109 protein-coding genes, 1 tRNA gene and 1 pseudogene (2 of these 111 cut by a window edge) are annotated in these 115,343 nt (G+C 44.0%); 31 read left to right on the top strand and 80 right to left on the bottom strand.

Annotation, left to right across the window (positions count from 1 at the left end):
• From vctC to rbsD, 13 genes are all read right to left on the bottom strand, one after another.
• Positions 1-72: the start of an iron chelate ABC transporter ATP-binding protein VctC gene (vctC, locus tag R7R78_RS03175; RefSeq protein WP_025767868.1), read on the bottom strand. The gene continues 684 nt to the left of window position 1, outside the view; only the first 72 of its 756 coding nucleotides appear in the window; its start codon is at positions 70-72; its stop codon lies beyond the left edge, outside the window.
• 2 nt (positions 73-74) lie between these two features.
• Positions 75-1,025, bottom strand: a complete 951-nt coding sequence (gene vctG, locus R7R78_RS03170; RefSeq protein ID WP_005376631.1) for an iron chelate uptake ABC transporter permease subunit VctG — start codon at positions 1,023-1,025, stop codon at positions 75-77.
• Positions 1,018-1,953 carry an iron chelate uptake ABC transporter permease subunit VctD gene (gene vctD, locus R7R78_RS03165; protein WP_017820306.1) on the bottom strand — a complete coding sequence of 312 codons (936 nt, stop codon included), beginning with the start codon at positions 1,951-1,953 and terminating at the stop codon, positions 1,018-1,020. The genes vctG and vctD overlap by 8 nt, the downstream gene beginning before the upstream one ends.
• Positions 1,954-1,975: 22 nt before the next feature.
• Positions 1,976-2,884, bottom strand: a complete 909-nt coding sequence (locus R7R78_RS03160) for a siderophore ABC transporter substrate-binding protein (RefSeq protein WP_318070171.1) — start codon at positions 2,882-2,884, stop codon at positions 1,976-1,978.
• A 163-nt stretch (positions 2,885-3,047) separates the two neighbouring features.
• On the bottom strand, positions 3,048-3,728 hold the full coding sequence (locus tag R7R78_RS03155) for a Crp/Fnr family transcriptional regulator (protein WP_005382613.1): 681 nt from the start codon (positions 3,726-3,728) through the stop codon (positions 3,048-3,050).
• 134 nt (positions 3,729-3,862) lie between these two features.
• Positions 3,863-4,594 (bottom strand): nucleoside phosphorylase, encoded by a 732-nt coding sequence (locus R7R78_RS03150; protein WP_064354716.1) that lies wholly within the window; start codon positions 4,592-4,594, stop codon positions 3,863-3,865.
• Between the two features lie 10 nt (positions 4,595-4,604).
• Positions 4,605-5,336 carry a nicotinamide riboside transporter PnuC gene (pnuC, locus tag R7R78_RS03145; RefSeq protein WP_225473020.1) on the bottom strand — a complete coding sequence of 244 codons (732 nt, stop codon included), beginning with the start codon at positions 5,334-5,336 and terminating at the stop codon, positions 4,605-4,607.
• Positions 5,337-5,835: 499 nt separating this feature from the next.
• Positions 5,836-6,858, bottom strand: a complete 1,023-nt coding sequence (locus R7R78_RS03140) for a substrate-binding domain-containing protein (protein ID WP_213972718.1) — start codon at positions 6,856-6,858, stop codon at positions 5,836-5,838.
• Positions 6,859-6,893: 35 nt separating this feature from the next.
• Positions 6,894-7,811, bottom strand: a complete 918-nt coding sequence (gene rbsK, locus R7R78_RS03135) for a ribokinase (protein ID WP_149192074.1) — start codon at positions 7,809-7,811, stop codon at positions 6,894-6,896.
• 223 nt (positions 7,812-8,034) lie between these two features.
• Positions 8,035-8,913 carry a ribose ABC transporter substrate-binding protein RbsB gene (gene rbsB, locus R7R78_RS03130; protein WP_005373143.1) on the bottom strand — a complete coding sequence of 293 codons (879 nt, stop codon included), beginning with the start codon at positions 8,911-8,913 and terminating at the stop codon, positions 8,035-8,037.
• Positions 8,914-9,000: 87 nt separating this feature from the next.
• Complete coding sequence (rbsC, locus tag R7R78_RS03125; protein WP_005382618.1) at positions 9,001-9,984, bottom strand: ribose ABC transporter permease; 984 nt, start codon at positions 9,982-9,984, stop codon at positions 9,001-9,003.
• A complete protein-coding gene (rbsA, locus tag R7R78_RS03120; RefSeq protein ID WP_005373147.1) occupies positions 9,981-11,486 on the bottom strand; it encodes a ribose ABC transporter ATP-binding protein RbsA in 1,506 nt (501 codons plus the stop codon). The genes rbsC and rbsA overlap by 4 nt, the downstream gene beginning before the upstream one ends.
• Before the next feature lie 23 nt (positions 11,487-11,509).
• Entirely contained in the window at positions 11,510-11,929 is a 420-nt protein-coding gene (gene rbsD, locus R7R78_RS03115; RefSeq protein ID WP_005382620.1) for a D-ribose pyranase, read from the bottom strand.
• A gap of 472 nt (positions 11,930-12,401) precedes the next feature.
• Between rbsD and R7R78_RS03110 the strand changes: the two genes are divergently transcribed.
• A complete protein-coding gene (locus R7R78_RS03110; RefSeq protein WP_167416090.1) occupies positions 12,402-14,762 on the top strand; it encodes an EAL domain-containing protein in 2,361 nt (786 codons plus the stop codon).
• Positions 14,763-14,901: 139 nt separating this feature from the next.
• Here the strand turns inward: R7R78_RS03110 and R7R78_RS03105 are convergent, their stop codons facing one another.
• Entirely contained in the window at positions 14,902-15,477 is a 576-nt protein-coding gene (locus R7R78_RS03105; protein WP_025767876.1) for an imm11 family protein, read from the bottom strand.
• Positions 15,478-16,299: 822 nt separating this feature from the next.
• Here R7R78_RS03105 and R7R78_RS03100 point away from each other — a divergent pair.
• The 3 genes from R7R78_RS03100 (at position 16,300) to R7R78_RS03090 (ending at position 18,138) form a co-directional block, all read left to right on the top strand.
• The gene (locus R7R78_RS03100; RefSeq protein WP_167416091.1) at positions 16,300-16,941 is read left to right on the top strand and encodes a murein L,D-transpeptidase catalytic domain family protein; all 642 of its coding nucleotides are present in this window, start codon (positions 16,300-16,302) and stop codon (positions 16,939-16,941) included.
• A gap of 328 nt (positions 16,942-17,269) precedes the next feature.
• Positions 17,270-17,728 carry a hypothetical protein gene (locus tag R7R78_RS03095; RefSeq protein ID WP_017633653.1) on the top strand — a complete coding sequence of 153 codons (459 nt, stop codon included), beginning with the start codon at positions 17,270-17,272 and terminating at the stop codon, positions 17,726-17,728.
• 86 nt (positions 17,729-17,814) lie between these two features.
• Positions 17,815-18,138, top strand: coding sequence for a hypothetical protein (locus R7R78_RS03090; protein WP_042522561.1), 324 nt, complete (start codon positions 17,815-17,817; stop codon positions 18,136-18,138).
• 124 nt (positions 18,139-18,262) lie between these two features.
• Here R7R78_RS03090 and R7R78_RS03085 read toward each other — a convergent pair whose 3' ends face one another.
• The 3 genes from R7R78_RS03085 to R7R78_RS03075 all read right to left on the bottom strand — a co-directional run bounded on the left by R7R78_RS03085 (position 18,263) and on the right by R7R78_RS03075 (position 20,037).
• Positions 18,263-18,943: a DedA family protein gene (locus R7R78_RS03085; protein WP_033906460.1), complete on the bottom strand. Its 681-nt coding sequence runs from the start codon at positions 18,941-18,943 to the stop codon at positions 18,263-18,265.
• A 50-nt stretch (positions 18,944-18,993) separates the two neighbouring features.
• The gene (locus R7R78_RS03080) at positions 18,994-19,431 is read right to left on the bottom strand and encodes a hypothetical protein (RefSeq protein ID WP_225473018.1); all 438 of its coding nucleotides are present in this window, start codon (positions 19,429-19,431) and stop codon (positions 18,994-18,996) included.
• An 87-nt stretch (positions 19,432-19,518) separates the two neighbouring features.
• On the bottom strand, positions 19,519-20,037 hold the full coding sequence (locus tag R7R78_RS03075) for a DUF4136 domain-containing protein (protein ID WP_053304498.1): 519 nt from the start codon (positions 20,035-20,037) through the stop codon (positions 19,519-19,521).
• Between the two features lie 371 nt (positions 20,038-20,408).
• Between R7R78_RS03075 and R7R78_RS03070 the strand changes: the two genes are divergently transcribed.
• A tRNA-Gly gene (locus R7R78_RS03070) sits at positions 20,409-20,483 on the top strand.
• A 16-nt stretch (positions 20,484-20,499) separates the two neighbouring features.
• On the opposite strand, the gene R7R78_RS03065 is transcribed toward R7R78_RS03070, so the two are convergent.
• Positions 20,500-21,357: a sterol desaturase family protein gene (locus R7R78_RS03065; protein ID WP_005373167.1), complete on the bottom strand. Its 858-nt coding sequence runs from the start codon at positions 21,355-21,357 to the stop codon at positions 20,500-20,502.
• Positions 21,358-21,364: 7 nt separating this feature from the next.
• Positions 21,365-22,375: a DUF2804 domain-containing protein gene (locus R7R78_RS03060; protein WP_206225659.1), complete on the bottom strand. Its 1,011-nt coding sequence runs from the start codon at positions 22,373-22,375 to the stop codon at positions 21,365-21,367.
• A gap of 305 nt (positions 22,376-22,680) precedes the next feature.
• Between R7R78_RS03060 and gdhA the strand changes: the two genes are divergently transcribed.
• Positions 22,681-24,033, top strand: coding sequence for an NADP-specific glutamate dehydrogenase (gdhA, locus tag R7R78_RS03055; RefSeq protein WP_017633658.1), 1,353 nt, complete (start codon positions 22,681-22,683; stop codon positions 24,031-24,033).
• A gap of 76 nt (positions 24,034-24,109) precedes the next feature.
• On the opposite strand, the gene R7R78_RS03050 is transcribed toward gdhA, so the two are convergent.
• The 3 genes from R7R78_RS03050 to R7R78_RS03040 form a co-directional block, all read right to left on the bottom strand.
• Positions 24,110-24,577: an OsmC family protein gene (locus R7R78_RS03050; protein ID WP_017820322.1), complete on the bottom strand. Its 468-nt coding sequence runs from the start codon at positions 24,575-24,577 to the stop codon at positions 24,110-24,112.
• 99 nt (positions 24,578-24,676) lie between these two features.
• A complete protein-coding gene (locus R7R78_RS03045) occupies positions 24,677-27,034 on the bottom strand; it encodes an ATP-binding protein (RefSeq protein ID WP_225473017.1) in 2,358 nt (785 codons plus the stop codon).
• Positions 27,027-27,995, bottom strand: a complete 969-nt coding sequence (locus tag R7R78_RS03040; RefSeq protein WP_017820324.1) for a cytochrome-c peroxidase — start codon at positions 27,993-27,995, stop codon at positions 27,027-27,029. Before R7R78_RS03040 ends, R7R78_RS03045 begins: the two co-directional genes overlap by 8 nt.
• A gap of 498 nt (positions 27,996-28,493) precedes the next feature.
• Between R7R78_RS03040 and R7R78_RS03035 the strand changes: the two genes are divergently transcribed.
• Together R7R78_RS03035 and R7R78_RS03030 are read left to right on the top strand one after the other, a co-directional pair.
• The gene (locus R7R78_RS03035) at positions 28,494-29,870 is read left to right on the top strand and encodes an NfeD family protein (protein ID WP_053307604.1); all 1,377 of its coding nucleotides are present in this window, start codon (positions 28,494-28,496) and stop codon (positions 29,868-29,870) included.
• A gap of 10 nt (positions 29,871-29,880) precedes the next feature.
• Positions 29,881-30,663, top strand: coding sequence for a slipin family protein (locus tag R7R78_RS03030; RefSeq protein WP_005373196.1), 783 nt, complete (start codon positions 29,881-29,883; stop codon positions 30,661-30,663).
• A gap of 41 nt (positions 30,664-30,704) precedes the next feature.
• Here the strand turns inward: R7R78_RS03030 and R7R78_RS03025 are convergent, their stop codons facing one another.
• Positions 30,705-31,139, bottom strand: a complete 435-nt coding sequence (locus R7R78_RS03025) for a globin (RefSeq protein ID WP_017633662.1) — start codon at positions 31,137-31,139, stop codon at positions 30,705-30,707.
• Between the two features lie 243 nt (positions 31,140-31,382).
• Between R7R78_RS03025 and R7R78_RS03020 the strand changes: the two genes are divergently transcribed.
• Positions 31,383-32,039: an NAD(P)H-dependent oxidoreductase gene (locus tag R7R78_RS03020; protein ID WP_064354707.1), complete on the top strand. Its 657-nt coding sequence runs from the start codon at positions 31,383-31,385 to the stop codon at positions 32,037-32,039.
• A gap of 96 nt (positions 32,040-32,135) precedes the next feature.
• Here R7R78_RS03020 and choV read toward each other — a convergent pair whose 3' ends face one another.
• The 14 genes from choV to R7R78_RS02950 all read right to left on the bottom strand — a co-directional run bounded on the left by choV (position 32,136) and on the right by R7R78_RS02950 (position 49,915).
• Positions 32,136-33,314, bottom strand: coding sequence for a choline ABC transporter ATP-binding protein (choV, locus tag R7R78_RS03015; protein WP_042523602.1), 1,179 nt, complete (start codon positions 33,312-33,314; stop codon positions 32,136-32,138).
• Positions 33,315-33,316: 2 nt separating this feature from the next.
• Positions 33,317-34,159: a choline ABC transporter permease subunit gene (gene choW, locus R7R78_RS03010; RefSeq protein WP_005392552.1), complete on the bottom strand. Its 843-nt coding sequence runs from the start codon at positions 34,157-34,159 to the stop codon at positions 33,317-33,319.
• A 75-nt stretch (positions 34,160-34,234) separates the two neighbouring features.
• Positions 34,235-35,173 carry a choline ABC transporter substrate-binding protein gene (locus tag R7R78_RS03005; protein WP_005382646.1) on the bottom strand — a complete coding sequence of 313 codons (939 nt, stop codon included), beginning with the start codon at positions 35,171-35,173 and terminating at the stop codon, positions 34,235-34,237.
• A 36-nt stretch (positions 35,174-35,209) separates the two neighbouring features.
• On the bottom strand, positions 35,210-36,925 hold the full coding sequence (gene betA, locus R7R78_RS03000) for a choline dehydrogenase (protein ID WP_005373209.1): 1,716 nt from the start codon (positions 36,923-36,925) through the stop codon (positions 35,210-35,212).
• 180 nt (positions 36,926-37,105) lie between these two features.
• Positions 37,106-38,566 (bottom strand): betaine-aldehyde dehydrogenase, encoded by a 1,461-nt coding sequence (gene betB, locus R7R78_RS02995; RefSeq protein ID WP_053307603.1) that lies wholly within the window; start codon positions 38,564-38,566, stop codon positions 37,106-37,108.
• 18 nt (positions 38,567-38,584) lie between these two features.
• Positions 38,585-39,184: a transcriptional regulator BetI gene (gene betI / locus R7R78_RS02990; RefSeq protein ID WP_017820329.1), complete on the bottom strand. Its 600-nt coding sequence runs from the start codon at positions 39,182-39,184 to the stop codon at positions 38,585-38,587.
• A gap of 605 nt (positions 39,185-39,789) precedes the next feature.
• A complete protein-coding gene (locus R7R78_RS02985; RefSeq protein ID WP_080996206.1) occupies positions 39,790-41,811 on the bottom strand; it encodes a tetratricopeptide repeat-containing diguanylate cyclase in 2,022 nt (673 codons plus the stop codon).
• 462 nt (positions 41,812-42,273) lie between these two features.
• Complete coding sequence (locus R7R78_RS02980; protein ID WP_005373217.1) at positions 42,274-43,032, bottom strand: SDR family oxidoreductase; 759 nt, start codon at positions 43,030-43,032, stop codon at positions 42,274-42,276.
• A 9-nt stretch (positions 43,033-43,041) separates the two neighbouring features.
• Positions 43,042-43,938 carry a 3-hydroxyisobutyrate dehydrogenase gene (gene mmsB, locus R7R78_RS02975; protein WP_225473015.1) on the bottom strand — a complete coding sequence of 299 codons (897 nt, stop codon included), beginning with the start codon at positions 43,936-43,938 and terminating at the stop codon, positions 43,042-43,044.
• A 19-nt stretch (positions 43,939-43,957) separates the two neighbouring features.
• Positions 43,958-45,088 (bottom strand): enoyl-CoA hydratase/isomerase family protein, encoded by a 1,131-nt coding sequence (locus R7R78_RS02970; protein ID WP_225473013.1) that lies wholly within the window; start codon positions 45,086-45,088, stop codon positions 43,958-43,960.
• Positions 45,089-45,098: 10 nt separating this feature from the next.
• Entirely contained in the window at positions 45,099-45,875 is a 777-nt protein-coding gene (locus R7R78_RS02965; RefSeq protein ID WP_225473011.1) for an enoyl-CoA hydratase, read from the bottom strand.
• 49 nt (positions 45,876-45,924) lie between these two features.
• A complete protein-coding gene (locus R7R78_RS02960; protein ID WP_005382663.1) occupies positions 45,925-47,079 on the bottom strand; it encodes an acyl-CoA dehydrogenase family protein in 1,155 nt (384 codons plus the stop codon).
• Positions 47,080-47,172: 93 nt separating this feature from the next.
• Positions 47,173-48,666, bottom strand: coding sequence for a CoA-acylating methylmalonate-semialdehyde dehydrogenase (locus tag R7R78_RS02955; protein ID WP_042523587.1), 1,494 nt, complete (start codon positions 48,664-48,666; stop codon positions 47,173-47,175).
• Between the two features lie 70 nt (positions 48,667-48,736).
• Entirely contained in the window at positions 48,737-49,915 is a 1,179-nt protein-coding gene (locus R7R78_RS02950; RefSeq protein ID WP_167416104.1) for a thiolase family protein, read from the bottom strand.
• A 209-nt stretch (positions 49,916-50,124) separates the two neighbouring features.
• Between R7R78_RS02950 and R7R78_RS02945 the strand changes: the two genes are divergently transcribed.
• The 7 genes from R7R78_RS02945 to R7R78_RS02915 all read left to right on the top strand — a co-directional run bounded on the left by R7R78_RS02945 (position 50,125) and on the right by R7R78_RS02915 (position 57,753).
• Positions 50,125-50,511: a MerR family transcriptional regulator gene (locus R7R78_RS02945; protein WP_005373242.1), complete on the top strand. Its 387-nt coding sequence runs from the start codon at positions 50,125-50,127 to the stop codon at positions 50,509-50,511.
• A gap of 45 nt (positions 50,512-50,556) precedes the next feature.
• Positions 50,557-51,726, top strand: a complete 1,170-nt coding sequence (locus R7R78_RS02940; RefSeq protein ID WP_213869863.1) for an isovaleryl-CoA dehydrogenase — start codon at positions 50,557-50,559, stop codon at positions 51,724-51,726.
• 114 nt (positions 51,727-51,840) lie between these two features.
• Positions 51,841-53,448, top strand: a complete 1,608-nt coding sequence (locus R7R78_RS02935; protein WP_225473009.1) for a carboxyl transferase domain-containing protein — start codon at positions 51,841-51,843, stop codon at positions 53,446-53,448.
• A gap of 104 nt (positions 53,449-53,552) precedes the next feature.
• Positions 53,553-54,335: an enoyl-CoA hydratase-related protein gene (locus R7R78_RS02930; protein WP_225473007.1), complete on the top strand. Its 783-nt coding sequence runs from the start codon at positions 53,553-53,555 to the stop codon at positions 54,333-54,335.
• A complete protein-coding gene (locus tag R7R78_RS02925) occupies positions 54,328-56,376 on the top strand; it encodes an acetyl/propionyl/methylcrotonyl-CoA carboxylase subunit alpha (protein ID WP_225473005.1) in 2,049 nt (682 codons plus the stop codon). Before R7R78_RS02930 ends, R7R78_RS02925 begins: the two co-directional genes overlap by 8 nt.
• The gene (locus tag R7R78_RS02920; RefSeq protein ID WP_213869867.1) at positions 56,357-57,259 is read left to right on the top strand and encodes a hydroxymethylglutaryl-CoA lyase; all 903 of its coding nucleotides are present in this window, start codon (positions 56,357-56,359) and stop codon (positions 57,257-57,259) included. Before R7R78_RS02925 ends, R7R78_RS02920 begins: the two co-directional genes overlap by 20 nt.
• A gap of 173 nt (positions 57,260-57,432) precedes the next feature.
• On the top strand, positions 57,433-57,753 hold the full coding sequence (locus R7R78_RS02915) for a DUF1840 domain-containing protein (RefSeq protein ID WP_025767896.1): 321 nt from the start codon (positions 57,433-57,435) through the stop codon (positions 57,751-57,753).
• Between the two features lie 98 nt (positions 57,754-57,851).
• Here R7R78_RS02915 and R7R78_RS02910 read toward each other — a convergent pair whose 3' ends face one another.
• Positions 57,852-58,718 (bottom strand): mechanosensitive ion channel family protein, encoded by an 867-nt coding sequence (locus tag R7R78_RS02910; protein ID WP_005373258.1) that lies wholly within the window; start codon positions 58,716-58,718, stop codon positions 57,852-57,854.
• 334 nt (positions 58,719-59,052) lie between these two features.
• On the opposite strand from R7R78_RS02910, the gene R7R78_RS02905 reads away from it, so the two are divergent.
• Positions 59,053-59,601, top strand: a complete 549-nt coding sequence (locus R7R78_RS02905) for a sugar O-acetyltransferase (protein WP_213869868.1) — start codon at positions 59,053-59,055, stop codon at positions 59,599-59,601.
• Between the two features lie 9 nt (positions 59,602-59,610).
• Here the strand turns inward: R7R78_RS02905 and R7R78_RS02900 are convergent, their stop codons facing one another.
• Positions 59,611-61,044: a PLP-dependent aminotransferase family protein gene (locus R7R78_RS02900; RefSeq protein WP_318070176.1), complete on the bottom strand. Its 1,434-nt coding sequence runs from the start codon at positions 61,042-61,044 to the stop codon at positions 59,611-59,613.
• A 136-nt stretch (positions 61,045-61,180) separates the two neighbouring features.
• Between R7R78_RS02900 and R7R78_RS02895 the strand changes: the two genes are divergently transcribed.
• Genes R7R78_RS02895 through R7R78_RS02885 form a run of 3 tightly spaced genes read left to right on the top strand, consistent with a single transcriptional unit; the run spans position 61,181 to position 63,730 of the window.
• Positions 61,181-62,545: a cytochrome ubiquinol oxidase subunit I gene (locus tag R7R78_RS02895; RefSeq protein ID WP_005373264.1), complete on the top strand. Its 1,365-nt coding sequence runs from the start codon at positions 61,181-61,183 to the stop codon at positions 62,543-62,545.
• Positions 62,546-62,573: 28 nt separating this feature from the next.
• On the top strand, positions 62,574-63,581 hold the full coding sequence (gene cydB, locus R7R78_RS02890; protein ID WP_225473003.1) for a cytochrome d ubiquinol oxidase subunit II: 1,008 nt from the start codon (positions 62,574-62,576) through the stop codon (positions 63,579-63,581).
• A gap of 20 nt (positions 63,582-63,601) precedes the next feature.
• Positions 63,602-63,730 carry a DUF2474 domain-containing protein gene (locus tag R7R78_RS02885; RefSeq protein ID WP_085569103.1) on the top strand — a complete coding sequence of 43 codons (129 nt, stop codon included), beginning with the start codon at positions 63,602-63,604 and terminating at the stop codon, positions 63,728-63,730.
• A 133-nt stretch (positions 63,731-63,863) separates the two neighbouring features.
• Here the strand turns inward: R7R78_RS02885 and R7R78_RS02880 are convergent, their stop codons facing one another.
• The 3 genes from R7R78_RS02880 to R7R78_RS02870 all read right to left on the bottom strand — a co-directional run bounded on the left by R7R78_RS02880 (position 63,864) and on the right by R7R78_RS02870 (position 66,099).
• A complete protein-coding gene (locus tag R7R78_RS02880; RefSeq protein ID WP_054574663.1) occupies positions 63,864-64,370 on the bottom strand; it encodes a hypothetical protein in 507 nt (168 codons plus the stop codon).
• Positions 64,363-65,088 (bottom strand): hexitol phosphatase HxpB, encoded by a 726-nt coding sequence (gene hxpB / locus R7R78_RS02875; protein WP_054574664.1) that lies wholly within the window; start codon positions 65,086-65,088, stop codon positions 64,363-64,365. Before hxpB ends, R7R78_RS02880 begins: the two co-directional genes overlap by 8 nt.
• 129 nt (positions 65,089-65,217) lie before the next feature.
• Positions 65,218-66,099, bottom strand: a complete 882-nt coding sequence (locus R7R78_RS02870) for a LysR family transcriptional regulator (RefSeq protein WP_213869871.1) — start codon at positions 66,097-66,099, stop codon at positions 65,218-65,220.
• Positions 66,100-66,196: 97 nt separating this feature from the next.
• On the opposite strand from R7R78_RS02870, the gene budA reads away from it, so the two are divergent.
• Genes budA through R7R78_RS02855 form a run of 3 tightly spaced genes read left to right on the top strand, consistent with a single transcriptional unit; the run spans position 66,197 to position 69,470 of the window.
• On the top strand, positions 66,197-66,982 hold the full coding sequence (gene budA / locus R7R78_RS02865; RefSeq protein WP_017633685.1) for an acetolactate decarboxylase: 786 nt from the start codon (positions 66,197-66,199) through the stop codon (positions 66,980-66,982).
• Between the two features lie 29 nt (positions 66,983-67,011).
• Positions 67,012-68,715 carry an acetolactate synthase AlsS gene (alsS, locus tag R7R78_RS02860; RefSeq protein ID WP_213869872.1) on the top strand — a complete coding sequence of 568 codons (1,704 nt, stop codon included), beginning with the start codon at positions 67,012-67,014 and terminating at the stop codon, positions 68,713-68,715.
• On the top strand, positions 68,712-69,470 hold the full coding sequence (locus R7R78_RS02855) for an SDR family NAD(P)-dependent oxidoreductase (protein WP_017820351.1): 759 nt from the start codon (positions 68,712-68,714) through the stop codon (positions 69,468-69,470). Before alsS ends, R7R78_RS02855 begins: the two co-directional genes overlap by 4 nt.
• A gap of 288 nt (positions 69,471-69,758) precedes the next feature.
• Here the strand turns inward: R7R78_RS02855 and R7R78_RS02850 are convergent, their stop codons facing one another.
• From R7R78_RS02850 to R7R78_RS02810, 9 genes are all read right to left on the bottom strand, one after another.
• Positions 69,759-70,355, bottom strand: a complete 597-nt coding sequence (locus R7R78_RS02850; protein WP_005382731.1) for a methyltransferase domain-containing protein — start codon at positions 70,353-70,355, stop codon at positions 69,759-69,761.
• Between the two features lie 136 nt (positions 70,356-70,491).
• Positions 70,492-71,694, bottom strand: coding sequence for a phenylacetate--CoA ligase family protein (locus R7R78_RS02845; RefSeq protein WP_170890151.1), 1,203 nt, complete (start codon positions 71,692-71,694; stop codon positions 70,492-70,494).
• A 9-nt stretch (positions 71,695-71,703) separates the two neighbouring features.
• Positions 71,704-72,525, bottom strand: a complete 822-nt coding sequence (locus R7R78_RS02840) for an ABC transporter ATP-binding protein (RefSeq protein WP_054574668.1) — start codon at positions 72,523-72,525, stop codon at positions 71,704-71,706.
• Between the two features lie 80 nt (positions 72,526-72,605).
• Positions 72,606-73,850 (bottom strand): ABC transporter substrate-binding protein, encoded by a 1,245-nt coding sequence (locus tag R7R78_RS02835; protein WP_005373285.1) that lies wholly within the window; start codon positions 73,848-73,850, stop codon positions 72,606-72,608.
• A gap of 45 nt (positions 73,851-73,895) precedes the next feature.
• On the bottom strand, positions 73,896-74,963 hold the full coding sequence (locus R7R78_RS02830) for a branched-chain amino acid ABC transporter permease (RefSeq protein ID WP_005382737.1): 1,068 nt from the start codon (positions 74,961-74,963) through the stop codon (positions 73,896-73,898).
• Between the two features lie 11 nt (positions 74,964-74,974).
• Positions 74,975-75,868, bottom strand: a complete 894-nt coding sequence (locus tag R7R78_RS02825) for a branched-chain amino acid ABC transporter permease (RefSeq protein WP_005373295.1) — start codon at positions 75,866-75,868, stop codon at positions 74,975-74,977.
• Positions 75,868-77,820, bottom strand: coding sequence for a long-chain fatty acid--CoA ligase (locus tag R7R78_RS02820; protein ID WP_005373296.1), 1,953 nt, complete (start codon positions 77,818-77,820; stop codon positions 75,868-75,870). Before R7R78_RS02820 ends, R7R78_RS02825 begins: the two co-directional genes overlap by 1 nt.
• Positions 77,820-78,620 carry an ABC transporter ATP-binding protein gene (locus R7R78_RS02815; protein ID WP_005373297.1) on the bottom strand — a complete coding sequence of 267 codons (801 nt, stop codon included), beginning with the start codon at positions 78,618-78,620 and terminating at the stop codon, positions 77,820-77,822. The genes R7R78_RS02820 and R7R78_RS02815 overlap by 1 nt, the downstream gene beginning before the upstream one ends.
• A 243-nt stretch (positions 78,621-78,863) precedes the next feature.
• The gene (locus R7R78_RS02810) at positions 78,864-80,501 is read right to left on the bottom strand and encodes an electron transfer flavoprotein-ubiquinone oxidoreductase (RefSeq protein WP_064354685.1); all 1,638 of its coding nucleotides are present in this window, start codon (positions 80,499-80,501) and stop codon (positions 78,864-78,866) included.
• Positions 80,502-80,656: 155 nt separating this feature from the next.
• On the opposite strand from R7R78_RS02810, the gene R7R78_RS02805 reads away from it, so the two are divergent.
• From R7R78_RS02805 to R7R78_RS02795, 3 genes are all read left to right on the top strand, one after another.
• Entirely contained in the window at positions 80,657-81,409 is a 753-nt protein-coding gene (locus R7R78_RS02805; protein WP_225473001.1) for an electron transfer flavoprotein subunit beta/FixA family protein, read from the top strand.
• Complete coding sequence (locus R7R78_RS02800; protein WP_017820355.1) at positions 81,406-82,332, top strand: electron transfer flavoprotein subunit alpha/FixB family protein; 927 nt, start codon at positions 81,406-81,408, stop codon at positions 82,330-82,332. The genes R7R78_RS02805 and R7R78_RS02800 overlap by 4 nt, the downstream gene beginning before the upstream one ends.
• 87 nt (positions 82,333-82,419) lie before the next feature.
• Positions 82,420-84,447 (top strand): acetoacetate--CoA ligase, encoded by a 2,028-nt coding sequence (locus R7R78_RS02795; protein ID WP_225472999.1) that lies wholly within the window; start codon positions 82,420-82,422, stop codon positions 84,445-84,447.
• A 178-nt stretch (positions 84,448-84,625) separates the two neighbouring features.
• On the opposite strand, the gene R7R78_RS02790 is transcribed toward R7R78_RS02795, so the two are convergent.
• Both R7R78_RS02790 and R7R78_RS02785 read right to left on the bottom strand, forming a co-directional pair.
• A complete protein-coding gene (locus tag R7R78_RS02790) occupies positions 84,626-86,176 on the bottom strand; it encodes an alpha-glucoside-specific PTS transporter subunit IIBC (protein WP_225472997.1) in 1,551 nt (516 codons plus the stop codon).
• Between the two features lie 55 nt (positions 86,177-86,231).
• Entirely contained in the window at positions 86,232-87,560 is a 1,329-nt protein-coding gene (locus tag R7R78_RS02785; protein ID WP_005373308.1) for a 6-phospho-alpha-glucosidase, read from the bottom strand.
• Between the two features lie 180 nt (positions 87,561-87,740).
• On the opposite strand from R7R78_RS02785, the gene R7R78_RS02780 reads away from it, so the two are divergent.
• Complete coding sequence (locus R7R78_RS02780; RefSeq protein WP_054730587.1) at positions 87,741-88,448, top strand: GntR family transcriptional regulator; 708 nt, start codon at positions 87,741-87,743, stop codon at positions 88,446-88,448.
• Between the two features lie 19 nt (positions 88,449-88,467).
• Here the strand turns inward: R7R78_RS02780 and mnhG are convergent, their stop codons facing one another.
• The 9 genes from mnhG to R7R78_RS02735 form a co-directional block, all read right to left on the bottom strand.
• A complete protein-coding gene (mnhG, locus tag R7R78_RS02775) occupies positions 88,468-88,761 on the bottom strand; it encodes a monovalent cation/H(+) antiporter subunit G (RefSeq protein ID WP_005373314.1) in 294 nt (97 codons plus the stop codon).
• Positions 88,761-89,039 (bottom strand): cation:proton antiporter, encoded by a 279-nt coding sequence (locus tag R7R78_RS02770; RefSeq protein ID WP_005373317.1) that lies wholly within the window; start codon positions 89,037-89,039, stop codon positions 88,761-88,763. Before R7R78_RS02770 ends, mnhG begins: the two co-directional genes overlap by 1 nt.
• Entirely contained in the window at positions 89,032-89,508 is a 477-nt protein-coding gene (locus tag R7R78_RS02765; protein WP_104976188.1) for a Na+/H+ antiporter subunit E, read from the bottom strand. Before R7R78_RS02765 ends, R7R78_RS02770 begins: the two co-directional genes overlap by 8 nt.
• Positions 89,505-91,001, bottom strand: a complete 1,497-nt coding sequence (locus tag R7R78_RS02760) for a Na+/H+ antiporter subunit D (RefSeq protein ID WP_182039772.1) — start codon at positions 90,999-91,001, stop codon at positions 89,505-89,507. Before R7R78_RS02760 ends, R7R78_RS02765 begins: the two co-directional genes overlap by 4 nt.
• Positions 90,998-91,351, bottom strand: a complete 354-nt coding sequence (locus tag R7R78_RS02755) for a Na+/H+ antiporter subunit C (RefSeq protein WP_064369328.1) — start codon at positions 91,349-91,351, stop codon at positions 90,998-91,000. The genes R7R78_RS02760 and R7R78_RS02755 overlap by 4 nt, the downstream gene beginning before the upstream one ends.
• Complete coding sequence (gene mbhE / locus R7R78_RS02750; RefSeq protein ID WP_225472996.1) at positions 91,351-94,020, bottom strand: hydrogen gas-evolving membrane-bound hydrogenase subunit E; 2,670 nt, start codon at positions 94,018-94,020, stop codon at positions 91,351-91,353. The genes R7R78_RS02755 and mbhE overlap by 1 nt, the downstream gene beginning before the upstream one ends.
• 164 nt (positions 94,021-94,184) lie before the next feature.
• Positions 94,185-94,376: a hypothetical protein gene (locus tag R7R78_RS02745; protein ID WP_005373328.1), complete on the bottom strand. Its 192-nt coding sequence runs from the start codon at positions 94,374-94,376 to the stop codon at positions 94,185-94,187.
• Between the two features lie 109 nt (positions 94,377-94,485).
• Positions 94,486-95,421: a universal stress protein gene (locus R7R78_RS02740; RefSeq protein WP_005373330.1), complete on the bottom strand. Its 936-nt coding sequence runs from the start codon at positions 95,419-95,421 to the stop codon at positions 94,486-94,488.
• Between the two features lie 393 nt (positions 95,422-95,814).
• Positions 95,815-96,534, bottom strand: coding sequence for an SDR family oxidoreductase (locus R7R78_RS02735; protein ID WP_017633706.1), 720 nt, complete (start codon positions 96,532-96,534; stop codon positions 95,815-95,817).
• A gap of 135 nt (positions 96,535-96,669) precedes the next feature.
• Between R7R78_RS02735 and R7R78_RS02730 the strand changes: the two genes are divergently transcribed.
• Complete coding sequence (locus R7R78_RS02730) at positions 96,670-97,578, top strand: LysR family transcriptional regulator (protein ID WP_225472995.1); 909 nt, start codon at positions 96,670-96,672, stop codon at positions 97,576-97,578.
• 90 nt (positions 97,579-97,668) lie between these two features.
• On the opposite strand, the gene R7R78_RS02725 is transcribed toward R7R78_RS02730, so the two are convergent.
• On the bottom strand, positions 97,669-98,442 hold the full coding sequence (locus tag R7R78_RS02725) for an AraC family transcriptional regulator (RefSeq protein ID WP_225472994.1): 774 nt from the start codon (positions 98,440-98,442) through the stop codon (positions 97,669-97,671).
• Between the two features lie 99 nt (positions 98,443-98,541).
• Between R7R78_RS02725 and R7R78_RS02720 the strand changes: the two genes are divergently transcribed.
• A complete protein-coding gene (locus R7R78_RS02720; RefSeq protein ID WP_053304701.1) occupies positions 98,542-99,678 on the top strand; it encodes a multidrug effflux MFS transporter in 1,137 nt (378 codons plus the stop codon).
• Between the two features lie 114 nt (positions 99,679-99,792).
• Here the strand turns inward: R7R78_RS02720 and R7R78_RS02715 are convergent, their stop codons facing one another.
• From R7R78_RS02715 to R7R78_RS02635, 17 genes and pseudogenes are all read right to left on the bottom strand, one after another.
• Positions 99,793-100,203: a hypothetical protein gene (locus R7R78_RS02715; protein WP_017633710.1), complete on the bottom strand. Its 411-nt coding sequence runs from the start codon at positions 100,201-100,203 to the stop codon at positions 99,793-99,795.
• 101 nt (positions 100,204-100,304) lie between these two features.
• Positions 100,305-100,793: a hypothetical protein gene (locus R7R78_RS02710; protein ID WP_017633712.1), complete on the bottom strand. Its 489-nt coding sequence runs from the start codon at positions 100,791-100,793 to the stop codon at positions 100,305-100,307.
• 21 nt (positions 100,794-100,814) lie between these two features.
• Positions 100,815-101,258, bottom strand: a complete 444-nt coding sequence (locus tag R7R78_RS02705) for an imm11 family protein (protein ID WP_025998544.1) — start codon at positions 101,256-101,258, stop codon at positions 100,815-100,817.
• Between the two features lie 258 nt (positions 101,259-101,516).
• Positions 101,517-101,807 carry a hypothetical protein gene (locus tag R7R78_RS02700; RefSeq protein ID WP_054576086.1) on the bottom strand — a complete coding sequence of 97 codons (291 nt, stop codon included), beginning with the start codon at positions 101,805-101,807 and terminating at the stop codon, positions 101,517-101,519.
• Positions 101,804-102,265: a hypothetical protein gene (locus R7R78_RS02695; protein WP_230856627.1), complete on the bottom strand. Its 462-nt coding sequence runs from the start codon at positions 102,263-102,265 to the stop codon at positions 101,804-101,806. Before R7R78_RS02695 ends, R7R78_RS02700 begins: the two co-directional genes overlap by 4 nt.
• A gap of 194 nt (positions 102,266-102,459) precedes the next feature.
• A complete protein-coding gene (locus R7R78_RS02690; protein ID WP_017635715.1) occupies positions 102,460-102,951 on the bottom strand; it encodes a hypothetical protein in 492 nt (163 codons plus the stop codon).
• 9 nt (positions 102,952-102,960) lie between these two features.
• A pseudogene (locus tag R7R78_RS02685) lies at positions 102,961-103,532 on the bottom strand (hypothetical protein).
• 88 nt (positions 103,533-103,620) lie between these two features.
• A complete protein-coding gene (locus R7R78_RS02680; protein WP_157632379.1) occupies positions 103,621-103,773 on the bottom strand; it encodes a hypothetical protein in 153 nt (50 codons plus the stop codon).
• Between the two features lie 116 nt (positions 103,774-103,889).
• The gene (locus tag R7R78_RS02675) at positions 103,890-104,306 is read right to left on the bottom strand and encodes a phage terminase family protein (RefSeq protein WP_225472991.1); all 417 of its coding nucleotides are present in this window, start codon (positions 104,304-104,306) and stop codon (positions 103,890-103,892) included.
• Between the two features lie 50 nt (positions 104,307-104,356).
• Entirely contained in the window at positions 104,357-104,926 is a 570-nt protein-coding gene (locus tag R7R78_RS02670; protein WP_053304698.1) for a hypothetical protein, read from the bottom strand.
• Positions 104,923-105,729, bottom strand: a complete 807-nt coding sequence (locus R7R78_RS02665; RefSeq protein ID WP_017633750.1) for an AHH domain-containing protein — start codon at positions 105,727-105,729, stop codon at positions 104,923-104,925. Before R7R78_RS02665 ends, R7R78_RS02670 begins: the two co-directional genes overlap by 4 nt.
• Before the next feature lie 14 nt (positions 105,730-105,743).
• Entirely contained in the window at positions 105,744-107,231 is a 1,488-nt protein-coding gene (locus tag R7R78_RS02660) for a PAAR-like domain-containing protein (protein ID WP_225472990.1), read from the bottom strand.
• A 147-nt stretch (positions 107,232-107,378) separates the two neighbouring features.
• Positions 107,379-108,170 (bottom strand): type IVB secretion system protein IcmH/DotU, encoded by a 792-nt coding sequence (gene icmH / locus R7R78_RS02655; RefSeq protein ID WP_005373354.1) that lies wholly within the window; start codon positions 108,168-108,170, stop codon positions 107,379-107,381.
• On the bottom strand, positions 108,167-109,492 hold the full coding sequence (gene tssK, locus R7R78_RS02650; protein ID WP_005373357.1) for a type VI secretion system baseplate subunit TssK: 1,326 nt from the start codon (positions 109,490-109,492) through the stop codon (positions 108,167-108,169). Before tssK ends, icmH begins: the two co-directional genes overlap by 4 nt.
• Before the next feature lie 11 nt (positions 109,493-109,503).
• Positions 109,504-110,004, bottom strand: a complete 501-nt coding sequence (tssJ, locus tag R7R78_RS02645; protein ID WP_005386118.1) for a type VI secretion system lipoprotein TssJ — start codon at positions 110,002-110,004, stop codon at positions 109,504-109,506.
• On the bottom strand, positions 109,997-111,490 hold the full coding sequence (locus R7R78_RS02640) for a type VI secretion system-associated FHA domain protein (protein WP_213914912.1): 1,494 nt from the start codon (positions 111,488-111,490) through the stop codon (positions 109,997-109,999). The genes tssJ and R7R78_RS02640 overlap by 8 nt, the downstream gene beginning before the upstream one ends.
• A 9-nt stretch (positions 111,491-111,499) precedes the next feature.
• Positions 111,500-112,099, bottom strand: coding sequence for a hypothetical protein (locus R7R78_RS02635; RefSeq protein ID WP_225472989.1), 600 nt, complete (start codon positions 112,097-112,099; stop codon positions 111,500-111,502).
• Between the two features lie 503 nt (positions 112,100-112,602).
• On the opposite strand from R7R78_RS02635, the gene R7R78_RS02630 reads away from it, so the two are divergent.
• Complete coding sequence (locus R7R78_RS02630) at positions 112,603-113,916, top strand: type VI secretion system ImpA family N-terminal domain-containing protein (protein WP_005386112.1); 1,314 nt, start codon at positions 112,603-112,605, stop codon at positions 113,914-113,916.
• Between the two features lie 27 nt (positions 113,917-113,943).
• Positions 113,944-115,343, top strand: the 5' end (the start) of a protein-coding gene (gene tssM / locus R7R78_RS02625; protein WP_225472987.1) for a type VI secretion system membrane subunit TssM. The gene runs 1,990 nt beyond the window's last position; 1,400 of the gene's 3,390 nt are visible here — the first part of the coding sequence; it begins with the start codon at positions 113,944-113,946; its stop codon lies off the right edge, out of view.

Genomic DNA, 115,343 nt, shown 5'->3' with positions numbered 1-115,343 from the left:
AAACTGAGTATTGGCCTCGTCTACGACTTTGTTTGAACCGAAAGCCTTCGTTAATTTGTCTATTACTATCATATTTATACAACTTTGTTTTTCAGCAGCAGGTATAAGAAATATGCACCGCCGATAAAGTTAATTACGACACTCAACGTCGTCTCAAAACTGAACACGTTTTCGATTATCCATTGCCCAGCAAGTAGTGAACTGATGGATAGAAACGAACATCCGACCAATAGCGTTTTATGTTGGTAACTTCGGAACATTTCCCGGCTTAAGTTGGTCACTAGTAAACCAAAGAACATGATTGGCCCTACCAAAGCCGTAGAAATAGCAATCAAAACCGCCGAGATAATAAACACATTTCTCGTCACTTTAGGTACATCAACACCCAAGCTTTTCGCATTGTCTTGGTCGAGCCAAAACACATCTAAAGTGCGATGCATCCTAAACAACAACCAACATGCAAACATTAAAGCCGGAGCACTAAAGTAAACCAAGTTCACTTTGACATTATTGAAACTGGCGTACAGTTTCGACTGAACAATTGCATATGTGTTTGGGTCCATCAGCAAAGAAAAGAATGACGCCGCATTGGAAAATAGCTGACCAAAGATCAAGCCGACCAATAGCAACGTAATCAAGTTCTTGCTGCCTTTTGAAAAGTAAAACCCAAACAGCAGTAGCGAAAACGACACCATTACAATTACTGCAATCGCGAAATTGACGTACAAGTTAAGAACTAAGGTACTCAACCCACCAAAAATCAACACGATCAAAATTTGGGTTAACACATACAGCGCATCAAAACCCATGATACTTGGCGTTAAAATTCGGTTGTGCGTAATGGTTTGAAATACAAGTGAAGACTGAGCAATGGCCACACCCGCTAGCACTATCGCCAATACTTTAGGAACTCTACGAGACAAAAAATATTGGTAGTTGTCAGCCGTTAGCCCAATACCAATAAACAGACACGCGAAAAGAATCGCAATGCCACCTAGCAGCAGGATTTTCGTTGAATCACGCATGTTGCTTACCTCGCAACAACATAGCGATGAATACCACGCCACCCAATATGCTGATCACGATAGAGATTGGCATTTCATGAGGGAAAATAATTAAACGACTCACCAAGTCGCAACACAACACTAAAATCGCCCCATACATGGCCGTAAGCGGAATGTTCTTTTTGAGATTATCGCCATAAAAGTGACTCACGAGATTCGGCACAATCAGCCCTAAGAATGGCAACTGGCCAACAATCATCACGACACTTGCTGACATGATGGACACCAATAGCACGCCAATCGTCACAACCTGCTGATAATTCAAACCCAAGTTAATCGCGAAATCTTTTCCGATACCTACGGCAGAGATCCTTGCGGCAAAAAGATAGCTGAGGATAACCATTGGTACCGCGATGTACAGCAGTTCAAAATCACCACGCAAGATGTTAGCGAAGTTTGCGACTGTCCAAGCATTCAGACTTTGAAGTGCATCATATTTGTACGCGATAAACGTAGTCATGGATTGGATGACATTGCCGAAAATAATCCCGACAAGAGGCACAAAAACCACGCTCTTAAATTGAATGCGCTGAATAAAGAAAACAAACGCTAGCGTCCCAAATACCGAGATGCCAAATACGAGCCAAAGGTGATTATCATTACCAAAGAAAACCACGCTCAGTACGTAGCCCAACATGGCACATTCGATCGTACCAGTTGTAGAAGGTGCCGCAAATCGGTTCTGGCTGATTTGCTGCATGACAAGACCCGCAATACTCAAGCCAGCACCAGCAAGCAGTATGGCAAATAAACGTGGTATACGGCTGGTAAAGAAAAGCTCTAATGCTTTCTCATCACCTGAAAAGAGTTGTTGGGGCGTCATGTTTGCCACCCCAACAAATAACGAAACCGTGCTTAAAACCACAAGGGTTAGCAATAACTTCTTCAAAGTTAACCTCTGCTATCTTGGATTACAGTTCAACGGTTTGCTTTATCTCACTGACCATTTTTTTTGTTGCTGTCACACCAGACATCGACAAATACCACGCGTCCACATCTAAATAAGTGATTTTGTGATTTTTATATGCTGCGGTCGCTTTGACTAAGTCGTTATCCATGGATTTACGAATATCGTTATCCGGCGTACCTGTCAGAGAATTTCGGTCAACCACGAGAATATTTTTCGGGTTAGCTTCACGAATAAACTCATAAGAAATGACATCTCCGTGAGTGCCCGTTTTCACGTGCTCAACCGTTTCCAAGAAGCCAAAGTCGTTATAAATGACGCCAAATCGCGACTGGGCACCAAACGCGCTGATGTTGTCACCCATGCTCAAAATCGTTAGTGCATCATTTTTGTTCGATTGGTTGTAGTCACGGATTGCTTTGAATTGAGCATCTAGCGCTTCAATTTTCTGCTCTACTTTTTCTTCGATATTGAAGATCTTACCAATATTGCGCCATTGCGCTTGCGTGCCTTCCCAATAGCCTTGGTTCTCTTTCGCCGCAAAAACAACTGTAGGGGCAATTTCACTCAGCTCTTCATATTTCGCAGACGCTCGCGGGCCAACCAAAATCAAATCCGGTTTTTGCATGTAGATGGTTTCAAAATCAGGTTCAAACAAACTACCCGCAGAGGTGTAGTTATCTTTGCTGTATTTTGAAAGGTAACTAGGAAGATTAGACGAGTTAGATACTGCAACAGGATCGATACCAAAGTTGTCCAGCGCATCTAGCGGGCCAAAGCCAATCACAACCACACGCTCTGGGGATTGTTCTAGCTCTGTTTGACCCATGTAGTGGTCAATCACAACTTTAGCAGCGAAAGAAGGAGAAACAGTAAATAACGACAGCATAGCCGCACCGACGAATTTTTTCATTTTGTTAAGCCTTAATGAGATCTATTATCATACGCGTTCGCAATATAACGCTACTCTTTAATGCATTCAACAAAATTTAAGGTACTTTACATTAGTTACGTTTACTCAAGACTTAGATATATCAAAGACTTATAAAACCCATCAGTTCCAATACCTGGGCGTATCATTCATGCGCTTCAATAAACGCTTTGAGTGCCAGCTCATCAATAATCTCCAAACCGTTGTCCGTTTTTGTAATCAATCCCTTTTCAATCAAGTCCTTAACTGCACGTCGATAGACTCGGCCTGAGGTACCAAACCGCTCAGCCTCTTGGTTCACTTTATCAAAACCACCAAGCAGCTTATCCGTCTGATTACGGACGAGAAGATCATAGGCAATGTTGTAAGTAATGGGATGCAACAAACGATTAGTGTAGATATCCATGGAGTCTTGATAATCCTCAGCCAATGCTGAAGCGAAGAACACCATCATTTGGGGATGATTTTGCAGTGCTTCGGTTAGTTTTTGGATACAGATAACATCAACCTGCATATGTTCATCTGCTATCACATTCCATTGACAAGGAGTCTGAGTGAAGAACTCCATTTCACCATAAATATGATAGTCGCAGTTAGCTTCCCCTAATTGAAAACGTCGTCCATTTGCGGCCAATATGTTCATCGAGACTCGACCTACTGGCACAACATACAAGTACTGAAGTTGCTCACCTTGGCGGAGAATTGCTTCCCCAGCATCAAAGTAACGCGAATTTATTTGGCATTGATAAATCAAATCGCGAAAGGTGGCACTCTTTTCTTCAAGGTATGTTTTGAAGCGACCAGTCGGATAAGGGCTGATTTTCATTTTCTGCTCTCTCAGAAAAAGTTACGGACAACTATTTAAGGTGGATTGTACCCCGTAACTCCAAATAAAAAAGCGACAGTGACCTGTCGCTTTACATCTATTCTGTTTATGTGACTTACTGAGATAGAGACTGGCTAACGCTGAGCAACCAAGGCTTCTAATGCCGTAATCGCGGCACTCTTCTCACCTTGCATCATTACTTTGGCTTCATCAACGTACTGACCAACACCTTCTTTCACATCTTGTTGATACAGCACCACGTTGTTTAATATCGAAGCCACATGAAGGCCTCGTAGTCGACCGACCGTAAACAGCGCAGAGGTTTCCATATCGGCACCTAAGATGCCTTTCTTGTTCCAATGTTGGCATATTGCATCTTCGTCATCGGTATAGAAACTGTCGTGAGAACGCACCACACCAAAATGATAATGCACTTTTTGCATCGACAAGTAACGCTCAACTTCCTTTAACAGTGAAAAGCTTGCGTAGGCTGGATAAGACGAATCGACATACGCTTTAGAGCCGCCCTCATCTCTTACCGCGCCTTCGGCAATGATCAACTCGCCAAGGTGAATGCCTGATTGCATTGCCCCCGCCGATCCAACACGTACCACATGAGTCACACCGCACTGTTTTAGCTCTTCCACTGCGATGATCATCGATGGCGCACCTATACCTGTACTACACACTGAAACAGGCTTGCCTTTGTAGTTGCCGGTAAACACACGGTACTCGCGGTTTTCCGACACCATTTCTGCATCATCAAATAATGCCGCGATACGATTCGCTCGATCTGGCTCGCCGCATACAATAACGAGAGGAGAGATTTGTGTTTCATCCACTCCGATATGAGGTTGTTTGGCCATTTTTCGTTCCTTACACAGCAGCGTGCGCTAAGGTTTTATCGCCATTGCGCTTAGCGCTACGAGCCCACTCACGCGTGCCATTGGCAGCGATGAACATAAGAATCGCGTACTGAACAGACATTGCGTAAACACCTTGCGTCGCGTAGATACCCACACTGATAATGTTAATCACAACCCATAGAATCCAGTTTTCGACGTATTTACGTGTCATCAGAATTTGTGCAACAACAGAAAGTACTGTCATGGTTGCATCCCAGAACGGGAACGCGTCAGGTTCAAGCACCGGTTCAGCCAAGCCAGCACCAAAGAGATTCAAGCTATCAACAGCAATGTTTGCTAGCGCAAAGAAAAATGGGTCGATATAGATCGTTAATAATGCGATACATGCAACGCTAATAGAGGCAGTAGTAATAAGTTTCCGTTTATTTAACCAGCGAACCTCCAGCGTTTCACCTTGTGCGTTTGGACGAGTCCACGCATACCAGCCGTAAATGTTCGCACAGAAGAAAAATAATTGAAGAAGCAATAATCCGTATAACTGAATTTGAAAAAAGATAACGGCAAAAAGCGTGACATTCAGCAAACCGAATAAGTAGTTGATGGTTTTTTCTTGGCTGGCAAACCAAATGCAAAGCAGTCCAAAAACGGTACCGAAAGCTTCGATCCAGCTCATTGCGTAGCCGTCGCCAATCGGAATGTTAACGAGAGTATTATTAATATCGAGTAAGGCAAAGAGGTCCATAACATGTCCTTTATTATTTTGTTTGGAATACGCTTATATTAGAGCGTGATCCCCAACAAAAAGGAGGACATTTGTCCTCCTCTTGATGCACTCGATCATAATTCAGTTCAATGTTTACTTGAAAGCAATAAATGATGCTATTGAACGATGTTGGAAATAGACGTGCCTATGAATCCAAGCCTAGATAGCGTTTTTTGAATGCAGAAGCTGATGCAAATAAAGCTGACGCCAAAAGTGTAATAATAAAGCCAATTGCGTACTCAAATGCTTCATTAACCAGTAGCTGATAGCAGCTCACAAAAAAAATCAATACAACTGTAATAACATTAACTCGGTGAAACCAAGGGTGTTTTACAGATAACTTAGCGTAACCTTTTGATAACATTTAACTAATCCGCCAGACAACAATTAATAGTTTTATTTATAATCAACGACGATAGTAAGGCTTTATCGTATAAAGAGAAACGACTTTTTTAATTTTTTAGCTCAACATCACACGTCATTCAGTGACGTTTGACTTTAACCTCTTGACGCTTTTCCGTTCCACTAGAGTCGGTTCTAATTGTACGACCTGTGCCTCTGTTGACTTTTCATCCAACTTTCGGACAAGAGTCTCAACGGCAGCCTGCCCCAAACGGTACTTAGGCTGATGAATGGTAGTTAGCGATGGCGACATAAATTTCGCGATATGGATGTCATCGTAACCAATAATGGACAGGTCGTCCGGCACTTTAATATCGAGCTCATTTGCGGCGTTAATCACCCCCATCGCCATCATATCGTTAGAGACGAAAATCGAGCTAGGTAATGCGCCACGCTGAGCCATTTTTTTGAACGCTTGATACCCACCCTCACATTCGAAGTCAGACTCAATGATCCAATTGGCATTAAATTCCAAGCCAGATTCGTTCATTGCTCGCTTATAACCTTCGTATCGCATTTGCGCTTGGTGTTTAATCAAAGGGCCTGTGATGCACCCAATTTCGGTATGGCCGCAATCAATTAAGTATTTCGCCGCTAAGTAACCGCCACGAAGTGAGTTGTCTTGGATTTTATCGCTTGTAAATAGCATCGGCCCCCAGTCCATTACCACAACTGGGATATCTGGGTAACGCTCAAATACATCGATACGCTCTCCTTCTAGCGACGAGCACATCAAGATCAAACCATCGACACGCTTTTGCAATAGCGTATTAATGGATTGACGCATACGTTCGTTATCACCCTCGGTGTTACATAAAATGAGGCTGTAGCCTTTTTGGTAGCAGCTGCGTTCGACGCCTTTTACGACTTCGCCAAAGAATGGGTTGGTTGAGGTTGTCACGAGCATACCAATGGTTTTGGTACGATTAACTTTGAGGCTACGCGCCAACGCAGAGGGCGCGTAGTAGTTAAGCTCTTTTGCGGCATTGTTAACGCGTTCAGAGATCTCTTCGCTCACAAAACGCGTCTTGTTAATAACATGGCTCACTGTTGAAGTGGAAACCCCTGCCAGTTTTGCGATGTCTTTCATCGTCGCCATGTTACTACTCCTATTTTAATGAGGCGTTGTGCGCCTTATTGTTCCGCGAGAAACGCGTCCACCTCTTCGCGGGTTGGAATCGACGTTTGCGCGCCAAAGCGGGTCACAGAAATTGCAGCCGCCGCATGTGCAAACTTAATCGCTGATTCTAAAGGTAAATCTTCTAGGAGACCAGTGACGAATGCCCCATTAAATGTATCGCCCGCAGCGGTAGTATCCGTCGCTTCAACGCGGAAACCCGAGATGATTTCGCCTCGACCGTTTTGGCTTAGCCAAACGCCTTTTGCACCGAGTGTGATCATGACAATTTCTATACCTTTACCATGTAGCACATTCGCCGCTTCTTGCGCGCTTTCGTTGTCTGTTACAGTAATACCTGTCAGAACTTCAGCTTCCGTTTCATTTGGCGTAATCACGTCAATGTAAGACAGTAATTCATCTGACAATTCACGAGCTGGCGCAGGATTCAAAATGACATTGGTTTTGGCATCTTTCGCTACACGCGCAGCTTTCTCAATGCCGCACATCGGCGTTTCCAATTGCATTAGCAAGTAATCTGCTTGGCGAATACGCTCTAAATCTGGCTCAATCGCTTCTGCTGTCAGTTTGGCGTTCGCTTCAGCTGAAATGCAAATGCTGTTCTCACCACTGTCCGACACTTGAATCATCGCGATACCTGTCGGGCAATTTGGCTGCATCTTCACACCAGTGATATCGATGCCGTCCATTTTGAAGTTTTCGCGAATGTTAATGCCGAATGAGTCGTCGCCCACACAAGCGATAAAACCGATGTCTGCATTTAATCGCGCCGCCGCGACGGCTTGGTTGGCACCTTTGCCACCTGGGATAACTTGATAGTTGCGACCATGCAGCGTCTCGCCTGGGCGAGGGAAAGAAGGCACTTGAAGAACATGGTCAGCGTTTACACTACCTAACACCACTAACTTATTCATACGGTTATCCTCGGTTCTGAATGAACCCTTTTAAAAAACTGTTTAGGAAAATACATTAGATGACTTTAACTTCTCTTCCTGATGAAGGAGTCTCGATAAAAAGCCAAAGGCATCTATACCCCACACTTTGCAGTATTTTGGGTAAGTTTGCCCTCACCTCCTAAACGACAGATATAAACGGAGGAGAGAGCAAAAATTAGGATGATTTATTGGAACTTGAAACTTACTTAGTGACTACTTTTAGTGGTACTGGGATGTACTCTTCTACTTCTTCACCTTTCAAAACTTTGTCAGCCGTTTCAACACCTAAAGCACCGATAAGGTCTGGTTGCTGAGCAATAGTTGCCGCTAGTTTGCCACGGTTAACTGCTGCAATGCCGTCTTCCGTACCATCAAAACCAACGATAACGACATCTTTGCCAGAAGCTTGAACTGCACGAAGTGCACCTAGCGCCATTTCATCATTCTGTGCAAATACCGCTTGTACATCCGGGTTAGCCGCTAGCAGGTTTTCCATTACGTTTAGACCTTTTGTGCGGTCAAAGTCAGCCGGTTGGCTAGCAAGAAGATCCATATCGCTGCCCTTCACTGCATTCATAAAGCCTTCACCGCGCTCACGCGCTGCCGATGTGCCCGCAATACCTTCAAGTTGAATGACTTTTGCTTTTTCGCCGACTTTTTCCATGATGTAGTGGCCTGCCATTTCACCACCAATTACGTTGTCCGACGCGATGTGACTCACAACTTCACCACGGCTTGCACCACGGTCTAATGTCAACACAGGGATCTTAGAACGGTTCGCCATACGAATTGCATTAGACACTGCATCAGAATCCGTTGGGTTGATAAGAATTGCTTTTACGCCGCGAATACTTAAATCCTCGATGTTCGACAGTTCTTTACTCGGGTCATTTTGCGAGTCCAGTACAATTAAGTCGTACCCCAATTCTTTCGCTTTTGCTTCCGCACCGTCTTTCATCGTTACGAAGAACGGGTTGTTTAGCGTCGAAACCACAATCGCCATGGTATCTTGAGCTTGCGCCGCTACCGATACGGTTGAAGAAAGAAGTGCAGCAGAGATAAGAGTTGCAAGTTTTTTCATCGTTCTAGTCCTTTGTGTAGGGTGAGCCAGTACACGTCCCCTGACTCGGTTTGTATTCACTGTTTTATACATACAGATTGTTATGAATTACTTGTTTTTGTTGTCTACCAATACCGCCAGCAAGATAACCACTGCTTTTGCAATCATTTGGTAGTAGGAAGAAACATCAAGTAGATTAAGTGCATTGTTCAAGAAACCGATGATCAGCGCACCAATCAAGGTACCCATGATACGACCTTTACCGCCCATCAAGCTGGTACCGCCAAGAACAACCGCTGCGATAGCGTCTAGCTCGTAGCCCATACCCGCTGTTGGCTGCGCCGAAGAAAGACGAGACGTTACAATAATGCCTGCAAGCGCTGCTAACATACCGCAGATGGCGTAGACACCAATCTTCACTCGGTCTACATTGATACCTGATAGGCGAGTCGCAGACTCATTGCCGCCTAGTGCGTAAACATAGCGACCAAAGCGCGTGTGGTTAAGTAAATACCAAGCCGCTGCAAACACAACCACCATTAACCAAACAGGAACCGGAATGCCTAGCGCGTAGCCAGTACCAAACCATGCGAACGCATCCGCGGTGTCAGTAAAGCCTGTCGAGATTGGACGACCTTCGGTGTACACCATGGTCACACCGCGTAGTAACGTCATGGTAACCAGCGTAGCGATAAATGCCTGCACCTTACCCTTCGCAATAATGATACCGCTGATCGCACCTAACGCTGCACCTGCGACTAAAGCAGTTGGAACCGCCACCAGCACCGGAACCTCAAGCGCAATCATGCTTGCCGCAAAGGCACCACACAATGCCAATACCGAACCAACACTTAAGTCTATGCCTGCTGTTAAAATAACTAATGTCATACCCACTGCGATAATGGCATTCACGGAGGTTTGACGAAGAATGTTGAGAATGTTGTCGACCGTAAAAAAGTTCGGGTTCAAAAATGACACAACAACGATCAGAAAGATCAAAGCTATCAGTGATTTTTGCTCAATCAGCCACTCTTTTGTGAACAACTTCTTGTTGCCAGTTTCGGTTGGTTTGCTCATGGTATTCGTACTCATGCTGCTTCCTCATTGATCTCTTTGCCTACGGCACAGGCGAGTAATTTTTCTTGATCGGCGTCTTTCGCATCAAATTCGCCAGTGATACGACCTTCATGCATCACTAAAATACGGTCGCTCATGCCGAGCACTTCAGGCATCTCGGAAGAAACCAAGATGATGCTCATGCCTTCGGCCTTAAACTTGTTGATGAGCTGATAAATCTCTTTTTTTGCTCCGACATCAACACCACGTGTCGGCTCATCCAGAATCAGAACTTTAGGTTTCGTCATTAACCCTTTCGCTATCGCAACTTTTTGCTGGTTACCACCAGATAAGTTGCCGATGATTTGATCTCGCGTTGGGGTTTTAATGTTGAATAACTTAATAAAATCTTCCACAGCAATCACTTCGTCGCTGTGTTGAATCTGGAAGCCTTTGGTCAGCTGGTTTAGCGAACAAAGTGACATGTTCTCCTTAACCGAAAGACCTAAAACCAAACCATCGCCTTTGCGATCTTCAGAGATGTAAGCGATACCATTTGCCAAGCCATCTTGCGGGCTAACCGGGTTAATAGTTTTGTTATCAAGATTGATAACACCATGCTCACTAGGTAATGCGCCGTAAATGACTTTCATGAGTTCAGTGCGGCCTGCGCCCATCAAGCCAGAAATTCCAAGAATCTCACCACGCTTGAGAGTAAAGCTCACATCCTGAACGCCAGACCCAGTCAAACCAATGACTTCAAGACAGGTTTCGCCATGTTGGACATCAATACGTGGATATTGCTCTTCTAATTTTCGGCCAACCATCATTTCAATTAGGCCATCTTCATCAGTGTCGGACACCTTGCACTCACCGATAAACTTACCATCACGAAGCACTGTAATATCATCACAGATTTCAAAGATTTCTTTAAGACGATGCGAAATGTATACGATGCCGCATCCTTGCTCGCGGAGCTCATTAATCACTTTAAACAGTGATTCCGTTTCGGTATCGGTCAATGCGTCCGTTGGCTCATCCATAATGATGACTTTCGACTCAAACGAAAGTGCCTTTGCAATTTCCACCATTTGTTGTTCACCAAGGCTTAAATCGCCAAGCAATGTTTTTGATGAATGCTTTACATTCAGACGTTTTAAAAGCTTGTCAGCCTCGTCATACATTTTGCCCCACTGGATACGCCCTAAGGAGCCAGTGAACTCTCGTCCCAAGTAAATATTTTCGGCAATCGTCAGTTCAGGAATCAGGTTCAGCTCTTGGTGAATAATGCTAATACCAGCTTCCTGTGAATCGCGTGGACCTTTAAAGGCCGCCGGCTGACCTTGATATTGAATGCTCCCCGCATCCATGTGGTAAATGCCTGTCAACACCTTCATTAACGTTGACTTGCCTGCTCCATTTTCACCCATCAGCGCCATCACACGGCCTGGATAAACATTCAGGCTTGCTTTGTCGAGTGCTTTTACGCCCGGAAACGCCTTCTCAATTTCGCTTAGTTGTAGAATGGCTTGAGTCATAATCTGTCCTCAATATCTCTGGCTTAAAAAACCACGCCCGCTTGGAAAATAACGTTCGCATATGGCGAGCATTCGCCCGTTCTTACGATAGCGCGACTTTGGGCCGTGCGTGCTTTAAACGCTTCATGTGACACGTAGCTCACCTCAATAGATTTGCCCGTTTCTTCACTCTCTTTGCTCAGTTCGTTGAGCAACGCTTCATGCAAAACTGGGCTTGCATCAGAGAACTCTTCCGCAATGATGACCCCTTCGATTTGGGACTCAGATAGAATTACGCGAACAGTATCAAGAAAACTTGGTACCCCATGCGTTAGCGCCAAATCGATTCGCTGAACATGCTCTGGGATTGGTAGACCAGCATCACATATAGTGATCTCGTCGGTGTGGCCTAGCGTCGCCACCAAGTAAGAAATATCTGAGTTAATTAGGGTACTTTTTTTCATCTCATCGACCTTTCGGTTACACGTTCATACAACCATGAGCGCCTGTTTTAAAGTGTTTTGTTATTAACAGAAAACTCATCGAAACGTTTCGATGAAATAATAATTCGTCATCGCAATTTGACCAGTGTGAGATCGATAAGGTGTGAGAATGATCTGTAATTCAATTGTCATTGAATAGGAAAAGTGCACTTGAGTCACACTTTATCATCGAAACGTTTCGATGACAGTATTTCCCTGTCATTACAGTTAGGTTTTATACAGGGAGGGAGGAAAAGAGACGTCCAACTACTGAGAAAACCTCTAGTTAATAAGCTCGAAACCTTTCACGTCATCACAATTCTTAGATAGCTGCCTGATTTTGGAGAACGCTCACCTTACAATCTGGTTACAATTTGCCAAAACACATCATCCGTTCAGTACCTTACCTGGTACGCGACGTTTGTAGGGACACAAACGGAAACTAAGAACCATAATGAAGTTAAGCAATAGAGTCATTTTGCTTGTCGCGCCAGTGATCTTATTAAGCGCGTTAGTATCTAGCTATATTATTTATAGCATTCAAAAAGTGACGCTCATCAAGCGGGAAGACAGCTATATTCAGTTGCAGATGGAAAAGCTCGCCGGGCAGTTTCGACAAGCGAATATTTTTCTTAATAGCTATGCCTATACGCTCAGTAAAAGTGATGTATTACAAGACTATTTGGTAAATCATAACAACCCCTATCGTGAACGAGTCTTGTTTAACCGATTAGACGAGACCGCTGAAGTATTGAGCCATGGTTACAAAGGCGATGCGAGCATGGCGATCCTCGACGGAAAACAAAACCTTCTCTACTACACAGAAAACAAATATTACGAATCATCGGGCGTGGTCGACCCAAAGGTGTTAGAGTACATATCACGAAGTTTCAATGAGAGAGAGGCTTTCAGTCACACTGGCTTTATTTATAACTCCAGTGGACAAAGCATTCTTCTTCAATATGAGGTCGTCGACAAAAGAACGGGGACTCACCCTTTGAGCTTTGACTCGAAAAATGTGTTTTTTGTGGTAGTTTCCGTATCACTTGAAGCCTTTAACGAGATTAAGCATGAAATCGAGTTTGACACGCACAGCGTGATTACTTTCGCCGACAAACCCATTTATCTTGATATTCCTCTCGCTCAAACCATTGAGCTACTGCCGCACTTTTATGCCGTGCTTTCTCCTGCCGAATATTTAATGTGGAATAAAGTCGATAAAGTGTGGCTAGAACTTGCTTTCTCCTTTGGCGTAGCGGCGTTTTTCACCATCACATTAATCATTTTGGTGTTGTACCGCTATGTGTTGCGCCCTGTTTCTCGCCTTGATAAGCAGCTGAACGAACTTGAATCTAATCAACGTGACAATATTGAAAAGCTAGAAACAAACGATGAAATAGGACGCCTCTCTGCACGCTTTTTTGATATGTATGAGGAACTTAATGTCATCTATAAAAAGACAAAACGCCTAGCTGAAACGGATCACCTGACGCAACTCGCCAATCGCCATCGTTTTCATGAGCTTGCCACTCGTGAACTTATCTCCCCTTCGCAGTTTCTGTGGGTTGTTTACGTCGATCTTGATAACTTTAAATACGTGAATGATAAATACGGGCATGAATTGGGAGATAACTTATTAAAAGTGTTCTCATCACACATCAAGAATGCCTGTCAAAAGTTCTCGCACGATTACAACAGCCCCTGCTTTGCCGCCAGGTTATCTGGTGACGAATTTGCAATTTTGCTGAGCTCAAATCAAGAGGTAAAACGCTTGCCTGATTTGCTTGCATCAGAGCTGCTAAAACCGATTAGTAATCTCAGTTCATCTTGGAGTAATTCATTTCCCGTTACGGCAAGCGTAGGTATTGCACAATATCCTCAAGACGGTACTGACATCGCGAAGTTACTCTCCAGTGCCGATGCGGCTATGTATCAAGCAAAACGGGCAGGGAAAAATCAATACGCCTATTATTCAGCCGCTCTCAATATTGAGTCTCAAAGACGAAGTCAACTTGAACGTGCGCTCCGAAAAAGCAATGTAGAGGAAGAATTTCACCTTGTTTTTCAACCCTATATGAACAATCGAAGCAACGAAATTGAGGGGTTAGAAGTCTTGTTGCGCTGGGAAGCCGAAGGTATCGGCCCTATCCCTCCAAAGGAGTTTATTCCAATTGCAGAGCAAGCCGGATTATTTGATAAAATTGACCGCTGGGTTTTCGCCAATGCAACGGCGGAATACCATCAATTAAGGAATATTTTCGGTAAGGATATTGTTCTTTCGGTCAATCTTTCATCAGCAGAGCTAAACTCGATAGAAATGGCAAACTACATCCATGAACAAGCGACACTGCACAGTGTTAAACCAGAATGTATTGAGATAGAAATAACCGAAACCTTTGCCGCAGAACAACAAGGAACGGCTCTACTTGATGAGCTATCAAAACGTGGCTACCGTCTTGCAATTGATGACTTTGGTTCTGGTTACACATCGTTAACTCAGCTCGTTCAGTATCCGGTTCAAAAAATCAAATTTGATCGAGAGTTCCTCGTTACATTGATGAAGACCAACAACGGCCATGTGATCAAACCTATTATTGAGCTATGCCATGCCCAGAATAAAACGGTTACAGCAGAAGGTATTGAACACAATATGATGCATGAATGGCTATCGGCATACCGCTGCGACTATATGCAAGGCTATTTATTTGGCAAACCAATGACTAAAGAACAATTGAGCTTGTGGTGGCAATCGGCAAATGACGACAGTCGATTTGATGCGTCCATGGCCAGCTCAATTAGGGTTTCAAGAACATAAGTTAAGGGGAGACGTACAGCTGTCACAACTGTGGCGGCTGTATTTAGTTATATATGAGCTTCATTGATAGATGCTCAGCTTTTGTTCCCCCATACCTATATCTATGACTTTAGTCGAGTAAATCACTATTTATTCGTTTTTAAACCAGCACTTCCTTGAAATCCAAACCGGTCAAATTCAGCGCTTTGACGCTATCGTACAAGCCACCTTTTTTGTCCGTGCAAAACGTTCTGAGCCCAGCACCTTTTACTCTGAACAAGTCAGATTCATTAACGGCTTCCCTATTCAAAACGAGTTTCTTAAACGGTCTAGCACGACTTAGCTTACCATGACGAAGATTATACTCGGTAGCAGAGGTATCAATGGCATCAATTTGAGTGACAATGTTTAATGCTCGCCAAGGCTTTCCTTGTAGATTTAATGGTAAAAATTCGACATTCTCGCTCAACACATCGAGCTTATCCGCAATAGAAGCGGATACAGCAAGAGTAAAAGATCCCCATGCTGCAATATCAGGCCTGGGTAATGGCTTTTCACCCTTAACGTCTAACCATTCAATATCAATACTTTTCCAACTGGCTTTAACAGACTCTCCATAGAGTTGGATAGGTTTGCTTGCCGTTACTTGAAGAGACATTTCCAATGGCGACTCTCGCAACATTGCAAAATCATTAACATTGGGAGTGACAATAAACACTTTATTAAATGCTGTCATAACCGTCCTTAAATCAATTTGAGCGCTTTCAAACCAAACATAATAAATAGAGTTTACTTTCATGTTCAAAAATTTAATGAATTCAGATCTGGCGTTCTTATCTTTTAATTTCTAAGTTTTATTATTTATATATTTTAATCCACACGATAGAATTATTTTTTAAATTTTTACTATGTACCCTTCCTTATGTAATCGAATAAATTAGAGAATAAACAATAGCACGCATCACTTCACTTTTGTCGAGCTCATCACTCTCACTTAAACGATACATTCACAAGTTCAATTTTTGTACGACTTAGACTTGGCTTTGTCAATCGTGAATTAAAAACAACCGATTCACCGCTGTTTTACTGCCTTTTCTTACCACCCTGTTGTTTATTCATACATTATAAATGCACTTATACACATAACGATTCGGCGTTACGATTTGTTACGAGTTAAATCACAAACTTTTGAGGTATTGGATAAAGCGTAGAAAAAGAAAACACATTGAAATAAAAAGAGTTTCTAAAGTACGAAAAATAAAACGCCGTTTTTATAAATTAGCAACTTCACAAATATCCTTAAACACAGTTTTATTAATTACATATATCAGATATTATTTACGCCGAAGTTTATAGAAACCATCGTTAAACTTCATATTTTATATAAGTTTCAATTAGTTAGTTTTTAACTCGAAAACTTATCGTCAACCCAATATCAAGCACCTAAGCGTGCAATAAGAAACATTGGGAATAGAATTATATTGATGTGCATGTTGTTTTAACGAATGCATGAAGCAATCGGTAAATTTGTAACACCATAGAGTTTTATTTAGCCAAGATGAAAAAGTTAATTTTATTATTTACATGTGCGCTGTTGTCTGTCTCACCTTTTGCTTTTGCAAAACAATCAGATAACGAACTCAGGGATCATTTACGACCAAAGCAAGTTGAACATGTGTTTAAACAAGCCAAGCTAGATGGCATAGTAGACTTTAAGTTGTTCAGTGACGCTTACATCGCTTATCAGAAGACACCCGATAGAAAGAAGTCGGTACTAACGATCATCGACTATAGTAAACCATCAACTGAAAAGCGTTTTTATGTGGTTGATTTAGATAAAAAGAAGCTAATCTACAATACGTATGTTTCTCACGGCGTGAACAGCGGAAAGAAAACAGCGACACAGTTTTCAAATGTCGTGAACTCGCGAAAAACATCATTGGGCACTTTTTTGACTGATACCACTTACTACGGCTCAAATGGCTATTCACTTCGATTAGATGGGCTAAGCTCTGGATTAAACGACAAAGCTCGCGAGCGTTACATTGTCGTGCACGGTGCCGATTACGCAAACCCTTCCTTTATCAAGAAGAATGGATACCTCGGACGCAGTTGGGGTTGCCCTGCTTTACCAAAGAAGTTGTCTCGCGAGATCATTGACACTATAAAAGGCGGCAGCGTTATTTACGCAAGCGCGTAATACCGATGCGACACATATGGGGAAGAAAAAAGAAGATTCTATTTCTTCCCCAGTAATAATCCTGTTAGCTTAATCGTCCTTGTGCAACGACTCTCTTTCCATTTTCGCTTACTCGAAAGCGAAAACTATTGTGTTATTCGCTGATATACCTAAGTGCGATCAGAAAACTCTGTTCATCCCCCTTCCATCTCGTTAGTATACGCTGAGTTCATCAGACACTGGCTTTCGTCGTTATCATAGTTCCACTAAGATTCCTTAATCATGGTGGGTAACTGTGGCTTTATATGTTTAGGGTTACTTCTTGCGTTATCTACACCATATATTATTGATGCTTTCTTTGTCCCTGCTCTCAGGGCTCATCACAGCTTCATATGCGCATGAGTGGCACCACACCAAACATTACACTTCCGAGCGCCTACTTAAACTCTCTCAACAAGACGATTTTGAGCTAGCACACACTGATTTTCATGCCTCAGCTTCTCTGAGCTCTTGGGGTTCAGAAAGTTACTACCTACATATAAAGCGCGAGTTGTTCGGGCTTGTCTCCTGTCGCCGAACATCAGCTACTGATGGCGTTTTATCATCAGATTTTACTCCTGATTATTTTTTACTTATTGCTTTCTCTTCTCCACCACTACTGGAGTTGGCAAAACAAGCATCTCGCTTACCTCTAGACAGTTATGGCGGACTCATGAGTCAACGCTCTCTTTATCGCCTCTCAGGAAGAAAGGAAGCGAACTTAATGTACGTCTTTACTCATGGTCGCAACGCCTTCTCTGTTGTTTAACTTTTTATGACATACAGAGAACACGAAAATGTAACGATAAGAGCCAATATGCTCATTGTTACTAGAACCAATTTGAGGTCCATATAATGACAAGAATCGCTACAACAATCGCACTAGCATTACTATTTTCAGCGGGCTCAACCTTTGCAAACACAGAAACTAAGCCAGAAGAAATGAGTAACGACACTCTGTTAGAGTGTGCCAACGTTTCTAACGCACGTATTGCAGTTCCGGAACACAGAGCGATGTTCAGACACTACTTAATGTCTGAGAGAGACTACAGCTTTGACCAGCTATCGTCTGCCGAACTTGAATTTAAAGCAGCAGATAAGAATGAGTCTGAAGTAGAGAACATCTACAAGTCTCAGTGCAAAGAAGTTGGCGAATACTTATATAGCATTGGCTATTAAATTCGAAACCCTAACGACACTCAAAAAGAAAGGCGCAATGTATGCGCCTTTCTTTTTACTGATAAAAACCTGTCGATTAGATGTCTAATCTGCATACAAGCTTAAAAGTGCAAATCAAGTAAACTTACTGAGAAAACTCAGACACATCCTTGGGTTTACAGAACGCTCGACGTGCTTTAACAAACAAGAAACTAAGCACTCCAATCACAAGAGTAATTATTGGTGCCGCCATTAATAGCATTGTGATTGCTTTGCTCATATTTTCCGGTAGCAAAGGAAGTAATGAACCAAAACCGCATAATATCAGCGTCCATAAAATCGCACTCAGCCACGCAAAGTAATGGAATTTACTAATACGTTTCACTCGCAACCCCATCATTAATGGCAATAGGGAACGAACAACCGGAATAAACCGCGCGCACAAAAGCGCAACCAATCCATGTTTACTGAGTAATACGTCGACTTGTTCCAAACGCTTTTGAGGAACCGCACTCACCCAGCCTTGGACCTTAGGTAAGCGATTTAGCCACTTGCCTTGTAAATAAGCCGCCCAACTTCCCAACCCCGCACTAACAGCTATCACCAACATGATCATAATTGGGTCAAGGACGCTAACCGCCGCCAGCGTACCGGATAGTACGACGACACTGTCGCATGGGAAAGGTGCAGCAGGAATAAAACCACTTTCCAAAAAGATAATCACAGCAACAACAAAATAAACCAAACCTGCACTGCCTGGCGCCATTAACGCCGTGAAATCTTGATGCCAAAAAGCACTCAAGACCTGAATGATCGAATCAAACATAAACCGCTCCTAAGCATAATTAACCAAAAGTTGCAAAAACATGGAATGTGTTAGCGAGCATGTATAAAGCGGTATATGAAATTCGATTCTTTTCTCACGCCGATTCTGTATTTAGAGTGAGTAAAAATACATTCAATACAACAATCTAAAGCCTCATTGCCGATGCGTTTTAGCCACTTCATCGAGTAAATTGCCGAACGATGCGCCCACCATGCTACATCAAGCATTTCAAACCATTCGGGTTCTACATCGTCGTTCGAGCTCATTTCCTTAGCATGGCTAACCCTCACTACATTCCGGCTGTTTAAACTCGGATAGTCTTGTTGTATTGGAGAGATAGGATGTTCTGAAAAGTGCTTCGACTTAGCGTCAACAGCGATATTCTGGTTATGAACGGAAAGAAAATTTGGGTGTGAGTGCGCCAGGCTCATGCTCGGAGCCAGCAAGCAGAAAAGTAGTCCGAGTAAAGCAATCAGAGTCGTACGCACAAAGGTAACCAAAACCAAAATAATAAGTTCTTTTAACCCTGTGCGTAGCTATTGGCAATTAGTATTCTTAATCGTTAAGAATACTAATTATTTTTCACCGTAAGGGTAGCTTTCAAACATCTTCGCGATTTCTTCTTGGATGAGAGATTCTCTTTTCTCAGAGCTCATTGACTCAGACAGTTTACGACTTGAAACGCCTTTCCAAACGACTTGATTAGCCTTTGCATCAACCAGTTCAACTACCAACTTCCCATACTTACGTTCTTTATATCTTTCCGGGCTTGAAGTGATCACACCAAAGCTATTCCAGCCATAACCAAAGCTCACCGACGATCCTGAAGAAACAAGCTCGGATTCTTCTACGATATCATGATGTACGTAAAGGTCACCGCCGCTATTTACCTTGTTTAAACCCTTACCCTCAAGCTGTTCAGCAAGCCCTTGCTCAATACGTCGACCATCAATACTGGTAGGAGCTTCCGCCTGAGCACCGAAGTCAAACGTTCTGTAAGCTGAAAAGTCGGCTTGTTTATCTACATCGGTTGTAACGGTAGTACAAGCAGATACCAGCATCACCACCAGCCCTAATATCAAACCTCTCATCATGTTAAATCTCCTTTGGTTAAGCTGACCGTTTCAGCAGAATTACCCTGTGTTATACATACGCATAAACAGTAAAAAGTAATCATTTCAATATCTAGTCTTGACCATGAAACGTGACTGTTCAATAAACGAGATTAACCTTTGCACAGAAAATCTTGAATATCATCAACATCTAAACACCTAAGAATTCGGTTTTTACGACCTAATTGGAAGCCTCTAGGCTTAGTAACGAAATCGCGAGTGCCACAAAAAACCAGAGACAATGAACACTTTAACATCAGCTCGCTACTTTTTTAGGCAACTGACAAACATTTGATGAGAAAAGACTTTTCTTTTTCGTCCAGTGTGGCATATTAACCGAGTCCTATCGATGCGCGGGCATCGTATAATGGCTATTACCTCAGCCTTCCAAGCTGATGATGCGGGTTCGATTCCCGCTGCCCGCTCCAATCTCTTTATCTCAATTTACTCATAAAAATCCGATGGCGGAGCGAACAAACGGCGGCAGCGTTGTTTCCATGATAAGTTTGGTCGAGTTACGTCATAAAACATGTCTTTCCATTCTGCAAACGTCACGCGGATGGGATTAAAGCTGTTTACAGGTTTAGAAACCCCATACCGAACCGTTTCCACCTCTGGTTCAAACGTTCCGAACATTCGATCCCAAATAATTAATACACCCGCATAATTTTTGTCGATGTACTGACGGTTCACACCATGATGAACGCGATGATGAGACGGCGTGTTAAATACCCACTCTAGTGGCCCGAGCGAACGAATTGATTGGGTGTGAACAAAAAACTGTAAGCCCAGATTAAACAACACAACGAAGACAACCCATTTTGGCTCAAAACCAATAATCACCAAGGGCAACCAAAAAATCCACATCCCCGCTAGCGGATACATTAAACTTTGACGAAATGCGGTACTGAAGTTCATTCTTTCCGAACTGTGATGAACAACGTGCGCGGCCCACATCCAACGAATACGATGGCTAGCCCGATGAAACCAGTAATAGAAAAAATCTTGCAGGACAACAAGTAAAAGAAAAGCTGAGACGCTCATTTCGATATCAAACAAACGCCAATCAAACCACCACAAATACAACTGAGCAATCAGCAAACCCGTGAGTATGTCTGTCGCTTGGTGTAAGCCCGCAAGAACAAAATTACACGCTACTTCAGGGAAGTAATACGTCGCGCTTTCAGGCAAGCGTCCCCTTCTTTGTCCGAACCAATATTCGGCAAGCATGCAGAAAAAGAAAACTGGAGCCAGAATCATCAGAAGTAATTCTGGGCGGTCCATCAATTGCGTCCAATCCATTGTGTTTCTACCATTTTGCATAGTGATCTTCAGTAAGACCCATAACTTCTTCTAACTGATGTTTGATGCCATTTCCATCGATAAGATAGCCAGAGAAATAACCGATGTACTGACGAAAGTTACTTTTGAGAAGCCAAAAATTTTTCTTCTCTGAGCGTCGATTCAAAGGCGTGAACTGTAAGTTAACTCGTTTATCTTCCGACGTAATATGCCACTTTTGCCCTTCATCACTTCGTGAAAACTGAAACTGCACAGGTTGCAAAAAGTGACGCTGACCATTAATCCACAATACATTTTCGCAATAGCCAGTTTCATTAACGCCAGCTGCCAAGTTCAACCCCAGACGCCTGTCATCCTCAAAGCAATTGATACTCGCCCAGCGCCAACTTGTTTCTCGCCGCATGTACCCAGCGGAAAAATCGTAACCAGCAGCCACCTCTGAAAGATCTTGCTCTTTTCCTAATATGAACAAGTTACCGTCTACTGCTAACGCATTGTGCTTCTGAGTATATGTCCAACCCGCATAACCTGTTGGCGTACACAACATTAATGGCAAACTCATATTTTCTGGACGTAAATAGAGATCCGCATTGACTGACTCTGTCACAAAGTGGACGTGCCAAATACCATCCTTAATAGAAAACTGAACTCTTTTGTTAGCAAGATGGGCAAGACTGCACCAACTGGAAGGCTGAGTTTGATAACCTATATTAAAAGGTTTCAACCATTGTTGCTCAATCAACTTATTCTTTTTAATATCAAACAGGTAGCAAAAGCCGGATGCTAAATACCGTATATCAGCAATCGCTACTCCAATGACGTAATTAGGTGTGACCAAATTGACGAACTGAAACTGCTTATAATCGCGGTAACGGCGCCACTTAGACACCGGCTTATCCATCTCATCGAGGTAGGTAAATTTATCTAGCTGTAACGATGTTGGAATTCCATCAAGGTGGCCAAACGCTGGTAGGCCATTCTGCTGAATAAACGAGTTCAGAACCTTAAGCTCATCCATATAGTTGTCTTTTCACAAGTTATCACACACAAAAACTTTAACATGACGTTAACATAAACAATTTGCGTAACTGCACAACAACATCGACTAAAGTGATTTCTGCTTGTTATATGTGAAACTGATCACTCAACCACCCGCTTACTTAGCTCGCCCTACCTATCTCAACCAACACAGCCTGGGTTAGAAGCTGCACATTCTCATCCGCAGGAAAGACCACTACAACCATTGAATCTTGGTCAAAATCACTATTTAATGGAAATACATTCATATAAACTGATTGCTTATTCACATCAAGGAAGAAATCTATGTCATACATACACGATACTATTGTTGCGTTGCAACACAGTAGCCCTGCGCAAAAAGAATTTTACCAAGCGGTAGAAGAAGTATTAACTTCTCTCGCGCCGGTAATAGAAGGCAATAATAAATATAAGGAACAAGCGATTATCCAGAGGATCGTCGAGCCAGAACGTCAAATCATGTTTCGAGTTCCTTGGGTTGATGATGCTGGAAATGTACAAGTAAACAAAGGTTATCGAGTTGAATTCAACTCTGCTTTGGGGCCGTACAAAGGAGGATTGAGATTCCATCACTCAGTCAATGCGAGCATCATAAAATTTCTCGGCTTTGAGCAAATCTTTAAAAACGCACTGACTGGCCTTCCTATCGGTGGCGGCAAAGGCGGTTCAAACTTCGATCCTAAAGGAAAATCCGACGGCGAGATCATGCGATTTTGCCAATCATTTATGAACGAGTTGTACCGTCATATCGGTCCTGCCACCGATGTACCCGCAGGCGATATCGGCGTCGGGGCGCGCGAAATTGGCTATATGTTTGGTCAATACAAACGATTGACGGGACGCTACGAAGGTGTGCTCACAGGCAAGAGTCTTCTTTGGGGTGGCTCACTCGCCAGAAAAGAAGCGACAGGATATGGCGCCGTCTATTTTGCAGAATGCATGCTCAACGACCGCAACGATTCATTGAAAGGGAAAACTTGTCTCGTTTCTGGTGCTGGCAACGTGGCTATCTACGCCATTGAAAAACTGTACCATATGGGAGCAACGCCAGTTACATGCAGCGACTCTCGAGGTACGATCTATCATGAGCACGGTATTGATCTTAAGCTCCTAAAACAACTGAAAGAAGTGAAAAGAGCAAGCTTAGAAGAATATTTAGAAACTTACCCTGAAGCAGAATACACACCAGAGGGCGACTATCCTAATGAAGGACATGCTGTTTGGCGATATCAGGCTGATGCTGCCTTCCCTTGTGCGACTCAAAATGAATTAACGTCAGACGACGCACTGGCTCTTATCGAAAACGGATGTATTTTGATTAGTGAAGGGGCGAACATGCCAACCACCCGTGATGCTGCCAATATTATCGTGGACTCGGACATAGCTTATGGGCCTGCAAAAGCAGCCAATGCAGGCGGCGTTGCAACCAGTCAACTTGAAATGGCGCAAAATGCCAGCATGCAAAACTGGACGTTTGAACAAGTGGATAGTCAGTTGCAAACCATCATGAAAAATATTTTCATCAATGCAAACGAAACCAGTAAAGAGTTTGGCCAACCTGGAAATTTAGTTTTAGGCGCCAACATTGCAGGCTTTAGAAAAGTCGCTGATGCAATGATTGAGCAAGGTGTCGTCTAGATGAACGAGCCAGCAGGATGACTGCTGGCTTAATATAACTCCGCAATAGGCCGCGCTTTTTGATAAAGAGCTCCACTTAATTCGCAATAAGCGTTGTCACTTCTGTTTTAACGGAGTTGGCGATAAAGCAATTCTCATGGGCCATGTGGTGCAGTTTTTCTAATTGAGATGGTGTCGGTTGTTTTTCACCTGAAAATGTTATCTTAGGGTTTAACGTTACCTTTGATACCCACTCTTTTCCGTTTTCGCCTTTTTCAAGCTCCCCTACCGCTTCATCGAAGTAACTGTCCACAACATAACGTCGCTTTGCTGCAATAGACAGGAAAACGAGCATATGACAACTAGAAAGTGCCGCGACAAACGCTTCTTCTGGATCAACGTTTTCTTCTACGGATAGTGGTAATGGTACTACGTGGGGAGATGGAGATGCTGGGACTTGCAACCCTCCATCAAATTGCCAAATGTGTGCCCGACTATACTTATTATCACTAAACTCTTCGCCAGCTTTACGATGCCATTTGATTAAAGCGGAATGCTTACTCATTCTAACTCCCTGATTTTCCGACGACGAATCAACACTATCCGTCCTTGCCACAGTAAACCACAACAAAATGAGTTAAGGAAAGCATCGCACTCACAGGGACTATAAAATCTGTTGAGGATCGGCATTGTTCTTCTGGATATCATCCAAAAGTCTATGAGACTGATGGATGTTGACCTGTAACCGATTGATCAGCATCTGCAACTGCTCAATCTCGGGACTTTGGTTGGCTTTAAGTTGAGTTTCCAGGGCCTCCGTTTGGCTCGCCAAAATAGGTAAACTTAGGTTCAGTGCCATCCCTTTCGTTTTGTGCAACGTCAGCTCTAATGAAGCAAAGTCTTCAGCCATAAAGTATTCAATAAGCTCATCAACAGATGTCTCAAAATCGACAATAATGCTTTTTAGCAGCTCGTCGAGCGCTTCTGGCTCATCTCGTAAAGAAGCAAACATGCCTGAGCGGGAGAGTTCTTCCTCTGTTAACCTTAAGTTCTCGATTGGCTTACGTTGCAACTGAAGCACATTGCTGTCACTCGTTAGTGGCGGATTCTGTTTCGGTTCGAGTCTGGCGGCAAACTGTTTGAGAGCGTCTGAAAAGCTCTCATGCTGTAGCGGTTTCGTAAGCACATGGTCTGCTCCTGCTTCAATAAAGCTATCGTGAGCTTCACGAAATACGTCTGCCGTGTACGCAAAGAGTAATGTCTTGATACCTAACTCTTGTCGGATAACGCGTGTCGCCTCAACGCCATTCATCTCGGGCATATGGTTGTCCATCAAGATCAGGTCGTACTCGTTCTCTTTCGCCTTTTTAACCGCGATTAATCCATTTTCTGCAACATCCACTTCATGCCCAAGCTTTTCGCAAAACCCTTTTGCCACAATGGCATTCACACGGTTATCATCAGCAAGTAGTATCTTTAAATGGTGTGATTTTGCGCGAGGTTTCGGTGCTTCTTGCTGCTTTTTCGGAGCAGATTCTACCCAAGGAATCGGCAACTCAACGATAAATTGACTTCCAACGCCTTCTATACTCTTCAGAGTAATATGGCCACCCATCAAATCGGTTAGTTTTTTGACGATGGCTAACCCAAGCCCTGTTCCGCCGAACCTTCGAGTCGTTGATGAGTCTGCTTGCTCAAACGAGTTAAAAATATGCTCGTGCTTGTCTGGCGCAATACCAATACCGGTGTCGCTCACGCGCATGACCAACAACTGATTCGATTCATCTAACTCAGTTCTAACCAGCACATGCCCTTCGTTGGTAAACTTCACCGCGTTACCGGCGAGATTAAACAAGATCTGTCGTAAACGCGCACAATCTCCAGTAAATTCAGTATATTCAGAAACCTCGTTTTCCAAGATTAACTCGATATTTTTTTCATCAACAAGTGGTTTTATTGCGCTACACACCGGAGAAAGCACTTGATCGAGCTTAAACTTAGCTTGCTCAAATTCCAGTTTGTTTTCTTCAACTTTAGAAAAATCCAAAATATCGTTGAGGATAGTCATCAGATGCTGGCCAGAATCAAGAATAACCCCAATATGCTCTTTCGTCGTCGGCTCTTTGGTCTCTTCTGCAATCATTTGAGAAAGCCCTAGTACACCATTCATCGGCGTCCTTAGTTCGTGACTCATTGCAGCGAGAAAATTTGATTTCGCTTTTGCCGCTCGCTCGGCTTTGTTTCTCGCCTCTTCAATTTCAAGATTCAACTGTTTTAAGTTATGCATTCGGTGATGTGACTGATAAACAAACGCGCTAACTAGAAACATCACCGCGATAAATACAAACAACCACGTAAAACGCGCCTCACTTTGAGCAATATTGAGTAACCGATGCTCTGAGCTTTCGACAAACTCAATATAAGTGTGATCAAGCAGTTCATTCGTCAGCAATTCAATTCTTTTATCACTCGTTTGAAGCCGTTTAAGGAAGTTCGCTTCCTTTTCACTCTCAACTTCAGTTTGTGTTAGAAGCAACTGGTTGAGAAATTCAAAATAACGACTGCCACCCAAAGATTGACCGCTCTCGGTAGAAACATCTTGCTGATATAAATTGAACAACATGAGTAATGCATACCGATTTTCTACCTGAACACCAATTAACATATCAAGCTTCAACGTTGTTTGAAGCACTCGCTCCTTAAACTGTTCAAGCGTATCCCTAACTTTTATACGATTGGGTGTCACGGGAAACCAAACTGATGCCTTTGATGATTCCAACAGTGCCTGTACTGCGATTTCTATCTCTACTAAAGATGTTGTTAACTCATAGTTTTTCCTATCTTCAACGGCATATCGGTTCACGATAACATCACGCTCTTCAATCAACTCATGTCCGATATTCATTAGCCCAGCATGAAATTCTTGAGCGTTTTTTGAATTCATATACGACATATACGCCAGTGTGCAGCACGTCAGTATCCCAATAAAAAAGCAAAAGTTGATCAGTTTGAATTTATTCATTTTCCAACACCTCTAAAATTATGGGTCTAGGTGCTGTCAACGACTGCAAGAATGCTTCAATGTCCGCGACATTCTCATCGTTCATCGTTATACCGAGCTGGGTTTTAGCCATGATTTGTATCGCGTCGGATAACTTATCGACTTGCCCATTATGAAAATAAGGACTCGTTAGCGCGACATTGCGTAAACTGGCTACTCTAAAATAGAATCGCTCTTCATCTTCTATCGTAACGAGTTGCCTGCCCGAGTCCTCTACTACTGGCTTATCCTTGAAATAGGCGAACCTTTGGATCATCGCTCCGCCGATATTTTTGCCCTGATGACACTGCACACAACCTGAAGTCTGAAATGTTTTCCAACCTCTGATTTGCTGTTCACTCAGTACATGCGTGTAACCCAATAAGTAAGCATCGAATGGTGCGCCAGGCGTCTGCAGCCCTTCAACAAACTCCACAATAGCGGACTTGATATTATGAACGTTAATCGGCAATTCACCGTCACGATTAAATAGAGCTTGATAATGTTCACTCTCTTTTACATATTGCTCTATTGTTTGCCAGTTTGAATCCATTTCCATTGGATTATGGATTGGACCATCAATCTGAGCCATCAAGGTGTTTTCCGTACCATCCCATAAAAAACGATAATTTAACGCTGCATTAAACACTGTTATAGAATTTCTAATTCCATCACCTTTCACCCCCGTAGAGACAGGTGTATTTTCAGCGCCATTGGTTTGCAGATTGTGGCATGTCGCGCAGCTGACATTACCATTTGACGATAATTGAGGATCGCGGAAGAGATGCCAGCCAATTCTCGCTAGCTTAATATCCACATTAGGATCACCCTGTATGGGCTGAACTAGGGAGATATCACCTAACATCTTCGCGTTTCTTGCGGTTGTTGTTTGGCTCAAAATGAGTGTTACAACAGCTAGTGCGATTGCGCTGAATTGCCTCATCAACTACATACCTTAAACTTATCATTGATATGAATTTAGTTGCATTTTGGCGTTTTTTCCACCGACAGGAAGTTGAAAAAACGAGTTAAGTATTGCTTTGTTTAAGGCTTTGGTTGAAGAGGGAGTAATAAGGCGAATAGGAAGAAACCTATCGCCTTATGAGTAGCTAACGTATTGAAATCTGAGTTTAGTGTAGAAAAGCCAAAAACCGTTGAAACCAAGTCACCTCTCCATACGAGATCAGATCGAAAATAGTAAAGAATACGGCACAGATAACGGCCAACTTAATCAAACGCTGAACAATAAACATAAACATCACAATTACCAATAATTTGCTTTAGTTTACTATCTCACACAGCGTTTATATATAAAAATGTAGTCTCCTAATTAGCCTCGGGAACTTATTCATTAGAACCTATACTCAAGCATCTCTAAGTTATTTGGATATACTTGAATTAGGATTTCAAAAAGTCCCTGTGACCACACAAGGAGGACTGCATGAAACGACTATGGATATGGTTCTTACCTTTACTCTTGATTGCCAGTCAAGCACTGGCGAATACCGTTTGGATTGTTCCTGTCAAAGGCGCTATAGGGCCTGCTACTAGCGACTATTTATCTCGTGAAATAGAAGAAGCTCAACTAAACGGTGTCAGTTTAGTGATCTTAGAGATGGACACACCAGGCGGCTTAGATAGCGCAATGCGAGATATTATTCACGCGATTACCACCTCCTCGACTCCCATTGCAACTTGGGTCGGCCCATCTGGTTCTAGAGCTGCCAGTGCAGGAACATACATCTTGCTCGCTAGTCACGTAGCCGCCATGGCTGAAGCGACAAACCTCGGAGCTGCAACGCCCGTCGCGTTAGGTGGTACGCCTCAACCTCCTTCATCGGATGATGGCAAAGATCAAAACGCGGAAGAAACGCCAGAAGGAACCAACGAAGGTTCAGAGAAAGTTCCCGCGAAAACCGCAATGGAGAAAAAGGTGATTAATGATGCTAGAGCCTATATTAAAGGCTTAGCAAAGCTTCATGGCCGAAATGCAGAGTGGGCAGAGAAAGCAGTGAGCGAAGCAGCGAGTTTGGACGCCACAGAGGCATTGGAATTAAACGTTATTGATTATATAGCCAACTCACCAGAGGATTTAGTCAAAGCCATTGATGGACAAACTGTTAAAGTTAACAATCGTGATGTGACATTGTCACTGGAAAATCCCGTATGGATTGAAAGAACACCCGACTGGCGAGCAGAAATGCTAGCCGTTATCACCAATCCAAACGTTGCCTACATTCTAATGCTCATCGGCATCTACGGTTTACTTCTTGAATTTTACAACCCAGGAATTGGCTTACCCGGTGTGCTAGGTGGGATTTGTCTGCTTCTTGCCATGTACGCACTACAAATGATGCCCGTCAACTACGCAGGTCTTGGTCTGCTGTTACTCGGTATTGCACTAATGATAGCGGAAGCATTCAGCCCGAGCTTTGGTATTTTGGGCTTAGGCGGCGTTGTCGCCTTTGTACTCGGTTCGATATTTCTCATGGACAGTGAGTTACCAGGATTCCAGATCGCCCTTCCTTTGATTTTTGGTATTGCCATATTTTCCGTGGCTCTAATCGTGCTGACCGTCGGCCTGCTGCTCAAAATTCGTCGCCGGCGTGTAACGACGGGTTTAGAGACTTACCCTGGGAAGGTCGCCGTGGTAAGCGATGACTTTATCGATGGCGAAGGACGCGTTCAACTCAACGGTGCGTTATGGCGAGCTAAAGCCAAAGACCATCAACAATTCAAACAAGGTGATCACGTCACCATTGTTAATGTTAAAGGGCTGACCTTAACTGTGATGCCTGATGACCGCCAAAATAAATAGGAGGCGCTTTATGATGCTCTATACCGTTGCGGTGATCGTGGTGCTGCTGTTCGCACTAGCGACCCAAATGTTCAAGGTTTTGAGAGAATACGAACGTGGGGTTGTGTTCTTTCTTGGTCGATTTCAAGAAGTCAAAGGACCTGGTTTGATCATCCTTATCCCATTTATTCAGCAAATGGTGAGGGTTGATTTACGTACTGTCGTTTTGGATGTGCCGACACAAGATTTAATTACCAAAGATAACGTTTCTGTGCGCGTCAACGCGGTCGTTTATTTTCGTGTAGTTGATCCTCAAATGGCGATTAACAATATTGAAAGCTACAGCGATGCTACCAGCCAGTTAGCACAAACCACGCTGCGCTCGGTATTGGGTCAGCATGAACTCGATGAATTGCTATCAGAGCGAGAACGCCTCAATAAGGATTTACAATCCATTCTCGATCAACAGACTGATGACTGGGGAATCAAGATTGCTACGGTTGAAGTCAAACATGTTGATTTAAATGACAGCATGGTCAGAGCCCTAGCCCGTCAGGCAGAAGCAGAACGTAACCGTAGGGCGAAGATCATTCACGCTACTGGTGAGTTAGAGGCTTCAAATAAATTAAAAGAAGCAGCGCAAATGCTCAACGAAGCACCGAATGCATTGCAATTACGTTACATGCAGACACTCACTGAAATCACTACAGACAAAACATCCACTATTATTTTTCCAATGCCGATCAATCTTGTCGAAGCTGTCAGTGATATCGCCGAAGCGGTGAAAAAGAATAAAGAGACACAAGATAAGTAAGATTCTGCCCCTAGGAAGTAACGACCACTCACGTTACTTCCTTATTTGGTACTCGCTTTAAGGATGTGCCCATCTTCTTTATCACATTCTTGTTTCATTACTTCTAAGCCCGTTTTAAAGCATGTTCGCCAAGCGGTTTCAACATCGGCATCGTACCCAGAATCACACTGCCGAACCGTTTCTAACAAACTCTCAAGCCAAACATCAAAATCCTGCGGCTCTATACCAATATCTGCACTTGCATGCTTTTTCCCATACTTTTCCACCATTTTGTGCGCTTCGGTCGAGGTATCTGCCATCATAAAAAATACGATAGACCCTCTAAGCATTCTCACTTGTTGGTGCATGTCTATACCGTCAAACTTCTGTCTAAAGTTGGCACTTTTCGACCATAAATTTTTGTAGAACAAGTCGAAAAACTCCTGATCTGAAGTACAACGTTCATAGCTATCATTAAAAACTTCAATCACGTTCATGTTGCTTTCCCCTACGCCTTAATATGAGTTTAATTTAATATCAAATAAAAGCTTCCAAATAAGGACTTTTAAGTTTCAAACCGATCAACCCACATCGATTTTCAACAAAAAGTAAAAAGTGATTTAAATAAACACCCTCTTATCAATGAAAAAATATCCATTATCATGACCCCATATTCGAGGTACGCATGGTTGTCGATGCTAGTGCATCCTCATCTGTCATCACATAAAGAGGATATAAACGTGTCCCATCAAATCATTACCGATCTAAATAGCCGTTACACTGCAAAAAAATATGATGAAACCAAGCGCGTTTCTCAAGAAGACATGGCGATAATCAAAGAAGCACTGCGCTTGTCAGCGTCTTCTATCAACTCACAACCATGGAAATTCATCGTTATTGAAAGTGATGAAGCGAAGCAACGTTTCCACAATACGTTTGCAAATATGCATCAGTTTAACCAACCACACGCGAAAGCCGCATCACATACGATTCTGTTTGCTTACGATCCTAAATTTACTAAAGAGAAATTTGCGAAGCGTGTGGATGCAGAAGTAACATCTGGCCACTTGCCAGCGGAGATGTACAACAACTTTATGGGTGCTTACGCTTTTGCCGATGCAAATACGGACGAAAATGGCTTCAACGGAAACTGGACAAAAGCACAAGTCTATTTGGCACTAGGCAACCTACTACACACATTGGCACGACTAGGCATTGATTCAACACCGATGGAAGGTGTCGATCCGGCTCTGATTGGAGAAGAGTTTAAAGAAGAGCTCGAGGGCCATATTTGTGAAGTTGCACTGGCGATTGGCTACCATAAGGATGGGGAAGATTATAATCATGGTCTTCCAAAAGCGCGCCTTGCAATGGATGATGTAATTACGACTCTATAGTCGACCATTGTCTTAGCTTAGCGACTTAAGTCATTGTTTAAACTAAAAAGAGCCGCATTAATGTGCGGCTCTTTTTTACTTGGTTCTGCGTCAACTTTACGCTACTTGCTCTGACTTAAAATTACCAAGCAATGCATCGTAAAGCTCATTGTCGCTTAACACACCAACCAGCTTATTATCTTCAACCATAAGCAGAGGCTGATTGCTACGCTGTTTAAGTTCAATCGCTTCTCGCATACTGATTTCTGGGCTAACCTGAACCAGAGAGTTTTCATTAACTTCGTCAAGGTTCGAAGAGTCGCTCTTCCATTGAATCAACGATTTATCTTTATCCGCTAAACTTAACCCCTTGCTCTCTTGTATCACCCAAATATCTTTATCAGGGCAAATCAGAACACGCGTATCTTCGCGAACCAAATCGTCACGCATTAAGGAACGTCCCTTCAGCACATTTAATGGATTAGTGTGAGCAACAAAGTCCGCCACATAATCGTTTTCTGGAGCAAGAATGATCTGTTCTGGCTTGCCATGTTGAATCAGCTTTCCTGATTCCATAATGGCGATGTTGTTACCGATTTTAAGTGCTTCATCTAAGTCGTGACTCACAAAAAGAATGGTTTTGTTTAGCTTTTCTTGAAGCAGAATCAATTCATCTTGAAGCTGAGCGCGAATCAATGGGTCAAGCGCTGAAAACGGCTCATCCATTAACAAGATATCTGTGTCCATCGCGAACGCTCGCGCTAGGCCAACACGCTGCTGCATACCACCAGAGAGCTCGTGCGGGAATTTCGTTTCCCACTCAGACAAACCGACCATTTCGAGCTGTTCACGCGCTTTTTTACGGCGCTCTGCTTTGCCAATGCCTTGCATTTCTAGACCAAACGCAACGTTATCTAATACCGTTAACCATGGCATCAATGCAAACTTCTGAAACACCATGGATACGCGGTGAGTACGAAGGTGGCGCAACTTCTGTTCGTCACAGTTAGAGAGCTCAACCATGTCGTCGCCGTCTTTAATTTTCAGAGAGCCACGAGAAATATCGTTCAACCCGTTAACCGTTCGCAGCAAACTTGATTTACCCGAGCCCGAAAGCCCCATCAAGACACAGATCTCACCCTGTTTCACGTTCAGCGAAACATTATCAACCCCAACCACTTGGCCAGTTTCATCAATGATTTCTTGTCGAGACTTCCCTTGATCTAGTAGTGCTAGCGCCTGTGCTTGTTGCTGACCAAAAACGACATCAAGATTTTTAATAGTAATAGCGTCCATGATTATGCCTCCTTCTGGTTTGGTGCTTTACACAAGCGATCAAGAATGATGGCAACGAGTACAATCGCTAAACCAGCTTCAAAACCTTGTGAAATGTTTACCGTATTCAGTGCACGTACGACTGGCTTACCAAGTCCATCAGCGCCAACAAGCGCCGCAATGACCACCATAGAAAGAGACAACATAATGCACTGCGTAACGCCAGCCATAATACTTGGCAATGCCGCAGGTAACTCCACCTTAAACAGTAGCTTCATACGGCTGGCACCAAATGCTTTACCCGCTTCAAGTAGCTCCTCCGGCACTTTAATAATGCCGAGGTACGTCAATCGAATTGGCGCAGCGATAGCGAAAATGATGGTCGAGATTAGGCCAGGAACAATACCCAATCCAAACAGAACCAAGGTTGGAATTAGGTAAACGAATGTCGGGACGGTCTGCATTAAATCGAGTATTGGCCGCAACAAGGTGTATAACCAAGGACGGTGCGCCGCCATAATGCCCAACGGCACGCCAATTAATACGGAAATCGTTGTCGCTGCAAACACAAGGACAAAGGTTTCCAGCATTTCTTGCCAGTAACCAAGGTTGAGAATTGCGAGTAAGGCCAACACGATAAATACGACAAGAGGAATGCTGCGGTGTAAGAACCAAGCAATTGCCGCCGTCATAATGATTGGCGCTGCAGGTGGCATCCATTTAAAAATGTCCACCACGAAAAGAATGATCGTTTCAAGTGTAATAGAGATTGCATCGAAAAAACCCGATGCATTGATGGTTAACCAATCGACGCCAGTTTCCATCCATTGGCCCAACGGTAGTTTGTTGTCCGTAATAAAATTCAAAATAAAACCTTTGTGTTAATGAAGCGGGCAAAACTGCCCACTTTCTTTTAAAAAAACGAGCTCAAATACTGCTTATTAAGCGTTTGTTTTTAAGTAGTTTGTAATAGCTGTTAGCGCATCTTGGCCATCTACCGTTTTCACGCCCTCTAGCCACGCTTCAATTTGCTCTTGGTTTGCATTCAACCATGCTTGCGCTGCTTTTGATGGCTTCTGTTTCTGGTTAAGAATCGCTTCCATCAGTTCATTTTCCATTTCTAGGTTAAACTCTAGATTTTTCACTAGCTGACCTACATTTGGACACTCAGCGAGGTAATTTTTACGTACGTTTGTGTAGACGTTCGCGCCGCCGTAGTTAGGACCGAAGAAGTCATCACCACCCGCTAGATATTCCATTTCAACGTTACTATTCATTGGGTGCGGCGCCCAACCTAGGTACACAATCCATTGATTGCGGCGTGCGGCACGTGATACTTGAGATACCATGCCAGCTTCACTGGACTCAACTAGGCTGAAATCTTTTAGGCCGAATGCGTTACTATCAATCATTGACTGAATTAAGCGGTTGCCATCGTTTCCTGGTTCAATGCCGTAAATGCGGTCTTTAAATTTGTCGGCATGTTTTACTAGGTCAGCGAAGTTGGTTACGCCTGCGTCATAAACGTATTTTGGAACCGCTAGCGTGTACTTTGCGCCAACGAGATTCGCGCGTACGGTTTCAACAGTACCTGCATCACGGTATTTCGCGATATCACCTTCCATCGTTGGCATCCAGTTACCTAAGAAAATGTCGATATCGCCATTAGCCATAGAGGAGTAAGTTACAGGCACAGACAGAAGATCGGTCTTCGTTTTGTACCCCAACCCTTTAAGTAACTCTGATGTAACGGCAGTGGTCGCTGTGATGTCAGTCCAACCTACATCTGCGAAACGAACCGTTTCACATTGGTTGGCGTAAGCGCCTGTTGCTAAAGTACTTAGTGCAATTGTTGAGAAGATTTTTGTCATCTTAGACATGTTGAATTCCTTGTAATGATTACTGACTTTTTCATTTTATGAGATCGAATCGAGATCTCTTTTTGGCGGATGCATTCGTTGCATCTCTTGCCAGTCCGGTGCAATCCAAACTGGTACGTTGTTCGACGTTTCTAGGGCGTTATCCAAAATCATATCCGCGGCGCGTTCTGCCACCATAATCGTTGGCGCATTTAAATTACCGTTCGGAATGGTTGGGAAAATAGAAGAATCCACCACACGCAAGCCTTGAATACCGCGTACTTGGCATCGCTCATTTAAGACGGCTAATGGGTCATTATCTGCGCCCATTTTGCAGGTACAAGATGGATGGTAAGCACTCTCGACGTTTTGCTTCACCCATTCATCAATCTGTTCATCCGTTGTGATGTTCAGACCGGGTTGGATCTCATCCCCACGAAACTCATCCATGGCTGGCTGATTGAGGATCTCGCGAGTAAGGCGAATACAATCACGCCAATCCTGCTTATCTTGTTCAGTGGAAATGTAGTTAAACTCAATCTTCGGCTTATCATTCGGATTCGCAGAGACAACTTCGACCGACCCGCGACTTTCTGGCTTGTTAGGTCCGACGTGCACTTGGAAACCATGACCATCAAAAGCAGCTTGCCCGTCATAGCGCATTGCCGCTGGCAAGAAGTGATATTGAATATTTGGCCACTTTAGTCCTTCACGAGAGCGGATAAACGCACACGATTCAAAGTGGTTAGTAGCACCAAGGCCTTTGCGAGTTAATATCCACTCAGTGCCAATCAAGCCCTTGCTCACCAAGCCTAATTTGCTGTTGAGCGTGATAGGTTGCTTACAGTGATATTGGAAGTACACTTCTAAGTGATCTTGCAGGTTTTTACCTACCCCTTCCAACGAGTGTTTCACCTCAATGCCCGCTTTTTCTAATACTGCCTTAGGGCCAATGCCTGAAAGCTGCAACAGCTGAACGGAGCCAACCGAACCCGCACTCGAAATCACTTCATTATTCGCAAAACATTGCTGAATTGAACCTGACTTTTCAAATTCAACGCCTACCGCTTTCTTACCTTCTGCACCAGTTTCTTCTAATAAAACTCGATGAACCGTCACCCTCTTCATTAGGGTGAAGTTTTTGCGTTTTTTAGCGCGGCTTAAGTATGCATTAGAGGTCGAAGCGCGTACGCCTTTGTCGACGGTCATATGCATTGGGCCAAAGCCCTCTTGCTGATAACCGTTGTAATCTTTTGTTTCTGGGTAGCCCGCTTCTTTGCCTGCATCAATAAAAGCTTGGTACAGTGGATTGAGCTTCATATCGTTGCCGTTACATGTGCCGACTGGACCGTGATCGCCCCGATATTCATCAGCACCACCAATCCAAGACTCTGCTTTACGGAAATAAGGCAAACACGACTGATAATTCCAGCCTTTCGCGCCTTCCTCTTCCCACTGGTCAAAGTCACAAGCGTGTCCGCGAACGTAAACCATGCCGTTGATAGATGAGCTACCGCCCAGAACTTTTCCGCGAGGACAATGAAGTTGGCGACCATCCAACCCTTGCTCTTCAACCGTCTCAAACTGCCACGCGTATTTTTCAGTGTTCATCGGGTAAGAAAGCGCCGTTGGCATTTGGATAAAAATACTTTTATCCGACCCACCCGCTTCGAGTAATAGGACCGAATTTTGACCACTTTCACTTAAGCGATCCGCTAACACACAGCCGGCCGAACCCGCACCGACGATGATGTAATCGTAGTGTTGTTGCATTTTTATTCTCCTAGGAGTTAATACTAATCACCCTAGATAAGTGAACGAAATTAGCGTAGGAAAAATGCTTGAGAACAAGGCGGAAATTTTGATAAGTAGTTAACCTACAATCAAAATTGACAACGTAGTTATCGAGCATTTTAACAAGCTAAAGTGGTCAGTTATCTACTATGAGTAGTATCATTTGTAAGGGCTTTCGAAGTCGCTTAGCTGAACCAGAACACTCTTCGTTTGTGTGTAATGTTTAAGGGTTTCGACTCCGTTTTCACGGCCAACACCTGATTGCTTGTAGCCGCCAACTGGCATTTCCGCAGGTGAGTCACCCCATGTGTTCACCCAACAAATACCCGCTTGAATTTGATGGATCACACGGTGCGCACGAGATAGGTTTTGAGTAAATACACCTGCCGCTAAGCCATAATCGGTGCCATTTGCACGCGCAATCACTTCCGACTCATCGCGGAATTTCAGAACTGACATTACCGGGCCAAAGATTTCTTGTTGAACGTGGTTCATGTCATCATCGCAATCGACAAATACGGTTGGAGCAACAAAGTTACCATTGGCTAGGCCATTGTCTGTTGCTTTGTAGCCGCCAGTCAGTAACGTCGCGCCACTCGCTTTCGCGGCTTCAATCGCTCCTAGAACTTTCGATTCATGATCTTTAGAGATTAGCGCGCCAATTTGCGTGTTCTCATCAAGCGGATCGCCGACGACTAACAGCTCGGTTCGGGCTTTAAGCTGTGCGATAAAGTCGTCATAAATACCTTCATGGACAAATACACGTGTACCGTGCGTACAAACCTCACCTTGGGTGTAGAAGTTCGCCACCATGGCCGCAGAAACGGCATCGTTTAACTTCGCATCATCAAAAATAATCAGTGGAGACTTACCACCAAGCTCCATCGTTACTTGTTTTAGTGTCTTAGCGCTGTCACTCATGACGACTTTACCGGTGCCTGACTCACCCGTGAATGACACTTTTGCGATATCAGGATGCGCCGTTAGCATCTGTCCTACTCGGTAATCCCCTTGCACGACATTAAATACGCCATCTGGCATGCCCGCTTCTGAATAAATTTCGGCGAGCTTAAGCGCCGTTAATGGTGTTTCTTCTGATGGCTTGAAGATCATTGCGTTGCCCGCAGCCAGTGCTGGCGCCGATTTCCACATCGCAATTTGAATTGGATAATTCCAAGCGCCAATACCCGCGCAAATGCCCAATGGCTCACGACGTGTATAGAAAAACTGATCGTCGCTGAGTGGCTGCTGTTCACCTTGTAGACTTGGAGCAAGGCCAGCGTAGTACTCAAGAACATCGGCACCTGTTGTGACATCAACCGCGATAGCTTCTTGAATGGGCTTACCAGTATCTGCCACTTCCAATGCAGCCAGCTCGTCATTACGCTCACGTAAAATGGCAACGGCTTTGTGTAAAATACGGCTGCGCTCAATCGCAGTCATCGCCGACCATGCAGCAAAACCTTTCTTTGCCGATTCAATCGCTGCTTGAAGATCGTCTTGGTTCGCTTGTTTAATGTTGGCCAATGGCTCACCATTCGCCGGATTGTAAGTGGTGAAGTGTTCATCTGAACACCCGTCGTACATCGCACCATTGATATAGTGTGCTTTCATTTCCATTTTGAAGACCTGTAACTTTTATATTTTTTCAGAATAAAACGTAAGTTGTTTTTCGAGATAATCGTTGATGATGATTCTCGCTCTTTCTGCATCAATGCCTTGCGGGTTGAGCGTTCCGCGCAGCCAAATTCCATCAATAAGTGATGCAATACCATGAGCAACCAATTCAGCCTGCTCTGCATTTAATAATGCTTTGAGTTCTTTTCTTAGGTGGGACAATAGACGTCGTTCGTTGACACGCTGCAAACGCTTGAGCTGCTCGTCATGCATTGAGTACGACCAAAACGCCAGCCAAGTCTTGGCAACTTGGTTTTCTGCCTGATAGCCGACAAAATTACCATCAATGATGGCGTTAATTCTTTGGTGATGAGCATCACTTGGCAGCTCACGTAACTTCTGTGTGATAGTGGACGAAAGCTGACGCAAGATTTCGCGCATCGTTTCCTCCAGCAATCCGTGCTTACCACCGAAATAGTGGTTGATAATCCCCGTTGATACACCGGCTTCTTTGCTGATTAACGAAATACTCGCCGCGTGTAAACCGACTCTATCAATCACTGACATTGTCGCTTTCACAAGCTGCGGTTTTCTGATTTCAGGCATCCCCACCTTTGGCATTTTGCGTCCCTGTTATTTTTAATTGAACGGTTAGTTAAATATAAAATGCCTGAAAATTAATTCGAACTCAAATTATTTTTAAAGAAAAATGTTAGTAAAAAAGGATGAAAAGTTGAGGGTGTACGAAAAATTGCTCGGTAAGAACTTGTCGGGATAACTAGATTTCAGTTTAAGAACAAACAAATAAAGCAATTAAAATCAAGCGATTAAATGTAGATCCATTTTAAAAACGATGATGAACGAGTTGATTTTTGAACAACAAAAATCTGTGCCACAAAAAATTTATATCGACCACTAATCATTTCACCTGTACATGGTTTGTTTGTACAAAGAATAGACACACTAGTTTGTTATAGTTTTGTAGACACAAGTGGCATTCGCACTTTGAAGGTGAAGGAGGCAAAAAGAGAGGTTATATTGAACGCCATGAATATGCGATTCGATATCCTTAAGCCATTTTTAAGTAATATCGCCAAGTGACTTTAAGATTTTAGATTCAGCGTTTTATATTCGAAGCAAGGATCTCAAAGTCACTTGGCTATCAAAGTAAATGGGAGGGATAAGTTCAGATTCATCGTGCGATGAGCCTGAACTTTTGATTTCTGTTACGCTAGCGAGCGACCTTTCACGCAGTTGCGTCCGTTCGCTTTCGCTTGATAAAGCAATTTATCGGCCTGATCGCAAAGTGATTTAAAGCTCATCTCATTATCTTCAGTGGTAACGACTCCAAAACTACAGGTCACTCTCACTTCTTCTTTCTGTTCCGTAACAAAGCAATGTAGGGATAAAGCGCTACGTAAACGTTCGGCAGTAATAAGAGCGTTTTCATGGTCTGTATTGGGCATAACAACAACAAACTCTTCACCACCAAAGCGAGCAACAATGTCGTTCTCACGTACAGTTTCCTCCAACACTTTGGCAACGCCCGTTAGTACGGTATCTCCAAACACATGCCCATAGGTATCATTTACCTGCTTGAAATAATCCACATCGATTAACGCTAAAGTTACTGGCCCCGATTGTGGTTTATTTGGCACCATTTTCTGTTTATCGAGTTTGCTATCTACCCATTTATTTAAAGCTAGATAACCGTACTTAACTTGCTCGACTTGCTCAAAAACAAAGTGTTGTATTTTTTCTTGCTTAGATTGAGGTACCGGTTTCTCTTTTCGCTCACGCCTCACTTCTACTGGCTTAGTGAACCAGTCCTCTAAAAAACCGCGATTGAACAACCCTGTCAATGTGTCTGTCTTTGCGAGGCGACGCATTCTCAAACGCGAGCGATTGACGACGAGAAATATTACCGCCATCAAAAATAGAACACCGATGAGCGCAAGTAGCGCTTCACCCAATAAGTAAAAAGTACGACGGTTATTTTCTAGCTCCATACGCTGCAACACATTGTTCCAGTTGAGATCTTCGTTCTCATATTCAAGTCGTTCCAATTCAAATAACGTCTGCTGGCGCTCAAGATTTTCAACTTCTCTTTGATTGCTAAATTGGATAAATTTATCGTGATAGTTACCGTAAGTTTCGAATGCTAGTTTAAAGTCATTGCTCCCCGCATAGGCCATAGCGGCGACTTTTAGTAGCTCCATTTGCTGTTGCTTGACGTATCGACTCTCTATAATCTCCGGCAGCATTGGCGCGATCATCGCTAAAAGTATTTCAAATTGCTGCTGCTCTAACATATATTCGGCTTGTAACAACTTAAATGTTGCCAAATACGCGCTAGACGTTTCTCTGTACTGTAAATTCTCCGCCAGCTTCAAGTGGTTAACCATCTTCTTTTCTTGATTCGTCTCGCGATATAAAGCTGCAAGTTCAAGGTTAACTCGAAATCTAAAGCGTCCATCACCGATAATTTGAGCCAGCTTTAACGCTCGCTGATATGACGCTATCGCCTCTTCGTATTGGAACTGTGCTTTATGAAGTTTCGCTATCGTCAAAACGCTCAACAACTCATTGAACGACATACGCCTATCCCTAAAATAGCGATATGCTTGTTCCAAAAGCGCCTCAGATCGGTCGTAACCCTGAATTTTGACAAGTACGTCACCTAGCTCTAGTGCTGCACGTTCGACCAGCCCGTGAACACCTGAAGATTCAGCCACATCCATGGACGACATAAGTGCAGCATAGGATTTTTTAAACTCACCTTGCTCATCGTAATAGCGTCCTTTTAGCAACAGGATTTCTGATTCAAGTTGCTTATCACCATTCTCACGCGATGTTTCCAACAAGCTATCCAACGCAGAAAGCGCGGTATCGATATCGCTCTTTCCAACCATAGTTCGCATCTGAATCAACTTAAACAGGAGATACTCATGGCTCTGTGGACGCACAAGCTCCAATCCTTTTTGAACGACACTCTGACTCTCTTCTACGCGCCCTAGCAGCTCTAAAACCGTGGCCTTGGCAAGCCAGTAACGCACCAACAGCGCTGTTGGTTGGTTTTGTAGTAAAGACTCTTCTTCTAACGCTTCAATCAAAGCTAAAGAACTCTGAGGTAATGCGTAAATTTGATTTTCGATGCCTTCTAACGACTGTAAAAACTTACCTTCCTGTTCCACCTTTTCTGTGGAGGCCTGAACAGAAAAACACAGACACCCCAATAATAGCGGCATCGTCCTAAGCGAATGAAATAGTGACATTATTGCTCTTCCCTAATGGGTAGTTACTTCAGTGTAATTGAGAATTCTGATTATTTATTATTAAGACAACTGAAGGTTATTCAGTCAGCCTCATATTCCCATGTATTTTGCGCTGAATAATAAATCACCATCTTTAGATGCCGAAATAGTTTTCGGTTACAATATGACCAATAAGAATGTTTTTTACACACCAAGAATGACGATCTCGTTAGTGAGACAAAAGATCGTCTTAGTTGTGAGTTGATACATTTACATGACAAGCAATATAGAACTAACCATTCACATTAGAAATAGAATCAATTTTTATACCGTTCGATGAGATAGCAGTCGACCATGCATCCAATACATTTTTCAGATAGAAGCAATAAAAGAAAGGAGAAAATGGAAGGAAGCGGACAATCAAACTCGCTCCCCTTTTTTATGTTGCAGAGGGGGTTACATTCGCATTCCGCCATCGACTTCGAACACTCGTCCGGTCACGAATTCGTTGGTTAACACGTATTTTATGGTCGATGAAATTTCATCCGCCAAACCTAAACGTCCAACTGGAATCATTCCGATTAAACGTTCCATCGCTTCAGGTTTTATTTGGTCTGTCATGGCAGTTTTGATGACACCCGGAGCAATCGCCACTGAGCGAATTCCGAAACGCCCTAACTCTTTCGCCCACACCGTTGCCATGGTGGCTACCGCCGCTTTAGATGCTGAATAGTTGGTTTGACCAATATTCCCGGCACGCGCAACGCTGGATATGTTGATCAGAACCCCTTTGCTATCGGTGTTCAGCATTACCTTGCTCGCTTCACGGCCACACAGGAAAGTGCCTGTTACATTCACATCTAGAACAGACTGAAATTGTTCCAGCGACATCGTGTTAACCTGACCATCTTTGACTTTAATGAACATACCATCACGCATAATACCTGCGTTATTGATAACGCCATTGAGCTGCTTGAAATCTGCCTCAATTTGCTCAAAAGCAGTGCACACCTGCTGTTCGTCAGTCACGTTCGTCACATAAAAACGAGCGGTAACGCCGAGAGATTCACATTCCGCTTTCGTTTCAGCCAGTTGATCTGAATTGAGGTCGATAAGCGCAAGATGAACGCCATTTTCCGCCAGTGACAGTGCCATTTGTTTACCCAGCCCCTGCCCTGCCCCCGTGATCGCAATGACCTTATTTGCTAACTCCATAAGCGCTCCTTAGGCCTGATTTTGCTTTTGGTAGAACTCAAACAAGCTTGAAAAATCTTTTTGCCCGTTGCCCTGACCGTTGTGAAAATTAAACAGATTACGAGCCAAGCTGCCCATTGGCGTTGATGTTTGACTGGCAACCGCCGCTTCCATCGCAAGACCCAGATCTTTAGCCATTAACTGGCTCATAAAGCCGCCTTGATAACCATTGCTTGCAGGCGTATTTTCCATCACACCTGGACAAGGGTTATACAGCTCTAGCGCCCAGTTACGCCCTGAACTTTGCAACATGATGTCGGAAAGCACTTTGGGATCGAGTCCGTTTTCCATCCCTAAATTGAGTGCTTCACAGGTGCCGCTCATCAAAATGCCCAACATCATGTTATTGCAGATCTTCGCCACCTGACCAGCTCCAGCATCGCCTGCATGGAAGATGTTTTTACCCATGTGGCTAAGCACCGCTTTGGCTTGAACAAAGTTCTCTTGTGAGCCGCCAACAATGAAAGTTAACGTACCTGCTGCTGCGCCCGCAACGCCACCAGATACTGGTGCATCAACAAAACTGATACCAAGTTGCGATGCTTTTTCGCCAACCAAACGAGCAGTCGCCGGATCGATGGTGGAAGAATCAATCAGCAAGGTACCTGATTCGACGCTATCTAAGATGCCATCTTGACCAAGATAAACGCTTTGAACGTGTTGGCTCGCTGGCAGCATAGTGACAACCACGTCAACACCTTGTACTGCCTGCTGAACGGAATCGGCACTTGAAGCGCCCAATGCGGTCAACTCCTCAACTGCGTTTGGGTTCAAATCAAATACTTCGACGTTCAAGCCCACTTTGAGTAGATTCTTAGCCATAGGCGCACCCATGTTACCAAGGCCAATAAATGCAATTTTGTCCATATCGTATTTCTTCCTTGTACTAAAGTGCCGCTATAGCTACCGACGATGCGGTCAGTGGGTATTCTGCTGAGTCAATTGGCGAGAAGAAGCGCTCCAAAACTTGTGGCGTTACGTCAGAAACCGTGCGATGTTGCCAAGTCGGTTGATTGGTTTTATCAATAATCAGCGCACGAACCCCTTCTCTAAAATCACCTTCTAAGCCACAACGTAGTGTTAGGTTAAACTCCATATCAAAACACGCTTTCAAAGAGAGATTTTGATACTGCGTTAACTGCTGATAAGTGATACTGAGCGACAACGGACTGCCATAGTTCAGTGACTTCTGCGCATTGACGAACCACTTGTTATCAACGTTAGCACTGCTGATTGCGTCAACAATTGACGCTAAGTCACCCGAACATAACTGCTCAATCAATTCCGCATAGGGCATCAACATCCCTTCGCTTGGCTCATCAACTTGTACCGAACGCAGCATAGTGGCGATTTTTTCATTAATGTTTGCTTCATCTTGCCAACTTACCGATGCAAGCAGATCCAGCAGCACTTGCTTGTTTTCTGGCTGTGCAATCCATTGGCTTAACCCCAACGCTTTCATATCTGTTGCGTTAATTTGGCAAGCCGTCAAACTTAAGAACAGTGCCAAATGTTTTGGCAACTGGTTTAGGAAGTACGTCGCGCCTACATCTGGGTAAAGGCCAATTTTAATCTCTGGCATTGCAAAGCGTGTGGTCGTTTCTGCAACGCGATGGCTAGCACCCATAAATAAGCCCACACCGCCGCCCATCAAATAACCATGTCCCCACGCGATGATCGGTTTTGGATAAGTATGAATAAGATGGTCACAGCGATATTCGAGGTCAAAGAAGGTTTCCATCGCTGAAAACGCAGAATCAAAGTCTTGCTCTTTGTTTTCAAGTGCACGGTAGATCGCTTGAATATCACCACCAGCACAAAACGCTTTTTCACCTTGAGCATGCAAGAATACCGCGATGACGCTGTCGTCCGTTTGCCATTCATTAAGCTGTTTGTACAACTTCTCAATCATCACGTAACTCAACGCGTTGAGAGCTGCTGGGTTATCAAGCTCTAGCACACCAATAACAGAGCCATCAGCGCACTCAAGTTTTGAAACATTTACTGTACCTGTCATTTGGCCTCCGCTAGCTGTTTGTCCATTGTGGCTTGCGCTTTTGCAAAAACGCATTCACACCCTCAGTCTGATCTTGTGTATTGAACAGCTGTAAAAACAGTTCACGCTCCAAAACCAATCCAGCTGCATGAGTTTGGCTGCGTCGACCTTGAATTAGCGTTTTGCACGCTGACACAGATTTCGGTGATTGACCTGCAACACGCTGTGCTAGCCCCATAGCCGCTTCGAGTGCTTGACCTTTCGCCACCACCTCTTCGACTAACCCAATTTTTTCCGCTCGCTCGGCCGTCACACGCTCGCCACACAGGATCATACGCTTCGCCCAACCTTCACCTACCAACGCGGTCAGGTTTTGCGTCCCGCCCGCACACGGCAACAAGCCTACCGATGCTTCAGGAAGTGCCATTTGTACTTGTTCTTCTGCGATGCGAATGTCACACGCCATCGCCACTTCCAAACCGCCGCCCATCGCGTAACCATTAATTGCTGCGATGGAAACACCATCGAACGCAGACAGCGCTTCAAAGGCTTCACCAAATGCGAACGCCATATCTGCGGCTTGCGATTTATCGCCGGATGCAAAGTTGTTGAGATCCGCTCCAGCAGAAAAGAATTTCTCGCCTTCGCCTGTTAATACCAACGCATAAATGGAGCGATCATTACTGAGTTCAATCGCCAACTCTTTTAGCTGATTCAAAGATTCAAGCGTCCAGGTGTTTGCTGGCGGGTTACTAATCGTGAGCTTGGCAATGTGCGCTTCACGCTCTAGTTTGATTTGTGCCGTCATAATCTTTCAGTCCTTTTTAATTTCTTTAGGTAAGGCTGTGTCTCGCTGACTAAAGCAGCTCAACGCCTTCCGTTAGTAATCGTCTTGCGACGATCAGACGCATGATTTCGTTGGTACCTTCAAGGATTTGGTGAACACGAACGTCTCGGAAATGGCGCTCGACTGGATATTCTTTGATGTAGCCATAGCCACCGTGAATTTGCAGCGCCTGATCGCAGACTTTAAAGCCCACATCAGTAGCAAAGCGTTTTGCCATGGCACAGTACGCACTTTTTTCTGCGTGCTGGGCATCGAGTTTAGCGGCAGCGAGTCGCACCATTTGACGCGCAGCGACCAGCTCAGTCGCCATATCAGCAAGCTTGAACTGCAACGCTTGAAATTGCGCCAGTGAACGGCCGAACTGTTTGCGTTCGGTCATGTATTGTTTGGCTTCGTTCAGAGCTTGTTGCGCAGTACCGACGGAACAAGTGGCGATATTGATTCGGCCGCCATCCAGACCAAGCATGGCGAACTTAAAGCCTTCTCCCTCTTCACCCAACAGATAGTCAGCCGGAATACGAACATTTTCGAAGGTAATCATGCGAGTTGGCTGGCAGTTCCAACCCATTTTGGCTTCTTTTTTACCGTAGCTAATGCCTTCGCAATCAGCAGGAACAACGAATGCAGAAACGCCACCCGCTCCTTCACCACACGAACGCGCCATCACGACCAATACATCTGTATCACCCGCGCCAGAGATAAACACTTTTGCGCCATTGAGGACAAACTCATCGCCATCACGCACTGCGCTAGTCGTTAGAGAAGCGGCGTCAGAGCCGGCATTAGGTTCGGTTAAACAGTAGGAAGCGAGCTTTTCACCCGAAATTAGATCCGCGCTAAATTGCTGCGCCACTTCGGCTTTGGCAAAGCTGGTGATCATCCACGTCGCCATGTTGTGAATGGTCATAAACGCAGTAGTCGCGGTACAACCCATAGCCAACTGCTCGAAAATGATCGCCGCATCCAAACGAGATAACCCCAAGCCACCATGCTCTGGCGGCGTATAGATGCTCAGAAAACCAAGTTCACCTGCTTGACGCAGTACATCTTTAGGGAAATGATGGTTTTCATCCCACTCGGCCGCATGAGGCGCTAACATTTGGTCTGCAAACTGCTTTGCTACTTCGGCAAACGCGAGTTGATCTTCGTTTAATTCAAAATCCATCTTGAAGTCCTAAGGTCTAATTCGTTGCATTTGTATCCGAGCCAAGCCCACTTAAACGGTGGCGCTTGGCTAGAGGTGTCGCTAATCCAGTAATTAGCTAAGTTGAATGGTCATGTTTGGACCGCTCGGAATGTCATCTTCAAACCAACGCGCGGTGACAGTTTTCGTCTCGGTGTAGAAGCGAACCGCTTGTTTACCGTAAGCATGCAGGTCGCCGTAGAAGCTGCCTTTCCACCCAGTAAACGAGAAGAACGGCAATGGCACCGGAATCGGCACGTTGATGCCTACGTTACCTACTTCGATATTGTGTTGATACTTTCTCGCGGCAGCGCCGTTCGCCGTGAAAATAGACGTACCATTACCAAAGCGGTTTGCATTGATCAGTTCAATCGCTTCATCTAGGTCATCCACTTCCATAGTTAACAGTACAGGCCCGAAAATTTCTTCCTGATAAATCGACATGTCTGTGGTCACGTTGGTAAACAGTGTTGGCCCCACCCAGTTACCGTTCGGGAAGCCAGGTACTTGGCAATCTGTCCCGTCCAGAACACAATTCGCGCCTGACGCTTTGCCTTCATTAATCAGATTCACCACTCGCTGCTTCGCTTGAGGGCTAATCAGTGGACCATAACCGGCGGTTTCATCATCCCACGCGCCAGGCTGAACCTGAGCTAACGCCTCTTTAAGCTCTGGAATCCATTCTTTGGTTTCGCCGACAAATACGGCAACCGAAATAGCCATACAGCGTTGGCCTGCAGCACCAACTGACGCGCCAACTAGGTTATTGATGACTTGCTGTTTGTTTGCATCCGGCATGATGACCATGTGGTTCTTAGCACCTGCAAATGACTGCACGCGTTTCAGGTTGTCTGTACCTGTTTTGTAGATGTACTCACCAACGGGCACAGAGCCAACAAAAGAGATCGCACGAACAACTGGATCAGTCAGAATGCGGTCGACTTGCTCTTTGGTCCCGTGAACAACTTGCAATACGCCTTTTGGTGCGCCAGTTTGTTCAAACAGCTCCGCCAGTTTCATTGCCGTTAGTGGCACTTGCTCTGACGGCTTCAAAATAAAGGTGTTGCCACAAGCGATCGCCATCGGGAACATCCACAATGGAATCATCGCAGGGAAGTTAAACGGTGTAATGCCAGCACAAACGCCGAGCGGTTGAATGTAAGAGTAACCATCAATATTGGTCGCGACGTTCTCAACCGTTTCGCCCATCATTGAGCTACAAATGTTCGCCGCTTGTTCTACGACTTCAATCCCACGCCAAATGTCACCCTTTGCATCCGCGAGGGTTTTGCCTGTCTCACTTGAAAGCAGTATCGCCAACTCATCGTGTTGCTCTTTTAGCAAATGTTGGTAACGCAGCATCAATCTAGCACGCTCCGGCGCTGCAACTTCTTTCCAGCGTTTGAACGTTTCTGTTGCGCTGGCAATCGCCGCATTCATTTCCGATTCCGTGGCACAAGGTACTTGTGCAATCACTTCGTTGGTTGCCGGGTTGGTTACATCTAGCCATTGTTTTGAATCGGAGATGGCAAATTCACCACCGATATACTGCTTTACTTGTTCTGTCATGATGACATCCTTGTATTTTTCAGCTTGTTACGGACTACTGTTATGTAAGTGAAACTTTGTTGAGAGTGATTTAGCAGATTTCAATCGCGATAGCGGTTGCCTCGCCGCCGCCAATACAAAGCGATGCAACGCCACGCTTACCACCAGTTTGTTTTAGTGCATGAATCAAAGTGACAAGGATTCGATTGCCACTTGCGCCTATTGGATGCCCCAGCGCACAAGCCCCTCCGCGAGGGTTCACTTTGCTCTCGTCCAGTTCGAGAGCTTTCACCGCGTATTGAGTCACGACAGCAAAAGCTTCATTGATTTCCCAAAGGTCCACGTCTGATTTGTCCCAGCCCGTTTTTTCCAGCAGCGATTCAATCGCGAAGACTGGTGCGATGGTGAACTCATCAGGCTGCCTTGCATGCGTGCTGTACGCGACAATTTTGGCTAGAGGCTGAAGGTTTTCCTGACGACCAAAATCACTATCGACTAAGATCATTGCCGACGCACCATCCGAAATGGAACTAGAGTTTGCTGCGGTTACGCCGCCATCTTTGGCAAACGCAGGGCGTAAGGTAGGAATTTTAGTGACGTCGAGTTTGCTCGGTTGCTCATCATCTACAACCAAGGTTTCGCCGCGCCGACTTTTTACGTTAACAGGCACGATCTCTTCTTTGAACAAACCTTGTTCGATTGCTTGCTGCGCACGAGTCACCGACTGCTGCGCCCAGGCATCCATACTTTCACGGCTAAACTGATACTTTTGCGCCGTCTGTTCTGCAAAGACACCCATCAGCTCACCTTGGTAGGCATCCTGCAACCCGTCATAAAACATGTGATCAAGCACTTGCTCGTGACCTAAACGGAAACCATCACGCGCTTTCTTTAATAGATAAGGAGAAGACGACATGTTTTCCATGCCACCAGCGATGACAGCATGCGCATTGCCAGATTGAATAAGGTCATATGCCAGCATGACGGTTTTCATACCCGAACCACAAACTTTGTTCAGTGTCGTACAACCAATCGATTGTGGCATTTCAGCTTTAAGACTTGCTTGTCTTGCAGGCGCTTGCCCCACACCGGCGGTTAAAACGCATCCCATCAACACTTCGTCTATTTTGTGCACATCGAGTTGGCTTTCGGCTAGCGCCCCTTGAATGGCTTTCGCACCGAGTTCCGTGACATCTGTTGAAGCTAATGCACCTTGAAAAGAGCCGATAGGCGTTCGCTTAGCGGCAACAATCCATGTTTCATTTTTCATTCCATTAACCTTTTGTTGACGTTTACGTCATAACTATACTAACATTTACGTTAACGTCAAGTTTGAGGTTATTGTTTGTTCGAGTGATTCTTTGATTTCGAGTAAATACGAGTGATATCAAGGCTCAAGAGTGGATGTTGTTTGTTTACTTTAACGTTAACGAATTGTATATTCATGTAAATGTTATACGAAAGTCGTAAGGTTAAGGAATGAACACATTTAAGATCAGCGAGCTCGCGAAAGAGTTCGACATTACTACTCGAAGCATTCGCTTCTACGAAGATTTAGGTCTCCTAACTCCAGAACGTAAAGGCAACACTCGAATCTACAATGGTCGTGATCGAATTCGACTAAAACTGATTTTGCGAGGTAAGCGATTGGGCTTTTCTCTTGCAGATATCAAAGAGTTATTTGAACTCTACGATACCGATCAAAGTACTGAGCAGTTGAACTATATGATTCGGTTGATCGAAGAGAAGAAGGCAGCATTGCAACAGCAAGCAAACGACATTCAAGCGGTAATGATGGAGTTAAATGCTGCGCAGTTGCGATGCCAAAACACACTGAGATCCATGAAAGGCGAAAAAGTCACCTAACACCTCAACTCTGGGATGTAGGTGACGTAAAGGCAAGGACACGCAATGAAATCTACCTACTCTTCCCTGAACTTTGTTTATGACGAAAATACCGATTTGCTTCGCGAGCAAATCAATAGTTTTGCTGCAAGAGAAATTGCGCCGCTAGCGCAATCTATCGACCAAACTAACGACTTTCCAAACCATCTTTGGTCCAAATTAGGTGACATGGGTCTTTTAGGTGTAACCACCAGCGAAGAGTTTGGTGGTGCAGGCATGGGCTATCTCGCCCACGTTATCGCTATGGAAGAAATCAGCCGAGCATCCGCTTCGGTTGCGTTAAGTTACGGCGCTCACTCCAACCTTTGCGTCAACCAAATCCACCGTAACGGCACACAAGCGCAAAAAGAGAAATACCTACCTAAGCTCATCTCCGGTGAACATATCGGCGCCCTTGCAATGAGTGAACCCGGCGCCGGCTCTGATGTGGTCTCTATGCAGCTTAAAGCCGAACGTAAAGGCGATATTTTCCTGCTAAACGGCAACAAAATGTGGATCACCAACGGCCCTGATGCACACACCTATGTTGTCTACGCCAAAACCGACCCAAGCCAGCACTCCAAAGGCATCACGGCATTTATTGTGGAACGCGGATTCCCTGGATTTACTCAAGCACAAAAACTCGACAAGTTGGGTATGCGCGGCTCGAATACGTGTGAGCTGGTCTTTCAAAACTGCGAAGTCCCTGCGGAAAATATTCTCGGCGAAGAAAACCAAGGCGTGAAAGTATTGATGAGCGGCCTCGACTACGAACGTGTGGTGCTTGCAGGCGGCCCACTTGGCATCATGCAGGCGTGTATGGATACCGTTGTGCCTTACATTCACGACCGTAAACAGTTCGGTAAATCCATCGGTGAATTCCAGCTAGTTCAAGCAAAAATCGCGGATATGTACACACAAATGAATGCCGCTAAAGCGTATGTTTACGCCGTCGCTGCCGCTTGTGATCGCGGTGAAACCACACGTAAAGATTCTGCTGGCGCGATCCTCTACAGCGCAGAGCTGGCAACCAAGATGGCACTGGATGCGATTCAACTACTTGGCGGTAACGGCTACATCAACGAGTTTGATACGGGCCGTTTGTTGCGAGATGCCAAGCTGTATGAAATCGGTGCGGGCACTTCAGAAATTCGCCGCATGCTTATTGGTCGCGAATTGTTTAACGAAAGCGCCTAATCAACATACCTAGGCGTTCTGAATCTAAATAAATTCCTTATTCAACCTAAATCTTATTCAACATAGATAAAGGCGGGTGGTGTCACCCGTCTACCGAATGGAGATCGGCTATTTATGGCTTGTTTGACGACCAATATTAATACCCATTCAGAGCAGTATCAGGAAAACTACCGCTCTATGGCGTCACTTGTAGATCAACTTTATACCGTGACTGCCCAAATAGAAGATGGTGGCGGTGAGAAAGCCCGCGAGCATCAGCAGAAGAAAGGCAAACTTCCGGTACGTGAGCGCATTCTTGCCCTACTCGACCCTTGTTCGTCCTTTCTAGAAATTGGTCAATTTGCTGGCTGGGATGTGTATCCAGATTACGTTCCATGTGCTGGAGTGGTTGCAGGTGTGGGTGTGATTGACGGCACTGAGTGCATGATCGTCGCGAACGACGTGACGGTAAAAGGCGGCAGTTACTACCCACTCACCGTGAAAAAGCACTTAAGAGCACAAGAAATTGCAGAAAAATGCCAACTACCGTGTGTTTACTTAGTCGACTCTGGCGGCGCTAACCTACCCCGCCAAGATGAGGTATTCCCAGATAAAGACCATTTTGGCCGTATTTTCTACAACCAAGCCCGTATGTCGGCCAAAGGCACTCCACAAATTGCGGTGGTCATGGGGCTATGTACCGCTGGCGGCGCTTATGTTCCTGCCATGTGTGACGTATCCATCATAGTCAAAGAACAAGGCACGATTTTCTTGGCAGGTCCACCTCTTGTAAAAGCAGCGACTGGTGAAGAAGTCAGCGCGGAAGATCTTGGTGGCGCAGACGTTCATTGTCGCACCTCTGGTGTGGCGGACTATTATGCAGAAAATGATCACCACGCGTTAGAGTTGGCAAGACAAGCGGTTTCACAAATCAACCACTTGAAACCCGTTCAACTCAAGCAAAAAGCACCACAGGAACCACGTTTTCCTGCCCAAGAGCTGTACGGCATCGTCGGAACCGATCTCAAAAAGCCGTTTGATGTTAAAGAGGTCATTGCCCGAATTGTTGATGATTCCCAGTTCGATGAATTTAAAGCCTTGTTCGGCGAAACCTTGGTCTGTGGCTTTGCCCATATTCACGGTATGCCGATTGGCATCGTCGCTAACAACGGCATTCTATTTTCGGAATCAGCACAAAAAGGCGCGCATTTTATTGAGCTGTGCGCACAACGCAAAATTCCTCTGCTCTTCTTACAGAACATCACGGGCTTTATGGTCGGTCAGAAGTACGAAGCCGAAGGCATCGCCAAACATGGTGCGAAAATGGTAACTGCTGTTGCGTGTGCAGACGTGCCGAAGTTTACCGTAGTGATTGGTGGCTCGTATGGCGCTGGGAACTACGGCATGTGTGGCCGCGCTTATGATCCAACCATGATGTGGATGTGGCCAAACGCGCGCATCTCCGTCATGGGTGGAGAGCAAGCGGCTGGCGTGATGGCGCAAGTGACCCGCGATATCAAAACTCGCAAAGGCGAAAGCTGGAGCGCGGAGGAAGAAGAAGCGTTCAAACGTCCAATTGCGGAGCAATATCAGACTCAAAGCCACGCTTATTACGCCAGTGCTCGTTTGTGGGACGACGGCATTATTGACCCTGCGAAAACCCGTGATGTTGTCGGCATTGCTCTGTCTGCTGCGCTTAATGCGCCGATACCAGACAGCAAATTTGGCATCTTCCGTATGTAGTCGGATGCAAGGCAAACCTTAACTCCTCGCGAATACTGATGTTTAACAAGTAATGGTTAGCGAGCATTGAAATACAGACTGAAATATCAGACAAAGGAAGTCACATGACCGGACTACTGCTTGAAAAAGACAGCAATGGCGTTGCTTGGTTGAGCCTCAATCGACCAGAGAAACACAACGCGTTTAATGATGAATTAATTGCTTCACTTATCGAAACCTTGGAAAAACTTGAGAGAGACGACTCTCTACGTGCATTGGTACTAACGGCGCAAGGGAAACACTTTTCTGCGGGTGCGGATCTTGGCTGGATGCAGTCAATGGCCACCAAAACCGAGAGTGAAAACCTGCAAGACGCACAGCAACTAGCGAAGCTCCTGCACAAACTGGATACCTTTAGCAAACCAACCATTGCTATGGTGCACGGCGCAGCATTTGGTGGTGCACTGGGGCTTATCTGCTGCTGCGATATCGCCATCGGTACGCCTGAAAGCCGCTTCTGTTTGAGTGAAGTGAAACTCGGTTTATTACCCGCCACCATCGGCCCCTACGTAATCCGAGCGATTGGACAACGACAAAGCCGACGTTACTTTTTAACCGCCGAACTGATTGATGCCGAAACCGCGCTATCGATGAATATTCTTCATCAGATCGACTCTCAACCACGTGAAGCCGTCAATCGCACCATTGACCACCTGCTTAACAACGGTCCACAAGCCATGCAGGCGGCAAAAGCACTCTGCTTACGTTGTGACAACCACCCTATCGATCACTCATTAATTGAATACACCAGCCAAGCCATTGCAACCGCCCGCGTGTCCAGTGAAGGACAAGAAGGACTGAGTGCATTTTTTGAAAAGCGCGCCGCTCATTGGAGGAATCATGTTTAAAAGAATACTGATCGCAAACCGCGGTGAAATTGCCTGCCGAATCATTAAAACCGCAAAAAGCATGGCTATCGAGACGGTTGCCGTCTATTCCGAAGCGGATCGCAGCAGCTTACATGTTAAACAAGCGGATTTCGCCGAATTTATCGGCCCTGCTCCGGCGAGTGAGTCGTATCTCGATATCGATGCGATTATCGGCGCAGCGAAAAAATGGCAAGCCGATGCTATCCACCCTGGGTATGGTTTTCTTTCCGAGAACCCGAAATTAGCCAAAGCGTGTAGTGAAAATGGCATCGTTTTTATTGGCCCTTCCACCAGCGCAATTGAAGCGATGGGCTCGAAGTCGCAAGCCAAAGCCATTATGTCAGAGGCAAACGTGCCTTTGGTTCCGGGCTATCACGGCACAGACAACAGCGTTGAGCACTTATTAGCGGAAGCGGAAAAAATCGGTTACCCAGTGATGCTTAAAGCAACCCAAGGGGGCGGCGGTAAAGGCATGCGAGTGGTCAACAGCGAAGCCGAAATGCCGCTGGCCATCGACGGTGCGCAGCGTGAAGCACTTTCAAGCTTTGGCGATAAGCAGCTTCTTGTCGAAAAATGCATATTGCAACCGCGCCACGTTGAAGTTCAGGTATTTGCTGACCAACATGGCAACTGCGTTTATCTATCTGATCGCGATTGCTCCATTCAACGTCGTCACCAAAAAGTAGTCGAAGAAGCACCAGCTCCCGGTCTTAGTGATGAACTGCGAAAACAAATGGGTGAAGCCGCGGTTCAGGCCGCGCAAGCGATCGATTATGTTGGCGCTGGTACGGTTGAATTCTTACTCGATAGCCGCGGTCAATTCTACTTCATGGAGATGAATACCCGTCTGCAAGTTGAACATCCTGTCACTGAATTGATCACCGGCGTTGATTTGGTTGAATGGCAATTCAAAGTTGCGGCTGGCGAGCATTTACCGATCTCGCAATCCGAAATCACCCATAACGGACACTCAATCGAGCTGCGAATTTACGCCGAAGATGCCGACAACGACTTTATGCCGTCGACTGGACGCATTGATTATTTACAAGAACCCATCTCAGACAGCAATGTTCGACTAGCTTGTGTGCGTGTTGATAGCGGTGTTACCCAAGGCGATACCATTAGCGAATACTACGATCCGATGATCAGCAAACTGATCGTCTGGGGGCAAACTCGTGATATCGCTCTAAAGCAGCTTAAGCAGGCGTTAACTCAATATCACGTACGTGGCGTAACGACAAACATTGGTTATCTGCACAGCATTATTTCGCTGCCAGCCTTTGCAGAGGTTGAGCTTGATACAGGTTTCCTCGTCACACATCAACAAGGCATAAATGAGCAGCAAGACGTGTCGGATTCAATCTGGCTTACATTGGCGGCGGTTGCTCGCTGGAATGATCTGATTTCAAAATCAGACAGCTCAACGTTACCCGCGCCAACCAAACGAGGTTTTAGACTGTCGGTTGACAACGTTTACCGATTTAACTTCACGGATGCCAATGCCAACCATCAAGTACGTTTGCAACAATCATCGCAAGATACAGGATCTCACTTCACTGTCCGATGCGGCGAGGATCTGCATCAGGTCATCCTGCTTGAAAGTGACAACCAGTTTATCGTCGATATTGATAATGTGCGTTACACCTTTAATGCACTTAGCGATGAACAAAGAACAACACTATTTTATCTTTGTCAGCAGCGCACGTTCGCTCATCAACCTAACTTTGACTCTGCAAAAGATGTAGATGATGAACTAAGTCCAACCGCACCACTCAACGGCATAATTTCAGCAGTTATGGTGGCTAAAGGTGACGAAGTGGCGGCGGGCGATCCGCTTTTGGTACTCGAAGCAATGAAAATGGAATACACCATTACCGCTCCGGTAGCAGCAACCGTTGATGAAGTGTTTTATCAACATGGAGACCAAGTACAGCATGGTTCCATCCTACTGCATTTAATTTCTGCACCCGATAATGTCTGTGAAGATAAGGAGCGCGAATATGCTACCAGCGAAGGTTAATATCGTCGAAGTCGGCGCTCGTGATGGTCTGCAAAATGAAACGGCAGTGACGCTGGTTGATAAAATCCGTTTGATTAACCAACTAAGCAGCAGTGGCTTAAAGCATATTGAGGCGGGATCTTTCGTCTCTCCAAGGTGGGTGCCTCAAATGGCCGATTCCGATCAGGTGTTTGCTGGTATCTCAAAAAAGCCTGACGTGGTTTATAGCGCGCTCACACCAAATCTCGCAGGGTTAGAACGTGCGCTGGAAAGCGGTGTAAAGCGAATTGCGGTGTTTGGCTCCGCTTCAGAAACGTTCAGCCAGAAGAACATCAACTGCAGCATTACCGAAAGTCTCGCTCGATTTGAACCCGTTATCGAATTGGCGAACCAGCACAACATTCCTGTACGCGGGTACTTGTCTTGTACCATGGTGTGTCCATATGAGGGAGTAATCAAGCCAGAGCAAACTACCAAGGTCGCCAATACGTTGTTTGATATGGGATGTTATGAGATTTCGCTCGGTGATACTGTCGGTAAAGCAACGCCTAATCGCGTTATCGCCATGCTGGATTCGTTGTTAACGCTACTGCCAAAAGACGCGCTCGCAGTACATTTTCATGACACTTATGGACAAGCATTAGCCAATATCTACCAAGCCTTGTTAATGGGCATCAACACCATTGATAGCGCAGTAGCGGGGCTCGGCGGCTGCCCTTACGCGAAAGGAGCCAGTGGCAATGTTGCAACGGAAGATGTACTTTATCTGTGTGAGCAACTTGGGATTGAAACAGACGTTGACCTTGGCGTCATCAATGAAGCGAGTTGGCAAATTTGCCGTGTGTTAGGAAAGTCTCCTGCTTCTAGGGTCGCATTGGCTCTGGGCGATCCGTATAGCTTGTAAATCATCAACAACCAATCAGGTAATGTATTTCATCGGGCATGCAGACGTACGTGCCCGTTTTTTATTGTTACTCATAAAAACCTTAACGCTCAACGGTCTTCATCACATTAATTAGTGCCTGATTTCAGCTACAATTTAGTTTCAAAGCGAACGTATAAAACAGGATCAGGTAAATGCTCATAACATTTCGTTGTCGAAGCCACTCAAACGTCACAATGTTTGGTGATATTGCATTAGATATGCTCAAAATGATGGGTCACAGCGGCACGGTGCCGGGATCAATTTCCGCTCAAGATGTTCCTGACGCGCTATCAAGATTAACTTCTGCTCTATCTGCGAAAAATGCAGCTGAAGAAAATCTCCATACTGATGTAGACGAAGAGGAAGAACAAGCAGAGCCCGCGGTAAGCCTAGGACGCAGAGCGTTTCCACTGATTGAGTTGCTAAAATCAGCAATCAAAGAAGAATGCGAAGTCATGTGGGACAACCAATAACGCCTTCAAACTGGTTTCTAGCGAGGTGAATCCGTGTTGTGACCGCCTCGCTATGGTTACTCGACACCAAGATAAGAACACCAATACCGCTTATCGCCCTATCCGTTTCTCTCCCTAGACAACTTGATTTGCCCATCAATGTGCACATCTCGTTGTGGAAACGCTATTTCAATGCCGTGTTTTTCGAAAGCTTCGTAGATTTCAAAACGCATGGCACTTGCGACCGAGCGAATACCGCCCTCAACCGTTGAGTTAATCCAAAAATAAGATTCGAAGATCAAAGCATTGTCACCAAAGTCTTGAAAAAACACATCTGGCGCTGGCGAACTCAGAACTTGCGCTTGCTGCGAAGTCACTTCCGCCATTAAGGCAGCAACCTGTTTGACATCGCTCCCATACGCGACACCGACAACGACCGAGCCACGAACTAATCTGTCGCATAACGTCCAGTTGATCACCACGTTCTCAATCAATTGACTGTTGGGAATGAGCATGTGAACGCCATCGGTTCGCCTGATTCGCGTTGAACGTGTATTTATTTGCTCGACAGTGCCTTTGGCGCCCTCAACCTCTAAAAAGTCCCCAATTCGGATTGGCTTTTCACCAATCAAAATCCAGCCACTTATGAAGTTGTTAATGATGTTTTGCGCACCAAAACCGAAGCCGATAGCGATGGCACCAGACAGAAAGGCAAACGCGGTAATTGGCACATTGATCATCGAAAGTGTGGTCATAAAAATAATGGCGAGAGCGATGACAAATAATATCCGTTTAACCAAATGAATGACGTTTGGGTCTTTCCCCGATGAAGACATTCTTGACGTAACGGTTTTGATCAAAATTTTGGATAACCATAAAGCGACAATGACCCATGTCGGCACCATCAATATCGCCCACAACGTGATAGGTTGTTCGTTAAAGGTAAACAGTGTTGTTTCTAAAAATGAAATGACCCGTTCGAACATAAAGTGCTCACTCTTGATTCATCGTTGCCAGCAAGCCAGAGCGCATAAGTCTTATATTTTTAGCCCAATCGATAGCGCAAGCGGCTCAATTAAGTTCTTCTTATTAACTATATAGTAATCTACGTAAAACGCTTCGAGTGGTTTCCCACTTTGGCTTCAACCGATTAAGCCATTTAGGGAGTACGTCTTTGTGAACTAAACGAGCCAATCAACCAACTTGAGACGCAAGGCAAATCAGTGATAACTTTCTGATTTTTAAGCATCAAATTTTCACTTCGAATCACTCTCACTTATTATGCACCTTATTGCAAATAACATTGATGGAATGATTGTCATGTCAGAACTGACTCGGATGCGCTCTGGAGAAACCTATAATTGTCTGGATGAAGAACTAAAGCTAATGCGCGCCAAAACCGCTCAGCTTGTCTTCCAATTTAACCAAGAGCCAAACCCAGATATCCGTAGACAACTATTGGCGGAAATGGGCGTCCAATTAAAAAACAGCGCCTGTATAGAGCCACCGCTACAACTTACCTACGGTTGTCACTTGTCCATCGGAGAAAACACCTACATCAACTGGGATGCCATTATTCTGGACAATGGGCAGGTTGAGGTTGGCGCGAACGTCATGATTGGGCCTAGAGTGCAAATTTACACAGCCGCTCATTCACTCGATACACAAAGACGCTTAGCCGGAGATGAGATCGCCAAACCGGTAAAAATCGGCAATAACGTTTGGATTGGTGGGGGCGCTATCATACTGCCAGGCGTGACCATTGGCGATGAGGCCATCGTCGGCGCTGGTTCTGTCGTAACCAAAGACGTTGCGCCGGGCGATCGAGTCGTTGGAAATCCGGCGCGCTCCATTAAACCAAAAAACTGAAGAAAGTCGCTATTTCGCCAAATGATCGCGAATAATGTTGGCAAGCAGATTGAGAGCATGAACGTATTTGTCATTGAGCTCAAAAGAAGCGTTAAGACGAATACAGTGATCGTATTGTTCTGTCAGGCTGAACATCTTTCCCGGTGCGATGCTGATATTACCTTTTAGTGCTTCTCGATATATCGGCAAGGCATCAATATGCTTGGGGAGCTCTAACCAAATAAAGTACCCACCGCTTTGGCTTAACACTTTGACTGCTTCAGGTAACAGCTCACTAAGCAGAACCGTCATCTTACTTTTACGTTCAAACAGCTTTTTCCGTAACTGCTTCAAATGCGATTCATAATTGCGGCTTGTTAAATAGTGCACCAATGTCATTTGCACTGGTGCGCTCGTCGCTAATGTACTCATTAACTGTAACTTTTGTACCTCTAGCGCCCGCTTTCCCGCCGCAACCCAACCAATACGTAGCCCTGCTATTAATGATTTTGAAAACGAGGAGCACAACATGGTATTGCCCGTGTCATCAAACATTCTTAGTGGGTAAACCGAGTCATTCCCTGGATGCAGTTCGCTGTACACATCATCTTCAATCACTGGCACGTTATATCGCTGTGTCAGCTCAATCAGCTTTTGTTTTTTCTCGTTGGTGAGCGTAAAACCCAGAGGATTTTGGAAGTTCGACATCAGCCAACATGCTTTCACATCGTGTGTTTGCAGCGCTCGTTCCAATGAATCTAGGTCAATGCCCGTGACTGGGTCTGTTCTTACTGAGAGCGCTTTCAAACCTAACCGCTCTAAGGATTGCAATGCACCATAAAATGCAGGCGATTCCACAACCACCCAATCTCCCGGTCTTGTACAAGCTTGCAAACTGAGCGTTAACGCCTCCAGCGCGCCTGCCGTAATGACAATTTCATCGGGTGAAATTTCAATGCCTTTCGCAGCATAACGCTTCGCGATGATGGTGCGTAATTGTTCGTTTCCCGGCGGTAAGTTATCAAAGGTGGTGGAAATCGGCATATTGCGAGCGGCTGCGCTCATCGCCCGATTCACGTGATAGCGTGGGTACAAACTTGGGTCTGGATAGGCAAAGCCAAAATTGATCATGGATGGATTTTTACTCGCCTGCAGAACATCAAAGATAAACTCATTGATGTCTACCTGCTCTGTCCACGAAACCGCGGCTGGCGCTTGGGGTTCATTTGAGCTCTTAATATTGGGCGCGACTCGATAACCAGATCGCGGCTGTGACGTGACCCAGCCTTGAGATTCCAGAATTTGATACGCGTGCAACACCGTCATCAAGCTCAAACCCGAGTGTTCAGATTGGCGACGCAGCGAAGGCAGCTTGTCACCCGGATGCCATATCCCCGATTTTATCTGCCTTTTAAGCTGTTCCACTAACTCTTGATACTTCGCCAAACGCAAATCCCCTTCCATAAAGCCGAATTCAAAATAATAACACTTCAATATTTAATCTGTTATAGGTTTATAGTCACTGTCTGTACCTACTTCCCTCATTCCGCTCCTTTTAAAATAGCTCTCTCATAAAACTTAAAAGATCAAAGGAAGTTTAATGTTTGGCCTCGACGCATTTATGCTTGCACGGATACAGTTCGCCTTTACGGTATCCTTTCATATTATTTTCCCCGCTATCACCATAGGTTTGGCCACCTATCTCGCCGTGCTGGAAGGCTTATGGCTAAAAACACGTAATCCCGATTACCAAAAGCTCTATCACTTCTGGTCGAAAATTTTTGCGGTTAACTTTGGAATGGGTGTTGTATCTGGTCTTGTCATGGCCTATCAATTCGGCACCAACTGGAGTGGTTTCTCCGACTTCGCTGGTTCTATCACTGGCCCATTACTGACTTATGAAGTGTTAACGGCTTTCTTTCTCGAAGCCGGATTTCTTGGCGTAATGCTGTTTGGGTGGCGTCGCGTCGGCGAAAAGCTGCACTTTTTTGCAACCTCGATGGTGGCGTTAGGAACGATCATTTCGACGTTCTGGATTCTCGCCTCCAACAGTTGGATGCAAACGCCACAAGGCTATGAAATTGTCGACGGACGTGTGGTGCCAACCGACTGGTTTGCTATCGTTTTCAATCCTTCATTTCCTTATCGTTTGGCGCACATGAGCGTCGCGGCTTTCGTCAGTTCAGCACTCTTTGTAGGCGCGTCAGCCGCTTGGCATTTATTGAGAGGCAATCAATCGACTGCGGTAAAAACCATGTTTTCGATGTCGCTCGGGATCTTAGTGTTCCTTGCGCCACTCCAAGCCGTGATTGGCGATGTGCACGGGCTAAACACTCTGGAACACCAGCCCGCCAAAATCGCTGCCATCGAAGGACATTGGGATAACAGCGATGGCAAACCAACCCCATTGATATTGTTCGGCATGCCAAACATGGAACAAGAACGCACAGACTATGCCTTAGAAATTCCTGTTTTAGGAAGTTTGATCCTACGCCACAGTTTAACTGAGCCAATCCCGGCGCTGAAAGACTTCCCGAAAGAGGAACGACCGAACTCACCTATCGTCTTTTGGTCATTTCGAATCATGGTCGGGCTAGGACTTCTGATGATTTTTCAGAGCTTCTACAGCATATGGTTACGAAAAAAGAACACGCTTTATACTTCGCGTTGGTTCCTCAAGTTTTCATTGTTTATGGGGCCATCTGGTCTTATCGCAATACTCGCTGGCTGGTTTACAACAGAGGTTGGTCGGCAACCTTGGGTCGTGTATGGCGTACAAAAAACGCGTGATGCGGTTTCTGCACACGGAGACCTACAAATGAGCATCAGCCTGCTGTGTTTCCTTGTTGTATACAGCTTGGTATTTGGTTTTGGTTATTACTACATGATCCACCAAATCAAGAAAGGCCCCGATGCAATCGAACACGATGAGCACGACATGACGACCGTTTCAGGTCGCATTTAGAATTTGTCACAAAGTGAAGGTAGAAAATATGCATTTTGATTTATCCGTGATTTGGTTCGCGATCATCGTTTTTGCCACTTTGATGTACATCATCATGGACGGCTTCGATTTGGGTATTGGAATACTGATGCCCTTCATCAAGGATGAAAAACAAAAAGACGTCATGGTCAACAGTGTCGCGCCAGTTTGGGACGGCAACGAAACTTGGATTGTGCTTGGAGGCGCATCTCTATTTGGCGCTTTTCCGATGGCTTACGCGGTGATTATTGAAGCGCTAACCATCCCTTTAACGTTGATGTTGATTGCTTTGATCTTTCGTGGCGTCGCGTTTGAGTTTCGCTTTAAAGCATTGGAAAGCCACTTAAAGTTCTGGGATCGCTCTTTTATGGTCGGCTCGATTTTAACCACGTTTTTCCAAGGCATCGTTGTTGGCGCGGTAATTCAAGGCTTTGCGGTGGAAAACCGCGTCTTCGTAGGTAGCCAACTCGACTGGCTCACCCCTTTTCCCATCTTTTGTGGTTTGGGTTTAGTCGCAACGTACGCGCTGCTTGGTAGCACATGGCTCATCATGAAGACGGAAGGTGAACTGCAAAACACGATGTACCGCTTCACTAACAAAACACTACTGGCAATGATCTCCGCATTAGTCATTGTGAGCGCTTGGACTCCACTTGCTTACCCTGCCATTGCGGAAAGATGGTTTTCTCTGCCTAATTTGTTCTACTTACTGCCCGTACCTGTCATTACTGGGTTGGTATGTTTGAAGATTGCCGACTCCGTTAAAAAGCGTAAAGAGCGCAGCCCTTTCGTGATGGCGTTAGTGATCGTGATTCTCGGATTCGCTGGGCTTGGCATCAGTATCTGGCCAAATATCATTCCTCCTAGCATATCGATATGGGAAGCAGCGGCTCCTGCAAGCAGTCAGCGCTTTATGCTCGTTGGAGCGGTGATCATCATCCCGATCATTCTGGCTTACACCTTTTGGAGTTACTACGTCTTCTCCGGAAAAGTGAAAGAAGACGAAGCGTACCATTAACGAGTTGATAAGGAGTGAGTATGAAAATCAAAAATTGGTGTCGCCAGTGGGCATGGATGATTGGGATTTGGATCGCTAGCGTCGCTGCATTAGGGTTAGTGTCTATGTTATTTCGCGTCATGATGACCGCTGCAGGGTTAAAATCTTAGCTCGACACGTTTAAGTCAATAAAAAATGGATGCCTCTAGATCTTGTGTAAGAGCTAGAGGCGTTGAACCTAATACTCAATCTTAATGAAAAAGCCAAGCGTTAAGAATCTACTCAAAACATTCTTTCATAAGTCTACATTGCCTGAAGTCGTTCATGCATGCTTACGAGATCAAAAGGTTCAAGCTTTTTCGCAATGCTCAGTAATGCTTCCTTTTTATCTTGCGGTAAACTTTGAAACTTCGACTCTAAACGTAAATCCACTTTGCTAAAAAGTAGCTTTCTAATTTGACTAGCTTTTGCCTTTGATAATTGCAATCCATCATTATCGGAGGTTTCAATTATCATGATAATTCTTGCTAAATCACTGAATTCATCATCAGAGCATAAATAAAGTGATTGTTTGTATAAATAGCCAACCGAAATTTCAAAATCAATATTAAGCGCTTGAATCTGACTGACAATGTTTTCACTCATATCACTTTGAGAAGCAGAGTTGATACAATCATCAAATCGCCTTTCAAATGTAACAAATCGATTATTGAGCTCGTCCAACATAGTCGTATCTTTTGCGAATGATTCTATAGGTAAAACCAATAAGAACATTGGCAGTAGGTATTTTTTCAGCGACCGGCTATTCACAATCAAGTCCTTCTTCTAAAAAACTTTCATGCGGTGTTGGTGCAAGTGTTGCTTTCAAATTCAAGTCCATTAAACTCGCCAAATGGCTTTCATTAAACTCTGATAGCTTTTGCAGCTTTAGACTGGCTTCATTAAACTCTTGGTAGAACTTATCAGGTTGAGGTATCACGACTGTTTTTATGTTTGCTCGTGTTGCCGCAAGCATACCCGAATAAGAGTCTTCAAAGGCAATACAGTTACTTGAATCTACACCTAGTTTATTGATTGTTGAAAGGTAGACATCTGGCTCTGGCTTACCCTGCTCTACATCGTCTGACGATGATATCGCGTCAAAGTAACTGGCAATACCGAGTTTGTTCAAAATGATGGGAATGAGTTGATAAGGTGAATTAGTAGACAACCCTATCTTAAACCCTTTTTCCTTAAGCAATTTGAGTGTTTCTGTAACACCCTCTAATTCGCATCCTTTTTCAATTATTAATGCCTCCACTTTATCCACAACAGCATTCTCTACTTCCTCTAGGCTCTTTTCTTGCCAAGGATTACGTTCATACCAAAACCTTGTTACTTCACCTGTCGTCATAGTTGCAGTCTGCTTTGACAGCACTTCGGTCACTTGGACACCAACTGATGAAAACACCTGCTTTTCCGCTTCCTTCCACAAAGGTTCTGAATCAATCAGCAACCCGTCCATATCAAAGACCGCAGCGTATATCATTGGTACATCCTCAGTAAGTTCTATTCGTTGAGTAAGATTTGTCTATTCAACCAAAGCATAGCTTTGCATATAACGAGTGAGAGTATCACATTTGCCTGTGGCTATCAGAGCCAGTTCGATGACTCATCTTTAAGCCTCAACATGACCGATGTTCGTGGCTACTTTTAACGCTTGTTTATTGAGATTAGACGCCTCCCAAGCAACGACAACACGACTGGTTAGGGGGATATCATCAATCTCGGCGACTGTCGCGGAATCATCGAGATGTTCAGCCAGTGAGCGCGGAACGAGAGCGATACCTAACCCAGCCTGCGCCATGGCAATCGTCGTACGAAGTTGCGGTGCTGCGAACTGTGGTTCGAGCCTTACTCCTGCGTCGGCAAAAAGTGTGCTCATGCCATCAAACAATGCGGGGCCCGTCTCTCGTGGAAACAGTAAAATTTTATGGCCTCTCAACTGTTTCATCTGGATACAGGGATATTTTGCCAGTTCGTGCCCCGCCGGAATCACCGCGACAAACGGGTCGTTAAACAACACCTTGTGCTCAAAAGGCTCACTGGCGTAACAGGGTAGCCGCATGATTGCGAGATCAAGTTGTTTGCTTTTTAACTGAGTGGCAAGCTCTGGCATTGATAGTTCCGCCGTCTGTAAATGAACCCCATTCTCTTGAATACGCCCAATCCTCTCCAATACCTTAATGCAGGTTGATGTTGACGTCGCGAACCCAATTTTAACCTGCGTATTTTCACCACGGGCAATCTGTCGGGCTTTTGCTTTAGCGCGTTCCACATCAGCAAGAATATTTACCGCATCCGTATAAAAGACTTGCCCTGCATGGGTCAGTTCTACTCCTCTAGACAAGCGCTTAAATAAGTCCACGCCAAGCTCGTGCTCTAGCTTTTTGATTTGTTGACTCAAAGGAGGTTGCGCAATCCCTAACTGTTCAGCTGCTCGGGTAAAGTGACGAGTCTCGGCGACCGCGACAAAATACTTCAGGTAGCGAAATTCCATATATTTTCCATATCAAAATAAATCTTTTTTATATTGGATTTAGCACCGTGTAGAAGTCAATCTAAATATACTCTTCATTGCATAACTGGTCTTACTCATGCGTGGATTTTATAACCCTCTATGTGCTTGTTCGCTTGAAGTAGCGAAAGAATTTTCTGAATACCATCACGTTACCGGAGATGGTGAGATTTATCAGACTTCGTTAATGAGTGCTTTGATCGCTGGTGTTTACGAAGGCTCAACAACCATAGAAGAACTGCTGAAACATGGGGATTTTGGTTTAGGTACGTTCAATGAATTGGATGGTGAGTTGATTGCGTTTGATAAGGAAGTTTTTCAACTCAAGTCGGATGGCTCCGCAAACCCGGCAGACCTGGCGCAAAAAACGCCCTTTGCTGTCATGACTTTTTTTAAGCCTGATATCGAGCTGCCACTGACATCGCGCATGTCACGTCATGAAGTCCATAGCATCATAGACGAGATGGTTCCAAGCGATAACCTATTTTGCGCAGTGCGCATTGATGGCGTTTTCGATTCAGTTCGTACTCGCACCGTACCTAAACAAACACGCCCTTATCGGCCAATGCTTGAAGTGGTCAAAGAACAACCAACGTTCCGCTTCACGCATAAGCAAGGCGTGGTCGCCGGCTTTCGCAGTCCTAAATATACGACTGGCATCAATGTGCCCGGCTATCACGAACACTTTATTACCGATGACCGCCAAGGAGGTGGTCATATTCAGGATTACAGCATTTCGTCAGGGTTCCTCCAGATTGGCAAAGTCTCGCGGCTAGTGATTGATACCCCGGTATCGACAGACTTCCTCAACGCCAATTTGGCTCCGGAAGATATAAATACCGCCATAGAAAAGGCGGAAAAGTAACAAAGTCAGGCAAATAATAAGGACAACAAATGCAATCCAAACCTTCAAATAAAAATGGATCTCAGTTGATCGCTCAACAGCTAGAGTCTCTCGGCATTAAGTACATTTTCGGTATTCCCGGTGCAAAAATCGATCGACTGTTCGATGCGATTGAAGACACTAACATCCAAATGATTCCGGTACGCCACGAAGCTAACGGCGCATTTATGGCGGGCGTTATGGGAAGACTAACCGGCAAAGCAGGCGTCACCATGGTTACGTCAGGCCCTGGCTGTGGAAATCTAGTTACGGGAGTGGCAACAGCAAACTCCGAAGGCGATCCGCTGATTGCTATCGGTGGTGCGGTGAAACGAACTGACCAGCAAAAACAAACACACCAGAGCATGGATACCGTCAGTATTTTTCGCTCTATAACTAAGTTCAGTGCTGAAGTGCAGCATGTGGACGCCGCAAGCGAGATCATGGCGAACGCATTTCGTATCGCAGAGTCAGGTCGTCCTGGGGCTTGCTTTTTGAGTCTCCCCCAAGATGTTTTATCCGAGCAAACCCAAACGGACATTATTGTCCCCTCGCCTTACACACAGCCTGGTTGCGCAGACATCGCAGCAATCGAAGAAGCGGTCAGTCGAATCAGTAAAGCAAAGCGCTGTGTGGTTTTACTTGGCCTTCACGCGAGCCGCAGTAAAAACGCTGCTGCTATCGCCCGATTTCTTCAAAATACGCAGCTACCCGTTGTCGGCACTTACCAAGCCGCCGGCACGGTAGACATCAATTACTATCATCACTTTGCTGGGCGTGTCGGTTTGTTTAATAACCAACCTGGCGATGTTTTACTGCGGGACGCCGATTTAATTCTCACCATCGGCTTTAGCCCAATAGAGTATGACCCTGAGCTTTGGAACAGCCACCGCAACCCAGTGATTCACCTCGATATTGAACCGGCAGAATACCAACTTAATTATCAGCCTTGTGTTGAAATCGTCGGAAACATTGCGCAGTCATTAGACAAGATGGGCAGCTATATCTCTGAATATGCCCGCCTTTCCCCAACGGCACTTTCAGTACTGGAAGAGGTAGCACTGCAACGGCAAGTGATCAAAACCTATCCCAATGTCTATCACAAGCAAGGATTTCATCCACTGGCACTGATTAAAGCCATGCAATCTATCATCACACCAGATACCACGCTATGTCTTGATATGGGGAGCTTCCACATCTGGATCGCTCGTTACTTAAGTTGTTTTCGAGCTCGCCAAATGCTGGTGTCTAACGGCCAACAAACAATGGGCGTTGCACTACCATGGGCCATTGGTGCCAGCCTACTAAAACCTGGTAGCAAAGTGGTATCGATATCAGGAGACGGCGGTTTTATGCAATCGAGCATGGAGTTAGAAACCGCGGTTAGACTGAACTGTAATATCGTCCATATTGTGTGGGTTGATAACGCCTACAACATGGTAGAAATGCAAGAGATCAACAAATATCAGCGCTGCTCTGGTGTGAAATTTGGACCAATTGATTTCAAGGCGTACGCCGAATCATTTGGCGCGAAAGGCTTCGCAGTGACTAGTCAACACGAATTGCTACCGACATTGAATAAAGCCATGGACGTTGAAGGACCAGCAGTGGTGGCTATCCCCGTAGATTACAGCGACAACGACAAACTGATGTTGCCGCGCACAGAGAAAAATCAAGATCCCGTTTTTGTAAGTTTCGAAGGAGAAATCGCATGAGAGGATTAAAAAATAAAGTCGCACTCGTCACTGGTTCTGCCAATGGTATTGGTTTGGCCATCGCAAAACGTTTGTATGAAGAAGGCGCAAACGTCGCTCTTGCCGATTGGAATGAAGAGCAATTGGCAAACGCCGTTGAGGGCTTTGATAAACAGCGTGTGTCTGCGCATTCTATTGATGTTTCTGACCCAGAAAAAGTCGCAGCACTGATTTCTGACGTTGTTACCCGTTTCGGTAAACTGGATATTTTAGTAAACAATGCTGGCGTACATGTCCCTGGCTCCGTGATTGAAGGTAGTGTGGAAGACTGGAAGAAGATCTCTGGTGTAAACATTGATGGTGTTGTTTATTGCGCGAAGTTTGCTTTGCCTGAACTCTTAAAAACGAAAGGTTGTATGGTAAATACCGCGTCCGTTTCCGGTTTGGGTGGTGACTGGGGTGCCGCATTCTATTGCGCGAGTAAAGGCGCAGTGGTGAACCTTACCCGAGCGATGGCATTGGACCATGGTGCGGATGGGGTAAGAATTAACGCCGTATGCCCAAGTTTAGTAAAAACCAACATGACAAACGGCTGGCCGCAGGACATCCGCGATAAATTCAATGAGCGCATTGCGCTTGGCCGAGCAGCCGAACCTGAAGAAATTGCGTCTGTCGTGACTTTCTTGGCAAGTGATGACGCATCTTTCATTAATGGCGTAAACCTACCTGTAGACGGCGGTGCCACCGCATCAGATGGTCAACCTAAAATAGTATAAGCATGAAATAGACAGATCAGTGAGAGACGTTCTACTACCTTTCGGATCGATGCTGATCTGTCGCTTTACGCTCTGAGCACACAACCCGTGCCGGCAATAAACTCAACCACTCGACCGCTGTTAGAGATATCTCAACAACTTAAACCAGCAACGAGAAATTAATGTTTCACACAAACCGACAAACTATGTGAGCATTCCATCAGGCATAGAGTGAAGACTTATGTATCAGCGATTCACAAAGAACCAGACAGTTTCCGCGAATACTTTCTAAAGAAGTCTCAGTGACGACTAACGTTTCTGCCACACCATCCATTGCTCTCTGCCTTTAAAAACCTCAACACTGTTTGCCACCACTGAGGACTTCACAAGTTCAAACGTGGGCTCTAGAAAAGATGCCAACTCCCCACTTCGCAAACAAAATGGAGGAAAGCGTGATAGGTAATTATCATCAATGACGAAAAAACCAATTAGAAAACCTCCGCTTGGCAATAATTTATCCACCATCGAAAAGTATTCTGACCACATATCTCTCGGTAGTGCTGCGAGAAAGGCCCGCTCGTAAATGACATCAAACGAGTGAGAAAAATCGGCATTAAATACATCACCCAATACGACTTTATCTTTGTAGTTACCTAACGTTGATTGCGCCATTTTTACCGCTTCTTGGCTGTAATCCATCGCGATCACGTCATGCCCATATTGAATAAAAGTGCTCAGTTCATAAGCGGCACCACACCCAGGAATAAACACTGACTGGCCTACATGAAGTGAATTGTCGAGATAGTCCTTGAGTTCTTGAGGTGTCGATTGGGCATCCCAAGGCATAGTGCCTCGGATAAACAAATCATCCCAGAATTGTGTGTTAATCATTGGTGCCTGTTTCATTTACCCGCTCCCTGATTGCGGTAGTAAAAAATAAAGGGATACGCAGCGCAATGTGGTATCCCTTTTCTAGCCTTTTGTCTGACGTTGTTAGTTTTTTATGACAACCACTTTCTACTGCACTTATGCCACCAATGAGTTAACTGCGAAGATCATTGATTAACGGCTGCTCCGCTTGGTTCGGTACAAACTGGACATTGCCTTTCAGTTTAGTGACAGACTGGAGTGTTGCTTGAATGTCCTCTGCTGATACATGCACATCATGACAACAGAAAGTAATGGCATCGTTGAAGCCATCGCGCTCAATTTTCAAGGAGCCTTTAATATCGTGGCGACGACAGACTTCTTGGATCTGATGCGGATAAACAAACAGCCCTTTTACTTTCACCGCGGAGTCTGCTCGTCCCATCCAGCCCTTAATTCGTGCATTCGTGCGTGAAGAATCAGAACTTGTCTCTAGGTATGCCGATAAATCTCCCGTTGCGTAGCGAATCAGTGGGAACTTCTCATCGAGCGACGTTACAACGACTTCACCGACTTCTCCCGGTTGTACAGGAACACCATCAGGATCAACGATTTCAACAATAATATCTTCTGCAATCACTAATCCTTGTTCACCAGACACTTGATAAGCAATCAAACCAAGCTCTGCACTTGCGTAGGCTTGAAAGACTGCAATGCCTTTTTCCTCAAACATCTGTTGCATGTCTGCTGTAACCGCTTCACCAGAGACCAGAGCTTTCTCAAAGCTAGGCAGCTCATTGTATTTCTCTTGGTACTTTTGTAGCAACGTCAGCAAATAAGAAGGTGTGCCAGTGTAACCATTAGGTTGAAGCTGTTTAATTGCCTCTATTTGCGCTTCGGTATTGCCTACTCCAGCCGGAAATACCGCACAGCCACAAGCCCTTGCGCCACCATCCATAATAAATCCGCCAGGAGAGAAATGGTAAGAGAGCGTGTTATGCACTAAATCACCCGCACAGAACCCAGCAGCGTGAAACGCGCGCCCCATACGCCAGAAATCGGCCTCATCCGTTTGAGCCTCATATAACGGCCCAGGAGATTGGAATACGCGCGCCATTTGACCAATGGCAACGCTATTTAAGCCACCAAACGGCGGTTTAAGTTGCTGCTGATTAGGTACATTGAACTTACGTGTAATCGGGAGCTGAGCAAGCCCTTCACGATTGTTTGCCAATGTAGGATCTAACTCAGAAAAATGCGCTGCGTAATGTTCGCTATTGGCTTTCGAATTCTCAATCAGTGCTGGCAAACGTTGAAACAGCGACTCTTCTCGCGCCTGTAGAGACAACGATTCTTTCGCATCAAATAGTTCGTTCATCCTTGCTCCTTACAACCAACGCTTACGACGTTTGTAAGATTTCAGATTCTTAAAGCTCTTGCGATCTTCATCGCCGCCGCCAAGGTAGAATTCTTTTACGTCTTCATTGTTTAGCAATTCGTGCTTGCTGCCATCTAGTACGATTTTGCCTGATTCCATGATGTAACCGTAATCGGCCGCTTGAAGAGCGAAGTTGGCATTCTGCTCAACCAAAAGCATGGTAATACCTTGCTCTTTGTTGATCTTGTTAATAATGCTGAATACTTCTTTAACTAGCAGTGGAGAAAGCCCCATAGACGGTTCGTCCAACAAAATCATCTTCGGTCGAGCCATTAATGCTCGGCCAATCGCTAACATTTGTTGCTCACCGCCAGACAAATAGCCCGCCAGGCCAGTGCGCTCTTTGAGTCGCGGGAAATAGTCAAACACCATTTCGATGTCTTGTTCAACTTCGTTGTCAGTGCGTGTATAAGCGCCTAAGCGAAGATTTTCTATTACCGTCATATCTTCAACAATTCGGCGCCCTTCCATAACTTGGAAGATGCCCGAACGGACGATCTCTTCCGGGTTTTTGTTGTCTATACGCTCGCCCATGAAGTTGATTTCGCCGCGCGTCACTTCACCATCTTCGGTTTTCAATAAACCAGAAATGGCTTTCAACGTTGTGGATTTACCCGCACCGTTGGCGCCCAGTAAGGTCACAATCTGCCCTTTTGGAACTTCTAAACTCACACCGCGAAGTACTAGTATTACTTCGTCGTAGACGACTTCAATGTTGTTCACTGAAAGCAGTATTTCTGCCGGTTCGATATTCGTTGCTAATTCAGCCATCAAGCTACTCCTTGCTAGGGTGAGAGTGTTCTCTCACCCATCCTTATTTTCAGTAAGCTTTGTTATTAATAAGTCGTAGATTAGTAACCTAGCCAATCGTCACGACGTGACAATGTCACCTGAGATACTTTCTTAATATCAACTGCGCCGCCATCGTTGTTGCCCATAAAGACGTTCACGGTTGTTGTGCCTCGGTGATCTTCCGGTTTCCAGTTCGCAGGGACACAAACACCTTCTAAGCCTTGTGGTACCCAGTTGTCATGGACATACATGCCCTTCTTGATGTTTTCACCTGTGATACCACCGTTGTCTTTCGCCCACTCCATTGCTTCTTTCATATAGAACGCAGAACAAATACCGCGAATGTAATGGTGAGTTCTGAATTCGCCCGGCTCTGATTCAGACTGCTTAGAAATCTCACGGACCAGTTTCATGCCTTCATTATCATCTCCCCAAAACGCTGTCATACCTGGGAAAACGTAATCTTTAAGGCCATCGCCTGCTGCTTCAAGCACTGGCTTATCGCCGCCCCAAATGTTTGCCATGTACTGGAACTCTGTCCCAACCGTGTTACAAGACTTCACTAGTGAGATAACCGAGCTACCGATATTAGCAATGTAACCGTAGTTGGTGCCTGACTCTTTCAGCGACAAACATTGCGCTTTGAAGTCCCCTGGTTTTAGTGACACAACGACTGGGTTTTGCACATCAAAACCAAGTTCTTTGGCGTACTCTGCACACGCTTCTTTTGGCGCATTCGGGAATGGATGGTTATCGCCAATGTGCGTAAATTTCGGCGCACCTTGATTGCCCTTAGATTCCCAATCTTCTTTCGCCCACTTAACTAGCGCACGGCACGCATCTGAGTACGACGCACCATAAAAGAAATTATAAGGCGCTGGTTTCGCGGTTTTTGGGTTTTTGCCAGTTGGGTCAGTTAAGTGACCAGAGTAAGAAGCAGAGAACACCGGCACTTTGTCTTTGGTAACAAACGAAATAAGTGCTTCGGTATCTGCCGTGCCCCAACCTTGTAGCGCAACCATGTCTTTACGCGCCACCCAACGTTTGTAGTTGGAAATCGCTACTGGCACTTTATACGCCATGTCTACTGTTTCAAATTCGAGCTCGGTACCGTTAATGCCACCGTTTTGGTTAATCCAACGCAATGCGTCTCGTACGCCAGAACCATAGGGCTTGCTCACATAGGCTGTTGGTCCAGAAAAGTCGACTAATTGCCCGACAAATACAGAGTCTTTTGCCCAAGTGGCGGTAGTAAACAGTGCCGAAGATAGCACCAACGTTGTCGCTAAATGTCCTTTGTTCATAACTCGTTGTCCTTGTTATTGAGGTATATTCCACTTAATTCCACGTTAATATGAGAACGGATAGTGTTTCCAATATGCTCGAATCTGTTGCCAGCGATGCGATAATCCTTGAGGTTCGAAAATGAGGAACAGCATGATGACTAAACCAATCGCCATCTCTTTGAAGTAAGCCAGACCATCAGTGAAAGCGGTGGTATCACCAAACGCTGAAAGCCCCGTTACGCCAAACTCTAAAACTTCAGGCAGCAGTACGATAAATATCGTCCCCATCAGCGTACCTTTGACTGAGCCTAAGCCACCAATGATGATCATGGCCAAAAACTGGATAGACATCATGATGGTGAAGCCTTCTGCTGATACAAACCCTAGATAATGTCCGTAGAGTGCGCCCCCGATGCCTGCATAGAATGCACACACTCCAAATGAGAGCAGACGATACTTGGTTAGGTTGATGCCCATGATCTCTGCTGACAGATAGTGATCTCGTACTGAGACAAACGCGCGACCGTCACGAGAACGGATTAAGTTTGATGCCCACATATACATGAAGATCAGCGCAAACAGAGCGATGTAGAAGAAGCTTTCGTCGGTCGTAAACTCAAAGCCAAACAAATTAATTGGGTTCGCGCTTGCACCGTATGAGCCGCCACTGAACCAATCTGCGCGAGCAAAGAAGTCCTCTAGAATAAACTGCGCCGCCAACGTTGCGATAGCTAGATATAAACCTTTAATTCGAGCCGCTGGCAGACCAAACAGCATCCCCACAATCATGGTTAAGTAACCCGCAAGCGGAATCGCAAACACGACTGGAATGTTAAACTGGTTATTTAGCCAAGCCGATGCAAAGGCGCCAAAGCCAAAGAACGCACCGTGACCTAGCGAGATTTGTCCGGTAAAACCAACCAGAATGTTTAAGCCCAATGCCGCGATACCGAGGTATGCAATCTGAATAAACAGGTTTAGGAAGTAAATATCCAAGACCAGCGGTGCTGCCAGCATGGCGATGACACCTGCAATCGCAAGGCTTCTGATGGTTTTGGTTTCAAAAATTGGCGTATCGCTTTTATATGTGGTTCGAAAATCCCCACATGGGCGCATGCTAAGTTGAGCCATGTTATTTCTCCTTAAATACGCTCAATATCTTTGGTACCAAACAGGCCATATGGCTTGAAGGCAAGAATGATTAACAGCACATAGAATGGTGCGATGTTGTATAAGTTACCCACTTGCAGGTATTGGCTATCAAAAAACTCAGCCAAGTTTTCTAGCACCCCGATGGTAATACCACCGACAATTGCGCCGACTACCGAATCTAAGCCACCTAAAATAACGGCTGGGAAAACTTTGATACCAATAATGGATAGCGCGTCAGATACGCCGTTAACGATACCGATAACAATCCCTGCTGTTGCAGATACCATTGCCGAAATGGCCCAACTGATGGCGAACACTTTCTTGATGGAAATGCCAAGACTCTGGGCTACTTGCTGGTTGAATGCCGTTGCGCGCATTGCCAGACCCATTTTGCTGAATTTGAAGAACCAGTAGAACGCGCCCATGATGAGCATTGAGAAGATCAAGCTCAGAATGTAAGCAAACTCAACATTCAAACCTCCGATATTTACCACGTTGGTTTCGAACACTTGCGGGTACGACACAGCAGAGACACCGAATATCCACTTCATCAGCGCTTGGAAAAACATCGATAGACCGATAGTCACCATGATCACAGAGATAATCGGTTCACCAATCAACGGTCTGAGCACAATGGTTTGCACGGCGATACCAAAAATCATCATGAACGCGAGCGTGAGTAAAAAGCCGATAAAAAACGGTAACTGTAGGTGTACCAATGCCGCCCAACATACCCATGCGCCAATCAACAAGAACTCCCCCTGAGCAAAGTTGACCACCTGGGTCGATTTGTAGATCAATACAAAGCACATGGCGACAACGCCATACAACATGCCAACGATCACGCCATTAATGACGAGTTGCAGTAATAAATCCGTATTCACTATGCGATCCTCCGTTGTTCGCTATCCACTAGTGTTGGCTCATGCTCAATAAGCGTTTCAATAACTAGCGACGTTTGAATGCGTGTTTTGGTGCCATCTTGATAAGTGATCACTGTATCGACATCGACTTTTGGATCGTCGCTGTAGATGGTTTCGATGATGTCTCCGTATTTCTCTGCAACCACACCACGGCGTACTTTACGTGTGCGAGTTAGCTCTCCATCGTCGGCATCCAGCTCTTTGTAAAGTAGAATGAATTTGCTGATCTTCTGTGCATCCGGTAGGGATTCGTTCACTTTTTGAACTTCTTCACGAATCGCTTGGTACACTTCTGGTTGAGCAGATAAGTTGGTGTAGTTGGTAAATGCCAAGCCGCGTTGCTCTGCCCACTTCGCGACGATCGCATAGCGAATACAGATGATGGCAGACAGCCAAGGTCGACCTTTACCTACCACCACGGCTTCTGCAATAAACGGCGAGAACTTGAGTTTGTTTTCGATAAACTGTGGCGAATAACGGTCGCCATGGCTGGTTTCCGACATATCTTTCAGACGATCAATCACCACCAAGTGACCGGAATCTTTAAAATAGCCCGCATCGCCTGTGTGCATCCAACCATCTTGAACATCTTCATCATATGCTGCTTGGTTGTTTAAGTAGCCAGTAAACATGCCTGTACTTTTCGCGATGATTTCACCAACGCCATTGCTGTCCGGGTTGATGACTTTCACTTCTGCATTATCAAACGCAACACCAACGGAATCGTAATCCACATCATCCGCTTGGTGCACGGTGTATGCGCCACACATTTCGGTCTGACCATAAAGCTGCTTAAGTGGCACACCAATAGCTTGTAGGTAACGGAAAGTATCCGGTCCCATCGCCGCACCGCCGGTTGCCGCAGATGTCAGGTTCGAAAACCCTAAACGGTCACGCAGAGCACGCAGAAGAATCCATTCAGCCAACTTAGAGCGTTTACCCTGCTCCAGCGCTTTGTTGGCTAAGCTCATGCCCAGTTTGTACATCTTTTGCTTAAACGGTGTCGAATCCATCATTCGTGCAGACACGTCTGCCACAATGTTTTCCCACACACGTGGCGCTAACAGCACAAAGTTTGGACCGATTTCACGCAAGTCGGACATCATGGTTTCTTGTTCTTCCACAAAGTTAACGATTTGACGAGAAATCAACGCCTGACCAACCACGTAAACCTGCTCCATAATCCAAGGCAAAGGCAGAACAGAAACGTAGTTGTCGCCTGGGGAACGAGGGTCTGCACGCAAGTAAGCCGCACAGTGATCCAAGAACGTGCCACTGTGTAGCTGAGCCAATTTTGGTTTAGAAGTCGTACCCGACGTAGTACAAAGAATTGAAAGATCGCTGCCTTTGGTTTCAACAACCATATTGAGATATTTGTCTGGGTCCGCTTTATCAATCAGCTGACCTTTTTTGTAGACCTGTTCAACATCAATTAATCTTGGATCATCGTATTTACGCATTCCACGAGGATCGCAGTAAATAATGTATTCAACGCTAGGAATTTCATCACCAAGCTCAAGCAGCTTGTCGCATTGCTCTTCATCTTCGGCAATCACGACTTTTGCTTTTGCATAGTTGATAAGGTACGCCACCTCTTCGTGCATAGAATCTTGATAGATGCCCAGCGAGAAACCTTTGATCGCATGTGCCGCTAACTCGCCCCATACCCATTCAGGGCGGTTATCACCTAGCAAACCAACGACATCTTGCTCACCAATACCCAAATCTCGTAGTGCCAGTGCCATCCACTTGACGCGGTTTTCATAATCCTTCCAAGTGAACTCTCGCCATATACCAAACTCCTTTTCACGCATTGCGACTTGTTCGGGCCAGTTCTTGGCATTGTGTTGCAACACTTTTGGAAAGGTATCTAAGCGGGTTATATCTGCCCAATCATTATGTTGCTGTGCCATTATGCACTCTCCTCTAATGTCGGTAGCTCTTCGCCTAAGTACGCTTGCTTCACATGTGGGTTGGCCATCACTTCTTCAGGCTCACCCGTAGCAATGTGTTTCCCGAAATCCAAAACCAAAACGCGATTAGAGATGTCCATGACCACGCCCATGTCGTGCTCAATCATGATGATCGTGATATCTAATTCTTCATTCAGATCCATGATGTAACGTGCCATGTCTTCCTTTTCTTCCAAGTTCATACCTGCCATTGGTTCATCAAGCAGCAGTAACTTAGGTTTTAAGGCAATGGCACGAGCAAGCTCTACACGCTTACGTAAGCCGTAAGATAGGGTGCCTGCAGTCGCTTTTCGGATGTGCTGGATTTCTAGAAAATCGATCACGTCTTCCACATATTTGCGGTGCGCCATCTCTTCTTTCTGCGCATTGGAGAACCAATAGAGTGGCCCCGTGACGAAGTTATTTTTCAGTAGGTGGTGTCGGCCAACCATGATGTTGTCCAGTACCGACATATGAGAAAAGAGCGCTAAGTTTTGGAAGGTTCTTCCCAGCCCTAACTCAGCTCGTTGGCTTGGTGTACGTTTAGTTACGTCATCTCCAGCGAAGATTACAGAGCCTTTGTTTGGTGTGTATCGACCAGAGATGCAATTGAGCATTGAGGTTTTACCTGCACCGTTTGGACCAATGATTGAAAAAATTTCCTTTTCATTCACATGGAAGCTCACGTCAGTTAAAGCTTTCACCCCACCAAAAGCCAATGAAATATCGTTTACCTGCAACAGAGGCGATTCCGATACCATAGTTGATCTCCCTTTCGTTATTTTAAGTGCGTTCCATTGAGCACTATTTTGATCAAACCTAACTTTGATACTGGTAACCGCTTTTACACCTATGCATCAACTTTGTATTCAGTTTACGTAAACGTCAATTTAAAATCAGAATAGTGCCTGAAAGATTAAGTTGCAATCGAGTTCATCGAGAAAGATTTGAACTAACGCAAACTTTAAGTAAATAAATTGTTAATAAAAATTATTCTCAAACGCTTACATATTTGGATAGTTCGGACCACCACCACCTTCTGGTGGAGTCCAGGTAATATTTTGACTTGGATCTTTGATGTCGCAGGTCTTACAGTGGATACAGTTGGCCGCATTTATTTGCAGCTCTGGCTGCTGCTCCCCCTGTACGATTTCATACACGCCAGCCGGACAATAGCGCTGTGCTGGCTCTGCATATAATTCAAGGTTCTGCTCAATAGGAATCCGCTGGTTCTCCAGTCGTAAGTGGCATGGTTGATCTTCCTCATGGAAGATATTGGATAGATAAACAGAAGAGAGGCGATCGAAACTTAACACGCCATCAGGCTTCGGATAGACAATTTCATTGCTGTTTTCCGCCAATAACAGAGACTGATGATCAGGCTTATCACAGCGGATATGCCACTTAGCTTTGCCTTTTAATACGTTATGTTCCAGCAGCGCTAAACCACCGCCCAGCCACGATCCAAAGCGGTGAATACCACTTGAGAAGTTACGTGCTTGATAAAGCTCTTCATACAGCCAAGACTGTTTGAAATGCTTTTGATAATCAGCAGTAACTGACTGACTCTCAAGGGCTTCACATACTGCTTCAGCGGCAAGCATGCCAGATTTCATTGCGGTGTGTGTGCCTTTGATTTTAGCGCCGTTAAGTGTTCCTGCATCACAGCCAATTAACAAGCCACCAGCAAACTGCTGCGTGGGAAGCGAATGAAAGCCGCCCTTGGTGATCGCTCTCGCGCCATAGCTAATACGCTTCCCATTTTTGAGGTATTGCTCAATCAACGGGTGGTGTTTAAAACGTTGAAACTCATCAAATGGACTCAAGTGCGGATTCTTATAATTCAAGTCAACAATCAACCCGACGGCAACTTGGTTTCCCTCTAAATGGTAGAGATAACTGCCACCTGTAGCTTCATTTGATAACGGCCAACCTAATCCGTGCACTACTAAACCTTGCTGATGCTGCTCTGATGGGATTTCCCACAGCTCTTTAAAACCGATAGCGTAGTGTTGAGGCGTTTTCTCTTCAGCAAGATTAAATCGGTTAATCAACTGCTTACCAATATGCCCCCGTGCGCCTTCAGCAAATAAAGTAAACTTCGCTCGTAGTTCAATACCAGGTTCGAAATTTCCTTTTTGTTCACCATTTTTATCTAATCCCATATCGCCCGTGATCACGCCACAAACACGACTATCTTCATCGATGATCGCTTGACTGGCGGTAAAACCTGGGTAGACCTCCACCCCCAAGTTCTCAGCCTGCAACGCCATCCATCGGCATAGACTGCCCAAACTTATGATGTAATTACCTTTGTTATGTAACGTATTAGGCACCGCCCAAGAAGGCAGTTCATGACCATTGATGTCATTGCCTAGATAGTAGGTTTTATCTTGGTTTACTTTGGTATTGAGCGGAGCGCCTTTCTCTTCCCAGTCGGGAAAAAGCTCATCCAAACTCCGCGTTTCAAACACCGCACCCGATAAAATATGCGCTCCAACTTCAGAACCTTTTTCTACCACGCAAACAGAGAGCTCTTGTTTTTTTTCTGCTGCTAATTGTTTGATTCGGCATGCCGCAGACAAGCCTGCGGGACCTGCGCCTACAATCAGAACATCAAATTCCATGCAGTCTCTTTCCATGATTGCATTCCTTTTTCTTTGCATGTTGCCAACTTGTTAATCAACAATATATTTAAAGTTGACGCAAACGTAAAGGTAAATTAACATCATTTTAAAGACGTCATCACATCGTCTTCACTGTTAACACATAGTCTTCACTGTAAAAGGAATCTAACGTGAAAATACTAGTGCCAATCAAAAGGGTCATTGATCCCTACGTTAAAGTTCGCGTGAAAGCGGACCATAGCGATGTTGAAACCAATAACGTCAAGATGACGATTAATCCATTTTGCGAAATAGCCGTTGAAGAAGCCGTACGACTAAAGGAGCAAGGTATTGCAGATGAAGTCATCGTTGTCAGTGCCGGCGGTAGCCAGTGTCAGGAGCAACTACGTACCGCGCTTGCATTAGGCGCCGATCGCGCTATTCATGTCGATACTGAAGACAAAATAGAGCCATTAGTTGTTGCTAAGCTGCTCAAAGCTCTAGTTGAGCAAGAACAAGCACAGCTTGTGATTACGGGTAAACAATCCATTGATACGGACAACAACCAAGTGGCTCAGATGCTGGCCGCCCTACTTGACTGGCCTCAAGCAACTTTCGCTTCCGACGTGAAGATTGAAGATCAAAAAGTTCAGGTCGTGAGAGAAGTGGACGGCGGCTTGATGACAGTCTCGATGAACTTACCTGCGGTGATCAGTACTGACTTACGCCTGAATGAACCGCGTTTTGCCTCTTTGCCTAATATCATGAAAGCTAAGCGCAAGCCGTTAGATACCATCACACCTGACAGTCTGGGTGTTGAAGTGGTATTTAGCCAAACCATTCAAGAAGTCACACCGCCAGCGCAAAGAAAAGGTGGCATCAAGGTTGAATCTGTCTCAGAGCTTCTCGATAAGCTGCGTAACGAAGCGAAGGTGATTTCATGAAGAACTTAATCATAGCAGAGCATGACAATAACCAATTGCATGCGGACACACTCAAAGTGGTTAATGCAGCAAAACAAGTCAGCCAAGACAATGTTTTGATCGTAGTGGGCCACCAGTGTGAAGAAGTCGCTCAGCAAGCTTGTCGCGTTGATGGTATATCAAACGTAATTTGTGTCGATGATGAGCAACTTAAGCATCAATTTGCCGAGAGTATCGCACCTATTGTAGTGAGTATTGCTGAAGGTTTTGACGCAATCTGGGCTAGCTCATCATCAAAAGGGAAAGACCTTGCACCTCGAGTAGCTGCGAAGTTCGGCGTTGGGCAAATTTCCGATATTGTCCAAGTTATCGATGAAAACACTTTTATCCGCCCTATTTACGCAGGAAACGCATTTGCCAAAGTGACCACCAGCGACAAGGTTCGCGTCATCACCGTGCGCGCGTCTGCGTTTGAGCCGGTTACTTGTCACAACCAAGCTGATATTAAGCATCAGCAGGTCACTATCTCAGCTCCAATGGTTGAATTGGTTTCTGTCGATAAAACCGTGTCAGAACGTCCTGAATTAAGCGCGGCAGAGGTGGTTGTGTCAGGTGGACGCGGGGTCGGTAGCAAAGAGAACTTCGCGTTGATCGAACAAGTTGCCGATAAACTAGGTGCTGCCATTGGCGCTTCTCGCGCGGCGGTTGATGCCGGGTTTGTTGCCAACGACTTACAAGTGGGTCAAACCGGTAAAATCGTTGCACCTAAGCTTTATATAGCGGTTGGGATTTCCGGTGCCATCCAGCATCTTGCAGGAATGAAGGAATCCAAAGTGATTGTCGCGATCAACAAAGATCCAGAATCTCCTATCTTTGAAGTTGCCGACTATGGATTGGTTGGTGATTTATTTGAGGTACTACCTCAGCTTGCCGAACAACTTTAAACGATCAGATAAGGGGCGAACACCGCTATGTTCGCCCCTTTATTTTGTTTTTGGTCATATTCAAAAGAATTGAAATTAGAGGGACCTATGCCAAATTCTGCACCTATTTGGTCACCATCTGCTGAGCGCGTCAGCAATAGCAACTTATTACGGTTCATCGAAAAGGTTAATAAAGACAAAGCCGAAGGTACCGTAATCAACAATTACACGTCTCTACACCAGTGGTCCATTGAGCACAATGATGAATTTTGGCGACATACTTGGCAGTTTTGCAACGTAATCGGAGATATAGGTTCGCAAATCAAGAGCCTTGGCAGTCCCAAATGGACACAAACAGGTTCTAATCATCACCATGTAAATAGAGACACAGTATGGTTTGCTGACGCCACGCTGAACTACGCAGAGAACCTCCTATCTCAGGCTGAGCAATCACCAGAGCGTGAGTTTATTGTTTTTAGCAATGAAAGCGGTGAACACCGACAACTCACCGGTAAACAGTTGCTTGAACAAGTTTCTGCCATTCAACAATGGCTACTCAATTGTGGTGTCGGTAAAGGCGATGTCGTTGCGGGTTATTTGCCCTACCTTCCTGAAACCGTTATAGCCATGTTGGCTACTACAAGCCTTGGCGCTATTTGGACTTCAACCTCTCCTGATTTTGGTATCGATAGCGTCGTAGAGCGTTTTGGTCAGGTTAAGCCGAAAGTTCTTTTTTGCTGTGATGGCTACCAGTTCGGAGGCAAAGCTTTCGATATGACGGACAAGAACACCACTCTTAGTAGTAAGTTAAGCAGTGCCTCCGAAGAGACTACTATTAGCGTATGCCAAATCGAATATTTACAAAACGCTAAGAGAGCTACCACTTCTGACTTTGTCTCTTGGTCCGATATTACTCACCACTTTTCTCCACAATCAATTCAATATCAACCAACGCTGTTTAATGACCCATTATTCATTTTGTATTCTTCTGGTACAACAGGTCAACCTAAGTGTATTGTTCATTCCGCAGGCGGTACCTTGCTCAATCACCTCAAAGAACATCAACTGCATTGCGACATCAAATCGCAAGACAAGGTTTTCTACTACACAACATGTGGTTGGATGATGTGGAACTGGCATGTTTCCGCTCTTGCGAGTGGTGCAGCCTTAGTGATTTACGACGGTAGTCCGGTTTACCCTGATCACTCCGTCTTATGGCGATTAGCTGAAGAACATAACGTGTCGCTGTTTGGTACTTCAGCGAAATACTTAGAGGCACTGGAGCAGGCAAACTGCTCTCCAAAACTAGAACATAACCTGAAGTCACTCAAAACTCTGTGCTCAACTGGTTCGGTGCTTTACCCAGAACAATTTAATTATGTCTATCAGCACATCAAGCAGGACTTGCATCTCGCTTCTATCGCTGGCGGCACAGATATTTGCGGATGCTTTGTACTTGGAAACCCTATTTCACCAGTTTACAAAGGTGAATGCCAAGGCTCAGGGCTGGGAATCGACGCACGTGTTCTAGAGGATGATGGACATACTATTACGCAAAAACGCGGCGAACTGACTTGTAATAACTCGCTACCTAACTTCCCTATTGGCTTCTGGCACGACAACGGCGAACGTTATCACAACGCTTATTGGAGCAAGTTTACCGATATCTGGCACCATGGCGACGATGTGATGCAAACCGAACATGGCGGCTTTATTTTTTATGGCCGTAGTGACGCAACCTTAAATCCAGGCGGCGTACGAATCGGTACCGCTGAAATCTACCAGCAAGTGAACGCGTTACCCGAGGTTGAAGACTCCATCGCTGTCGGCAAGTTAAACCAGCAGTCTGAAGAAATCTGGTTACTAGTAAAACTCGCTCACAACGTCGAGTTAACCCAACAACTCACCGATTCAATTCGCCAAACATTGAAAACAAAATGTTCACCGCGCCATGTCCCACGACAAATTTTTGCTATCAGTGATATTCCTAAAACGCGCTCAGGCAAATTGGTTGAGCTAGCAGTGAAACAATTGGTAAACGGACAAGCTGTAAAAAACATTGGTGCTATTGCTAACCCAGAAGTACTTGAAGAAATTAAAACGCTTTTCAACATAGAAGGCGCCACTGTCACTTAGAGACTCAACAAGTCTTCCAACAATACAGACGGGTATAACCTAACTGTATTTTTAGCTCGCTCGATAACTCCTCCCCACTTTCGTGGAAACTGCGCGAAATATGCTTCATGTACACAAAAAAGGTGAGATAATTATATCTCACCTTTGAGCCATATGAGCTGGAGCATTAGTTTGGGGGTTAAGCTTTTATCAGTTGGCTCATATCTTCGCGAACTTGTGGCACCGTTAAACCAACGATGATTTGAAGGCTCTCTTGATTTCTAACAATATTCACCGCTCCGTGCTGTGTGAAAAATGCGTTCTCCTTTACCAGAGAGACATCTTTAACTTTAACACGCAGACGCGTCGCGCAATTAGTTAACAAGTCAATGTTTTCTTTTCCACCCAAACCTTCAATAAAGGCACTAGCTTGTGACGGACTTGCGCTACTGTTATGGACCGCTTTCGTTTCTTTGTAGTCAGCTTTTGAATACAACTTACTATCTGCACCTTCACGCCCCGGAGTAAGTATGTTGTATTTTAAAATAAGCGCGCGAAACGTAACAAAGTAAACACCAGTAAACATGAGACCAATAATAATCTGAATCACGTATGTTCCTGCATGGTTACCAGCCAAAGGCAACCAGTTTTGGAAAATGAAGTCTATCAAGCCAGTCTGAAAGTTACCGGAAACACCAAACATAAAGGCGATCGTTGCCATTGTCGCAGATAACAACGCATGCAAAGCAAACAGCGCAGGTGCGATAAATAAGAATGTAAACTCTATTGGTTCGGTGATCCCTGTAAGAATTGCTGTGATTGCGGCTCCGAGCACTAACCCCATCACCATCTTTTTATTTTCTTTTTTCGCAACTGAATAGAGTGCTAGTGCGATACCCGTACAACCAAACACTTTACCCATTCCCGTCAACATCAAACCACCCTGAGGAAATTGTGTCGTTAAACTTTCCGAGTTCTGGGCGAATGTCTGTATATTTTGAATCCAATAGGCAACCGTTCCGCCATCGACTGCAACTGGCCCATAAAAAACGGGACCATATACGAAATGATGCAACCCCGTTGGTATCATGATTCGCTCTAAAAACGTAAATAGCCATACCCCTAACGATCCAGCAGAAACCAAAAATGATTGCAGATTATTAATACCATGCTGAATACTTGGCCAAGTCAAACAAGTTAGAATTGCCATCACGACCATAATTGGGAAGCTAATGATCACAACCAATGGCGTTCCGCCAAATACAGCCGCCCAATCCGGTAGCTTTTTATCAAAGAATCGGTTGTGAACCCAAACAGAGAGACTTGCAATTAAAATCGCACCTAGCAAGTTGGTATCAAGCGTTAGAATGCCACCAACTTCAGTCAAGCCTCGCTCACCTTCCGTATAGTTAACGCCCAGTTCTGGCCCCCAAAATTGAAGGATTCCACCAATAACGTAGTTATACGTAATGTAGGAAACAAGTGTTGCAAGTACAGCGCGACCAGATGCTTTTTTAGCTAAAGCGATAGGTAACCCAACGGCAAAAATAAGTGCCATATTTTTAAATACAGCGAGTGATGCCTGTAAAATGATCGTCGAGACTTTAACCCAAGCACTCCCCTCTAGTGCCCAAGGAAACACTTCTTGATTTAACAGCACAACAGAGAAACCCAATAACATGCCCGCTGCTGGAAATAATAGAACGGGTACAAACATCGCGGCTCCGAACCTTTGAATAATGTCTTTCATATAAACCTCTTGTTTCATTCACGGAGCCTACAAGTAGGCCCCGAACGTCCAGTTGTTATTGAAAAAATTGAGGAAGGTAGGCTTTATTTTCTTCTAGTAATTGTTTTGTTATTTCTTTAGCTTTTGGCACATTAACCACGGTACGGTTAAGTGTGAGTGCATTAATCAGCTTTTGCTGACTTCCTTCGTACCAAGCATCCACGACTAATTTCTCGTAACCAAGTTGGCTTTCAATCATTGCTTTTTGGAAGGTTGGGATTTTTCCTACAGTAAAAGCTTTCGGTCCATCACTAGTTAGCGCAGCTGGAACTTCTACCATGGCGTCATTTTGTAAATTTGTAATAGCACCATTATTCGGTACGATGACGAGATACACATCGCTCAAGTTGTAGGCTAGCGAAGCCGCGACTCTCACCATGTATCGACCATGGATATCGGCATGCAGTGTTTCGTGCTTCGTGGTGCCCGCTTCAATTATTCTTGCGTTCAATTCGAACACTCGTTTCTCACGGCCGTTAATTACCTGCCTTGCACGAGTATTATTGATATCCTCTTTCGCCACCATTTTTTCAGGGTACAAATAGTATTGAAGATACGTATTCGGCAAAAACTCTGGATTATCAGCAAGCATTGTTCTCATGTTTTTGAATGTGGCTTGCCACGATGGGTCATCCGCTATTTCCGCATCAACCGCACTGATCCCTTCTTTTAGGATGATATTTTTAATTTTGTCCGTTAAGTCTTCACCCTGTTTGTTACGAATTTTGGTAAACCAGCCATAGTGATTAAGCCCAAAATATTCAGGAACGAAGTCCCAAATTTCACATCCTAACAATTGCGCATAGCTGACCATAATCGCTGCTGGCATATCACAGATATTTAGAATTCGCTTATCATGCGGAAATTCACGATTTAAAGCTTCAGCGACAATTGCCGCCGGGTTGGTGTAATTAAGAATCCACGCATCTGGACACGTTTGTCGGATCTCGTTCACTAGCTGGATCATGTCGCCGATAGAGCGAAGTCCATATGCCATTCCTCCCGCGCCACATGTCTCTTGCCCAACACAAGAGTTGGATAGCGGGATTTGTTCATCGCGCTCGCGCATGGCCAACCCACCAGTGCGGATCTGGATAAAGAAAAAGTCCGAATCTGCGAATGCGACAGATTTATCCGTTGTATAAACAAACTCTTCAACTTCTGGATAGTGTTCTCGCAATAGAATTTCAGTAGCTAATGCATTCGATTCTTGGCGTTTCTCATCTATGTCGTAAAACACGACTTTTGCGAGTGGAAAGTTATCTTTTTCGGCAATAAGGCTGTTCATCATACCAAGTGTGTATGTACTGCCAGCACCAACAATCGTTAATTTTTGACGTTTCATTTCGCTACCTCAAATGTTTATCCTGAAAATGTATAAAATAAGTATTAATACTTTTATGATACATTTAAAGTATAAGCACAAAGATACGAGATAAAAATCACACAAAGATCCTAAGGAAAAGTATTAACTACATCTCAGATCACATTCTTGCTATCATGATCCAAGACTTAGCGAGGTATTATGAAACCCAAATACATAGACATTGCGGAACGATTAGAAAAAAAGATCAAAGATGGGGAACTACAACCGAAATCGATGCTTCCAAAAGAGAGTGATTTGCAAGAAGAGTTTTCCGTAAGCCGCGTAACCATCAGAAAAAGCTTACAAATTCTGGTCGACAATAATTTAATTAGTCGGACAAGAGGTAGTGGAACTTATGTAAACGATCTAAAAGCCCAACATGATGCCTTACATTTGCTGGGTTTTATCGAGGAAGTCAGTAAACAGGGGAAAACGCCTAGCTCTCAAGTCATAAAGTTCGAACTTAAAAAGCCGAATGAGCAGGTTGCTAAGCAGTTAAATCTCTCGCCCAATGATGATACATATGAAATACATAGACTCAGATGTATTAATGATGAGCCTGAAATTTACGAAGTCACTCATATGCCAGCAATGTTATTTCCAGACTTGAGCATAGCCATAATGAATGGTTCTAAATATGAGTACATTGAAAATAGCAAAGGATTGAAAATTGCGAAAAGCAGTCAGTCTGTCAAACCGTACTTGTTAGATGCAGAGACGGCCTCATACCTGAATGAATCAGAAGCTTCCCCTATTCTAAAAGTTGAGTCCACTGGTTACCTAGAAGATGGTCGTGCATTTGAATATACCGTCAATTACTTCCGACTTCATCAATACAGCTTCGAGTTTATTTCAACTAGGGCGTAGTACTATTCGACGCTAATGGTTAATCATTACGCCAAATCTTATATCCGACCTCTCGCATTGCTCTGCCGAGCAGGTGGGAGGCGACTGGCGCAGTGAGAACGATAAACAACATCGTACCGATAACCCGAGAGATCACGGTAACTTCAGGGAGTGAGAAAGCGACCGCTAATAACAAGCAGCTCACTCCGACAGTTCCAGCTTTGGTCGCTGCATGCATTCGGGTATACAAATCAGGAAGCCTCAGGACACCTAGACTTGCAACCAAGGTCAACAATGTTCCTAAGCATAAAAATAGTCCAATCAACACGTCCATTATTCTTTCTCCTTTCTTTTAACGATCAAACGTGCAAATGCGATCGTGCCGAGAAATGCAACCAAACCTAATGTAATGGCGATATCTAACAGAGCGTCCTCACCGCTGTCTAAGGTGTAAACCGTAATAAATCCGATAGTGATAAATGAAATCAGATCTAACGCCACAACTCGATCAGCTAGCGTTGGTCCTAGAATTAAACGAGCAAAAGCCATAACAAAGCTGAGTAGTAGCCCAGAATAGGCAAAAGTGACCGTTATTTGCAGCCAACTATCCACGCGTCACCTCCAAAATTCGATGCTCTAACCCATCTTTAATTCCGCGAATAACCTCTTCATGTTCAGGTGCAAACATGGCATGAACGATAAGATACTTTTTATCAGCCGTAACATCCAAACTAAGCGTGCCCGGTGTTAAAGAAACCATGTTCGCCAGTAATGTGATTTCTAGATCAGAATCGACCTCCAGAGGGACATAAACGATATCAGGCTGACTCAAATGAGTAGGTGTCACGACGTCCCACACCACTTTCGCAACCGATATAACCATTTCATAAGCGAAGTACATCAATAACTTCAATGCAGATGCAAAACGTTGAAAATAGCTCGTTTTCAATCCAAATGGTTGACTCAACCTTAAAGCAAAAAAACCGACCGTAAATCCGACAACAAAATTCAGACTCGAATAGCTGCCATTAAGCATCATCCACGCTAACGCTAAGAAAAAATTGAGGAATAGATAGATCATGCATTTCCTCCTAACACCACTCTGATGTATTCAGTCGGATTTAACAGTTGTTCTGCAGCTTGAACGGAAAATTGATAAAAAGGCTCCGCCACTAAGCCAATGATTAGCGTCAACGTTGTCAATACAATAATTGGAACGCAGTACAACCAATGTACTTTGGCCTGCAGAGTCTGTTCTGGCTTCTCTCTAAATGGCTTTTTCCAAAATGCCTCACTCCAAATTTTCGTCATCGAGTAGACAGTAAGCAACCCCACCAATAACGCGGTACCTGCTAACCAGTAATACTCAGCCTGTATGCTCGACTTGATGACCAATAGCTTTCCCCAGAAACCCGATAGCGGTGGGAAACCGGCCAGAGAAAACGCAGGGACAAGAAACAAGAACGCTAACCAAGGCATAGCTTTGTATACCCCACCCAAATGTTCAAGTTGACTAGAGCCATATTTGCGCTCGATGAATCCACCTATTAAGAACAAATTCGCTTTTACAATGATGTGATGAACAATGTAGAAAATGGCACCGGCTAAAGCTAAGGGAGTGTAAATAGCCAACCCCATGATCATATAGCCTATTTGGCTAATAATATGAAAAGAAAGAATTTTCTTAATGTCGAATTGGCTAGCCGCTCCTAAAACGCCCGTTAACATGGTTAGCCCTGCGACCCAAATTAACGTCGGTTGCCAACCACTCTCGGCGAGCGGAAATACCAAGGTAAAGACTCTTATCAACGCGTATACACCGACTTTAGTAAGCAACGCGGCAAACAGTGCCACCACACCGCTTGGTAACGTGTGATAAGAAGCTGGCAACCAAGCAAATAAAGGAAAGAGTGCCGCTTTAATAGAAAAGGCAAACAAAAATAGCGCGGACAGCATCATGTTGATGCTCAATTCATTTTCCCCTACTTTGGTGTAGAGATCGGCCAAGTTCAAGGTGCCCGTTGCGCCATACAATAAACCGATAGCAAGCAAAAATACCAGCGTCGAAATCAGGTTCAACATCACGTACTTTACTGCACCATCAACTTGAGTTTTCGTTGCATCTAACACCATTAAACCAAATGATGAAATGAGCATGACCTCAAACCAAACATACAGATTAAAAATATCTCCAGTCAGGAAAGCGCCATAAACGCCAGCAAGCAACATGTGCATTAACGCATGGTAATTGCTATAGGAAGGCTTTCGGTGAAGGTCCGCCATCGCGTAGAAAACACATATCGCACCAATCACCGCCGTTATCATCACCATAGCAACGCTGAGGTAATCTGCGACAAACACGATACCAAATGGCGCACTCCACTGACCAAAAGCAACGGCTTGAATACCATTATTTATGATGTTTTCTGTGAGAAAGCCCGCAACGAAAAGGTTCGAAATCGCACTTACACCGCTCAACCACTCAACACTTTTTGTTGAGCGACGGACGAAGAAGATAGTCAACGCCGTACTCAGCGAGAGAACAACCGGTAACGTAAGCAAAATCGAACTCATTGCCCCTCCTCAGAACGTTGCATTTCATCGACGTTTGCAGTTCCAGTGTCTTTATAAGCTCGATAGAACAGCATTAAAGCAAAAATAAGTAGTCCAAAACCGATGACTATCGCAGTTAAGATAAGCGCTTGAGGTAAAGGATTTGCCGCGCTATCTGGTGGTAAAAGAGCATTATCGCCAATCAATGGCGGCTCTCCGGGCGTCAGCCTTCCAGCGGTAAAAATAGCAAGGTTAACCGCACTACTGAGTAACATGATGCCGAACAAAAGGCGCAAGATATGCTTTTCAAGCATTAAATAAACACCTGCTGCGACAAATACTCCAACGACAACACTCCAAACTACTTCCATCACTCTAGCTCCTCATTAATACGAAGCAGCATACCCATCACGCCACCTATAACGGCAAGGTAAACACCAACATCAAAAACCAATGGCGTCCCTAGTGGTATCACGTCTTTCCACCACAGTCCGGTCAAAAACGGTTTATCAAACGCAAAGCTCAAAGCACCAGAAACTAAGCTCAATGCGATGCCAGATAACGCAATGAGAAATGGTTTGAAATACAACCTAGAACGAACGTATTTCGGTGATTCCGCGAACATGAGAAGTGATAAGCCAATAACGGCAATCAACGCACCAATAAAGCCACCACCCGGTTCATTATGACCACGTAACAATAGATACACTGAAAATACGAGCATGAGTGCCGAAACGATGTGTGCCGTGGTTGCAAAAATTAATGATTGGATACGATTTTGCTTTTTCGCTCTTGTCTTAAGCAAACTCACTGCCGCAATCCCAGCAATAACAACGACGACAACTTCTCCCAATGTATCAAATGCGCGAAAGTCGACCAGAATAACGTTAACAATGTTTCGCCCATGTCCACCCGGGACACTGTTTTCTGCAAAGAAATCTGACACCGAAGAGTCCATCGGCTGAGACGTGATTCCTAACAAAAGTAAAGTAACCGAAACTCCTATCACACCTGCTATGCAAATATTCGCTACTTTACGTTTTATTGAATGCTTGGGCACGGTGGTTAGACGCGGCATATGACGCATTAACAATGCAAGAAAGACCACCATTAATGTTTCCACTAACAGTAAAGTCTTCGCAACGTCCGGGGCGCTATAAATCATAAAAACAAGCGTAGTCATGAAGCCAATCATACCAAGCGCAGAAATCGCAAGAAGTCTTGCGTGGGACAACGTACATACGAGCGCAGCACCAATCAACAATAAGGCAATACCAATCTCATAGAAAGTGACACTTGAAAGTTCGCCAACCAAAGGCAGAGGAATAAGCGCTACCTGACTCAGTAACGCAACGGCAAGTAACGTGAAAAATAATAGGACATAGCGACTCAATTTCTTTTGCTGTAACCGCGCCGTTTGCCACTTCGCCACTGTCATCATGCCATCTAATAGTCGTTCAAAAATATTCTCCGCTTTGGGGACAAATAGATGTAGCCTCTGAAAAAATGCAGACACAGTAGGATAAACACGGTACACCACATACCCCAACGCTAGCGTAATAACGCTTAACACTAACGGTACATTCACGCCATGCCATAGTGATGTCTCTTTAAGAGCTGCTGTGGGCAGAATGTCAGCAGAGCCCGGAAAAATAATATTGCGATCTAACCAATTTAAACCGAATAACGGGACCAGGAGACTGCCAAGTGCCAAGAGCAAAGGCGAGATCCACATGGCTTTTTTTGTCTCAACTGGCTTAGTTTCAATCGGCACGAGATCACGGCGAGCAAAGAATGGTCTCGCAATAAGCATAATGGTTAGCGCGACCATCAGTATATTCACGATTAAAAGTACAAAGGCGATCCAGTTATTGAGCTCTACTGCGGACTTATACATGTATTCTTTGCTCAAAAAGCCTAACAACGGCGGGAACCCCGCTTTAGACAATGCAGCTAAACTCCCCGCAACCATGCTGATGACGAGAACTGACTTCAGACCGTACAATTGATCAATATCTCGTGTTCCTGTCGCTTTGTCGATATTACCCACCACCATAAACAGCGCAGCTTTATAGAAAGAGTGAGCGAGAATAAACATCAATACTGCACTAACGGCCAAATCTGTGCCCATACCTAGTAATAATGTTAATTTACCCAAAGCAACATTCGTGCTGTAGGCTAGCATCAGCTTCAAGTCAGTTTGTTTTAATGCGACAAATGTGCACCAAATGGCCGTGATACTCCCAGTGATGACTAAAGCATAAAACCAGATCTCGCTGTGGGCATAAACTGGCGATAAACGTGCTAATAGGTAAATGCCTGCCTTTACCATTGTTGCCGAGTGTAAATACGCACTGACCGGAGTGGGAGCTGCCATCGCGTTAGGTAGCCAAAAATGAAACGGGAATTGCGCAGATTTAGTAAATGCACCGAGTAGTATGAGCACTAGAGATGGGATAAACCATTCATGCTGCGCAATAGTGTCTGCCTGCTCGATAATGGTATTTAGCTCATAACTCCCTGCCATTGCTCCCAGCAAGATAAGACCAGCTAGCAACGCTAGCCCACCAGCACCGGTAACAATCAGCGACTGCAAGGCGTTTTTCCGAGACGTTTTATTTTCGTGATTAAACCCGATCAGTAAGTAAGAAGTGATGGTGGTGAGTTCCCAGAAAACAAATAACAACAGAATGTTATCGCTCATCACAATCCCTAGCATGGCAAGCATGAATAGGGTTAGATACAAATGAAAGGAAAACCGGCTATCACTTTCTCGTAAATAAGCCAACGCGTAGATTTGAATCAGTGCGCCAATCCCACTGATCAGTCCCGCAAAAAGAAATGAAAGACCATCTAATCTAAAGCTAAGGTTGATATCGAGGCTTGGTATCCATTCCGCATTCCAGCTCACGCCTGCAGGAGTATAGATATAGAAGAGAAAAGAGAAGATTAAAACTGGCAGCGCAGGGAAAATCAGTAAGACCAACTGATTATCTAGGTTTTTCGGCAGGTTTTCTTTACCCGTTATGTTATTCAACATCGCAGCCCATTCGTTATTATAAGAAGGTACGCGCTATTCGGCGCAAATGACAAACTCCACTGTATTGTTTTAGCCCAAGCGCTTCAAAAACGATCATGAAACCAAGGGAAAAGTAGCAAACAGTAATCACTGAGTGCTACTTAGAGGAACGCCGATACAAACCGCTATTTGCTGTCTGCTACGGCATAAGAACGTAGGTCACTACTTACGTGTTCTTGGCTGAATGTATATGGATTATCGTCATCAGCTAACTCGAATGCATCGTAGGTGCAGTCACCGATATCATTTCTCGGACAAACATAAACATTCGAACGTTCTATCATTTCTGTGTGGCATTTCGGGCATAGGTTTTTCATGTCACTCTCCTCTGATAACTTATTGATACATTGATAATTCCATGTTCTAGAGATCCATCTCCCTCCTTTACCTAAAACATCACTTAAACCCAACTTTGTTACACCCCAATTACTGAATCGGTGAGACAAAACCATCGGGCTTAAGAGCGACCAAACTACAGTTAATCGATTGCAAAATATTTTCAGCCGTATTACCAATGACATAGCCAGATATACCAGTTCTCGCTAAGGTTCCCATTACCAGCACGTCTACCTCAATACTCTCTACGTAATCTGGAATCTTTTCGTCGGGTTTTCCATGCAGGTGGTGAATCACAATTTCACCTGTAATCCCAGACTCCTCCAACAGCTGTTGCAGAGCTTGTTTATGATCGGCTTTTGCTTTGTCGAGTTCATGTTTCAACTCAGCATCATCGACTTGAATCCAAGCGTTACCATTAAGGTAGTTTTCTAAGTAATACTCCCAGCAAGAAATCACGTGTAAACGACTATCGCAGGTGTCGGCTATCGAACGCGATAATTCGAGTAAACGCACGGCTAATGAGTGCTGTTCATCGCTTGCCGTTAATGGGTCGATAGCCACAGCAACACGGCGCTTATCTCTTGGCTTATCAATTGGTCGGTGCAACCAAAGCGGACAAGGGCATTTTCGTAACAGAGTCATATCAATAGCTTTGAAACCCTCAGCACCTTCACCGAGCGGTTCAGCTTCTTTGATGATGAGATCTTTGTTATCAGCTAATGCTTCTTGAATAATACAGACAGCGGGCTTTTCACTGCTTTTCACAGTAAGAGGAAATGCGAGATCCTCTTCAGAGAGTCCCAGCTTCTGTCTGTATTCGTGAATACTTTGTTTGAGGGAGTCTTGCAGCGATTGCTCATAACTTTGCTGATACTGGATCATGTCTGTTGGGAAATCAGGACACGCTATTAGCCCTGAGACAGGCACTTTGTTGCTAGATGCAATCCTCATCGCTTGTTCGAGGGCGTCACTATGGCCTGGCAATCCTTGTGTTGCAAAAAGTATGTTTGCGAATCGTTTCATACACACCTCCTTGTTTGGTTAAATATTAACCACCCACAAAGTATAATACCTAACGGATAATTGTAACGGCTTGTGACGTTGATGAAATCAATTCTCATTAAGAGACGGATATTGCTTCATTTTGTTTTACGTCACACTCTCCTTTCTTCACAACTATCGCCTTCGACCTAAATAAATTCCGCTACCTAAAATTGAGACCAAATAAAAACCCAAATTACTCAAAGTTTTTTCTCACCTTGAGTAACTTGGGTATAAGCAATAACACACTTAGTGTCCGGATTTAAATGGATGACCTAAATTTTCACGCAACTTAGTTTAAAGATGCCATCTCAATCACGAATCGATATGCAAAGTTTTACGGCTTTAGTGACCTAAAATCGCCGTAACTCAATGTTAAGGTTGTTGTTTTGTCGGTGCCAAAGCAATTTCACGAACACATACACCTTGCGGTTGCTGATAAGCAAACAGCACTGCTCGTGCAATGTCGTCTGCTGCCAACACGCCGCCCATATCCACCTTCCAAGCGTCATAGCCATCTTTAATATCTTGAGACGTTGTATGTGAAAGTAATTCCGTTTCCACTGCACCAGGTGCAATCGTCGTAACGCGAACATTCGATGACGCAACTTCTTCACGTACGTTTTCAGAAATAGCATGAACCGCAAATTTGGTACCGCAATAAGCAGCATGATCAGGGAATGTTTTCTTGCCCGCGATAGAGCTGATGTTAATGATCGTACCACTGTTACGTGCTTTCATAGGTGCTAGGACGGACTGCATGCCATTGAGCAAACCAATTACGTTCACATCAAACATGCGCTTCCACTCCGATGCTTCCTGAGTATCTATCTGACCGAGAAGCATAACGCCTGCGTTATTTACAAGTGCATCTACCGGACCATACAACGCTTCAGCTTTCTCAATTGCAGCCTCAAAAGAAGATTTGTCGGTCACATCTACCTTTTCACAAAGCGTATTTGGTAAGTTTAATGCTTCCAAACGTTCTACACGTCTTGCTAACAAAAGAAGAGCATGGCCCTGTTCACTGAAGTGACGTGCAATCGCTTCACCAATGCCTGAACTAGCGCCTGTAATAACAATTAACTTTTTCATTTTGAATCCTTAATCGAACGGTTTACATCAGTGGCGGTAAGTTTAAGAAAACTTTGTTTGTTGATATATACCGACCTAGTTGAAACACTGTTGTTATACTGCAACAATACTTTTTTGAATTATGAAGAAGTCATCATGCAAACACACATCAACCTTGCGGATATTCGCTCTTTCGTCCTAATCGCTCAACTAGGAAACTTCACGAAAGCAGCAGAGCAACTTGGCGTTTCTCGCTCACACGTTTCACGTCAAATAACAAATCTGGAGCAACAGATTGGTGTCACTTTGCTACAAAGGACCACTCGAACACTGAACCTCACCGAAGCAGGCAAGGTTCTGTATAAACAGTGTGAAACTGCCCTTCACAATATTGATCAAGCTGTTATGGCAGTGGTTGATGATGTAGAAGACTTAAGAGGTGACATTCGTATCAACTGTGTGGGGGGCTATTTAGGAGAAGACGTTGTCGCAGATATCGTTGCTCAATTTCTAATCCAACACCCACAAGTGAGCATTAACTTAGATTTTAGTAGCCATCGTGTCGATTTAATCGCGGATGAATTCGATATCGCTTTTCGAATGGGAAAGTTAGACGACTCCAACTTTATCGCTCGTAAACTGATCGATGTGAAAATGGGGACATACGCAAGCCCAAACTATTTAGAAACATATGGCTATCCTTCGCATCCAAAGGACTTAGAAAAACACATTTGTTTGACAGGTAGTGTGACACGGTGGGCATTTGAGAACACAAATACAAAGCAGTCAACGGAACACCAGATACGTGGACAGTTACGATGTAAGAGTGGCAGAGTAATGATAAAAGCAGCCCTGGCGGGAAATGGCATCATCCGTGTGCCAGCACTTTATTGTCAACAAGAACTCCAGACAGGCAAGCTAAAAGAAGTGTTTACCAATTGGAGCATTCCGAGTGTGGAATTTTCACTCCTTTATCATCACGACCGACATCAACCAAAACGCATCCGAGCCTTTGTTGATTTTACCACGCAATACTTTCGCAAACTGCAGAGTAAAGACAAGTAACCTGCACGTTGGTACCTGTCTATGTATGCTTTATAGGCTGAGCCTGTGAACCTGGGGGTTGTTCTAGAAAGAGTGTGAGCATTTTGACGCTTAAGGCTTGGTTTTCATAAACGTCAGAGGTGTTTGTCCAGTTTGCTTTTTGAAAAATGCAATAAAAGCACTGTCTGACGAAAACTCCAGCCAATCGGCAGCTGCGCTGACTGGCATGCCCGTTGATAACAATTCAACTGCTTTTAAAAGCCTCCACTGTTGCCGCCAATCTTGATAATTCATTCCCGTTTCCGACTTAAATAATCGTGTTACCGTCTTGGTGCTTGCCCCCACTTTGCTTGCAAGAGTAGTAAGCGAAGGAGCTAGAAATGAAGGTTCAACCAACTCTCGACGAAACGTTGTTAAGAGCCGATGCGATGGCAAAGGCAACTGAAACGAATAACGTTTCGCAGCATAAAACTCCTCCCAAAAAAGCGCCGTCGTATTTACCATCTCGCTGCTAGGCTTATCCCACTCCCAAAATGACATTTTATCAATAAGAGCTTGGAGCAAATTATTCACTTCTATCATCGTGATCTTACTCGGACAGGCAAACTCCTCACAATCAAAATACAAAGATCGATACGCCACCACATTCGTCATTAGTGCGCGATGCGGCGTATTAGGTGGGATCCAAACCGCCTTTGTCGGTGGCAAAATACAAATCGAGTCTTCCAGAGCAAAACTCATACAACCTTGAGGTGCGTACAATAACTGCCCTTTCTTGTGCATATGCATACCTGAGTCGTGCTTGCCAATATCAGCAGCAATTCCCACTACATAATTAGTAATCTTGTCTGCATCAAATTGTGTTTTTTCGTTAATAAGCGCCATTTTGTCCGAATGTTGATGTATTTGGTTTTTATGTTGTTATTAGATCAATCATAGCCTCATTTATACTGCCCGCCAACTTCATTAACGATGGGTAACAATATGAATACTAAGCCCTCTTTATGGCTCATGCTGGTTATGTTGATGTTTCCGCAAATTGTAGAAACTATTTATAGCCCAGCGTTGAGCTCAATCGCTCTATCATTTGATGTAAACCACGCACAAGCAGCCCAAACATTGTCGATTTACTTCCTAGCTTTTGCCATTGGCGTTGTAGTTTGGGGAGTTCTCGCAGATAAACTGGGAAGAAGGCCCACCATGCTTATTGGGCTCTTTATCTATGGTTGCGCATCTTTACTCGCAACTCAAACCGAAAGCTTTGCTGTTGTCATGACCGCGCGAGCCCTAAGCGCATTTGGTATCGCGGTAGGATCCGTTGTCACACAGACCATGCTTCGTGACGCGTTTGACGGCCAAGAACTGAGTAAAGTCTTCAGCTTAATGGGGATGGGCATATCAATCAGCCCGGTAGTTGGCATGCTATTAGGTGGGCAGCTTACAGCGTTCGGTGGATACCGTTATGTGTTTTTTGCCTTGTTTTTAATCGCGTTAGTATTACTCGCTTATAACGTTATTAAGCTTCCTGAAACACAGAAGGAACAGACACCAGTGCGGTTGCATCAACTTAGCTGGGAAATGGTAAGAGACGCGCGAATTTGGCGCTCAGGATTATTGGTTGCTTTGTATAACATTGCTCTATTTTCTTATTACCAGCTTGGCGCATTTACTTTCTCAGCACTTGGGTATAACTCCGAACAATTTGGATACAGTGGCATGGTACTGGGGTTAGGCACTCTGCTTGGGAGTTATTTAAACAAATCCCTAGTGTCTAAAAATGTTCGAAAAAGCCAACTACTTTGGCTCTCAGCAGTATTGCTTAGTTTGGGATCAGTCGGTGTGTTGATTCTGAGCCAATCAATCTGGTTTGTTGCTCCAATGGTGTTAGTCGTCATGTCTTATGGGATTGCGATACCCAATATACTCAGTGACGCACTCGTTGATTATAAACAACAGGTAGGTAGCGCAGGCGCTTTATTTGGGCTCATGTACTACATCATGATCGGGACGGGACTAGCGATGGCTGGAACAGCACAAAACTTAGGTGTCGTTCTATTAGCATGTAGCTGTTTAGCGATTTTATTAGCGTTTTCTAAAAGGCAAGTTCATACCAACTTGTGACCAGATACTACGCATTGCTTGCCTAATCTTCCGAAGATTGGTCTACATCTTTTCTAACGGTTAACTCAAACGTAAATAAAAAGCGCCTGTCGGCGCTTTAATTATCCATAGATCTTATTGCCATGTTGGCTCGCCAAACTCTTCACAACGTTGCTTGTCGTAATTTTCAATGCGCCCGCGTTTACCTACAAACTGAACCTGAACAACCATTCCAGCTTCAACATATTCACTGAAATAATCGCAAGAAACACGAAAACTAGTATCGCGTATCACAATTGGTACCCATTCATAGCCGCCGCTGCGTGGTAAGTAAGACTTGAAGGTAATGACCCCGTCATCTGAAACGTTGATTTCTTCATCATATTCATTCAACTTATAAAAACGTTGTCCATCAAACTCTGCCTTTGCTTTTTCAATTATTTCGTTCGTTGCTGTCGATTGCATCGGCGTATTTGAGACCAGTTGACACCCAACAACAGATGTCAATACGGACAAAGTCAAAGCGAGTTTAGTTATTTTATTCATTTACCTAACCACTGTTGAATTATTCAACACTTACCACTTTAAAAGGAGGGAGACCATACTTTATTTTAAAGAAAATAAAAAGCGCCTTTCGGCGCTATTAATTATACATCCCTTACCCAAACGTCTTTGACGTCTTTCTTAAGAAGGTCAATCACACTCTGGTGAATAAAAACTAATCCAAAGTCTTCTTCTAGTTTAAATATTAATCGTTCTTCTAAGGGAATATTTTCTAATTTAGAGAAATCAAACTCCGTTGACTCGATGTCTAACCAGTTTAACTTGCCGTATTGTTTTTCTTTGTCCGTCAATTTATAAGTTTGATGGATGTAAGGCATTCGATAATCTTCGTAAACTTTAATTTGATCATCTGTTGGTTGGCCTGGAGAACAATCGACACGAGCGTCTAACCACTCTACTCCGTGTACGACCAGTTTCTCCACTTTTGACGCAATATCGCTGATGATAAATAACTTTGGAGAAAAGGTCATTTCAAGCAGTAAATCAGGCTCAACTGGCACTATTGGCTTAGGGCTTTGCTGGAATGGGAAGTCAGTCAAAGATTGTTTAGATAAAACTATGTAGTTAGTCATTATTCTATTTACCTACTTACACTAGACTCGGGGCGTCTCTTCGGATGTATCAAATGAAAAGGCAACGATACTAGTGTTTATTTTACCCTCCTCATCTAAACGGACAAGCGCTTCAAACAACTCGATTGAGAAGAACGTTTTTGTCATTCCGACAGGTTTAAAAACATGCCTCTTGCTATCCGGAAGTTCCTTGATCTTTTCATCAGATAAGTAAAAACGAGTAGTTACGTCAGTCACTTTTATGCTTTTATCATAATCAACGACATCTACTAAGTTATCTACTGCTATTATGTAGCGCTCAGTTAACACTCCGTCTCCGGAACAGGTTAATTTTGCGGGATAAACTTCAACACCGTATGGGTCGAAACTCATAATTAGTTCAGCAATAGGCTTAGTGACATTAAAAGCGCCACCTTTGATTAAATCTAATGCTTCAATTTCATAGATATCATCATCTTTCCACACAATCTCACTTTTACAAGAAGTAGGAGTGAAATCATTATCATCATAGAAAGACGACCGAATATCAACGGAAGTAAATAATGATTCACCCTCGTTAAAGTCCTCATTTAAGTATGTTATTTGCATTTTAAACGTAGAAAGCTCCTAATTTCATTACGTAAACAAGGTTGACAACCAGTACAAACACGATCAGTTATACTAGATACTAAAAAATCGATCAAAACATAAAATTTATTTTTAAATAGATCTTCATATAAGTCTTTAGAAAAAAACATGCCCTTCTTCATTTGTAAAAAACGAACTTTCATCTCGTAATATTGGTTCCAACTTATAATAACCAGACAAAAAATAATCTGTCTTAAAATAACGGATTGATATAACACCCTCAGTTAAATTAAGAGCATCAATATAACGTATTTTCCTTTTAACATAATCACTTATAAAAATACTTAATCCGTATGTTTGGGATATATCCGGCTCAACTTTAACAAGTCGGATTTTATAATTATACAAGCTAACTAGGTCATCAATTTTATGCTCTGTATAATTCATGACATTTCCCATTCAACTGACCAATCGGAAGCCTTTTGATACTTTGCATATGAAAAACTCTTAACAGAGTTGATTTTCTCTATAATTGATTTATGAAAAAAAACAACGATAGAACCATAAGAGGGTTTGAATACCAACCTTTCCTCGACGGGTATTTCTGATAATAGATCAAAGTTAAACCCCTTAACTTCATTCTCTATATCGATAATATTATAACAATGAAGATAAACAAACTCTTTCTCTTTGATCTTAGCAGGAACAAGTGAGTTTTTGTATAGCATTAATTCTGATAATACTGCAAGAAAATCCAGGTCAAACAATATCTCAGTGTTGACAGAAACATCAAACGGAGCATCGATAGCGCTGAAATTCTTTAAGCTAATACACTCAAAGTTAACATGCATGGTTGTAGATATCGCTTTATCCATTAACAAACTAAATCCACGTTCATCTTCCATGTTTACTACAAAATTCACCTTTGTGTAGTCATTTGATAACACATAATATTCTTCACTAATTGGTATCACACCATGCTTCTTAAACAAATAATAAAAAGAAGGCTAAGCGTTCAGCTTGCGTTTCCTCTTACAAAATACTCAACACATTACATAAATTGAAGTTACGTGCTCAAAAAAGCGCCTTTCGGCGCTTATTATACATCCCTAACCCAAACGTCCTTGACGTCTTTTTTAAGAAGGTCAATCACACTTTTGTGAATGAAAACTAAGCCAAAATCTTCTTCTAGTTTAAATATCAATCGTTCTTCTAAGGGGATATTTTCTAATTTAGAGAAATCAAACTCTGTTGACTCGATATCTAACCAGTTCAACTTGCCATATTGTTTTTCTTTATCCGTCAATTTATAAGTTTGATGTATGTAAGGCATACGATAATCTTCGTAAACTTTAATTTCATCATCAGATGGCTGGCTTGGAGAACAATCCACGCGAGCGTCTAACCACTCTACTCCGTGTACGACCAGTTTCTCTACTTTTGACGCAATATCACTGATGATAAATAGCTTCGGAGAAAAAGTCATTTCCAAAAGCAGATCAGGCTCTACTGGCACTATTGGTTTAGGGGTTTGCTGGAATGGGAAGTTAGTTAAGTTTTGCTTTGTTAAAATAATATAGTCTTCTTTCATTATTTTCCCCTAAAATTTAGGTGCACGCATAGATGTATTCTTCTTCATTTTCCTAACTAGAGAAAATCTTGAATCATTACTAATCAAATCATAGATTTCTGGAGCGAAAAATACTGCAGTATCAGCTCCTTTAGCCCTATAAACCACCCGTTTATGGAAGGGGATCTTTAAAATTTTCTCTGGGCTTAGAAACAATCGGTGGACGATCAGGTCCCCATTGTTTGGTGATACTTCTACAACACTTCGTTCAAAGTCGACAACGTCTTGAATGTTATTCAGAGCTAGTATATATCGATCGGTGATGACTCCATCTTTAGTCGATAGTGATGCTGGATAAAACTCTACACCATAAGGATCAAAGCTCATTACAAGATCTGCAAATTCTTTAGTAACACATATGTCACCATTGTCCGAAATGGGGTGAACCATGGAGGAAGTTACATTTTATCCTCCCATCTTATTGGACTCTCCGAACTCGTTGGGTGAAAATTATTTGTACTATATAGAAATTCACGATCATCCACACATTGGAATACCGTTGAACTTCTCATATAGTCCTCAGAGATTACCGAAAACTCCATCTTATACATCTTTATTGTTTGGTAATTATCTTGCTTTGCTCTCTTACACTCATAAGGCGATATTACTAGTGAAGGAATTAAAAACACATCAATAATCTTCTGTAGGAGCAAACCTTTTTACAAGCGGAATTGGCTGATTAGGATATGTTAATACGTTGGATGGAACCGAATAAGAAAATTCATCCGGAAAATCATAAAGTGGTGTTTCAACAATTTCTCTAGCAAAGTAATAATCGCTCATTTACAACTTCTGACGTTCTTATTTTATTCTTGTTCTTTAATTCAACAGGCATCAGCGGTGCTTCAATCGTAGTATTAAAGAAAAAGCGCCATGAGACGCTTTTCAATGCTGGCAGTCTAATAACGGCCATATGGAGCTGTGGTATCATACCATACATCGACACATCCAGCTGACTTCAAGTCTTTAACGAAGTTCTCACTAATATATAATTCATTATTCTCGTTAAAAACAAAAGCATATTTTTCTTCTACTTCTAAATCTGTCAGGGTTGGGAATTGTAAAAGTTCAATTGTTTTATAATCATCAAACTGTCTATCATAATCGTCGGGATTACTACCAAAATCAAAATGACTATCCCAAGTATCTTTTCCTTCTAACCAAAATTCATTTAACTTTTCTAAAATTTCTTCCCAAATTACGAATCGGATAGTATTGTCAAAAATAATAAACAAGTCAGGGTTAGAAAAAACCATACCTGATCTTTTTTCTGGTAGAATATTGCTTAAATTTTCTTTAATAAACTTAATATACATATTACTTTAGGATTGTTATTTACATAAAAGTCATTTAAATTTAATTTCATCTATCTAAAGTCTGAATAGCCGTCTGCCGGTATAAATTCCACACCGACTAGCTTAGAATTTTTTATTTTTTCAACTAAACTTTTATGGAAAAAAACACACTTCAACCAACCAGGATCTATCACTATCTGTCTTCTATCTACTGGTATAGTCTGAATTAGTTTTTCATCTAATATAAGATTAAGAATACCACTAATCATCTCATCACCATTAGAATCCTTTCGGTACCTCTTGATCTTACTTTCAGATCTATCAATCAACTTAATCTCGTTGACAACTTGTAGCATAAGAAAATCATGTTCGCCTTTATCATGAAGTTTAATATCGACCCAATTAACCCCAAAAATGTTATTAAAATCTAATTTCGAAAATTCATTTTTCTTAATCGAGAAATTTGGCATTTCAAGTATATCTGGGATTTCATAATCATCTTGTGGAAGAAATTCGACTATCAAGGGAACAGGTGCTTTAGGGTAAGTAAAACTCGTTAAGGGCACGGAATCGATGTATTCATCTGGAAAACAATAAATTGGGGAATTGACACACTCTCTTGCAAAAAAATATTCACTCATTTTCCAACCTCAAGTTTTCTAGGTTTCATAGTCTTACCTTTTACATTCTTTATATTGTGTTTTTCTTCCGGTAGCTTGGAAGATCTACTTGGGCATGCGCTTCTTGATTTATTCTTGCTTTCTATATTACTCTCGCCTGCACAACCTATGTCACTTGCCGGAGAGTAATCATGACCAAAAGTCGAAATTGTATATAAAAAGCTATCTAAACACACTAAAACGTCTTCAGAGACGTCGTCTAAATCAGACTGAAAGTGCCTTTTATTCCCTGATTTGCAATAATAGCCTCTTCTTGCACTTTCTTTTACACCTTTAATATCTCGATTAACTGACTTTATATACTTTATATCATCCAGCCGCAACTTAGATGCTACGGGGTCAGGAACCTTTGTTACCGGAATTGATGTAAGTTCACCACTTTCAAGATCTGAACTTGTTTCCCAAAACTGTTCTTGCTCGGTCTTGAAGTCCAAACCTCCACCATGGCCAGACTTATGGACGTGTGTATTGACTTGACAAGCGATATCCGTTTTGGAAGGGAACATTACCCCATTTTTCCAGGTGTTTATATCATACTCATATGCTTCTCTGTATTTTTTCCACTCTGGAGTATCTAAGTTTTTAGTTGTTATGATGTGGTGAGCCTGAAGTCCGAACTGTCCGTCATCCCCCTTCAAACGTCCATCCGCCCATAAATGTTCATTGAAGCCCGACTTATAGTGCTTAGATTTAATTGCTTTTGCTAAAGCAGGCCCTGAACCTTTTATAAGACTATGTGTTTTTGCAGTTGAGTTTTTAGCCATGATGGTATTGACCTCTAATAAGCATCACATTTTTCTGGTTTTTTCTTACAAACGGGACAGACAAAATCTTTTTTATCTTTGTCCTCATTTGCCTTCGCAGAACTCTTTCCTGACTGTGCAGACTCGCCAGTATTATGTTTTACTTTTGCTGGGTAAGTTTTCTCACTCTTACCTAAAATTCGAGCAAAAAGGTCATCAAACTCGCCCATCGCTTCTTTAAGCTTATCCGGTACCATCTTATCGATGATTTTTACCTCATCCGCTAACTTCAAGAAATACGTACCGAGCTCATCTGCACCCATTCTGTTTGCGTGTGAAGCCAACTCCGTTGCCACTTCAATGCAAGGTTTTAGAACATCGCTAACAATCTGGCTGGTCTGTTTTGCATAATCCATCCAATCTAACGTGCGTAGGAATTTTTCTGGATCGCCTTTACCCATGCCTCTTAAAACAGCAAGCAAAGTATCTTTTGATGTTCCTTTACCGCCTTTTAACGCAACTTTACAAGTGCCTTTGACTGCACTACCAAATGTCGGGACACAACCGATAAGCGTTAATGAAAGAGCTAGCCAGTTTTCCGACTTTTCACGTTCTTCCTCATTCAACAACGTCATAATGTTCGCTGATAAATCGCGGACATCTGCTGCTTGATCGACAACAGGGATCATGGTCAGGGCCGTATTGGCAATAATCTGTTCTACGGAGGCATCATCGTTAAAGTCACCAAGAATGACGCCCCAAACCCAGCTTGCAGCACCAGACATTCTCTTCCACGCATTCTCCCAGAAACCGACTTCTCCACGCTTAGCTTCTTCAATAATTAGCTGCGCGTTTGCACTTGGATCAAAGTTCGGGTTGGTCTTGGTTGGGACATTTGGCATAAAATCACGGCTGTCCTCGCCGTACTCTATAGCAAACTCCCCCGGAGCAACGCCACCAACAGATGCTTTACCGTTGTCGTCGAGAGTTCCTTCAAACACCGCGCCAGATTGATCTGTGAGAGTGTATGTTGCGCCTTGAACGGGTTCACCGTCTGAGTATGAGAGATACAAATCAACCGTATACGTCCCTTCCTGCTCTTCAGTCACAGAAACCGATGGGTTTTGTGCGCCACCCAAACACATAGTGTTAGCTTTGTTCATGGTCATTTGATCGGACAGGCGACATACGCCCTTACCTTCAAATTTAACCGTTGGTGAGGCTGAAATGAATTTTGCTTCGGCTTCTATCGTGCCTGAGGAAACGCCTTTTCTGTCACCGCCCGCATCGCCGGTACTTTTTGAGAACGTACTGCCCTTGATAGCGACACTGTTACCGCCATCCATAGAGACCGTCGTAGTCCCACCTGCAAGGTCTGCTGATTTAGCATTGTTGCCATAAGGGATAGGAACGACTGGCTTGCCGACCTTAGTTAAACAAACATCTGGGAGCGTTGCATTCGCTTCACCACCTGAGCCTTTATGAACTATCGAAAGTCCATTCGCACCAACTGTTACGCCCATAACCAATCCATTTGAATTTTATTGATTGAATGATAAAAGAGATCGCAAACTGCAATCTCTCTAAATAACTAGTGAATTTCACTAAAAGACCAGTGATATTCACAATAAGCCCTAAAACTGGCAGAAGATCTCATTTTAGATCTCTGGTTATCTATACATTTCAAGCAGTTGCTGAAATTTTAAGTCTATGACGATGTAGGTTGCCGCATACATAAGCGCAAACGTCATCGCACTAAGACTTAAGATCAGCTTGGGTGAAATTACCCTTTTTAACGGCTTCTTTAGATATTTAGCTTTAAGGTTGATTAAAGAAACTTTTTCTTGTTCTGCTAGGCGGTCATCTCGCACTAATCGATAAATGGTGCTGCCAATTTCCGCTAACTTTTCGTTGCCACGCTCTTCACGGCCGTACTTGCCTTGGAAACCGAGTTGAAGCAATAAATAGAGAAACTCTATAACGTGACGGTATTTGCGAGGGTCGGCTTTTAAGCGGTCGAGAATAACGAAAAACTTGTCACCACCAGATGTTTCGTTGTGGAATTCAGACAGTAAGCTGTTCTGGCTCCAGTGACTATTTGCCCCCCACTCTTGTCGACAAACAGATTCATCAATCGCCGCACACAAGCAGTAACGAATAACAAGAACCGAAGCACGATCGAGCTCCATTTCATTAAGTTTTCGTTCACCTTTTCGAATCTCACGTGCCACTTGTTCACGAAATGGCATCGGGTCATCAAGCCAAGGGATCGAAGACATACAAGACAGACTGGCGATCAACCATGAGAACTGGTCCACTAGCGGGTTAATACCCATGTTGTCGATAGATAGATCTTGTACTGCGATGTTTCTCGACAAGTCAGGCGCTGGCATTACCTCCATTGGTTTGCCAGGCTCTGGTTGGAATAAGACTACGGTGACGTCGGTTTCTGCGTAACTCATAGACGAACGGCCCAAAGTTGCAATGATAAGTTAGCGAAATCGCCCGCAACGTGAATCGCAATCGCAGCAGTGTTCTTCAATGCCATCCACTCTTCGCCCGTTTTATCGAGCTCGAAATAGGTGTAGCCAGCGTGATACGGCAGCGCACGTGGCACTACTGGCATTGGTTTGATCTCAATCCCAGGCAGTTGAAGGTTAATCAAGTCACGTATGTTATCGATAGAACCGATCTTCGTTTGGCTGACAAACTGGGTATGCAGGACATCCAAGGTCACGTCAGCTTTAACTGCGAGGATAAAGGTCGTCGTATCAATGATCTTATTGTCAGGGATTGCTGCCGTTCTGATGCCATAGTTCTGATCTTTTAAGGTCAGTGGAATTGCTCTTTGCTCAGACATCACGCTCAATGTCATTTTCGCACTGTCTAGGACGCGAGAAAGACAGCTAGTAAGATCACCATGATTGTACTTCGTAAACTCAATAGGTCGGCGTGTCGTTGAGCACAGCGTCGAAAGCTCACCTTCTGCCTGAAGAAGAATTCGATACAAAGACTCAGGATGCACAGCTTCTGTGCTGGCGAAATGCCAAAACAAGGGTTCGTATCGGTTGAGCGCTTGCAATAGCATAAAGTCAGAAACCGATGATACACCTTGTTGATCCACCACCCCTAATCGCTGAACTATCGATTCCGCGCGATGCTTCAACATAGAAGCAAACTCGGTCGCAAATTTACTCAGTACTGTCGACGCATGAATATCGATACAGGTAGGAATGAAACTATCATCTAAGATCACGCTGCCATCAGGCTTCACTTCTGAGATCTTTAAGATCGGAATAGACGTGTAAGCACTCTTATCTTCATGATCGTACATTAAGCAAAAGTTAAGCTTACCGACGACGATATTTGCCATGTCTTCCGAATCATAACAAGCGTCAACCGCTTCTTGAGATTCCATCGTATAGCGCGCACCGTCTTTTTTGGTGCCAAATAACTCAGAGCGTTCCGATGGTAACGGACAGCACAAATAAACGACTTTATCGGCAATCGAAGGATCTACATCTTTCACTTCAGGCAGCTCAGCAAGCAACGGAAGCTCAAATGGTGTCCTGTCTTGTAAAATACCTTCAGCACGAGTAATACCGATTTTACCCAGTGCTAGTAACTGAGAGTTGATTTCTAAACGTTTAATTCCCCAATGCAAAGGCGATGCATTGGCACTCAGTAGGCTCGATAGTTTACTTTGCGAACGATCGAGTTGTTGAAAATGCTGCGGCTTCATGAACATTCCATCTTGCCAAACAACTGGATTGTATAAAGACATGTTTCTATCCCTTAAAAGTAAACCTGTTCAATGCCGCGAGTGTTATCAGAAATTAACTCACTGCCCTCTAACTTGAGCTTGATGTAGTACTCGCTCTTCTCTTCAATAACTTCCACTTTTCGCCATGACGAACCATCAATATCACGAAAAGCCACTGAAAAACCGACGGCACGAGTGTCAGGGTCTAGCGTTAGCATTTCATGAACTTTTCCACCTGGCTGTATTTGATATTCGTAACGTTTGATGTACTCATCACCCAACGACGCTTTATCGCTCTCAAACAAGGCAAAGAAATCTAAGCTTCGGAACAATACTGGCGAACTTAATTCGTGAAGACGGAGAATAACTGGAGATGACTGGCCCCCATTTCTCACATTGAGTACAGGTGATGCCTCAATAACCAATTCAATCGACGAAGTTTCTGGTGTGATACCAGTGGACTCTTTAAATTGATCCCACATGGAACAACCGGACAACATGGCAAATCCGAGTAATACGGCGATACTACGCATGGTTTCCCTTAATCACTTTGTTATAGTTTTTCTTAATCAGCCCTTTTAAGGATGTTTCATTAAGCAGGCGACGATTATTAGTGTAGAAATCTAGGTATTCGGCCCACAGCTTTGACTTAGTTGAGAACAAAGACTGGCTAGCGACCCTGTTAGCAAATGCTACGGGATCGTTCGTTTCTGACTGTTCTAAAATGAGCTCATTCAGTGCTTTGTTAAACATAACTTGGTGGTCGTTCAGCTCATCGAGCATTTGTTCAACCAGTTCATTTGGAGCCAGTAATTGCTGACTATTCAAAGTAAGCATTAGCTCTGCAATGTTCGAGTTAGCCTCACTCGCATTCTGCTCATCTTTTAACGATTCCACTTCGTGCAACTCTTTCTGTAGGTTATCAATACATAAACGCAAGCAAGTGCCCATTTGCTTGAATAACTGCGCCTCGTTTGTCATCAACTCTGGGTTTCGAATACCCAAACCATCAAAAAACGCTTGCGCTATATCTTGAGAGCAAACGGCCGCATCAGTATCGACTTGTGCTTTCGTCGTACTGTTTATCGCGTGCTCTGCCGTAGGTATTTGAAGTTGCTGATTAGTGTTAGGAGAAGGCGTAAAAGATTGGGTCATCTCTTCCCATTTTGACCCTGTGTTAGCCTGTTCTACGACCATCTCAGTAACATTATGCGTACGATGTTGTCTTTGAATCGTGCTATCTGGGGCTACCGTGCCAGGTTGCATCACCTCAGCTGAGGCAATATCGGCTCTATGTGCCTTACCGCTTTCTGGCGCTAATGCATCATTGACTGATGCGTTACTCTTGGTTTCCGCAGCCATCCAGTCTTCAGGGATTAGGCTTGGCTGATCGAATTCGGAATATATGCTGAAACTGTCATCGACCACCTGACGCGTGCTTTCCACGGTTCTAGGTTGTTCAGATTCTGTACGCTCATTATCACGAATTAAGTAATCGTCATCTCGCTGTATCGAAAAGTTAAGGTGAGCAACAGGATCATGACAATCAATGTCATCCTGTTTAGTCTCCATAAACAAATCTTCTAAGGCACCGACTTTTTCTTCCTCTTCGACAACCGCATCTCCTAGACTAACCAGAGGATCGCTAGATACTCGCTCAGGAGCAATATCAGCGGCGATGTCTAGTGTTGAGGTAACGTGCTCAAGAGAAACACCAATCTCATATTGCCCTAAATAAATGATGTCACCATCAACTATCGCAACGGGTTGATTTTTTAGTATTTTATTCCCATTTACCATTGTGCCGTTAGTTGATACGTCACTTATATAGTAGGTATCTCCATACACGCTGAGCAAACAATGAGTGCCCGATATAAAGCGGTTGTGATCGGCTAAAGACACGCTACAGCTTGGGGAACGACCTATCGAACCACCACTTTCAGGCATTTCAATATGCTTTGCACCGGTGTATTCCTCTGGACACTTTGAGATAAATAAAACTAGCTGATTTGAGTACATTTACGAACCTCAAAAGAGCAAAGAAACTGATAGTTCAAGCCCACCAATTCCATCATTTACAACCGGAAGGATATAAGAGGCCTGCGGGATAATTTGTATATGGGCGTCAGGATTACTGCCTAACTTTATAGCAGTACCAAGGGTCACAACCGCACCTAACTCAAACTGGTCGATGTCTTCAACACTCTCATAACGATAGCCCTCTTGGTCTACTTGCCAGCGATTAGAATATTGCGAGTAACCGACAGACAAGCCCGCACCAACGTATGGCGTGAAAATACTCCAAGAAGTCAACGCATATTGAGGAACAACACGAAGTTCGTAGTTCGTCGCTTCTTGATATAAGCCGTTTGCTGGCGCTTCAATATCTTCTGCTAGATAGTTTAGCCCTAACCACCAACGCCAACGGTTATTGTTTTCATCAATAGGACGAGTATGAACCAAGCCGAACCTAAGCGTATCCTGCTCACCACTTTTACCTTCATCGTATTTAATGCTATCGATAGTCAACATACTGGTAGAGAGTCCATATCGCTCCCCTTTTGCCATTGCAACAGAAGAAAATAGACACATGGCTGAAATCAGCCCAATTTGACTTGGTTTTAGCATTTCGTCCCTCTAGGAAAACCGATATTCTACTTAGAGGCGAAAGATATCAATTATATTCTCTTTTTCAATAAGCCTAAAAAAACACCTATAATTTAATACATTTCAACTATCAGGTTGGTTGTTTTACCTACAAACAAAAACTAAAGAACCGACTACAGATTAAGTGACGAGACAGTAAATCTTTCTATTTAAATAGAAGTCACAGAATTTGATTGCTAATTGAACAAACCGTAATCTCCGATAACAATTTAGTTACTTTTTAACCAACGTTCTCATCTTCATATATAAGTTTCTTCTTATAAATATACTTAACTATTGATATTAATATTATGAACAAAGATCACACTAAAAGTAATTTAATTTCTTTTAATGAATTTTTATTATCTAATCCGCTTATTTTGTCTATAGAATTGCGGCAGATGTGCACTGCTTATAATTTAATATAACAGTAGTGAAATCCTATATAACTTAATACTTCTATATGATCAGTTGGAACTTTCTTTATGTTTTTTACCGACTTCGCTCGAAGACCAATCGATGAAAATAACCCAAGCGGCTCTAATCCTAATGGTTCTGAGGATTTTGACGAAATTAAACGTCAAATAAACAACCTGAATAAAGTCACAGGGAGAGTCTCGTGGAAAACGGTTCAAACACTCTCAAAAAAGATCTTGAGTACCCAAGCGAAAGACCTACGTTGTTGCTGTTACTTTACCGTTGCATCAACCTATAACGACGGCTTAAGAGGCCTTGTTGAAGGGTTAAACTCAATACTTGATGTATGCGTCGTATATTGGTTCAACGCGTATCCAGAGCATTCAAAGTCAAAGGCACGAATGAGCGCTATTGAATGGATGGTAGAGCATACTGAAAAACGAATTAATAAGCATCGGGCGTTACCAGAAGAGCTTCCATTGATAGAGGCAGCACATCAATTATGCTTGAGGATTGAGGAAGAGCTTCGTCTTCATTACGGTATTGAAGCGCCGTCATTAGGTCGCATTCGCCGTATTTTGAATCAATGGATTGAGCAGATAAAAGAACAACAAATTGCGGCTGAGTTACGCGAGAAAAAACAAGCCAACACTAGCGCTCCTGCAGCAACGCAGAAGGCACCTGAAATTAAAGTGAATGTGTCTCCCTCTCCGGCACCGGTGTCATCACCCAACCTAAATAGCCAAGAGAAAGCATCCCCGGCAAAGTCTGGTCGATTTATGATCTACTTCGTTATTGGTTTGATTGTTACTGCGATATGTTCACATTTCATGTACGAGCAACAACGTTATCGAACATTGGAACAAAAAATTAATCAAGCTTCACTTAATGAACTTGTAAATTTGGTCGCCTCGTTAGATTACGAAAATAAAAAATATGCTCAGTCATTGAAAACGCAGGCCATTAATCGTGTCGATATTATGATGAATAACTGGTTTTTAGACTCAGCAAAAGTAAGTAACGTCAGCGAGCTCGATAGCTTGACCAATGAATTAATCGCGATCTATCCGGATTCGTCTTCTGCACAGCAACTACGTCAGAACTTTTTGACACAGAGCGCCCATTTAGAAGACCAGTTTATGGATGTTTATAAGCGATTCTCAGACGCAAGAACGGTGTTTGCCAACGTAGCTAGACAGAATGTAGATAAGAACTCTGAAAAGGCGTACGAATACAGTAACTCGTTATTCCCGCTTTTAGGTCGTATTGAATACGCTGAAAAGTATTCACAGCAAAAGGAAATTGACCGCGCAACCCTTTTACTGAACATCTACCTATATAAATTGAGTCAGCTACAAGCTGAAAAAACTGACAATAAATAACAATACAATTAAAGAAGTTTTAGGCTTATGTTCAAACAAAAACTGTTTAGAAATCCAGTGGTGATTTCTACTATATTGATGTTTTTAGTGGCTGCAATTATCACCACTATTTATCTGCTTTTTCTTGACGAAATCGATCAACTTTATCTTTGGCTGACCCTTGGTACTATCGCCATTGTTTACGTCACTTTTCAATTCACATTATGGTTGAAGAAAAAGAACAACGCTAAAGCTCAACATTTGGAAACCGAGGAAGAAGCACTTTCTATGGTTATCCAGCCTCTTCTTGCTAACTCAGGCAAGAAACCAATTTACCTGATGCTTGGTAATAAAGGGTCAGGGCGACGTCAATTTTTATTTAATTCTAGTGCAATTAAACCGATGGATCGCACTAGAACCGCTAAGAATGACTTTTTTGAATGGTACGAATCTGACAGCGCTGTATACATCAAACCTGACCAACGCTTAGTGTTCCAGGAAGTATCAAGCAGTGATGCTTCTTTATGGAATACGTTCATTGAAGAAGTTATTCATCATCGACCTCGAAAGCCATTTTCTGGGTGTCTATTCTTCACCGATTTCGAGTTCATGATCGTCTCTGAGCCAGAACAAAAAGAGTACACCATTTCGTCGTTATTGGCGCGCTTGAGTACCATCAACTCTAAAACGTCTTCAGCATTGCCAATCTATTTGATTATGTCAAAGCTAGACAAGTTAGACGGCTTTAAAGAATACATGCACTTTAGCTCTCTCAAGACACGTGTTGAGTTCCTCTCTATCCCACTAAAAGAAGCCAAAGGTGTATTTGCAGAGTACTACCGCGATAGCTATCGAAATCTAGTGAGAGTGCTTGAAAGTAATGCGCTAGATGCATCCGCTAATTCAACGGACATTGATGAGAAACAAGCAATACTCGCTTTCCCTAAGCAGTTTGAGCTATGTCAGTCTGAAGTCAGCTATGTGCTTGAGCGTCTATGTGATGTTAACAACGGTGTCTATTCACTAGACATCCGTGAGATTTTCTTTAGTTCGAGTCTGCAAGGCGGTCGCAAGTACAATTTACTTGCAAAAAGTTGTAGTAATTACTTCAACTTACCTATTATCGCGTCAGAGCATACTCAGTTAACAGAAACGCCTTATTTCTCTCGCTTTCTGATTGATTCACAAATATTGCCGGAAAGCGACTTTGCGGGCGAAAACAAGACGTATCTTCGTCTAATTCAGAGACAAAGCCGTTTGGCAATACTCGGCTCTATTATCCTGCTTACTGGGGGCAGTTACTTCTTTTTCACGACATTAGACAGTAACTTACATGTGATGAATCAACTCTTGAGTATCGATGACAAATCACAAGTGGAGCAAGATGCAAGATTCGATGAGCTTTTAGCGAAGGCGACGAAAGAAATAGAGCCTTCTTATGGGGCGTG

The sequence above is a fragment of the Vibrio sp. 2134-1 genome (genome assembly GCF_033339495.1).
The sequence above is the reverse complement of the archived record's forward strand: the minus strand, read 5'-3'. Positions and strand labels throughout refer to the sequence as shown.

Coding starts and splice junctions, on each gene's coding strand:
- R7R78_RS02900 (WP_318070176.1), bottom strand. CDS start 61,044: ATGGAAGGGGATTTGCGTTTGGCGAAGTATCAAGAGTTAGTGGAACAG.
- R7R78_RS02970 (WP_225473013.1), bottom strand. CDS start 45,088: ATGACAGGTACAGTAAATGTTTCAAAACTTGAGTGCGCTGATGGCTCT.
- R7R78_RS03090 (WP_042522561.1), top strand. CDS start 17,815: ATGACAAGAATCGCTACAACAATCGCACTAGCATTACTATTTTCAGCG.
- pnuC (WP_225473020.1), bottom strand. CDS start 5,336: ATGGACCTCTTTGCCTTACTCGATATTAATAATACTCTCGTTAACATT.
- R7R78_RS02795 (WP_225472999.1), top strand. CDS start 82,420: ATGCCAAATTCTGCACCTATTTGGTCACCATCTGCTGAGCGCGTCAGC.
- R7R78_RS02830 (WP_005382737.1), bottom strand. CDS start 74,963: ATGGCTCAACTTAGCATGCGCCCATGTGGGGATTTTCGAACCACATAT.
- R7R78_RS02690 (WP_017635715.1), bottom strand. CDS start 102,951: ATGAAAGAAGACTATATTATTTTAACAAAGCAAAACTTAACTAACTTC.
- R7R78_RS02820 (WP_005373296.1), bottom strand. CDS start 77,820: ATGGCACAGCAACATAATGATTGGGCAGATATAACCCGCTTAGATACC.
- R7R78_RS03030 (WP_005373196.1), top strand. CDS start 29,881: ATGATGCTCTATACCGTTGCGGTGATCGTGGTGCTGCTGTTCGCACTA.
- R7R78_RS02785 (WP_005373308.1), bottom strand. CDS start 87,560: ATGAAACGTCAAAAATTAACGATTGTTGGTGCTGGCAGTACATACACA.
- R7R78_RS03075 (WP_053304498.1), bottom strand. CDS start 20,037: ATGATGAGAGGTTTGATATTAGGGCTGGTGGTGATGCTGGTATCTGCT.
- R7R78_RS03160 (WP_318070171.1), bottom strand. CDS start 2,884: ATGAAAAAATTCGTCGGTGCGGCTATGCTGTCGTTATTTACTGTTTCT.
- R7R78_RS02895 (WP_005373264.1), top strand. CDS start 61,181: ATGTTTGGCCTCGACGCATTTATGCTTGCACGGATACAGTTCGCCTTT.
- R7R78_RS02700 (WP_054576086.1), bottom strand. CDS start 101,807: ATGAATTATACAGAGCATAAAATTGATGACCTAGTTAGCTTGTATAAT.
- R7R78_RS02670 (WP_053304698.1), bottom strand. CDS start 104,926: ATGAGTGAATATTTTTTTGCAAGAGAGTGTGTCAATTCCCCAATTTAT.
- R7R78_RS03040 (WP_017820324.1), bottom strand. CDS start 27,995: ATGAGGCAATTCAGCGCAATCGCACTAGCTGTTGTAACACTCATTTTG.
- R7R78_RS03110 (WP_167416090.1), top strand. CDS start 12,402: ATGAAGTTAAGCAATAGAGTCATTTTGCTTGTCGCGCCAGTGATCTTA.
- R7R78_RS03035 (WP_053307604.1), top strand. CDS start 28,494: ATGAAACGACTATGGATATGGTTCTTACCTTTACTCTTGATTGCCAGT.
- R7R78_RS02735 (WP_017633706.1), bottom strand. CDS start 96,534: ATGAAAAAGTTAATTGTTATTACAGGCGCTAGTTCAGGCATTGGTGAA.
- budA (WP_017633685.1), top strand. CDS start 66,197: ATGCGTGGATTTTATAACCCTCTATGTGCTTGTTCGCTTGAAGTAGCG.
- R7R78_RS02765 (WP_104976188.1), bottom strand. CDS start 89,508: ATGATCTATCTATTCCTCAATTTTTTCTTAGCGTTAGCGTGGATGATG.
- R7R78_RS02755 (WP_064369328.1), bottom strand. CDS start 91,351: ATGGAAGTAGTTTGGAGTGTTGTCGTTGGAGTATTTGTCGCAGCAGGT.
- R7R78_RS02760 (WP_182039772.1), bottom strand. CDS start 91,001: ATGAGTTCGATTTTGCTTACGTTACCGGTTGTTCTCTCGCTGAGTACG.
- R7R78_RS02925 (WP_225473005.1), top strand. CDS start 54,328: ATGTTTAAAAGAATACTGATCGCAAACCGCGGTGAAATTGCCTGCCGA.
- R7R78_RS02835 (WP_005373285.1), bottom strand. CDS start 73,850: ATGAACAAAGGACATTTAGCGACAACGTTGGTGCTATCTTCGGCACTG.
- R7R78_RS03005 (WP_005382646.1), bottom strand. CDS start 35,173: ATGTCTAAGATGACAAAAATCTTCTCAACAATTGCACTAAGTACTTTA.
- R7R78_RS02985 (WP_080996206.1), bottom strand. CDS start 41,811: ATGCCGCTATTATTGGGGTGTCTGTGTTTTTCTGTTCAGGCCTCCACA.
- R7R78_RS02630 (WP_005386112.1), top strand. CDS start 112,603: ATGTTTTTTACCGACTTCGCTCGAAGACCAATCGATGAAAATAACCCA.
- R7R78_RS02800 (WP_017820355.1), top strand. CDS start 81,406: ATGAAGAACTTAATCATAGCAGAGCATGACAATAACCAATTGCATGCG.
- R7R78_RS02845 (WP_170890151.1), bottom strand. CDS start 71,694: ATGAACGAACTATTTGATGCGAAAGAATCGTTGTCTCTACAGGCGCGA.
- R7R78_RS02745 (WP_005373328.1), bottom strand. CDS start 94,376: ATGAAAAACCTATGCCCGAAATGCCACACAGAAATGATAGAACGTTCG.
- R7R78_RS02920 (WP_213869867.1), top strand. CDS start 56,357: ATGCTACCAGCGAAGGTTAATATCGTCGAAGTCGGCGCTCGTGATGGT.
- betB (WP_053307603.1), bottom strand. CDS start 38,566: ATGGAAATGAAAGCACACTATATCAATGGTGCGATGTACGACGGGTGT.
- mmsB (WP_225473015.1), bottom strand. CDS start 43,938: ATGGACAAAATTGCATTTATTGGCCTTGGTAACATGGGTGCGCCTATG.
- tssK (WP_005373357.1), bottom strand. CDS start 109,492: ATGTCTTTATACAATCCAGTTGTTTGGCAAGATGGAATGTTCATGAAG.
- R7R78_RS02810 (WP_064354685.1), bottom strand. CDS start 80,501: ATGGAAAGAGACTGCATGGAATTTGATGTTCTGATTGTAGGCGCAGGT.
- R7R78_RS02950 (WP_167416104.1), bottom strand. CDS start 49,915: ATGAAAAATGAAACATGGATTGTTGCCGCTAAGCGAACGCCTATCGGC.
- tssJ (WP_005386118.1), bottom strand. CDS start 110,004: ATGCGTAGTATCGCCGTATTACTCGGATTTGCCATGTTGTCCGGTTGT.
- choV (WP_042523602.1), bottom strand. CDS start 33,314: ATGGACGCTATTACTATTAAAAATCTTGATGTCGTTTTTGGTCAGCAA.
- R7R78_RS03065 (WP_005373167.1), bottom strand. CDS start 21,357: ATGGATTGGACGCAATTGATGGACCGCCCAGAATTACTTCTGATGATT.
- alsS (WP_213869872.1), top strand. CDS start 67,012: ATGCAATCCAAACCTTCAAATAAAAATGGATCTCAGTTGATCGCTCAA.
- R7R78_RS02640 (WP_213914912.1), bottom strand. CDS start 111,490: ATGTACTCAAATCAGCTAGTTTTATTTATCTCAAAGTGTCCAGAGGAA.
- R7R78_RS02870 (WP_213869871.1), bottom strand. CDS start 66,099: ATGGAATTTCGCTACCTGAAGTATTTTGTCGCGGTCGCCGAGACTCGT.
- R7R78_RS02885 (WP_085569103.1), top strand. CDS start 63,602: ATGAAAATCAAAAATTGGTGTCGCCAGTGGGCATGGATGATTGGGATT.
- R7R78_RS02850 (WP_005382731.1), bottom strand. CDS start 70,355: ATGAAACAGGCACCAATGATTAACACACAATTCTGGGATGATTTGTTT.
- R7R78_RS03025 (WP_017633662.1), bottom strand. CDS start 31,139: ATGAACGTGATTGAAGTTTTTAATGATAGCTATGAACGTTGTACTTCA.
- rbsB (WP_005373143.1), bottom strand. CDS start 8,913: ATGAAAAAACTTGCAACTCTTATCTCTGCTGCACTTCTTTCTTCAACC.
- R7R78_RS03045 (WP_225473017.1), bottom strand. CDS start 27,034: ATGAATAAATTCAAACTGATCAACTTTTGCTTTTTTATTGGGATACTG.
- icmH (WP_005373354.1), bottom strand. CDS start 108,170: ATGAGTTACGCAGAAACCGACGTCACCGTAGTCTTATTCCAACCAGAG.
- mbhE (WP_225472996.1), bottom strand. CDS start 94,020: ATGTTGAATAACATAACGGGTAAAGAAAACCTGCCGAAAAACCTAGAT.
- cydB (WP_225473003.1), top strand. CDS start 62,574: ATGCATTTTGATTTATCCGTGATTTGGTTCGCGATCATCGTTTTTGCC.
- R7R78_RS02740 (WP_005373330.1), bottom strand. CDS start 95,421: ATGAAACGATTCGCAAACATACTTTTTGCAACACAAGGATTGCCAGGC.
- mnhG (WP_005373314.1), bottom strand. CDS start 88,761: ATGGACGTGTTGATTGGACTATTTTTATGCTTAGGAACATTGTTGACC.
- R7R78_RS02905 (WP_213869868.1), top strand. CDS start 59,053: ATGTCAGAACTGACTCGGATGCGCTCTGGAGAAACCTATAATTGTCTG.
- vctG (WP_005376631.1), bottom strand. CDS start 1,025: ATGCGTGATTCAACGAAAATCCTGCTGCTAGGTGGCATTGCGATTCTT.
- R7R78_RS02675 (WP_225472991.1), bottom strand. CDS start 104,306: ATGTATATTAAGTTTATTAAAGAAAATTTAAGCAATATTCTACCAGAA.
- R7R78_RS03105 (WP_025767876.1), bottom strand. CDS start 15,477: ATGACAGCATTTAATAAAGTGTTTATTGTCACTCCCAATGTTAATGAT.
- R7R78_RS02790 (WP_225472997.1), bottom strand. CDS start 86,176: ATGAAAGACATTATTCAAAGGTTCGGAGCCGCGATGTTTGTACCCGTT.
- rbsC (WP_005382618.1), bottom strand. CDS start 9,984: ATGAGTACGAATACCATGAGCAAACCAACCGAAACTGGCAACAAGAAG.
- R7R78_RS03095 (WP_017633653.1), top strand. CDS start 17,270: ATGCTTTCTTTGTCCCTGCTCTCAGGGCTCATCACAGCTTCATATGCG.
- rbsK (WP_149192074.1), bottom strand. CDS start 7,811: ATGAATAAGTTAGTGGTGTTAGGTAGTGTAAACGCTGACCATGTTCTT.
- R7R78_RS02955 (WP_042523587.1), bottom strand. CDS start 48,666: ATGACAGAACAAGTAAAGCAGTATATCGGTGGTGAATTTGCCATCTCC.
- betA (WP_005373209.1), bottom strand. CDS start 36,925: ATGCAACAACACTACGATTACATCATCGTCGGTGCGGGTTCGGCCGGC.
- rbsD (WP_005382620.1), bottom strand. CDS start 11,929: ATGAAAAAAAGTACCCTAATTAACTCAGATATTTCTTACTTGGTGGCG.
- R7R78_RS02960 (WP_005382663.1), bottom strand. CDS start 47,079: ATGGATTTTGAATTAAACGAAGATCAACTCGCGTTTGCCGAAGTAGCA.
- R7R78_RS02855 (WP_017820351.1), top strand. CDS start 68,712: ATGAGAGGATTAAAAAATAAAGTCGCACTCGTCACTGGTTCTGCCAAT.
- rbsA (WP_005373147.1), bottom strand. CDS start 11,486: ATGACTCAAGCCATTCTACAACTAAGCGAAATTGAGAAGGCGTTTCCG.
- betI (WP_017820329.1), bottom strand. CDS start 39,184: ATGCCAAAGGTGGGGATGCCTGAAATCAGAAAACCGCAGCTTGTGAAA.
- R7R78_RS02710 (WP_017633712.1), bottom strand. CDS start 100,793: ATGACTAACTACATAGTTTTATCTAAACAATCTTTGACTGACTTCCCA.
- R7R78_RS02660 (WP_225472990.1), bottom strand. CDS start 107,231: ATGGGCGTAACAGTTGGTGCGAATGGACTTTCGATAGTTCATAAAGGC.
- R7R78_RS02680 (WP_157632379.1), bottom strand. CDS start 103,773: ATGAGCGATTATTACTTTGCTAGAGAAATTGTTGAAACACCACTTTAT.
- R7R78_RS02965 (WP_225473011.1), bottom strand. CDS start 45,875: ATGACGGCACAAATCAAACTAGAGCGTGAAGCGCACATTGCCAAGCTC.
- gdhA (WP_017633658.1), top strand. CDS start 22,681: ATGTCATACATACACGATACTATTGTTGCGTTGCAACACAGTAGCCCT.
- R7R78_RS02665 (WP_017633750.1), bottom strand. CDS start 105,729: ATGGCTAAAAACTCAACTGCAAAAACACATAGTCTTATAAAAGGTTCA.
- R7R78_RS02945 (WP_005373242.1), top strand. CDS start 50,125: ATGAACACATTTAAGATCAGCGAGCTCGCGAAAGAGTTCGACATTACT.
- R7R78_RS03155 (WP_005382613.1), bottom strand. CDS start 3,728: ATGAAAATCAGCCCTTATCCGACTGGTCGCTTCAAAACATACCTTGAA.
- R7R78_RS02635 (WP_225472989.1), bottom strand. CDS start 112,099: ATGCTAAAACCAAGTCAAATTGGGCTGATTTCAGCCATGTGTCTATTT.
- R7R78_RS02910 (WP_005373258.1), bottom strand. CDS start 58,718: ATGTTCGAACGGGTCATTTCATTTTTAGAAACAACACTGTTTACCTTT.
- R7R78_RS02725 (WP_225472994.1), bottom strand. CDS start 98,442: ATGGCGCTTATTAACGAAAAAACACAATTTGATGCAGACAAGATTACT.
- R7R78_RS02935 (WP_225473009.1), top strand. CDS start 51,841: ATGGCTTGTTTGACGACCAATATTAATACCCATTCAGAGCAGTATCAG.
- R7R78_RS02815 (WP_005373297.1), bottom strand. CDS start 78,620: ATGGTATCGGAATCGCCTCTGTTGCAGGTAAACGATATTTCATTGGCT.
- R7R78_RS02840 (WP_054574668.1), bottom strand. CDS start 72,525: ATGGCTGAATTAGCAACGAATATCGAACCGGCAGAAATACTGCTTTCA.
- R7R78_RS02695 (WP_230856627.1), bottom strand. CDS start 102,265: ATGGAAGATGAACGTGGATTTAGTTTGTTAATGGATAAAGCGATATCT.
- R7R78_RS03085 (WP_033906460.1), bottom strand. CDS start 18,943: ATGTTTGATTCGATCATTCAGGTCTTGAGTGCTTTTTGGCATCAAGAT.
- R7R78_RS02720 (WP_053304701.1), top strand. CDS start 98,542: ATGAATACTAAGCCCTCTTTATGGCTCATGCTGGTTATGTTGATGTTT.
- R7R78_RS03100 (WP_167416091.1), top strand. CDS start 16,300: ATGAAAAAGTTAATTTTATTATTTACATGTGCGCTGTTGTCTGTCTCA.
- R7R78_RS02940 (WP_213869863.1), top strand. CDS start 50,557: ATGAAATCTACCTACTCTTCCCTGAACTTTGTTTATGACGAAAATACC.
- R7R78_RS02980 (WP_005373217.1), bottom strand. CDS start 43,032: ATGGAGTTAGCAAATAAGGTCATTGCGATCACGGGGGCAGGGCAGGGG.
- R7R78_RS02730 (WP_225472995.1), top strand. CDS start 96,670: ATGCAAACACACATCAACCTTGCGGATATTCGCTCTTTCGTCCTAATC.
- hxpB (WP_054574664.1), bottom strand. CDS start 65,088: ATGATATACGCTGCGGTCTTTGATATGGACGGGTTGCTGATTGATTCA.
- R7R78_RS03050 (WP_017820322.1), bottom strand. CDS start 24,577: ATGAGTAAGCATTCCGCTTTAATCAAATGGCATCGTAAAGCTGGCGAA.
- R7R78_RS02930 (WP_225473007.1), top strand. CDS start 53,553: ATGACCGGACTACTGCTTGAAAAAGACAGCAATGGCGTTGCTTGGTTG.
- R7R78_RS02715 (WP_017633710.1), bottom strand. CDS start 100,203: ATGAATAAAATAACTAAACTCGCTTTGACTTTGTCCGTATTGACATCT.
- R7R78_RS03150 (WP_064354716.1), bottom strand. CDS start 4,594: ATGGCCAAACAACCTCATATCGGAGTGGATGAAACACAAATCTCTCCT.
- R7R78_RS03060 (WP_206225659.1), bottom strand. CDS start 22,375: ATGGATGAGCTTAAGGTTCTGAACTCGTTTATTCAGCAGAATGGCCTA.
- R7R78_RS02915 (WP_025767896.1), top strand. CDS start 57,433: ATGCTCATAACATTTCGTTGTCGAAGCCACTCAAACGTCACAATGTTT.
- R7R78_RS03140 (WP_213972718.1), bottom strand. CDS start 6,858: ATGGCGACGATGAAAGACATCGCAAAACTGGCAGGGGTTTCCACTTCA.
- R7R78_RS02780 (WP_054730587.1), top strand. CDS start 87,741: ATGAAACCCAAATACATAGACATTGCGGAACGATTAGAAAAAAAGATC.